We start from the raw sequence: 115,343 nt of genomic DNA, 5'->3' as shown, positions 1-115,343 counted from the left end.
CCAGCGGCAACTCGGCCGCGCACATCGCCACGAAGTCGCCCTCGCCCCGGTCGACGGCGCTCGCCACGATCCGCTCGCACGCCTCGCGGACCTTGTCCTCCAGGGTCAGCGTGGTGCGCGGGGTGAAGCCCTTGTTGACGATGTTGCGCAGCCGTGAGTGCTCCGGCGGGTCCATGTTGAGCATCATCAGCCGCTGGGTGGCGAGCGCGTCCTCCTCGGGCTCGATGAGCAGGGACAGCCGCTCGTGCGAGGAGAAGATCTCCGGGTTTCGGGACACCCGGATCACGTCGGCATGCCGGGTGACGGCCCAGAAGCCGTCCGGCCGCTCCGGGTCGGCGTGGCGGTAGACGGGGGCGGTGCGGCGCATTCGGGCGAACGTCGCGTGCGGGATGCCCGCCGCGTAGCTGTCGGGGCTGTAGACGTCGAACACGGCGGCGTTCGGGGCGGCACTGTCGATCGTTTCGGGCACGGCGGACCTTCCGGCAGTGGTGCTGGCTGGGCGCGGGCGCGGCCAGAATTCCACGGCTCGGGTGGGTCGGGAAGAGCGATCGGGGTGTGACGGCGGGCGATGTCGCGCCCGTCCGCGACCCGACACGCCGGGCGCGGGGTGGGACACGCCGGGACACGCCTGAACACACCGTCACGAAGAGCAACTCAACGAGCGAAGTGGTGACTTTTTGCTACTTTATAGACACTTTCTGTTAGTTTTTGTGACGGTGACAAAAGCAGACAAAGTCCGCCGTCCCACCGGCACTCTTCGCGCTGTCCCGAAATCGGCGCGGCCGTTCCGTCCCCTGCGCTCCCGAGCGCGCCTCCCGAGGAGTCACCCCCATGGCCTTGTCCATCTCCACCGTCGTCCTGCTGGGCGTCATCGTGTTCATCTTCATCCGCAAGGGCGGCATGCGAATCCCGCACGCGATCGTGTGCGCGCTGCTCGGGTTCTATCTCGCCAGTACCTCGATCGCGCCGAGCATCCACAGCAGTGGCAAGAGCGTCGCGAACCTGCTGAGCAGCCTGAACTTCTGATCGCGGCGGTCACCCGAACCGGCTCGGCGGCAGGTGCGCCGGGCCGGTCTTCGCCGTTTCGACACCGGTAGGGGAGAGCAGGCATGGCGAACACGGGCGAGGTCGACACACCCCTGGTGGTCGTGGGCACGGACGGCTCGGAGCACGGCGACCGGGCGGTGGCCCACGCCGCCGCGGAGGCGGCCCGGCGCGGCGCAACGCTGCGCATCGTGCACGCGATCCGGGTGCCGATGGCCACCCCCGGCTTCGAGCCGGTGGAGCCGAACGAGGACACCCGCCGGGCGGCCGAGGCGCTGGTGCGCGATGGCGCCGCGGCGGCGCTGCGGCGCCATCCGGACCTGAACGTGCAGGCCCGGGTCGGCTACGGCCTGCCCGGCGACGCCCTGCTCGCGGCGGCCGAGGGCGCGGTGCTGCTGGTCGCCGGATCGCGCGGGCGCGGCGGGTTCGTCGGCCTGCTCCTGGGCTCGGTCTCGCGATTTCTGGCCGCGCGGACGACATGCCCGCTGCTGATCGTGCGCGGCGAGCACGGGGCGCCGGCGCCGACCGGGGTGAACGTGCTGCTCGGCGTCCAGGGCGACGGCGACGAGCGGGCGGTGCGGGCCGCGTTCGAGGCGGCCCGCGGGTGGGGCGTGCCGGTGCATGCGGTGCACGCGTGGAGTTGGCCCGGCTACGCGGGGCTCGCCGGGCCCAGCGAGGCGGACATGCGCGCGGTCGCCGAGGTGCATGCCGCCGCGCTGGCGGGTGCGCTGAGCGGGGAGCGGACCCGGTTTCCCGACGTCGAGGTGCGCGCGGACTCGGTCATGGCGGACGCGGCCGGGACGCTCGTGGAGGCCTCGGCGGGCAGCGCGCTGGCGGTGGTCGGCGTACGGCACCACCGCGGCCCGCTGCGGCACTGGGTCGGCCACGTCGCGACCGCCGCGATCGAACACGCGCACTGCCCGGTGCTGCTGGTCCCCCTGGACTGAGCCCCGGGCCGCCGTCCGCTCCGGGCCGGCCCGTCGACGCGCTCGCCGGGCCGGCCATGATTTCGATCAGTGCTTCAATCAGTGATTGAAAATGCCGGCGCTTCGTGGTTTGGTGCCTGCCGTGACAGCACAATCGCGGGCCCGGCTGCTCGACGAGGCCGAACGGCTCTTCCTCGCGCAGGGCTACGACCGGGTCTCCGTCCGGGCGGTGAACGCCGCCGCCGGGATGAATCCGGCCGCCGTGCACTACCACTTCGGGTCCAAGCGGGACCTGGTCGTGGCGCTGCTGCAACAGCGCCTGGGGCCGCTGTGGGCCGGGCCACTGGCCGACCTGGATCGGGCCCGCGCGGCCGGGTGGACGCCCACGGTCGGCGAGGTGGTCACGATCATCGTCGAGCCGTTCGACCGACTGGCCCGCGAGCCGAACGGGCCGATGCTGCTCCAGTTGCTCGCCCGTACCGTGCTCTCCGGGCACGAACTGCCGTGGGACGACCCGTGGTTCCGGCACGCACCGTGGCGCGCACTGCTGGCCGCGGCGCGTCCGGACCTGAGTGCCCGGGAGATCTCGGACCGCTGGCGGCTCGCCTTCGACCTGCTGCTCCAGCTCTACGGCCAACCCGTGGCGGACGCGTTCGTACCGCCGCCGGCCCCGGCGGCCGTCGTCGGCTTCGTCACCGCCGGCCTCGACGCCCCGCGCCCCGCCGATGCGTCGCCCGCCGACCCGGCGCCGACCGACCCGCTCTCGCCCGGTCCGTCCCGGACGGCACGCACAGAACGAGGTGACTCGTGATACCCGACGTCTTCGCCCCCGCCACGCTCGGCCCGCTCACGCTGCGCAACCGGATCATCAAGGCCGCCACCTTCGAGGGGGCCACCCCGGACGCGCTGGTCACCGACGACCTGATCGAGTACCACCGGCGTCCGGCCGCGGGCGGCATCGGGATGACCACCGTGGCCTACTGCGCGGTCGCCCCCGAGGGCCGCACCGACCGGCACCAGATCTGGATGCGCCCCGAGGCCGTGCCGGGCCTGCGCCGGCTCACCGATGCGGTGCACGCCGAGGGCGCGGCGGTCTCGGCGCAACTGGGCCACGCCGGCCCGGTGGCCAACGCCAAGTCCAACGGCCGGCCCGCGCTGTCCGCCGGACGCATGTTCAATCCGCTGAGCATGCGCACCACGCACGCCGCGACCGAGGCCGACATCGCCCGGATCACCCGCGCCCACGCCGACGCCGCGCTGCTCGCGATCGAGTCCGGTTTCGACGCCGTGGAGATCCACCTCGGCCACAACTACTTCGCCAGCGCCTTCCTCAGCCCCAAGCTCAACCACCGCAAGGACGGCTACGGCGGTTCGCTCGCCAACCGGGCCAAGGTCGCCCGCGGCGTGTGCCGCGCGGTGCGGGACGCGGTGGGCGACCGGATCGCGGTGACCGCCAAGCTCAACATGGAGGACGGCGTCCCGGGCGGCATCCGGCTGGAGGAGAGCATCCGCACCGCGCGCTGGCTGGAGGAGGACGGCTCGCTGGACGCGCTGGAGCTGACCGCCGGCAGCTCGCTGCTCAACCCGATGTACCTCTTCCGCGGCGACGCCCCGGTGCCCGAGTTCGCCGCGACCTTCCCGCAGCCGCAGCGGCTGGGCGTCAAACTGATCGGCAACCGCATCCTGCGCTCGTACCCGTACGAGGAGGCCTATCTGCTCGCCTCCGCCCGGCAGTTCCGGGCCGAGCTGAAGCTGCCGCTGATCCTGCTCGGCGGGATCACCAACCGGGACACGATGGACCTCGCGATGACCGAGGGCTTCGAATTCGTCGCGATGGGCCGCGCGGTACTGCGCGAGCCGGACCTGATCAACCGGATCGCGGCCGAACGCGAGACCAAGTCCCTGTGCATCCACTGCAACAGGTGTATGCCGACCATCTACAGCCGCACCCGCTGCGTCGTGATCGAGCCCGACGCGTAGGCCGGCCCCGGCACGCCGAGCCACGGCACCGGAGACGACGCGACCCGATCCGGCGGGATCCGGCGGGACGGCGGGATCCGCCGGGCACGGCCCGGGCCGTGCCCGGCGGACGGGCCCCGGCACGCGAAACGCCGGACGGGCCGAGTACGGCCGGTCCGGCGTCGAGGCGGGGCACGACCGGTCGTCTGCCGGTCGTGCCCGCTCAGACCAGGTAGCGGCTGATCGCATCGATCACGCAGGCCGGCTTGGCCGAGTCGGCGATCTCGACGGTGATCCGGATGGTCACCTGGACGCCGCCGGCGATGTCGGCGACCGCCACGATCTCCGCACCGCCGCGCACCCGGGAGCCGACCGGGACCGGCGCCGGGAAGCGCACCTTGTCCACGCCGTAGTTGACCCCCATCGAGATGTTCCGCACCTCGACGATCTGCGGCAGGAACAGGTTGGACAGCGCCATCGTCAGGTAGCCGTGGGCGATCGGCGCGCCGAACGGCCCCTCCTTCGCCTTCTCCACGTCCACGTGGATCCACTGGTGGTCGCCGGTGGCGTCGGCGAACAGGTTGATCCGGTCCTGGGTGATCTCCAGCCACTCGCTGTGGCCGAGGTGCTTGCCCACCGAGTCCTTGATCTGCTGGAGGTCGGTGAAGACGGTGGCCGCCATGTGCACTCCCGGTCGTTTCTGATGGTCTGTCAGATCAGCTCTCCCGGGTATACCAGACCGACCCGCCGCGATGCCGCCCGGGACGGTCAGGAGGTCGGGATCCAGGCCACCTGACGCACGTCGGCGAGCCGGTCCACCGAGATCCCGGCCGTCGAGACGGTCCACAGGTCGTCACCGATCACCAGGGAGCGCTGGATGGTCCCGCCCGGGTGCGTCACCCGACCCACCTCGACGATCCGACTGCCCTCGATCCGCAACACCAGTGCGTACGAGCCGCCGCCCGGGGACTTCTCGCCCGGGGCGATCTGCGGCTGTGCCGAGATGCGGTAGGACTCGTTCACCGGCACCACCACGGTGCCGTCCTTGGCCCAGTACAAGAACGCGTGCGCGTTCTGCTCGGCCTGCGAGTTCGCGCCCGGGAGCGCGTATTGGGCGACCCGGGTCGGGTTCGCCAGGGTGCTCACGTCGAACAACGACACCTGGGTGCCCAGCCGCCGGCCGCCGTCGGTGGCGTCCTGGCCGACGCCGATCAGCCGGCCGTCGGCGATCGGGTGCAGGTAGGCCGAGTAGCCGTTGATCTTGAGCTCGCCGACCGCCTTGGGGTGGCGCGGGTCGCTCAGGTCCAGCGTGTACAGCGGGTCGGTCTGCCGGAACGTCACCACGTAGGCGAGCGGGCCCGCGAAGCGCACGCCCATGATGCGTTCGGTCCGGCCCAGGCCGCCGACCCGGCCGATCGGGGTCAGCGTGTTGCCGCTGCGGGCCAGCACGGTGACCACCGACTCGGTACTGGAGCGGGGCGCGATCGGCGGCGGCACGTCCCGCGGCGTGCCCGGGGTGCCCGGGGTGGCGGCGGTGGGGTCGCTCGGGGCGATGCCGCCGCGCGGCGCGCTGCCCGGGACGGATCCGCCCGGCGCCGCGCTGCCCGGGGCGGCGTCGCTGCGGGTGGTGGTGTTCTGCGGGAGGTCGCTCGGCACGGTCCGGGGGATGCTCGGGTCGCCGGGCGAGAGCGTGGTGGCCACCCGCAGGTTGCCCGCGTGCTCGGACATCGCGTACTCGTTCACCATCGCGCCCGAGACCACGCCGGTGCCGACCAGCTTCGGCGTGCCCTTGCCGGAGATGTCGAGCTGGTTGATCGTGGTCGTCGTGCTCGGCGGTCCGCCGCCGATCACCTTCGCGTCACCGGACACGGCGCGATGGGTGGACGTGGTCGCCAGGTAGAGGTTGGACTCCGACGCGTACACGTTGTCCACGTCGGCGGCCACCGTCACCGGATCGCCCTTGTCCAGGTCGCGGTTCAGGTCGAAGGACAACACGCTCAACGTCGCGGTGCCGGTGTGCCCGGGGTCGCCGGGCTTGGCCTGCGGTCGGCTGACTCGGTCGCAGCCGACCAGATCGCCGGAATCGGTCCGGCCGTTCGCGGCGAGGGTGAACTGCGGCAGCCAGTCCGAGGCGGTCGAGCGCCGGATCAGATCCTTGGCCTGGTCCGACGATTTGGGTGCGGACATGGACAGCCGGGGCCGCGAGCGCACCACAATCCGCGCGGTGCTGCCGATCTGCCGCCCGTCCGTGTAGCTCCCGTCCACCGACAGATCGCCGATGATGCGCGGCGCGGCGGCCAGATCCACCAGCACGAAGCGGGCGCTGGTGTTCGCGGCCACCGGCGACGAGCTGCCCGGGCCGCCGGGGATCGGCGCCATCTTGCCCGAACCCCCCTTGCTCTTCGGCAGGTTCGTCGAGCCGTTCAGGATCAGCAGGGCCCGATCGCCGGACAGCAGCAGCTCGCGCGCCCGCGCGCCCGGCACGTCCAGCGTGCCGGTGACCCGGTGCGTCGCGGCATCCACCACGCTGAGCCGGCCGTCGGCCACGGTGAGCACCCGACGCCCGTCGGTCTTGACCAGATCGGGCTCGTCGACGCCCTGCTCCTGGGTGTTGGTGGTCGAGTGCTCGGGCGCGCCGGGCGCCGCCTGGTCCGCGGCCACGCCTTGTGGGGCCGCCGCCCCGGGCGCGGCGGCCGGAGCCTCGCCGTCCGCCAACTGCCCGGACCTGGAGTTGTCGGCGGACTTCTTCTCGGCCATCGTGCGCAGCGCCGCCGCCCGGAAGTCGTCGACCAGCGCGCCACACGAGTCGAACGCGGTCAGCCGCATCGTCTCGCCGGACACGGCGGCCGTGCGGACCGGATCCGGCTTCGAGCCGCCGGAGGAGGTGCAACCGGTGACGACGAGTCCCGCCGTCAGCACGAGTATCGGCAGGGCAGTGGCCCCGCGCGTGGAACGGTCGTGGATTCGCATGGCCATCCGACGCATCGGGTACCGGAACGGTTCCCGAGCCCGGAGCCGGGCAGGTGTGCGATCAAGCCGGTCCCGGCTACGAAGGGGGAATCTCGATGACGCTGTGGCCCGGACACCCGTTTCCGCTGGGTGCCTCCTACGACGGAACGGGCGTCAACTTCGCCCTGTACAGCGACGTTGCCGAGGCCGTCGACCTGTGCCTGATCGACGACGCCCGCAACGAGGAACGGGTGCCGCTGCGCGAGGTGGACGGCGGCATCTGGCACGGATACCTGCCCGGCCTGCAACCCGGTCGGCGCTACGGCTACCGCGTGCACGGGCCGTGGGAGCCCCGCCGGGGAATTCGCTGCAACCCGGCCAAGCTGCTCCTGGACCCGTACGGCAAGGCCTTCGACGGCGACGTCCGCTGGGGCCAACCGCTGTTCGGCTACCGGTTCGGCGAGCCCGAGCGGATCGACGAGAGCGACTCGGCGCCGCACATGATGACCTCGGTCGTGGTCAACCCGTACTTCGACTGGGGCGACGACCACCGGCCCGGGCACGAGTACCACGACACGGTGATCTACGAGGCGCACGTGCGCGGGTTGACGATGCGTCATCCGGACATCCCGCCGGAGATCCGCGGCACCTACGCGGGGATGGCACACCCGACGATGATCGAATACTTCCGGTCGCTCGGGGTCACCGCGGTCGAGTTGATGCCGGTGCACCAGTTCGTCGACGACGGGCACCTGGTCGGCCGAGGGCTGGCCAACTACTGGGGCTACAACACGATCGGCTTCTTCGCGCCGCACGCCGCCTACTCCTCGACCGGCTCGCTGGGGCAGCAGGTGCAGGAGTTCCGCTACCTGGTGAAATGCCTGCATCAGGCCGGTATCGAGGTGATCCTCGACGTGGTCTACAACCACACCGCGGAGGGCAACCACCTGGGCCCGACTTTGTCCCTGCGCGGGATCGACAACAGCGCCTACTACCGGCTGTCCGAACAGGACCCGCGCTACTACTGGGACACCACCGGCACCGGCAACTCGCTGCGCATGTCGCATCCGCACGTGCTCCAGATGATCATGGACTCGCTGCGCTACTGGGTCACCGAGATGCACGTCGACGGCTTCCGCTTCGACCTCGCGGCGGCGCTGGCCCGGCAGTTCTACGAGGTGGACAAGCTCTCCGCGTTCTTCGACCTGGTCCAGCAGGACCCGGTGGTCAGCCGGGTCAAGCTGATCGCCGAGCCGTGGGACGTCGGTGACGAGGGCTATCAGGTGGGCAACTTCCCGCCGCTGTGGACCGAGTGGAACGGCCGGTACCGGGACACCGTGCGCGACCTGTGGCGCGGTGAGCCGGGCACGCTCCCGGACTTCGCCGCCCGGCTCACCGGATCCGGCGACATGTATCGCCACGACGGCCGGCGGCCGACCGCGTCGGTCAACTTCGTCACCGCCCACGACGGCTTCACACTGCACGACCTGGTCTCCTACGAGCACAAGCACAACGAGGCCAACGGTGAGGACGGCCGGGACGGGGAGAACCACAACCGGTCCTGGAACTGCGGAGTGGAGGGCGAGAGCACCGACATCGAGATCCTGGCGCTGCGGGAGAAGACCAAACGCAACCTGGCCGCGACGCTGCTGCTGTCCCAGGGCGTGCCGATGCTGCTGCACGGGGACGAGATCGGCCGCACCCAGGGCGGCAACAACAACGCGTACTGCCAGGACAACGAGGTCTCCTGGGTCGACTGGGAACGCGGCCGGGAACACTGGGTGTTCCTCGAATGGGTGCAGATGTTGATCCGACTGCGCCGCGAACATCCGGTGTTCCGCCGCCGGCGCTTCCTGCGCGGTGTACCGGCGGACGACGCGAGCCTGGCCGACATCGTGTGGTTCGCCCCCGGCGGGCGGCCGATGACCGAGGCGGACTGGCAGGCCGGATTCAACAAGGCGATCTCGGTCTTCCTCAACGGCGACGCGATCGGCGAACCCGGTCCGCGCGGCGAACCGATCCGGGACGACTCGTTCTTCCTGTTGATCAACGCGCACGAAGGGGACCTGCACTTCACCCTGCCGCCCGCCGAGTACGGCGCGGCGTGGGGGACGGTGCTGGACAGCGCGACGGTACTGCTCGATCGGGACCGGCCCGCGGCCAAGGCGGGCACCTCCGTACACCTGGAGGCGCATTCGTTGCGACTGCTGCGCCGGCTGTTCTGACCGGGCCTCGCCCGGCGCCGGCCCGGAACGAGACCGGGTGTGTCGTTGTTCCGGGTCGGATCGGCGTCATCCCTGCGGCGGTTGCCTAGGGGTCCGGCCAAGGGTTATCCCTGATGGACCACGGTTCGTCGACGGCGCATGCTGTACGAAGCCGTGTGCACAGCGAGAGGAGCCGCGCATGCATCCCAACTCCGGTCCTCATCCACCCCATTGGTACGGCATGCCCGCGCACATGCGGGTCGGCGACGCGGATCGCGAACGCACGATCGAACACCTGAAGCACGCCTACGGCGAAGGCAGGCTGAACGCGGACGAGTTCGAGGAGCGGGTGGCCTCGGCGCTGGCCGGGCGCACCCGGGCGGACCTGGAGGCGCTGCTCGACGACCTGCTGATGCCGATGTCGGGGCCGCCGGCGATGCCGATGCACGGGATGACGCCCGGGCCGCCGATGCCGCCGCCGTGGTGGCTCAACCGGGCCGTCGGGCCGTACGAACGCATCCGTCCGGGCCGGGAGCGGGGATGGAGCGCGGCCGCGCACTGGAGCGGCTTCTGCGCGCCCGTGGTCGGCCCGTACCTGATCCGCAGGACGGTCGGCGCCCGCTCGGAGTTCGTCCGGGACAACGCCAAGGCGGCGCTGAACTTCCAGCTGACCTGCCTGCTCTCGTTCGTGCTTGCGCCGATCCTGGCGCTGCTCGGCGACTTCGGCGGCCTGGTGATCGCCGTCATGTACTCGACCATCGCGGTCTTCGCCATCCTCGGCGGAGCCCGGGCGGCGGGCGGCGAGGTGATGCGCTACCCGATCAGCCTGCGCCTGGTCAGATGAGCCGGCCCCCGGGGTGGGCCGAGCGCCCGACGGGCCCCCTCACGCGCCGGCGGGGTTGGCGCGGCGGGCGGGGCGACTGCTGCGGCTGAGTCGGCTCGGGCGGGTCCAGAGCAGGAGTTCGCCGCCGGGCGGGGACACCACGCCGCCGTGCGTCGGATCGCCCGCGAACCACACGTCGCCGCCGTCGCACTTGTGCAGGTGCCACCAGCGGTGCGACATGGACACCACGGTCAGCGCGTACTGCGTGCCGTCGCCGGCGCGGTCGCCGATCACCAGCGGCGGACCCCACGCACCGTCGCCGTCGGCCGGATCGCGGAAACGGCACGAGCAGGTCACCCACGGATGGCGGGCCAGCGTGCGCCGCATGCGCCGGCCCAGCACCAGCGCGCCGATCCCGATCACCAGGGCCACGAGGCCGATCACGAGCGGAACCGTGCCCCAGCCGCCCCAGGCCTCGCCGGCCGGATCCTCGGCCGTGGACAAAACCGCGAACCAGGCCCCGGTGCAGGCCGAGCCGATCACCGTGGTCGCGACGGCCCGCAGCCGGTACACCCGCAATGCCCGAGCCGTCGCGTGCAAGGAGAGAGCCACGCCCTCCCGCTGCTCGCTACCCATGGCAGCACCCTAAGCAGGCGCGGGCGGCAATGGTGAACCGGTGCGTGTCGGGCGCGCCCGTCGCGTCCGTGCACTGCGACGCCGGCGAACCGAAGTCGATACCCTGCCGGGGTACCGGTTTCGAGATGCTCGGCGGTGTCCGGCAGGGCGTCGGCTTCGATGCGCTCGGTGCATGTCGGGTGGGGTGGCGGCTCGGATTCGCCGCAGGTGGTCTTCGGCAGGGTGTCGGCTTCGACGCGCTCGGGCGGTCTCCGGCGCGGTGTCGGCTTCGATGCGCTCGGGCGGGTTCTCCGGTGTGGTGTCGGCTTCGATTCGGTTGGGCGGGTCTCCGGCGCGGTGTCGCCTTCGGTTCGCCCGCGCGGTGTTCGGTGGGGGAGTGCTCAGTAGGGCAGGCCGTGACCGAACGGGAAGACCGGGTCCTTGCCGTCCCGGGGCACGTCCGAGCGCTGGGCGCGCACGTCGGTCATCGAGCGCGGCAACTCGAACGGCAGCCTGCCCTCGGGCCGCACCCGACCGAACAGCGCGTCCAGCAACGGCGCGTCGGCGCAGCCGTAGTTCGCCACCAGCGCGGCCGACCGCTCGGCGATCTCCGGGATCACCGCCGGGCGCTCCAGGTAGATGTCCACGACGGTGGGCACCGTCGCACACAGGTCCAGGATCGGCGTCAGTTCGGCTTCGGTGAACTCCAGCGAGCCCGCGTGGAAGAACTGCTCGAAGCCGCCCTCGCGCGGCTCGAACGGGGTCTTGATCCGCACGATCGCCACGTCCGCCTCCTCGGGGGTGGCCACGACGGTTCCGTAACCGGCGGCCACGTCGGCGTCGACGCCCCGGACGTACACGCGGGTGCCCTCGGCCAGCGGCAACACCGGTTCGTCGTGTGCCGACGCGTCCTGTGCCGACGTGTTCCGTGCCGACGCGTTCCGTGCCGACCCCTTGCGCACCGACGCGTTCTTGAGCACCGTGATCGACCTGCTCTGCGCGCGCAGCCCGGCCGCGATGCCGGCGTCGGTGCCCACCAGGGCAGCGGTGGCGGCCGGGTCCACGAACGGGTGGTCGAACAGGCCGAGGACGAACTTCTCCCGCAGCAGCCGCCGCACCGACTTGTCCAGCCGCTCCTCGGCGAGCCGGCCCGCCGCCACCAGGTCGACGATTTGCTCGGGGATGTGTTCGCCGCCGAACTGGTCGCAGCCCGCCTCGACTACCCGCAACACCCGATCCGGGACGGACGACTCCTCGACGCCCCATGCCCGCGCGGGCATGGTCTGGCCCATGATGTTCGCGTCCGAGATCAGGCCCCAGTCGGTGCACACGATGCCGTCGAAGCCCAGTCGTTCGCGCAGCAGGCCGGTGATGATGCCCTTGTTGAAGCCGAACGCGACGGCCTCGTGTTCGGTCTCGATCGGCATGCCGTAGTACGGCATCATCTGCGACGTCCCGGCCGCGAGCGCCTTGCGGAACGGCTCCAGGTGGTAGTCGAAGTTGCCGCCCGGATAGACCTGCTCGCGGCCGTACGGGAAGTGCGGGTCCTCGCCGTCGAGCTGCGGGCCGCCGCCGGGGAAGTGCTTGGTCATGCACGCCACCGACTCGGAGTTGAGCGTCTCGCCCTGCGCGCCGCGGATGTAGGCGGCGACCAGCTTGCCGGTCAGCTCGGCGTCCTCGCCGAACGTGCCGTTGATCCGCGACCAGCGCGGTTCGGTGGCGAGGTCGATCTGCGGGTGGAGGGCGAGCCGGATGCCGACCGCGAGGTATTCGCGGCGCATCAGGTCGGCGAACTCGCGGACCAGCTCCTCGTCGCCGATCGCGGCCAGGCCGAGCGTCTCGGGGTACTGCGAGAAGCCCTCGGCGTACGCGGCGGTGCCCGGGTTGTCGGTGAAGTGGTGCCGGGGATCGGTGGAGAGCGTGACCGGGATGCCCAGCCGGGTCCCCAGCGCCAGTTCCTGGATCCGGTTGTGCCACTGCGCGATGTGCTCGGGCCGACCACCGCCGAGCAGGTTGAAGTGGTTCATCCCCTTCTCGGTGATCATCTCCCGCACCGTGAAGTCGAACGGCAGCGAACCCTTGGCGTCCAGGAGCGTGCCCTCGGGGCCCATGACGGCGATCGTCTGGAACATCAGACCGGCCTTCTCCTCGACCGTCATCCGGCCGAGCAGGTCCGCGACCCGTTCCTCGATCGGCAGCGACGCGTCCTCGTAGGGGCAGGTCGCGGCGCGGAACCGGGTGCGTGCGGTGGTGTCGGTCATGGATCCTCCGTAAAAACCTAGTGGTCAGTAGGTTTTCTAACACGTAACGCCCCACCTCCGCCGGCGAAATCGACGGCGACTTCGGACCCGCGTCCGCACACCGCGACCGTTCCGGCAGTCGGCCCGTGATCGTTCCGGCAGGTGACGGGCCCGCGCGGGGAGTGCGAACGCTCCGTACAATGAGCCGAATGCGCGCCGGGGGCCCGGGTGTGTCCGGGGGCGTGCCGCCGTGACGATGCGGCCGGGCCGCCGATTCGAAGCGGATCGCCCGGCACATCGGGATCCGGCGCATCGGGCGTATCGGGCGCATGGGGCGCATGGGGCGCACACACACCACGGGTACGAGGGGCGGACGCAGGTTGGACACCGTGCGGGGCTTGCTTGACTCGCTGCGGGATTTCCTCGACCACGGCGCGTGGACCCACTGGCCGCTTCCGGTCTCGGTGACGATCTTCGTCGTGGTCTGCGCACTGGGCGTGGCCGCGTTCGTCCCCAAGTCGCTGTTCGCGCCGATCGCAGGCGCGCTGTTCGGCGCGATCGGCGGCACGGTGGTCACCCTGGTCGGGGCCACCCTCGGCGCGCTGATCAGCCTGTACCTCGGTCGCCGGCTGGGCCGGGAGCGGATCAGCGGCTGGCTGCACAAGCGCGAGGCGCTGGCCGTGCTCGATCGCCGGCTCTCCCGGAACGGCCTGGTGCCCATCACGATCCTGCGGATGATCCCGGTGATCCCGTCCTCGGTGGTCAGCTACGGCGCGGCGGCGACCGGGATCCGCACCGGCCAGTTCCTGCTCGGCACCGCGCTGGGCATGCTGCCGATGACGCTGGTCCAGTGCGCGGCGGGGGCCTCGGTGCGCAGCGGCCTGTCCACGCCGGTCGTGGTCAGCGTGTTCGTCGGCTGCGTGTCGCTGGCCCTGGTCATGGTCGCGGTGCGGCGGCGCGGCGGGGAGCCCGAGCCCACCGGGTCGCCGGCGCCGGCGACCGGGCGGGGGTCGGTGGCCGGGGAGGGGTCGGCGGCCGAGGAGGGGTCCGGGCCGCCGCCGTCTTCGGTTGCTTCGCGGTCGTCGGTCGGCCCGCAGTCCTCGGGGGCTCCGCGGTCTTCGGCTGCTTCGTCGTCGTCGGGTGCTCCGCGGTCTTCGACTGCTTCGTCGTCTTCGGGTGCTTCGCCGTCTTCGGCCGCTGCTTCGCAGTCGCCGGTCGCTCGGCGGTCCTCGGGCGCTCCGCCTTCGCCGGTCGTGCCGAAGGCACCGGACGCGGCCGAATAGGCCGACCGGCGCTCGGTCGATCCGGCCGCGGATGCCGCCTGGCCGAGCCCGACGGGAGTTCGAGGACCGCCTAACCTGGACGCATGCGGGCCGAAGCGGGGGAGCACGTGGAGCACGGGGAGCGGGTGGAGCAGCCGGCGACCACGACGGCGCGGATTGTCGGCGTGGACGTCGCGCGTGCCCTCGCCGTCCTGGGCATGTTCGCCTCGCATGTCGGCCCGGACCCCTACGACGGCGGCGTGGACACCCTCGTCCAGGGCGTCTCCGGCCGCGCCTCCGCGCTGTTCGCGTTCCTGGCGGGCGTCTCGCTGGTCCTGATGTCCGGCCGGACACCGCTGCGCGGCCGGAACCGACACACCGCGGCCGCGGTCACCCGGGTGCTGATCAGGGCCGTCCTGCTGATCCCGCTCGGCATGTGGCTGGCCGACCTGGACACCGGCGTGCTGGTCATCCTCTCCTTCTACGGCCTCTACTTCCTGCTTGCCTGGCCCGCGCTGTGGCTGGACACGCGCGCGCTCGTGCTGCTCGCGGCGGGCTGGGCCCTCCTCGGGCCGATCGCCTCGTACCTGCTGCGCGCGAGTGGCGACACCGGCGACATCCGCTATGCCGCACCCGGGTTCGACGACTGGCACGGTCCGGGCGACCTGTTCGAGACGCTGTTCCTGACCGGCAGCTACCCGGCGATCACCTGGCTGCCGTTCGTCTTCGCGGGGATGGCGGTCGGCCGGCTGCGCCTCACCGACCTGCGGGTGCAGCGCGCGTTCGTCGGGATCGGCACCGGGCTGGCGGTGCTCGGATACGGCGGATCCTGGCTGGTGGTCGAGTTGTTCACCGGCGATCGGCTCGCGCGGGAGGCGGCGCCGTACGGCGTGTTCGAGCTGATCCACAGCCGGGTCGGCTCGATCCCGGTGTCCGACCCCGCATGGTTGACCGTCGCCGAGGGCCACACCGGCACGCCGTTCGAGATCGTCGGCGCGATCGGCGTCGCCCTGGGCGTGCTCGGTCTGACCCTGCTGGCGTGCCGCGCCTGGATCGGCCGGATCGTGCTCGACCCGCCGATCTGCGTCGGCGCGATGGCGCTCACCGTGTACACCGCCCACCTGATCGCGATCGACCGCTGGTTCCCGCTCGCGGCCGGACAGACCTGGGAACGTCTGCTCGCCTTCGTCGTCGTCACGCTGCTGCTGTGCTGGGCCTGGCGACACACGCTGCGCAAGGGCCCGATGGAGGCGGCCCTGCACGTGCTCTCCGCGCTCCCCGCACGCTGGGTGCGAGGAGCGGCCAGGCCGGACGGGTCGAGCCGGCCGCAGGGGGGTGGGCCGGGTGGACCGGCCGCGACCGGCTCGATGGCCCAGGGGGCGGATCGGTAGTGCAGGGGGGTTGGGGGCCGGGGGTCACCGGGTCGGAGCGGTGCTCCTGAATCGGAGCAGTGCTCTCGGGTCGGAGCGCACTCCTTGGTCGGGGCGGTGCTGCGGGTCGGAGCGGTGCTCTCGGAACGAAGCGGTGCTCCTGGGTTGAGGCGATGCTCTCGGGTCAGAGCGGTGCTCTCGGAATGGTCCGGTGCTCTTAGAACGGAGCGTCGCTCCCGGGTTGGAGCGGTGCTGCCGGGTCGGAGCGGTGCTCCTGGGTCGGGGTGATGCTCTCGGGTCAGAGCGGTGCTCTCGGAATGGTTCGGTGCTTTAAAAACGGAACGGTGCTCTTGGGTCGGGGCGATGCTGCCAGGTCGGAGCGGTACTGCCGGGTCGGAGCAGTGCTCCTGGGTCGGGGCGATGCTCTCGGGTCAGAGCGGTGCTCTCGGAATGGTCTGGTGCTCTTGGAACGGAGCGTTGCTCCTGGGTCGGAGCGTTGCTCCCGGGTTGGAGCGGTGTTGCCGGGTCGGAGCGGTGCTCTCGGAACGGAACGGTGCTCCCGGGGTCAGATCAGCAGTCCCTGGGACCTGGCGCGGGCGAGCCAGCCCGGGTACTCGTTGGTCATCATGTCGTAGAGCTGTCCGTCCGGGATGTTCGCCGGATCCTGGACCGAGAAGAAGTCGGCGTTGTCGACGTAGCGGCCGGTCAGGTCGTCCAACTCCTCCAGGAACGAGAAGCCGCCCGGTCGGCCGAGCCCCATGAACTGCCAGAAGATCGGCTCGAAGCTGGAGTAGGTCATCTGCTCGCGCGTCGCGTCGCGCGACGTGGTCTGGCCGTCGGTGATGAACATGACGTAGACGGGCAGGTCGTTCGCGAGCGGTTGGTGCCGCGGCCCGCTGCTGCCGAAGTAGTGCTCGCGGACCAGCCGCATGGCGCCGGCGTAGTCGGTCGAGCCCTCCAGACCGGGGTTCTTGCGGATCCGCTCGGCCCAGCCGTGGTACTCGCCCAGCCCGAGTTGGCCGACCGCGTGGCCGCGGGAGCCGAACAGGAACACGTCCACGGCCGCGTTGTCGTCGAAGCGCAGGCCGAGCGAGAGCACCCGCTCCGCGAGCGCCTGCACCTTGCCCCGCTTGAACAGCGACTGCATCGAGTAGGAGATGTCCAGGCACAGCGCGACCCGCGCGGTGTGCTCGCCGAGGCCGTGCTTCTCCAGGCTCACGGCGGCCTGCTTGGTCAGGTTGAGCAGTTGCGGGTGGCCCTCCTGGGCGAGCCGCTTCTCCATGTTGACCAGGTTCTGCTTCTTCAGGCTGATCGAGGGGGCCGGCGGGGGTGCGCTCGGTGCGGTGGGGGCGGTTGGCGCGTTCGGTGCGGTTGCCGTGTCGGGGGCATCGTCGGCGGCGACCTCGATGCCGAAGTCGGTGGCCAGGCCGGTGAGCCCGGACGCGTACCCCTGGCCGACCGCGCGGAACTTCCAGGCCCCGCCCCGCAGGTAGAACTCACCGAACAGGAACGCCGTCTCGGTGGAGGCCTCGTCGATGTCGAACTCGGCGATCGGACCGCCCTGCGCGGACACCACATGCAGCGCCAGGCCCGGCACCTGCCCGAACGTGCCACCGTCGGCGGACGCGCCGATCACCACCCGCTCGACATCCGGCGGCATCGCGGCCAGGTTCACCCGGATCGTGTCGGTGACGAGGCCGTCGGCGGCGGGCTGCTTACCGTCGTGCCGGACCGCGCCGGCGGCGTCCGAAGGCTGGTTGTAGAAGACGAAATCCGCCTCCGTCCGCACCTTCCCGGCGGCATTCAGCAGCAGCGCCGAGGCGTCCACGTCGGGAGCCCCCGCCGCGCGCCAGGTCAGGACCGCCCGCAACTCGGCAGTCGGTACCGGAGTGTTCCCACCTTTGCTTATCTTCGCCATGCCGCCCATCTTGCCCCCCAGGCGCAACGAAGGTAGGCGTACACCCGACCGAACCCCCAAGCCCCACCCCGACCCCCGGGTGCCGGTGGCACGCTCGGCGCCAATCGGCTCGTGCCCGGGGTCGCCTTGGGCCCGGTCGGCCTCGGGCCTACGGGCGCACTCCCGACCGCACCTTCGTGTGCGCAGGCGACTGCCCTTGGGCGGTCGGGAGGGTGGTTGGTCCGCGGGAACTGCCACCCGGGTTCGTGGCCGGGCGGAGGGTTGCGTCGGAATCGATATCCGCCCGACCGGCGCGCTCGCACGTGTGCCCGCGGCCGTGTCCCTGGCCACAGCCGAGGCCGTGTGGGCGGCGTGGGCGAGGGGGAGGGCGCAGAGGGCGGCGGTGAGGGCGATCAGCGTGCCGGTGGTGGGCGCGCCGAATGCGCCGAGTGCGGACAGGCCGATGATCGGGTCGCAGAAGGCGCCGAAGGTGTTGGCCGACATGGCCGGCCCGTTCCACCGGTCGCGCTCGTCCAGCGTCGCGGCCACGCCCAGGACGTAGATGGTGACCGCCTGGCAGGAGGCGTTCCAGCCGAGCAGGCCCACCGCGTACAGCACCAGGCCGCCGCGCGGTGCGAAGGTCAACATCAGCGCGGCCGGCCCACCGGCGCCCACCGCCGTCACCAGCGGGACGGTCCGGCCCCGACCCCGTCCGCCCGATGTCGCCACCACGACTCCGACGACGCCCGCCGACAGACACCCGGCGCACAGCGCGCTCACCGTCTCGGCGGACAGCCCCACCCGATCGGTGCCCACCCCCGAGGCGATCGCCCACAGCGCGTTCATCGGCACCGAGCGCACCCCGACGGCCGCGATCAGCAGCAGTCCGGTGCGCCGATGGGGCGCCGGCCCGAGCGCGGCCGCGGCATCGGTCGGAGCCCCCGCCGGCAGATACCGCACCATCGGCAGCGCCCCCAGGTCGACCGCCGCCATCACCCCGACCGTGGCGAGCCGACCGCCGCCGAGCAGCGGCACCAGGGTGTACAAGGCCGTCCCGGACAACGCCACCGCGAGCAGCGCGATGCCGGACGTCCGGGCGGGATCGCGGGTACCCGCCATCGCGGCGGCGGCCACCGTCAGCGCCATCCCGCTGCCCGCGCCGCCGACGATCGCGCCCGCGACGGCGAGCCCGGTACCGCCGGTGATGGCCGCGACGGTGAAGCCGCCGACCATCAGGAGCAGCCCGACCCGGGGCCTGTTGCTCGTGCCCCGCGCCGCCCGCCGCCCGGGTGGCGGCCGCACCCGCGACCGCGACCGCGGAGCCGAGCAGTCCGGCGGTGCCGATCGCGCCGGCGGCGGTGCCGGACAGGCCCAGACCGGTGCGGACGGCATCGAGGAAGGCGGGCAGCAGGTTGGCCATCAGATAGCCCGTCGAAGCCAGGATCGAGATGGCCGCGACGGCGGCGCCGGACCGTCCCGCGCGGGCGCGCGCGGGCAGGGTGAATACGGACACGGGTGGAGCTCTTTTCCCGAACGGGCCGCCGGCGGCAGGCCGAGGTGCCGCCACAGGGCGGGTCGGCGAGCGCGGCGAGGCAGGGGAGCGCGGCCGGCCGAGGGCCCGTCGTGGGGACGAACGGGCGATCCGACGCGGCGCGATACTCGCTGTGCGCGCGGACGTGCGTGGGGATGACGTACGGGCCGCGCGACGGGCGACGGGCGACCGGCGGCAAGGGCACAGTCGCGGGGCCGCATGAGGCGGCCGAGGAAGTGGCGGGGTGTTACACGGGCGTCCTGGCAAGGAAGGCGGGGCGAGGGAGGGTCTGCGAGGCCCCGGTGAGGTCCGTCTCCGGCGACCCGCCCCGGGTGCGACGAGCCCGTACGCGCTGGTACACCCGGCGCGGCGGAATCAGGGCGGCGGCCCGGGCGGCGCGGTGTCCAGGTTGGTGGTTTGGAATCCGTCACAGGCGGGTAACGCGCCCCGGTCGGCCGTCTCGGACAGCTTGCCGGCGCACCGATCACGCTCCGGGTCTTGGGCGCTCAGGGTGGGGTACGAAGCGGTCGGATCCGGCCGTTTTGCAGCAGTACTCGATCTCGCTCCCATCCTGTGTTAGTCTTGAGCCTGTTGCAGTTGTGGTTCGCATCATCTTCTGAGTGCGCCTGTAGAGCTGTTCACTACAGGTGCATTTTGCATTTCGGTAGCTTCCGAAATGAGGGCGAAAAACGCGGCGACGCCCGGATTCACGAAGTGTGGATTCGTTCATCGGCCCACATGTAGGGAGAAAAATATGGCTACCGGAACCGTGAAGTGGTTCAACTCGGAAAAGGGCTTCGGCTTCATCGCGCAGGACGGTGGCGGCGACGACGTCTTCGCCCACTTCTCCGCGATTCAGGGCAACGGCTACCGTGAGCTCGTCGAGGGCGAAGCCGTCGAATTCGACGTCGTGCAGGGCCAGAAGGGCCTCCAGGCGGAGAACATCAACCGCCTCTGATCTTCACTGATCAGCACGACCGAGGGCCGGTACCGCACTTCGTGTGCGGCGCCGGCCCTCGGCGTTTTCGATAGGGGCCCTCGGGTCTTCCGAAGGAATCACGCCCGCGGGCACGGTCCCGTCGCCGACGGCGGCCTCGGTCCCGCCGCGTAGGGGCATGCTGCTTCCGGATCAGGCGGGTTGGCCGGCCTCCGGCGCCTTCTCGGCCGCGCCGAGTGCCGCCAGTTCCTCCTCGACCCGACGTGCGTGTGCCTCCTCGTCCTCCCGCGCCTTGCGCGGACTCCAGCGGCCGGCCATCACGAACACGCACGGGACGAACAGCGCCTGACACGCCAGGGTCAGCCACCACCAGCGCATCCACTCGTCGCTCGCGCGGTCCTTCGCCTTCTGCACTTCCTCGCCGTGGTCGATCAGGATTCCCAGCGACTTCTGCTTCTGCTCGACCAGATTCAGCTTGGTGATGTCACCGCCGGCCAGCTGCAACGCCTTGATCTGCAACTCGATCGGGATCGACTCGCGGTCGGGGAACTTGGACATCTGGATGAACAGCGCCGGATCCTTCTGCACCAGCTCCAGCGCCGGACCAGCATCCGCCTGCGCCGCGACCACCTCCTCGCCGTGGTTCACCAGCGGCGTCGCCGACGTGACGATCACCGGCGTGAACACCGCCGACACCGACACCACGATCCGGATGATCCAGCCCCACACCGCCAGCCCCGTCGCGGTGGCCGCCGGGTTGTGCTTCTCGACGGTCTCGGTGTACCCGGCCATCCACGGCGCATAGGTCAGTCCGCTGCACACGCCGATGCCGACCAGGAGCCACGCGAACGTGTAGTAGTCCGTGTCCGGCTTGTCCGTGGTCAGCGCGAACAGGAACGTGAACACGACCGTGCCCACGCCGCCCACGATCATGAACGGCTTGCGCACCCGGGTCAGGTCGGACGCGATGCCGACCACGACGAGCGCGATCGCATTGGCACCCCAGTACCAGTTGGCGAGCGCGTTGGTCCGTTGTTCGGAGTACCCGTAGACGGTCGAGTAGTAGACGACCAGGTTGCCGACGACCGTGTAGTAGAACATCAGGTGCAGGCTGATCCCGAGCGCGGGCGCGAGGATGTCCAGCCGCATCATCTGCCGCCAGTGGTTCTTCTGCGCGGCCTCCACGTCCAGGCCGCGAGCCCTCGCCTCGATCAGCGCCTTGTCCCGCAGCGAGACCATGAGCTGATCGCGCAGCGCCGGGGACAACTCGCGCAGCCCGAACAACGCGATCACGAAGACGACCAGGCCGACGATGCCCGCGTACCGGAACTCGTCCTGCCAACTGCTGGTGTCCAACGTGTTGCTGCTGACCGTGGTGACCACCAGGCTGCCGATGATCGGCCCCAGCGTCCAGAAGCCCATCGCGCCCGCGCGACCCACCTGCGGCGAGAAGTCGCGGATCAGCGCCGGCGTGGCGACCAGGGCCATGCCCTCGACGATGTTCACCAGGGCCATGAAGAACATGAACCAGCCCTTGCTCTGCGCGTTCGGCAACGCGAACAGCACGAGCAGACCGGTGAGCAGCAGGCCGTACACGACCAGGTTGGCCCGACCCCACCGGTCGGCGAGGCCGGCCAGCAGCGAGGCGAACGCGCCGACGGCGTTGCCGACGACGGAGATCATCGTCGCGTACATGAAGGTCATGCCGTACTCGTGCATCAGCAGCGTGGAGACCGCGTACTGGATGTACAGCTCGTAGTAGAGGATCACCGAGCCGATGACCACGATGGACAGGTAGAAGATCCGCGGCCCGTTGGCCGGGTAGCGGTCCAACTGGCGGTGCCACAGGCCACGGAACAGTGCGGGCAGCGGGCCGCGAGGTGCCGACGGCGGGGCTTCGGGACCGCTCGCGTCCGGCGGGCCCGATGGGGACGTGGTGGAAGACATGCGGCCTCCTCGACGAGCGTGGGTCTATCGAGGTACAGGAATGCGGGGAACGCGGCCGTGCGAATACGTCGGACCGGGGGGAAGGGACGACCCCCCGGGCCAACGCGTGGAGTGACCTTAGTACCGGCCGGTAGCGCGCTACCAGAGCGAACGCAAAGAAATGGAACGGGTTGCGATTTTGGCCGGGGGCAAGGGCTTTACCTGGGCGGATGTGGGGGGGTGGACGCGGGGGATGGCGTGGGCTGTTCCGGAGGGGGCGGCCTTTGCGCGGGTCGGGGTGGGTCGGGTCGGGCGCCGAGGCGCGCGCGGACACCGAGGCTGGGCGCCGGGGCCGGGGGGCGAGTCGAGCCTGCCGGGGTGGCGGGTCGAGTCGGGCGCGAAGGCGCACGCGGACACCGACGCTCGGCGCCGGGCTCGGGGGTGCGGCGAGTCGAGCCTGCTGGGGCTGGGGGCGGCGGGGGCGGCGGGGGCGCCGTCGGGTGTGGGGTGTATCTGCTTCGCGGGTGGGGCGGGGTGGTGTGGCGGAGTCGGGGGTGCGGCGTTGCTGCTTGTTGGGCGCCTTCGGCGCCGGCTCGCGAGGCACCACTTTTTCTTTCCCCCGCTTCGCTCCTCCAAGAAAAAGCGGCCCCTCGCTCGGGACGGTGTGTCCCTCCGCTTCGCTCCGGGTCACACCGTCCACGCTTTGCGGCTCCGCCGCTCTCCGCGCTTCGCGCGTCGATCACCGGGGCGGCGCGGGTCGGGGGCGCTGACGCGCCGGGGGGTGGCGCCGGGCGCGGGCGCGGTGGGTCGAACGCGCGGCCTGGCAGAGGCTGTTCCGGAGGGGGTGGTTTTGCGTGGGTCGCGGTGGCGGGCGGGTCGGGGGCGGGAGTGGGTGGGCCTCGGCGGGGGCGGCGGACGACGCGGTGGGCTTGATGGGGTTGGCGGGCGTGGTGGGTCGAACGTGCGGGTTGGTGAGGGCCGTTCCGAAGGGCCGGTTTTGCGCGGGGCGGGATAGCACGCGGATCGGGGCGGGTGTGGGTGGGACCTGGGGCGCGGTGGGTTCGGTGGGCCGGGTGTACGGGTGTGGCGTGGCGGGGCGTCGGGATGGGGCTGCCGGATGTTGGGGGCGAGAGGGTGGGCCGAGCACCCCTATTGGTCGCGCCCGCCACCGTCGCGATCGGGCTCGCCGAGGTCGTCAAGGGCGCCGAGATCGCCGGCGTCAGCAGCGTCACCGGCGTCATCGCCGAGACGACTGGGCCTGCCCAGGTCACCCGGCCTGCCCGGGCCGCCCGGGTCCCCCGGATCATCCGGGCCGCCCACATCGTCCCGCGCATCCCCCTCCGTTGCCGGTTCACCTACCGAAGGAAGCGGACGATGCCCCCACGATCCGACCTGGAATGGCCCGCCCGGTGCCTCCCAGCCGTCTCCGCCGTCCCCGTGCACGATCACGGCACACCCACCGCAGCAACTGCCCCCACGCGGCCCGCCATCGCCCGCCTCCTCCCCGGCCATCCCGATCCGTCGCGCGTCCGCGTACCACCGGCCGATCGACCGGGCGAAGTCCGGATCACGGTCGGCCCGCAACGACAGCGCGCCGGCGAGCGCGTAGGCCCGGGTGTACGCCCGCAGTCCGCCCGGTGCCTCGTGTCCGAGCAGGGTCAACTCCAGCTCGCCCGTGAGCAACGGCGCCGGGCGATGCGGTACGGACGACCCGGCCGCGCGTGACGAACTCGACGTCGGCGGGATCGCGTCCGACTCACCCTCGGGTCGCTCCGGCTCGCGCGGCAACGGCGTTCGCACCAGTTCCACGAGGCGTTTCCAGGCCAGGCGACCGGCGTCGCCGCCGGCTCCGGCGGCAAGCCCGCTCAGCAGGTCCACCGAGATCGATTCCACGCGATACCCCTTGCATCGGGCGATAACGGTGGGTCCACGGTAGAACGCGGCGGCCCGCACACGGGCCGGAACCGCATGCGCAAGTGTTTCCCAATTGTGCTCCGGATTTCGGCAACGACATCCGGTAACGGCACCCAGGAAGGGCACCCGTGAAGGGCACCCGGCAACGGCACCCGACGGTCACACCCGCAGGCCCACCCTCGGGTCGTGCGTGGGCCTCTTCGGTTGGGCGCGCGGAAGGCACCCTCGGCTCCGGGGGCCGGCGGCGTGGGCCGCCGGCGCATGTCGAGGGCGCGTGTCGAAGGCGCGTGTTGACCTTGCGTACGGACGGTCCGGTTCGGTGCTGCGTGCACGCCGGGCGGCGGCGCGGCTCAGGTCTTCGCGTGTCGGCGGCGGACGGGGGCGCCGCGGACCTGGGTCGGCCGGCGGGCGGGATCCGGGTCGGGGTGGGCCTGGCCGAGCGGGTCGGACTGGGCCTCGGGTCGGTGTTCGGGCCGTGGGCGGGGGTCCGCCGCGGCCGGGTCGAGGATGAACCGCATCCGGGTCAGGTGCGCCCGGGCGGTTTCCAGGCCCCGATTCGCCGGGCCCGGAACACGTTCGCGCATCGCCACGACGGCGGGCGCGAGCCGTACCGACTCCTGGGCGTCCGGGATCCGCAGCCACACCTTGAGCGCGTTGTCCGCGGCGGCGATCGTACTCGGATGTTGCGGGCCGACCGCCTCCGCACCGCGCTCGGCGACCTGGCAGTAGATCAACACCGCGTCCGCGACCCGACCCAGTCCGGCGCTCACGAACGCGAGCATGGCCTGGGCATCCAGCGTGCCGGGGTGCGCCGGGCCGACCAACCTCTCCATGTGCATGCTGAGTTCGGCGGCCTTCTGCCACGCCTCCATGCCGCGCCCGGTGTCCGACGCGTGCCGGATGGCCGCCAACTCGTTCCAGTACGTGGGCAGTACGTCCGCCGGCCGGATCAACGCGCCCGCCGCCGACGCGCCCTGGGACAGCGCCCGCCGGGCGGGTGTCGGCGCAACGGCCCGGCCGCGCACCGGCATCGACATCGGCCGGTCCGGCCCGATCCCTCGGTTCGGCGCGAGCGCCGGGGGCAGTTGGGTGGGACTCGTGCTCGGCGGACGACGCGCGGTAGTCGGGGTCAGCGCACTCGCGTCGGTCGCCTGGATTCGCACGGTTATCCGAGGCGGCAACGGCGGGGACGGCGGCTCGGGATGCGGGCGCGGCGCGGAACCGGCCGCACGGCGGTTCGCATTGGCGCCCATCGTCGTGCGGGTCGCGGGCCGAGTCGAGGCGCTCGCGGGGCTGTTCGCAGGGATGTCGGCGGAGCGGTTCGCGGAGCTGTGTGCGGATCCGGCCGCGGGGGCGGTCGCCGAGTCGTGTGCGGGGCCGCTCGTGCGGCGGTCGGTCGGGCCGGGGAACTCCGGTTCACGGTCGAGCAGCGCGGACTTGGTGGGCGGGCGCGGCTTGCCACGAGCGGCCGGACCGCCGGCTCCGCGACCGGTCGCCGACGGCGCGCCGTCCTTGCGGGCGGATGGGCTGAGCGGGCGGCTGCCCGGCTTGGCGGCGCCGGCTCGGAGGGCGTCGCGCAGGCTGGTACCGGGCACCTCGGGCTCGTCGTCCGGCCCGGAGGTGAGTACGGAACGGACCAGGCCCAGCGCCCGCCGCCCGACACCGGATTCGTCGCGCGGCCGGGCGGCCGGGACCGGGTGGGCGTCGGGTTCGGCCCGCGGATCGGCGGCCGGCGGCCGTTGCCGGGCAGGCTCGGGGCCGGCTCCGCCGCCGATCCCGCCGCCGACCACGCCGGAGCCGCGCAGGCCGGAACGCTGGGCCGGGGTCATGCCGTTGGGCGGCACGGCGGACAGCGCCGAGATCCCGGTCCCGGTGGCGCCGTTGCCGCGCGGCGTGACCGCCTTGAGCCGGCGAACGGCCGTACGCAGAGTCGGCGGACGCGCCTCGGGCGAGCAGTTGGCCAGCGCGAGTGAGCCGGCGGATGGCGCGAACTCGACGGTGTCCGGGGCCAGTCGGGCCCGCTCGGCGAGCAGCGGATGGATCTCCTCGGCCGGTACCGGATCCGGCAGTTCGGGAAAGCCCTGAGCGAGCGCGGCCACCAGCGCCCGAGTGAACGGATGTGGCGGACCCTTGACGTCGGGCGGATTCAACACGCCCCACAGCGGAAGGCCCTGGCACAACTCGTGCGCCCGTTCACGGGCCGCCTCCCAGGTTTCCCGACCCGCCGTCAGATCGCAGATCACCAGGGTGTTCTCGGCCGGCCGAGGACCGAGCAGTTCGACCACCCAGGACCACGGAAGCCCGTCGTAACGCACCGAGCCGGACGTCGAATCACGCAGGCCCAGGTGCAGTTCGCGACGCCGACGGTCGAACAGGAGGCGCCCGGTCAAATAGACGATCACCGGCCCGTCCACCGCGCCCGCGGCCTGAAGATAGGCCCGAACCGCGTGCGGCTGCACCGCATCCGGCAACTGCACCACGTCGGCGGCCGCGTCCGGAAAGAGCTGATGAGGCGTCAGAGCCGACATCGCGACCAGGTTGCTTCCACTCTCCGCCCGTCGCCCCCGCCCGGATCTACCACCCTCGACAAGCAGCAACTGCCCGCGCTCCGACGGGATTCGGATGACCCGCCCACCACCACGTTCGGTCATGTGTGCCTCCCCGGCCGTGCCCATCTGGGTGGACCACCACGCATCTGAAGGTTAGGGGTATCGACCGGCCATGGTCGACATATCGGACCGGTTGGCCGGTGGGCCCGATCGGCACACGAGCTCACAACGGGGCGCACGGGGGGCGCGGGTGTGTGGGGGAGCGGGCGGGGGCGGGGGCGGGGTGGGGCGGGGGGCGGCCAAGGTCGTGGCCGATGGCGGGGGTGGGGCGGGGCCGGTGAGAGGTGGGAGGTGGGCGTGATTCGGCTTGGGCGCGGGAGGGGGTCGGCGTGGACGGTGGGTGGGACGAGGTCGGCGCGGGGCGCCTCGGGCGGGCTGGCAGAGGGTGAGGTCGGAGGCGTTGGCTCGCGAGCCGGGAGCCCCGGGGCTGGGAGCCGGAGCCGGAGCTGGGGCGGAGCCAAAGTCGGGGGCGGGGGCGGGGCGGGGGCGGGACAGGACGGTGACGTTGTGGGCTCCGGGCTGGTTGTCGGGTTTCGAGGCGAGTGCGGCGTGGGCTAGCCGGGGGAGGATCGACCCTCGAACGGTGTGAGAGCGGTGCTCTCGTTTGTGTCTGGTGTCCGCGGTTTGGAGCGGGGTTGCGGGAGCTGCGTTGCGCCTTCGAGATGGTGGCTTGAGAGTGGTGCTCTCGTCAGTGTCTGGTGTCCGCGGTTCGGAGCGGCGTTCCGCGAGCGGCGTGTGCCTTCGAGACGGTGACTCGGGAGCGGTGCTCTCGTCTGTGTCTGGTGTCCGCGGTTCGGATCAGTGATGCGCGAGCGGCGTGCGTCTTCGAGACCCGCTGGCTTGAGAGCGCTGCTCTCGGTCGCGTCTGGTGCGTGGCCTAGAGCGGCAATGCGCGAGCGGTGCGTCCCCTTCGACGCAGGGGCTGGGAGCGGTGCTCGGGTTGTGCCTGGTGTTGGGTATCCGCCGTGGGCGTCGGTGGTGCGTGACCTGAGCGGCGCGAGCGCGCGTTCCCTGGCGATACAAGAGCGGTGCTCTCGTTTGTGTCCGGTGCTCGCGGTTTGGAGCGGTGATGTGCAGGCGGGTCTCCCCCTGTTGCTTCCAGGGTGGCCAGTTGAGAGCGGTGCTCTTGGTTGTGCCTGGTGTTCGCGCCTCGGAGCGGTGATCTGATCCAAGACATGAGCGGTGCGGGCATATTGCGGGTGTGGATCCCAGAGCGGTGCTCTCGTTTTGGTGCGGTGAGGTGATACGACGAGAGAGGCGTGACTGCTCCGAGAGCGGTGCTCTCGAATGCGTCCCCCGCTCACGCCTCGGAGCTTGGGGAGGTGAGGGTGGTGATGTGGGAGCGGTGCTCTCGTTTTGGAGCTGGTGGTGTGAGCGGTGTTCTCGTTCGGGTTGAGTGATGCGAGATCAGTGCTCTCGTTTGGGTGCAGTGCTCTGGGGTCTGGCACACTGGCCGGATGACCGGAGCCACGCGCACGGTGCGCGATCGTGCCAGAGCCGAACTCGCCAACGAGATCAAGGCGGCCGCGCGTCGTCACCTCGCCGCCGAGGGTGCCCAGCAGTTGTCGTTGCGCGCCGTCGCCCGCGAGCTCGGCATGGCCTCCTCTGCGCTGTATCGGTATTTCCCGAGCCGCGACGACCTCCTGACCGCGCTGATCGTCGACGCGTACAACGCGGTGGGCGAACGGGCCGAGCGCGCCGTCGAGGCCGCGGCCCCCGCCGAGCACCCCCGCGCGGCCTGGCGCGGGCTGTGCGACGCCGTTCGCGACTGGGCGCGGGCGCATCCGCACGAGTACGCGCTCATCTACGGCTCCCCGGTCCCCGGCTATCAGGCGCCGGAACATACCCTGGCCCCCTTCGCACGCGTCCCGTTCGCGCTCCTGCGCATCCTGCGTGACTCGGGCCAGGACTTCGCCCGCCCCTCCGGCGCATCCGCCCTCCCCGGCCCACTCGCCGCGCAACTCCAAGCGGTGGTGGAGGCGAGCGGGTTGGACGTGCCGCCGCAGGTCCTGGCCCGCGCCCTGTTCGCCTGGACCGGCGTGTTCGGCATCGTCAGCTTCGAACTGTTCGGCCAACTCGCAGGCAGCGTCGACCCCGCCGACCCGTTCTTCGCGTACGCCGTCGAGCGGCACGCCGACCTGCTCGGACTGGCCTGATCCCGATGGGCCGACTCTCCCGCGCACAGGTCCTGGACGCCGCGCTCGCCCTTGCCGATCGGGACGGTATCGGCAAGTTGTCGATGCGTCGGATCGGGGCCGAGCTCGGTGTCGAGGCGATGACCCTGTACCACTACGTTCCGAACAAGGACGCCGTCCTGGACGGCTTGGTCGAGCGGATCGTCGCGAGTGTGTCGCCGGAGCCGGCCGGGCCGCGAACGGTGTGGCTCGCCGAATTCGCCCAGGCGTTCCGTGCCGAACTGCTGCGTCACCCGGCGGTCGTTCCGCTCGTGGCCACACGTCCGGTCGCCACACCGAACGCCCTGGCCGCCGTCGAACGCGCCGCCGCGGCATTGGTGGACGAGGGCTTCGCGCCGCTGCGGGCGTGCCAACTGCTCAACGCAATAACCACGTTCGTGATCGGGCACACGTTGGCGGAGCTGGATCCGGCCGACTCGCCACCGCGGACCACCCCCGGGGACGTTGCCGAACTTCCTTGCATCGCGGCGGCGTTGGCCGAAGGGCTCGGTACCCGGGCCGACCATGACGAACGGTTCGCGTTGGCGATCACGGCGCTGCTGGCAGGTATCGCGTAGGTGACCCAGGGACGGCCGACGTACACGAATCGGCCGCCCCGGATCGGGTCCGATTGCCGCGGGGGCCATCGCCCTGTCCCCGCCCCGCCCCGCCGTGCCGAGTATGGCGCCGCCGAACTGCGCCGAACTACGTCTGCGCCAGTACCACGGCCGTGCCGTACGCGCAGATCTCCGTTCCGTTGCCCGCGTCGGTGACGTCGTACCGCATCGCCAGGATCGCGTTGGCTCCCCGGCCGCGGGCCTGTTCCACGAGTCGTTCGGCGGCCTCCGTACGGCTTTGCACCAAGGTCTTGGTGAGGCCGCGCAGTTCGCCGCCGACCATCGACTTGAGGCCCGCGCCGAGTTGGCTGCCGATGTTGCGGGAGCGCACGGTCAGACCGAAGACCTCGCCGATCACCCGCTGCACCCGGTAGCCCGGTACGTCGTTGGTGGTGACCACGAGTACGTCGGGGTTGTCGGGCGCGCCGCCGTACGCATCGAGATCGCTCATCTCGGCCTCCGGAATCTGGAAAACGCGGATATCGGGAATCGGGTGTCGCGGAACGGGAATCCGTTGTGTCCCGCGCAGCCTCGCCCCGTACAGGTGGCCGCGGGGGAGCCGTTCCACACGTATGTCACCGGTTCGGCGGATGGGTAGGATCCACGGCCCACGGCTCGCCCGGTGGGTATCGATCCGCCGTTCGGGTCCCGATTCGGAGGTATGTAAGTGAGTTCGCACATTCTGCATGTCACCGTCGACTGCGCCGATCCATTCGCGCTGGCTTCGTTCTGGAGCCGAGTCCTGGACAGCCCGCTCGGTCCGGACGACCGCGCGGGCGATCCCGAGGCGGTGGTGCTCCTGCCCGAGGGTCCGACCCTGCTCTTCCTCCAGGTTCCGGAGGAGAAGGCCGGCAAGAACCGACTGCACCTGGATCTGCGTCCGGCCGGTCCGCGGGACGAGGAGGTGGAACGGGTCCTGGGCCTGGGCGCCCGGATGGTCGTCGATCGGCGCAACCCGGACGGGACGGGGTGGGCCGTTCTGGCCGATCCGGAGGGCAACGAGTTCTGCGTCGTGCGCAGCGCGGCGGAGCGCGGGGAGGTCGGGTGGATGGCGGTCGGTGGAGGGCCTGGTGGGTGGAGCGACGCCTTGACCATTCTTACGCTGTAAGGCAAGCTGTTCTCGCATCGTGCTTACACCGTAAGTGCGATGCGCTTACGGCGTAAGGCAATGGCTGAAGGGAACGGGAATCATGCTGATCGGGGCGATGGTACGGCGGCTCAACGACGGCGTGGACTACGCGACGTTTCGCGACGCGTGGCTCCCGGACGAGCAATTCGCGGGCGATCCGCGGCGGGTACTCAGCGCGATCGATCTGGCCGACCCGCAACAGCTCATGACGGTCGCCTTGATCGACGCGAGCCCCGAGCAGATCCCCGAGTGGGTCGACCGGATCGGGGCGAGTGAGCAGCGGCGCGCCGAGCGGATCAAGGGTCTGGTGGGCCCGTGGCAGCTCAACAGCACGTACCGGATCGTCGCCGACGACGATTTCGCCCTGCCGATCAGGCGCTGAGGCCGAGGACCCGGCCCGGCCCGGGGTCGGCCCCGACCCTGCCGGGGCCGCGATCCGGGGCCGGTTCCATCCGGATGCCGAGCGGTCAGGGCGCCGGCCCTGGCCCCGACCTTGGTGCCGGTCTCGGCATGGCCCCGCTCCCGCTCCCGGCCTGGCCTCGGCCGGCCACAGACTTGGCCACCGCTTCGCTGCGCCGGCCGCCTCGGCCGCCGCCACGGCTGCCTCTACCCAGGCGGATACCTCGCACCCGGCCGAAAACTGTTGTCCCGTACTGATGTTCCACTGCTAGCGTCGCGGCGTGGCGAAATTGAACCAGATCATCGCGGTGGAGAAGGGCGTCAAGACCAAGTCCTTCCAGGAGTTGACGGACGCTCATCAGCGGGTCCAGAAGGGCGCGTTGTTGTCCGGCATCTCGCGTACCTACCAGCCCAAGGACGAAGAGGGCGAGCAACTCCCGCCCGAGTCGACCCGGGTTCAGGTCAAGGGCGAGGAGGTGCTGCGCTCCGTCACCGGTACGCTCACCCGGCTCTTCGACGTGACCGCGACGAAGGACTGGGCCAACTGCGAGGCGCGCGCCGACGTGGTCGTCGACGGGACGCCGCTGCTGCGCGATGTGCCGGTGTCGTACCTGCTCTTCCTGGAGAAGCAGTTGGTCGACGTGCACACCTTCGTGCGCAAGCTGCCGGTCCTGGACGCCGCCGAGACCTGGACGCTCGACCCCTCCACGGACTCCTGGCGGACCGAGCCGGTGCGTACCGTGCGGACCAAGAAGGTGCCGCGCAACCACGTCAAGGCCGAGGCGACCGAACACCACCCGGCCCAGGTGGAGATGTACTTCGAGGACATCGCCGCGGGCTACTGGACCACGGTCAAGTTCTCCGGCGCGCTGCCCGCTCGTCGGGTGAACGAACTCGTCGACCGGGTCGAGAAGTTGCAGCGCGCGGTGAAGTTCGCCCGCGAGGAGGCCAACGGCGCGGAAGTGACGGACCGTCTCGTCGGTGACGCGGTGTTCGGCTACCTGCTCGGCAACGGCCACGGCGGGTAGCATTCGAGAATCCCCCGGCCGGAGGGTCGGGGGTGCGCGAGGAGCGCAAGCTGAAACTGAAGCTTGTCGTGACGAACGCGGGTAACGGTGGAGGTTCGAACCCTCCTCCCGGCACCACGAGCCGGGATGGCCCAATACGGCAGAGGCAGCCCGCGATGAATCTCAGACTCTTGCTCCAGACTCAGCATCGCCGCCCATCGCCGGATCGACCGGACGGGGCTCCAGTCGTCGGTTGCTGGTTCGACTCCAGCCCGGGCCGCTCGTGGCCTGGTAGTTCAAAGGTAGAACGCGACGACTTTCAAGACGACCCTGGTCCTTAAACGTGCCGGCGTGCCCGATGGGGTGGCACAGCGGGCCTCCGCGGGCAGGCTAGACCCGCGGAGGCCCACCAATTCCGGGCACCGGGCGGAATCAATCCACAGTGGCCAACTCGCGCCAACGGGCCAGGACTTCCGGGTCTCCGTCGAGTCGGCAGCCGGTGGTGTCGGCCCGGTTCCAGACCAGTAGGTAGAGCTTCTCGGCGGGGCCCGAGACGGTGAGGTCGGCGGAGCCGGCGCCCGACTCCACCCGCCGTGCGTCGGTGCCGATCCGCATCGTCCAGGCGGCGGCGTTGTCGTCGGGGGCGATCGCGATGTTCAGTGGCGGGTCGGCAACGAGGTTGCGCCCGGGCCGGGACAGGAAGCCGGTCAGTAGCTCGTCGATGCCGTCCGCGGCGAAGTCCGCGGGCACGGTGGACGGCAGACCGGCCGCGAGTTCGGCGTCGACGCGGTGTATGGCGGTCTCGTGCGCTTGGCGCCGGGCCCAGAAGTCGAGCGCGGACGGCGCCTCGAAGAAGGTCCACGCCCGGGTGTCCGGAGTGGCCGTGGTGAGGGTCTTCAGCAGATCCGTGTGCGTGCTCCGGTACCAGTCGAGCAGTTCGTCGTCGCCCGGCGCCTGGAAGAGCGCCGCCGTATCGTCTCGGCTCGGGCGCGTGGTGTTGCCCGATCGCATGACGAAGGCGGCCCAGCGATGCACGCCGCCCAAGTGTGCGAGCAGGTCCCGGATTCGCCAATCGGGGCAACTCGGTACGGGCGCGTCCAGGCCGGTGCGCTCGGCCGTACGGGCGAGCAACTCGCCGTCGGCGCGCAGGATGTCGAGGTGAGTGGCAATGTCCATCCGGTCACGCTCTCATGCGGGCTCGGAGGGGTACAGGTGGTCTGCGGGTCGGAGCAAAGGGATACGACGTTCGCCCGACGGGTCCTATGCTGGGGTGCGATGGGTAACTTCGGTGTATATGTCGTCGCCCGGTCGGCGTGGCCCCTGTTGGAACTGCCGGCCGTACAGCAGGCCGGAGGCGAACCGCGCTGGTCGGCTCGCGACGGAGACTGGCAGGTTCTGCTGCTTTCGTCGGGGCTGGATCCGGGTCCGTCGTTGATGGCAGACACGGAGGCGCCGGTGTTGACCGCCGACGTGGTGTCCGGCCACTTCGCGATGATCGACGCGCAGAGTCCGCGTGGTGGCGACGTCTGGCATTGTGCGCTGGCGCCGCGCGCGGCCAGGTCGTACGCGCTCGACGCGGAACTCGGCCCGCCACCGGAACGGGTGGTCCCGCACGCCGTCGGCTGGGCCCGCGAGGCGGGGCTCACGCCGGACGAGGCCGCCCTGGACACCACGCTGCGCGCGGAGGGCACGCCGGACGAGCTGCTGCGGGCCTTTTTGGACGCGTTGGGCTTTCGCTTCGTGGTGGAGGGAGGGTAGCCGGGGCGGGGCGGGGCGGGGCGGGGCGAGGCGAGGCGATGAGCGGGCGGTTTGGAGGCGGGGGCTGGGGGCAGTCGGGCTGCGGCTGCGGTCCGGCGGGGGTGGTGTCGGGGGTGGCGTGTGTAATGGAGGGATGGCTATTCGACCCGCCCGTGCCGACATCGGTCCCGTTTTGCCCGAGCCGCCGATTCCCGACGCGGAGCTGGTGATCCGGAACGAGGACTGGTACGGGAGGTCGCTGACGGAGGCCACGAAGTACACGCGCTACTCGTTCCTGGACACGGACTGGACCGAGGTGGTCAACGAGGGCGCGGTCTTCGACGAATGCACCTTCGCCGGGGTCGCGTTCAACGCGTCGCGGCACACCGGGGCGGCGTTCACGAACTGCACGTTCAAGCGCTGCACATTCTTCGACACCCGGTTCACCGACTGCAAGTTGGTCGGCAGCCTGTTCCGGCAGTGCACCCACACCCTGTTCGAGGTCTCGGGCGGCGACTGGTCGTTCGTCGGGCTGGCCGGTGCCGACCTGCGCCTAGCCGGCTTCGACGGCGTCCGGATGCGAGAGGCGGATCTGACCGCCGCGCGTCTGGAGAAGGCGACCGTGACCGGTTGCGACCTGTCGGGCGCGATCTTGCACGGCGCGAAGCTGACCGGCGCCGACCTGCGCGGCAGCGATCTCTCCTCGCTCGACCCGCTGACGGTCGAGTTCAAGGGCGCGACGATCACCCTGGAACAGGCCGCCACGCTCGCGACGACGATGGGGTGGCACGTCCGCTGACGGCGCGCGCGGGCGGCCTGCGCCCTTCATGGCCGACCGCGCTTGTCCTTTGGGGCGACTCCGAGTTGGCGCACCTTGCGCCGAATCGGATCAGGGTGTCTCGCGCGATCTCGAGGCCAGGCCGCCCACGGTCGCGGGCGATGTGAAATGGAAAGGCACGCCGGACTGGGTGTGGCGGGGCGAACCGACGCGGGGTGGCCGGGCGTGGGGGGCCGGGCGCCGCGGCAGTGGGTGGGTGGTACGTCGGTCCGGGCGGGGTTGGCGGGCGAAGGATGCCCTCGCCAGCGTCCAGGCCACTGCGACCTCGGCCGCCGAGACGCCGAGCTCGCGGCGACCGGCCCGAATGCGTTGGCGAGGGTGACGTTGGCGGTCAGGCCCGTGGCTCGCCGGGTTTATCGCCTGGTGCTCTAGGGGCCCGGGTTCTCCGGGTCTCAGAGGCCGACCTTGGTGAACGGGTACAGCCGTTCGGCGAAACCGGCGACTGCCTTTCCGGGGCCGTGCTCGGAATGGCCGTGGTCTTATACGGCGGCATGTCGATCCAGTCGATTCCTTCCATCAACGCTGGCCGCCCCGGCCTTCGCCGAGCCGATCATCGAACTCTGCGAGTCCGGCCCTGACTTCCGTCGCCTGTGGGCTACCTGCGAGCCTCGCAACAAGACTTACGGCGGCTAGCACCTCCGCCACCAGGCCATCGGCGAGGTCGCTCTGTCCAACGGGAGCCTCCGCATTTCCGACGAGGCCGACCAACGTCACCTACATTGCCGAAGCCGCTTCCTCCTCCGATGTTGCTTTCCGCCTCCTGCTCGCCCGCCGAACACAACGCGCCGGCACGTAATGCCCCCAGGCCACACGTAGGTGCCACGCTCGCCTGTCAGCTGCGGCAACCGCCCCCCGACATACGAACATTGCGCCAGTTGGCCGTGCCGACGCCGATTCCTCTGCGTTTTGCCGACCCTCAGCGGGTCATCGAGCCTGTTGCTGCATTATTGGGGCGGGCTAATTGACAACTTGGAGTTCACCCACGCGAGCAGTGGTACTGGTTTCGCCCGCCATGTTCGGGAGAATGTGGGTTTCGCCGTCAGCGCCTACGTAGCTGGCTTCCCAGTGGACAGTGGCAGTGACAGTGAAGCGGCCGGAGCTTTGACTCCCGGAAGTGCTTTTATAGACGTAGCCGCAATCAGGGGACGAGGTGCGAGAGGAAGAGGGATCATATTTAGTGCCGGGATTATAGCAATTGACAGTTGAGCCGTCTCCCATTGACCATGAGACATAGGTCGAATGGGCCGTCGCGGTAACGGTTACACCGCGCTCGGTCACTGTCTTGGAAATTCCCTCTCGAGACCATCGATGTGGATCGGTCGAATCAATCCACAACCACACCGGCAGGCCGACGAGTCCGATTTTTCCGGCTTCCGGAGTCATATGCACGAGGGGCTTTCGAAGCTCGAGTTGAGCCATGGCCAGAGTTGCCACTTCAGCATCGGTAGGGGCTTTTGGCTGCGGAGGATTACCTCCCGTGTTGCCGTTGGTGGTCGTTGCCCCTACGGCAGTGTGTTCCCCATTTCCCTGGGTGAATCCGGGTTCGCCGCTGCCCCCTCCCGTTGAACCACCACCACCACTGTTACTACTGCTCCCCGTTCCCCCTCCTCCCGTTCCGCCGGGGCCCGGTACTTCGATGCAAATGATGAGGTCGCCACAGTTTGTTACCCCTGCAGATGCCCGCGGAAGAAATAGCAGGGCGCTGGCAGCGCCGGCAGTGCATGCCAAGGCGACGCTTCGTAGAACCTTCGCTCTGTTCATGAATCCTCCCTGACGAGCATCTTCGAGGCGATAGCAAATTGTTAAAGGTCAAGCCGGAGTGCCGTCGGTCGAAAGTGAGCGCACGGAATCGGCAACGATGTCAATGGGAGAATTCGATGTAGCCGGGATCTTGAAAACCGTCATTCCGACGTTGACGACGTTCAAGGTCTTCCATTTAGTTGTTCGGCCGTTCAGATTTTGGAAGCTTTGGCTATTTGTGACCGTGATTGGTGTAGGTCCGGCCGTGAGATTGGAAGAGGACCGTGTTGTACACATGACCAACTTCCCGCCGTCCGAAGTCTTCCATGCGGGCACCCTATCGCCATCTCGGATTTCGGTCTTGAAGGTTGCTGAACCACCCTTCGCCAGTGCCTCCGTGTCGTGCTTGTTGTTGCGATCTTCCTGGATTACTGCCTTGGCCTTCGGCCCCCAGTTCGTTGTGGTTGAACCACCATCAAGGTAGCTTGCAAAATCTCGGCAAATCTCTTCCCCGTAGTAGATGTTGGATGGTTCTCCGGAACCATTGCCCTCCGCTGTGGCGATTTGGGAGGCGGCTGGAAAATCCTTGCCGACATCTGTGAATGCAAGGAAAGACATCTTCCAGGGCCCGACGCCCTGCTCTTGGCGAAGTATTCCAAGAGAGCCTCTGGATTGCTTTCCAATCGCCTGGCGACCCATCGAGAGAAGCCATCTGGTGTCTCCAGGGGGTGCACCTTGTGGCGGGGCTACGTGAACGTTGCTGTTCGTGGCCAAGTCTTCGTCGTTACCGATGTTGTCGCCATATTTAACAATCCGCTCAAGGCGGGCGGTGGATATCTCAAGCAGCGTGCCCGTTTCGACTTCCGAAAGTGCACGGATATCGCGTGCTGATCGCGCCTTCTTGCTTGCATCGAAGTAACTCTGCGCAGTGCTGGTGCCTTCGACTTCGCTTATCGGCGGTGCCGTGGGGATTGCACTCTTGGAAGTCGGAAGAGGCTGGAGCGGCGCGGCTGCCGTTTTTGGTGATGCTTGACTAATTTTTGGGTCTTTGGGTTTTTTGTCGGAGGAGCAGGATGTGGTGCCGGTCAGGAGGGTGAGGGTGGTTAGGGCTGCCAGGAGGGTTGCCGGGAGTTGGGTCTTGTGTGGTCCGGGCAAAACTGCCACCCCCGCAGTTGCGATCTTCGGAGTTCGGTGCTCAACGGTGATCCGAAGCATCATTGCACTTGATCGGGTGAGCCGTAAGCGTCTTCGGGAGATCACTGCACGTAGTGGGATTCGGCCGCTCGTCGGGGGCAAAACGGTTGCTATCGCGTGATCGTGGGTGGTGGTGGGGGAGGTGCGGGTTCGGCCGGTGGGGGTGGGACTTGTGGGGCCGGAGAGTGGGGTGGGCCGGTGGTTGGGTGGCCGGAATGGGGTGGGGTCAGTGGGTGCCGACCAGGGTGGTCAGGCCGTGGCCCTGTTGCCATTGGCCCAGGCGTGGTTGGTCGAGTAGGACGATGCCGTGGTACTGGGCGAACTCGCGGGCTTCTGTGGTGAATCCGTGGAGGGTGACGAATACCGGGATGTCGGCCTGGTGGTCGTGGTGGGCCGTGCCGATGAAGTCGTGGAGGTCCAAGGGGTGGGCCTCGTGGTCGGTGGGGCCGCAGCGGATGAGGACCAGGCTGCCGTTGGGGAGGTAGGCCTTGATGTTGGCGTCCGGGGCGACCTGGACGGCGAGGAGGCCGTCGCGGCGGCAGAGGTCGGCGATCTGGAGTTCGAAGTCGCGGTTGTCCGGGTGATCGGTGCGGTCTTCGAGGGTCGAGCCGGCGAGGTGTCCGAGTGCGCCCAGGAGGGCCAGGGACGCTGCGGTGGCCAGCCAGGCGTCGGTGCCGGTGATGTCGAGGAATTCGAAGAGGTCGCGCAGGGCGATGGCCGGGACGACGACCAGCAGGACCATGGCCCGGCCGCGGAGTTTGGCGTGGACGGGGGTTCGGAGCATGCGGGATCCCTCCGGTGGCTACCGACGGCGGGGCGGGCGGCAGCTTAGGCGGGGGGATGGCCGATCAACCACCCGACTGGATGGTGGAGCGGGGTGATCGGCTGCTCGGGTGCGTTCTGTCGGACGGGGATCTCCCTGCTCCTTGGGGGTGTTGGGGCCGGGTGGGGAGGTTGTCGGGTCGTTGGTTGGCACGGGGCCGTGTGGGTGATGGTGCGGGTTCGGCCGGGGCGGGGCGGGGTGGGGTGGGCTGGGGTGGTGGGAGGCGACGGCTGAGGGAGATCGGCCGCTGCTGGACTAGTAGGTGCGTGGGGTAGTGCGTGGGTAGGGCGGCGCGCGTAGAGCGCGGTAAGGCGGAGGGGGCTTGGCCGAGCACGATGAAGACTTCTGGTTCACAGGAGGACGACCTCTGGTCCGTGGGGCGGGACCGTCGGTTCGTCGATCCGGGCGCTTTTGGGCCTGTGGGTCGGGAGGGTGGGGGCACGGTGGCCGGGGGCGTTGCTCGGAGTGCGCTTTGTGGGTGATGCATGGTTGGTGCGTCCGTGCGTCCGTGCGTCCGTGCGTCCGTGCGTCCGTGCGTCCGTGCGTCCGTGCGTCCGTGCGTCCGTGCTTCGGCGCATGGCCGCAAGGGCGCAGGGGCGTCTGATGGGGAGTTGCTGTGTAGCCGGCGGGGTTCGCGGTGGTGGGCTGGTGAGTCTTGGGCGGTGTGAGTCGTAGGTCGGCCGTTCCGACACCACACGCAGCCGCTTGGTTCGTTGAGGGCCGCGATGCATGGGCCGCGTTGCCGCGGCCCCGGGTGTGCGACCCGCGCCATCACGGCCACGGGTGCGCGGGCCGCGCCATCACTCGGCGACACGCGATGTCGCGGCTTTGGGTGTGCGGGTTACGGCACACCGCCTCGGGTGCGCGACCTGCGGCTCCACGCCCTCCCGTGCACGATCCGCGAGGTCACGACCTCGGGCGCGCGGGCCGCGCTATCACGGTCTCGGGTTGAGGTGCCCTTGATCTTCCGGACAGTGGGATACCGTATCCCGCTCGAAGTTCTCCGGGATCACGACAAACTCGGCCTCGCGGCGTGAAAGACAGAGAAGCCAGGCGTCCGGAAAACGAAGGGCCCTCAGTTGCGCGGGTCGCGCCATCACGATCTCGGGTACGCGGGCTGCTGCGCCACGACCTTGGGTCGGCGACCCGCGATGTCGCGGCTTTGGGTGTGCGGGCTACGGCGCCACCGCCTCGGGCGCGCGACCTGCGGTTCCACGCCCTCGGGTGCACGATCCGCGGTTCCACGCCCTCGGGTGCACGATCCGCGAGATCACGCCCTCGGGTCGCGGGCTGCGGCGCCACCGCCTCGGGTGCGGGACACGTGGCGCCGCGGTCCTCGACTCGGGACTCGCAGCACCACGCTCCCGATGGGCGAACCACGTGTTCTCCCGGCCGCCCTTCTCGGTTGCCGCCCCCGCGACCCGGTCTCCCGGGGGCGGGTTGGGTGGTGGTGTCGGAGGGGTGGGCCGTGGTGTGGCGGTGCGGGTCGGGGTGGTGGGTGGGAGGTGGAGGCGGGGGTGTGGCGGGTTGAGGGGGGGGTGGAGGGCGGGGGTGGTGGGCTTTTGCGGGTTGGTGGTGTTGGTTTGCTGAGGCGGTTAGTGCGCCGGCTTCGGCTCCGCTATCTTCTGCCGAATGAGCAGGATCCGTAAGACAGCGATCATGGTTGTGGCATGTTGTGGCCTCGCGTTCGCGGGAGTGGCCTCCGCCTATGCGATTCCCGGTCAGCACCCGCAGGTCCGCAAGGTCTGTCGGGTACTCGACCCGGAGGCCAAGCACGCCAAGCGCGCGAACCATGAGGGCCGTACCGGTGCACCGTCGGTGCGCCGCCAGCGGCACGAAGGCGTGATGGGGGAAGTGGCCGACCACTACTGCGTGCCGGGTGGCGGGAAGCACCGGGTCAACCCAAGTGCACGACCTGCAGCACGGTAACGGTTGTCGTCCCCTCGTTGAGCAGTACCACCACGATCAAGGGCCCCGCTGCTGCGGTGCGGACGATGCGGTCGTCCTCGCCGTAGCGGACGGTGGCCGTGTACGGGTCACAGACCAGCTTGTACAGCAGAAGTCCCCAGTGGTTCAGCGTGGTCTCGGGGAAGCGGTCGATGACCTCTTGATGCTCGATGCCGATCCTCGGGCGCCACGTCACGCGGCGCTGCTTTGCGCTCGGCCGCGTGCGATCCACTTGCGGACGATTTCCTCGTCCACCTCGTCGAGGTCGGGGTCCTTGCCGGTGGCTCGTACCTGCGCCGCGAGGGCGCGCGCGTGCGGCAGACCGGCGATCAGCTCCTCCGCGGCCTGGGTGTAATGGGCCAGCAGGCCGGGCAGATCGCCGATCGGCGTCAGGTGTACCAGTCGCAGGAATTCGTGGCGGGCTTCGGGGTGCGGGAGCGCATGCGCGATGCGATCCACGGTCCACGGGTCCGTGCTGTTCACGCCGGGCCTCTCTTCCCTCCGGGCGAAACGATCCGGGATCAGATCCGGGATCAGACTAGGGGCCGGGCGGGCGGTTGCGGCGTGAACGGCAGGTGACGAACGGTGCGATCCGCGTGCGACAGTCCGTCAATTTCGGTCTGTTGGTGGGCATTTGCCTGTCCCGGTGGCCAGGCACCTGACCGTCCGGGAGTCCTCGGTCGATGCCTGCGGCGGGTTCTCGGGTTCGGTCGACGCCGGTGTCTCCTCGGGCAGGCCGGGCGCATCGGCAGGCGTACCGTCCGGGTCCTGCGCGGGCTCGGGCTTGGCCTCGGGCTTGGCGGAGGACGTTGCGTCGACGCTGGGGCCGGCCGGGTCCGGCGTCGGTCGGCTCGTCACCACGGTCGTCGCCGGCGGGACGGGCGCCGCGGGTCCCACGCGCTCCGGATTCGAGGGGCCCAGGAGCAGGCCCGCGCCGGCGATCGCCAGCACGGCCGCGCCGGTGCCGAGCATCGTCATGCGGCGGCGCCGACGGGCCCGGCGACCGCCTTCGACGGCCGCGTCGACCACGCTCGGGAAGTCGGGCTCGGGTTGATCCAGGATCAGTTGGAACAGGTCGTGATCGTTCATGGCCGGCCTCACCGTTCGGACAGCTCCCACATGTGCTCGCCGACGAGTTCGCGCAGCCGGTTCAGGCCGCGCGCACTCTGGCTCTTGACCGTTCCCGTGCTGATCCGCAGGGCTTCCGCCGTCTGTTCGACGCTCCAGTCCTCCCAGAATCGCAGGACGAGCACGGCCCGGTAGCGCGGCGGCAGTCGGAGCAGCGCCGCTCGCAGGGTCAGTCGCAGGTCCGGCGACGAGGTCTCGTCGGTCGGCCGCTGCGGGAGTTCGTCGACGGGCTCCTCCCGCCAACGGCCCTTGCGGTGCTGGTCGATGTACGTGCGCGTCATCACCACTCGGGCGTAGGCGTCCACGTTGCCGTCCCGGCGCAGCCGGCCCCAGGCCGTGTACATCTTCATCAGTGTGGTCTGGGTGAGGTCCTGGGCCTCGTACCAGTCGCCGCACAGCAGATAGGCCGAACGGCGCAGCTGGGCCTGCCGGGCCTCGGCGTACTCGCGGAACTCCCGTTCACGGGCGGCCTCCCTCACTCGGTCGGCAGTGGGGTTGCCAGGGGGCGGTCGCGGGGGTCGCGCACCGTGATCTCCTCCTCACCGGGCCCGCGGCACGGATGCAGGGACGTCCGGCCGGTGCCGTCGCCTGTTCGTCTGCATTTCGAGGGGCCTGTCACCCGGGAGATACGCGGGTCGGCGACTCCGGGTTGCATCGAGCCGCGGAGATGTTCCGCACGTGGCCGAGGTGGCCGCGGAATGCAACGCGGGCCGGTGGGCGGGCGTATGTCTCTTCAGTGAAATCCGGGTCCGCTCGCGACCGACATTCGCCGAGCGGGTGAGAGCGAAGGGGTACATACGTGATGAACCGTCAAGACCGCGCTCCCGGGCGGACCATGCGCCGGGCAGGGCCGGTCGGGGCTGCACTTGCGACCGTCGGCATCGCGCTGGGTGCCTGGGTGGGTATCGCGCCCGCCTCCGATGCGGACGAGCCGAAGCAGGCGCCCGCTTCGGTGACTTCGGTCGAGACGGGCCAACGTGGGGACCCGATGCCGGCCGCCGTTTCGGACCGGACGCCCGCCGCGGACGATCTCGCGCCGGTCCCGCCGCGGAAGGTCCGACCGCCCGGACCCGGCAGGGCGGGAGTGATTACGCCGGGCAAGCCGTACGTGGACAGGGACATCGGCCCGGACGCGCCGAACGGCGACCGGCGGAACCGGCAACCGGGTCCGGTAGGTCTGGTAGGTCCGGCGGGTCCGAAGGCGGACGACGGAGGCGTGTCGGGCGCCCCGCGCGCGACGACCGGCGACGTGCGGCAGGAACCGGGCGGCTTCGCCACGCGGAACCGCGGTCCGGCGGGGCCGGCGAAGTACCGACCCTCGCTCGGCACATGGGTCGACGAGCCAGGGTCGGGGGAGGGCCAAGTCCCGCTCGGAGCCGACACCAGGCCCGAGTCTGATCCCGGGCGCGGCCGCGAGTCCGGATCCTGAGTCCGAGTCCGAGTCCGAGTCTGAGCCAGGCCCGAGCGCAGGCCCGAATCGGAGGCCGACGCCGAACCCGAGTCCGGATCCTGAGCTCGAGTCTCCGGACCCCGAGCCCGGTCCCGCCCGGACTTGAGTCCAAGCTCGAATCGGAGCCAATACCGAACCCGAGCCCGGCCCCCGAACCCGAGCCCGGCCCCCGAACCCGACCCCGAGCCATGTCCCGACCCCGAGCCCAAGCCCGAAGCGGAGTCCGGCTCCGATCCCGAATCCGAGCCCTTCCCGAGTCCAAGCCCAAGCCCGGATTTGAGTCCGGCCCTGAGCAGGAGCCCGAGTCCAAGTCCAACCTCGAGCCCAAGCCCGGATCCGAGTCCGGCCCCGGCCCCGGCCACGCGGCCCCGGCCACGACCCCCACCCCGAGCCCGCCCCGCCCCGAAGCCCGCCCGGGGGCCACACACCACCCGCCCCGCGACCCGAACACGCCGGGCGCGCGCCCCCAATCCCGGTACCGCCTCGCCTCCCACCGACCCTCCGCCTCCGAAGGTGCGTCCAATACGCTCGGCACGCCGTACAACCCCCAAGGAGTCGTATCGTGGTCCCGATCGCCCCGGGCGCAGTTCCGCTGCTCGGCCACACTCCGGCGTTGCTGCGCGGTCGCTGGGACTTCGTGTCGTCGCTGCGTGCCCACGGGCCGATCGTGCGGATCCGGGTCGGGCCGAAGGAGTTGTACGTCCTCAACGACCCCGCCCTCGTGCGCTGCGTCCTGGTCGAACACGCGGACACGATCGAGCGGGACGGCTTCTTCAAGCAGGCCCGGTTGCACATCGGGGACGGCCTCGCCGCATCCGACGGGCCCCTGCACCGCAGCCAACGGCGGACCCTGCAGCCTGCGTTCCAGCGGTCCCGGATCGGCGGGTACGTCGAGCTGATCCGCCGCCAGGCCGAGGAGGCGAGTGCGCAATGGTTGCCGGGGTCCACGCTCGCGCTCGATCGGGAGATGAGCGAACTCGGGCTCGGCACGCTCGGCCGGTTGATCTTCGGGGAGAATCCGGCGGCCGACGCGGCGGTGGCCGAGGTACGGCGTTCGCTGCCGGTGTTCATCCAGGAGGTGTTCACCCGCACCGTGTTGCCGGAGTGGGCCCGGCAGTTGCCGACACCCGGAAATCGGCGCTTCGACGAGACGGGTCGCCGGTTGCGGGCGGCGATCGCCTCGGCCGTGGACGCCGGCGCGGGTACGGGTCTGCTCGGCGAGTTCGCGCGCATGGACATGTCGCCCGAACTGGTGCGCGACGAGGTGGTGTCGATGCTGATCGCCGGCAACGACAACACGAATGCCACCCTTTCGTGGGTATTTCACGAGCTCGGGCGGCATGAGGACGTACGTAAACGCCTGCATGCCGAACTCGACGAAGTGTTGGCCGGCGGACCGGTGACCGCCGAGAACATCGGTGCTCTCGTATATACAAGGTGTGTTGTCGACGAGACGCTTCGGTTGTACGCGCCCTGGCTGGTGGTTCGCCGGGCCAATCGCGACGTGGACGTGATGGGCCATCACATCCCGAGCGGCAGCGACGTGTTGTACAGCCACCATGCGCTGCATCGGGATCCCGCACTGTTTCCGGAGCCCGAGCGCTTCGATCCGGACCGATGGGCCGAGCCGGGCTATCGCGGGCATGTGCGGGGCGTGTACATGCCGTTCGGCGCGGGCGTGCATCGCTGCATCGGCGAACACCTGTTCCTGGCCCAGATCGTGACCACCGTCGCGACCGTGTCGGCCCGATGGCAGCTCCGACCCGCGCCCGGCAGGCCGTCCCGCCCGAGGACGAGCGCGCTGCCCCGCCCCGGACACCTCCCGGTCACGGCCGTCCGCCGAAGGACCTGAGGCCGCCGGCGACGAGGCAACCCGCCCTGGGCTCAACCCCGGACGGGACCGCCCGCTCAGGGAGCGCCTGCTCCCGGGACCGCTTGCCTCGGGGCCGCCGGCCCGGGATGGCCCGGCCCGGGACCGCCCGAGGCGAGACCCTCCACCCGCCGACCCACCCCACCCCGACCCCTGCCCAGACCACCGCCCAGCCCACCGCCCCACCCCCGAACTCCCCACCCCCGCAAGCACCTAAGCGATTTGACGACACTTCCACCCCTTCGCCGGATTCGCCGGCGAGACCCCGTGCTCGTCCACGCAGCGTGTCGAGTACGGTTCGCAGCGTCGGGTCGGCAGTGCGTTATCACGTCCGGGCGATCACGGTGCGCGCAGAACTCGGCCGGCCAACAATTGCCCGAAAGTGCTTGCGGAGCGCCTCGTTTCGGGACCATCGTGGGGCCCGTTCGGTGTCCGGAACGAGATGCTTGCCCGTGATCTTTGGTGGGGTCGGGTTCGTCATATGGCGTCCGCGATCGTGCTGGTTGACGCGGTCGGAAGTTGTTTCGGAAAGCTTCGAATGATCGACTTCGGCGGCTGTTTTCGGGCCGTTCACCATTCACCTGACAGTGTGTGTGGTGGAAGATACGAGCGGTAGCTCCGAAGTGGATCACGGTCCGCACGGAACCTGGGTGGACCCGGCAGAGCAAGGGGGCGGAGCCGGTGGTGAAGGCAGCTACGGAACGGCCATCGGGTAACGGCGTCGTGTCGCAGGGCGCCGCCGCCGGTGGCGCGATGCCGGTCACGCCTACGCGCAGCCTCGGCGCCAGACGCCGGCGGCCGGCGCTCATCGCGCTCTCGGTCGCGCTGATCGCGGCCGGCGGACTCGGGTCGGCGGCGTTCTATCAAATGGGCGACAAGCGTGTGCCCGTGCTCGCGGTCGCGCGCACGGTGCCCTACGGCCAGACCATCGCCGCCGACGACCTGCGGGTCGTGGAGATCAACGACGCGCCCGGACTACGCCCGATCGGATCCGGCTCCAAGGCCGTCATCGTGGGCAAACGCGCCGCCGTCGAGCTGCGCGCGGGCACCCTGTTGACCTCGGATCAGGTCACCGAGCGGATTGCGATCCAGCCGGGCGAGACGCTCGTCCCGATCGCCGTGGACGGGACCAAGATGCCGGTGCAGCGGGTCACTCCCGGCACCCGGATCCTGGTCGTGACCGCGGTACCCGTGGCCGGCGGCAATACCAACCCCACGGCGGCGCAACCGATCACCACCGCGGCCACGGTGATCCGCTCCGGCGCCACGGACTCCGCTTCGAGATCCGACAAGTCCGTCCTGGACGTGGCGGTCCCCGCCAAGGACGGTCCGGTGCTGGCTCTCCAAGTGGCCGAGGGCAGGTTCTCCATCGTGGTGCTGAACACGGGCAACGCGGACGCGGCACCGCCCAGGACCGGAGGGGCCCCATGACCGTCGTCGCGGTCACCGGTGGCACCGGCGCGCCCGGCGCCACCTCGACCGCGCTTGCGCTCCTGCTCACCTGGCCGCTGCCGGCCGGCCGTCGGGTGATCCTGATCGAGGCCGACCCGGACGGGGGTTCGATCCTGGCCGGCGCGCTACAGGGTCGGGTATCGGCCGAATACGGCCTGCACCAACTGGGTGTGGCGCACCGTCAGGGAAACCTGGTGGACGCATTCTTTCGGCAACTGGTCGACCTGTCCGACGGTCGGCGCGAACGGCTGCTGCTGCCCGGCCTGGTGGACCCCACCCAGGCCTCCGGACTGGCCTACACGTGGGATCCGATCTCGCAACTCGCGGCCGGTCTGGGCAATCAACAGATCCCGCACGACGTGATCATCGACCTCGGCCGGCGCGGCACCACGGGCGCGTCGGCGATCGCCGCCCGCCGGGCCGATCTGGTACTGCCGGTCGTACGCGGGACGTTGCCCTCGCTGGCCCAGGCGCAGCCCCGACTGGTCTCGTTGCGCAAGGACCTCGACACGCACGGAACGGGTTCGGACTCGATCGCGCTCGTGGTGATCGAGGAGGGTCGGTACGCGCGACAGGAGATCGGCAAGCACCTGGAGGCGCCCGTGTTGGGCCTGCTGCCGTTCGATCCGGAACGTGCCCGGGTGTTGTCCGCCGGCGAAGGGGACACCGGAAAACGTTTCCTGCGCTCGAAGTTCATGCGGGCCGCGCGCACCACCGCGGAAGCCGCCCTGACCTTGGCCAACCAGCGCCGGATGCGGCTGGCGCCCCGCCCGGCGCCCGGCGGCGAGTTGCCGTCCGGACCCGACGCGCCCATGGCGGGCGACGGTTGGGCCCAGGCCGCTGCCTACATCCGTCGGCCGGCGGAGTCGGAGTCGCGACCCGAGGCCGAACCGGCGCACCGGCCGGCCGGCGAGGAGGCGGGTCATGTTCGATAACGCGCGACCCCTGCATCCGGATCCGCACAACAAACCGGAACCGGAGCCACCCGTCGAGACCGGCCACCGCCCGCACATGCACGTCGTGCCGGGCCTCCCGGAGGCGGAGGACGTGCTGTACGCGCCGCCGGCGCCGCCGCTGCGTACCTGGCCGGAGGGGTTCCAGCGAGGCACCCCGGCCGGGCCCGACGCGGCTCCCGGGCAGACCTGGTCGGCGGGCGCGGGCTCGCTCACCCCGGCGGTGGGCCACACCCCGCCGCCGACACCCGCCAACGGCACACCCGTTCCGCCGGCCGCGTCGGCCCACCCGAACGGGCTGCTCAACGGCGCGTCCCGGCACGCCGGCGGTCGGGACGGCATGTTCACCGTGCCGCCGACCGCGAGCGTGAGCGCGAGCGGTGTCGGTACGGTCAGCCGCCGACCTCCGTCCGCCGGACAGGCGCCCGCCACGACCACCGCCAAGCCGCCCCGAAACCCCTCCGGCGAGCCGGTGGTGGACCCGGCCCTGGTGCGGATACTGAAGGACCGCGCGGCCGAACAGCTGCACGAATTCGACAAGTTGTCACCCGGCCTGAGCAACGAGGACCGTGAGCAGCGCGGCCGGGCGATCGTCGCCCAGGTCGTCGCCGAATGGGCCGACATCACCGCGCGCGAGCGCGGCATCTCCACCACTCCCGCCGAGGACCGGGCGATGGCCCGCGCGGTGTGGGACTGGCTGTTCCGGGCCGGGCCGTTGGAGCCGTACCTGACCGACCCCGCAGTGGAGAACATCCTGGTCAACGGCTACGACACGGTCTGGGTGGACTACGCCGACCGGCCGCGCGTCCAGGTACCGCCGCTGACCTCTTCCGACGAGGAGCTCCGAGAGTTGCTCCGCGACCTGGCCCGACGGCACGGCAGCGGCGAACGCACCCTGTCCACCGCGCAGCCCACCCTGGCCCTGCGGTTGCCGGACGGTTCGCGACTGCAGGCGATCACCGAGGTCACCCCGCACACCTACGTGACGATCCGTCGACACCGGGTGCGCGACGTGCGGCTCGCCGAACTGATCGGCCTGGGCACGCTGGACCGCACCCTGGCCGCCTTTTTGGGCTCGCTGGTCCGGGCCAAGAAGAACCTGATCATCTGCGGCACCCAGGGTGTGGGCAAGACGTCGCTGCTGCGGGCGCTGTCCCACGAGATCCCCCGGGACGAGCGGATCGGCACCTTCGAGACCGAACTCGAGCTCTTCCTTCACGAGTTGGGGCACCTGCGCCAGGTGGTCGCGATCGAGGCCCGCGAGGGCAACGGCGAGCGCGGCATCGACGGCAAGTCGGCGGGCGAGTTGACCATCGGCGAACTGATCCCCTCCGCGCTGCGCATGTCGTTGTCCCGGATGATCGTCGGCGAGGTGCGCTCCAGCGAGATCGTGCCGATGTTGCGGGTGATGACGAACGGCGAGGGCGGCTCGATGTGCACGCTGCACGTGCGCGAGCCGGACATGATCTTCGACCGCATAGCCGAACTCTGCCTGGAGTACGGCGCGCACATGAGCCCCGAACTGGCCTACCGGCTCGCCTCCAACGCGGTCGACTACGTCGTCTTCGTACGGATGATCGACGAGACGGCGATCGGCGGGAAGCGGCATCGTTTCGTGTCGCACGTGCTGGAGGTGACCGGGATGGGCGAGCACCGCCGCCCGGCCGTGAACACGATCTTCGCGCCGACCGGCGACGATCCGCGAGGCATGGCCCGGATGTACCCCTCGGACATGCCGGACCTGATCCGGGCCGGCTTCAGTCCGCATCTGCTCGACGAGCCGCACGGCTGGCGGCCGTTGCAGCTGAAACTGCATCAGGGCGGGTGACGGACATGGGTGACGCGCTGTTGGTCGCGGTGTGTGGCTGCCTGCTGATGGGCGGCCTGATCGGCTTGGTCGTCGGACTCGTCGGCACCTACGACGACCCCACGCCCAAACCGCCCGGACGGCTGGAGTTGGCCGTGCGGCGAATGCGGTCGGGTCCGGTGAGCGCCCGGCAACGCACCGCCCGGCGGGTGCGACTGGGCATCGGGATCGTGGTGGCCGCCCTGGTTTGGCTGTTCACCGGGTTCCTGATGGCCGGCCTCTTGGTGATCGTGGCCTTCACGGGACTGCCGTGGCTGCTCGCGCCGACCAAGAGCGACCGCACCATCATCAACCGGCTGGACGCGCTCGCCGAATGGACTCGGCGGATCGCCGACCTGATCGAGCTGGGTGCCGGCCTGGAGAACGCGATCCTCACCTCACGCGCGACCTGTCCGGAGCCGATCGTCGAGGAAGTCGGCGACCTGGTCAGCAGGTTGCAATCGCGGTGGCGTCCGGACGAGGCGCTGCGGGCGTTCGCCGCCGACCTGGGCGACGCCACGGCGGACAAGATCGCGGCGGCGCTGATCCTGCGCTCCGCGGACCGCGGCCCGGGTCTGGCGATGGCGCTCAAGGACCTGGCCGGCACGGTGCGCGAAGAGGTGCGCCAGCGCCGCGCGATCGAGGCGGACCGGGCCGGCGCCCGGATCGCCGTGCGCTGGATCACCTACATCACGCTCGGAGTGACCGCCCTGGTCGTGGTGATCAACCGCAGCTACGCGGAGCCGTACGGGAGCGTGGCGGGGCAACTTGTCCTGCTGCTCCTGGCGATGGCCTATATCGGCACGCTGATGTGGATGCGCTCGCTGGCCACCGACCGCGCCAAGCCCCGGTTCCTGGTCGCCGATACGCGCAGCGTGGTCAAGGCTGCGAAAGCGGTGGATGCGCAACAGGCGGAAGGCGTGCACAGCGCACCCGTGTTGCGGGGTGAGTGGTCGTGATCCCACCCGTGATGATCGTCAGCGGTTGTGTTCTGGGCGCGGGCGTCGCGCTGCTCGTGCGCGAGTTGTGGCCGGCGCCGCCGGACCTGGGCAACGCGCTGCACCGGCTCTCCGGCACGCCCAAGCGGCGTACCGAGCAGACCGGCAGCAAGTACGACGACCAACTCGTCACGCTGGCCCGACGCATCCCCGGCTTCCGGGTGCCGCACCGTGAACTCGACCTGGTCGGCGAGACGGTCCCGCAGTTCGTCCGCACGAAGGCGCTGATGGCCCTGCTCGGCCTGCTGCTTCCGGCGCTGCTCTCCGCGGTGCTGGTGGCCACCGGCATCGGGGTGGCTTTCTACGTACCGCTGTTCCTGTCCCTGGCGGTGGCGGCGGGGATGTGGTTCATTCCGGACTTCGCGCTGCGCGACCAGGCAAAGGCCGCCCGGACCGAATTCCAGCACGCGGCGGCCGCCTATCTGGACCTGGTCGCGCTCGGCCGCGCCGGTGACGCCGGTCCGGCCGAGGCGCTGGAGCGGGCCGCGGCCGTGGGGGACGGCTGGGCGTTCGCGCGGATCCAGGACGCGTTGGCGCGGGCCAGGGTGAGTGGCGCGGATCCGTGGGACGGCCTGCGCGACCTGGCCAAGGACCTGGACCTTCCGGAACTCGCCGACGTGGCGGACATCATCGAGATGGCGGGCACCGAAGGCGCCGCGGTGTACGGCACGTTGCGGGCCCGGTCGCAGTCGCTGCGCATCGAACTGCTCGCGAACGAACACGAACAGGCGAACGCGGACTCGGAGCGGCTCACCGTTCCGGGGACGATGCTCGTGGTGATCATGGGAATCCTGCTCGGATTTCCGGCAATATCCCGAATTTTCTCGGTATGAACGACCTTCGGACTCCGAGCCGTTCTCCGGAAGGAGTACAGGCAATGCAAACCGGTTCCTCGTCCCCCGCGGTGCTCGATCGCGTGGAAACCGCCGTACACAGACTGGCCCCGGCCCCGATCGCCTTCGTGTTGATGGTCACGGGCGGCGTGGTGGACCGCTATCGGCGGTTGCGCAAGGAGCGCGACCACGGCGCGGTCAGCATCGAGACGGCGATCATCGTCGCGGTGCTCATCGTTGCCGCCGTCAGCATTGCGGCGGTCATCTACGCCATGTACCAGAAGTACCAGAAGGGCCTGAAGGACTCCGACAAGGACTACAAGGAGCCGAAGCCGAACGCCTAGAGATCCGACACCCGAAGACCCGACGCCCAAGGATCCGGACCCCGTTCTCGTGAACAAGGTGCCCCGCGGCTTTCCCGCCGACGCGATCCGAGGCCGCCTGCGCAAGACAGGCGGCCCGGATCGCGGCGGTATGTCCATCACCATGGCGATCATCTTCCCGGTGTTCATCCTGGTGCTGCTCGCGGTGATCCAGGGCTGCCTGTGGTGGTACGCGCGCGAAGTCGCGATGCAGGCGGCCAAGGAGGGTGTCGAGGAGGGGCGGCGGAAGGGCGGCGACATCGGGCGCGCGGAACAGCGCAGCCGGGATGTGGCGAAAGAGCTCAGCGGGGGAATGCTCAAAGACCTGAAGGTGATTCCGGAGCGAGTCGACGGCACGCGGCTCAAGGTGACCGTCGAGGGCACATCGTTGTCGATCGTGCCCGGCATCGGGAGTCTGACGATCACGCAACACGCGGACGGCGTTGTCGAGCGGTGGACGACAGCGGGCCGATGAAGACCAGGGGGGCGAGGGTGCACAGGGGGAGCCTGCGGGCGGACGAGGGGTCGTTCGCCCTGGAGGCAGCGGTACTTGCGCCCGTGTTGATCGGGTTCCTGTGTCTGGTCATCGCATTCGGGCGCACCACGCTGGCCGGCAACGGGGTCGATGCGGCGGCGAAGGCCGGGGCGCGAGAGGCCTCGATCGCGCGCGACGAGTCGACCGCCCGTGCGCGGGCGACGGCGGCTGTGGAACGGTCCTTGGCCCAGGACGGCATCGATTGCTCGGCCGAAACCTTCGTCGATACCTCCGGGTTCAGCGTCAAGGTCGGTACGGCGGCGACCGTCACCGTGACGGTCGACTGCAAGGTCTCGCTGTCCGACGTCGCGTTCCCGGGCATCCCGGGATCGAAAACCATGCATGGCACCTTCACCTCCGTGATCGACACCTACCGGGAGAGGTCGCCGAAGTGACGGCCGTGTGGCGAATCCGCGCGCGTGACAGGGGCGTCACCGCCGACCCCGGGGATCGGGGCTCGCTGGCCATCATGCTCGCGATCATGATGGCGGTGATCATTCTGCTCGTCGGGCTGGTGATCGACGGCGGCGGCAAGTTGCGCGCGGATTCCAAAGCCGATGCGTTCGCACAGGAAGCGGCACGTGCCGCCGGGCAGGCGATCGACCCCACCAAGGCCATTCCGGGGACGGCGATCGTGGTGCCCCAGGAGGCCGCCGTCGACGCGGCAAAGAAGTATCTGAACGCGCACGCCGTGGTGAAGTCGAGTGACGCCAGAGTCACTTCCGGCGGACGCTACATCGATGTCGACGTAACCATCGAATACAACACCAAGGTGGCCGCCTTCTTCGGCGTCTCCACCGTCACCGTCAAAGGCCATGCCCGTGCCGGGCTCGTCCATGGGATCCAAACCCCGGAGGACGCACCGTGACCGTTACCCAAGGCCCTCGTCCCGGCGCCGGTTCCGGTCCCGGGGCGCACGCTCGCAGCCGTGACGACCGCGGCAGGCGCCGTGGTCTCGGCCGCTTCCTGTTCGACCTCGTGCGTGGCCTGCTCAGCCTCGCCGTTCTGCTCGCGCTGCTGGTCGGCCTGCCCGCGCTGCTCGTCGTGGCCACCACGACACTGTTGCCGCGCCGACTACCCGGACCGGACGAGGTCACCAAGATCCTGACCGCGCCCGACGACGGGAGCGGGTTCATCGCGGCCCTCGCGATCATCGCGTGGATCGCGTGGTTGTGCTTCGCGATCTCCGTCGTGGTGGAAATCCCGGCTCAGGTCCGGGGGTTGTCCGCACCGCGGATCCGCGGCCTGGGCTGGAGCCAGAAGGCGGCCGGGGCACTGATCGGCGGCATCATGCTGCTGCTGCCCACCGGCACCGCGCTTGCCGCGGGACAGGCGCAGGCCGCTCCGCATCTGCCGGACAGCGTCGCAAGTGCGCCCGGCACGGCGGTGGAACAGGAAATCCCGGTCCGGGTACAGGAACCCGGGCCGAGCGCCGGGCCCACGCATACCGTTCAGCGCGGTGATTCGTTGTGGACGATCGCCGAGGAACGACTCGGCGACGGCAAGCGGTGGACGGAGATCGCCAAGCTCAACGATGGCAAGGTGATGGCGAACGGCCAGCGGTTCGACTCGGCGGACTACGTCGAGGTGGGCTGGGTGCTCGCGTTGCCCGCGAATGCGGCGCCGCCCGCCGAGGTCAAGGCCGCGCACGCGCCCGAGACCGGGCCCGGGGACCAGCGCGACGACAAGAAGGCTTTGCCGCAGACGGTCACGGTCAAGCCCGGCGACACCCTTTCGGACATCGCCGAGGAACTGCTCGGCGACGGCGACCGCTATCCGGAGATCTTCGCCGCCAACAAGGACAAGCCGCAACCGAGCGGCTCGGTGCTGACCGACCCGAATGCGATCGAACCAGGGTGGACATTGTCCATCCCGGGCGCCGGCGGCAACGAGGCCCAACAGCCGCCCCAGCAACAACAACCTCAGCAGCAGCCGCCTCCGCAACAGCAACAGGCGCCGCAGCCACCGCCGCAGCAGCAGCAACCACAACTGCCCCCCGCCGCCCAGCAGAAGCCGTTCGTCGAGACTCCGCCGCAGATCGCCAAGCAGGACCCGATCACCGCGCCGAGCGCCCCCGCCAAGCCGAGCGAGGCGCCGAAGCAGAAGTCCGAGAACAGCAATCCGACCGGTAGCCGGGCCGAGGTCCCGAGCGCGAGCGGCGACGAACGTTCGGTGCCGATCGGTGCCATCGCGCTGGGGGCGGTCGGTGCGGCGGCGGTGCTGGGCGCACTGCTGGTGCGCCGCCGGCTCCAGCAGTCGGTACGCCGGGACGGCCGCCGGATCGCGATGCCCGCGCCGGAGGCCGCAGACCTCGAACAACAGCTGCGGGCGACCGAAACCCCCGATGCGCTGGACCTGTTCGACCGCACCCTCAGAACGCTGTGTGCCCGGATGTCGGACACCGGGCGAACCCTGCCGCTGATCGACTCGGTGCAGCTGACCGATCGTCAACTCGAATTGCATCTGGCCGCGCCGTCCCCGCCGCTGTATCCCTTCGAGGCGGTGCACGGCGACCACATGCACTGGACCTGCCCGGCGGACGCCGAGTTGTTGCACACCAGTGCGGCGGCCAACGTGCCCGCGCCCTATCCCGCGCTCGCCGTCCTGGGCGAAACCGACGACGGCCGGCAGCTGTTGATCGATCTCGAATCGCTCGGCGTGGTCGGGCTCACCGATGGCTCCGGCGCGGACAACCTCGCGGTGTTGCGTGCGCTGGCGGTCGAGCTGCTGTCCAACGTGTGGAGCGACGATCTGTGCGTGACGGTGGTCGGCTTCGGCCGCGAACTGCGCGACGTCGAACGTGAGGGCCGACAACAACTGCGCTACGCCTATTCGTTGGACGAGGCGCTCGGCCGACTGGCCACCTGGTCGGACGAGGTGGTCGGACTGCTCGACGACGCCAAGCTCACCTCGCCGCGCCAGGCTCGCACCAAGGGCATCCTGCCGGACACCTGGCCGCCGGAGATCGTGTTGTCCCTGGAGCCGCTGACCGAGGCACACGTGCCACACATCCAGCGGTTGACCAACACCTACCCGCGTGCGGCCGCCGCGATCATCGCGCCGATCCACGCCGAACCGTGGCTCAGCGGACTGGGCGTGACCCGACTGCCCACGGTGCCGGGTCTGGTGACGCCGAGCCGGATCAACACCGACGTACACGTGCAGCGCCTCGAAGACCCCCAGTACCAGGCGCTGGTGAGCATGTTCACCGTCTCCAAGGATCTGGACGGGGTGCCCGCCGACGAGGTGCTGATCCCGGGTCAGCGAGCCGACCACGAGCCGGAACCCGTCCAGGTGGGTGCCGGAGCGGCCGGCGGCAGCATCTCCTCGGCCGCGTGGTCCGCGGTCGGCCAGATGGAGCGGCCCGCCCGGATGGGCGGCGGTACCGCGACCGACCTGGACGCGGGCGCCGAGGCCTCTCCCGGCTACTACCAGCCCGATCCCACCGATCCCGAGCCGGACGAGCGGGCCTTCGCGGCGCCGGCGCCGAATACGGCAGGCCGGGTCGGCTCGGGCTCCTGGGGTGCCGCGGTGTATCCGGTCACGGGACGTCCGTTGGCGCCGCCGGAGCGGATCGAGCGGCGCGTGGGATCGCCGGAGGACACCGGTTCGTTGCCGCTGCCCTGGCTGCCCGACGATCCGCACGAGTACGACACGGAACAGGCCGGGCAGGCCGAGCAGGCTAGGCAGACGGAACGCGGCAGCGAGCCGGAGTTGTTCCAGCCGTCGCCGGTCGGTCCGGACGGGGCGGGTGCGGTGGGGCCGCAGACGTCTCCCGAGTCGACCGGAGCGGCCGAGCCGGCGGTCGACGAGCGGCCCGCCGCCGAGGTCGGTACGGAGCCCGCGTATCCGGAACAGTCATATGCCGAACCGCCGTATGCGGAACTGCCGTACCCCCATCCGCCATATGGCGGTGAAGCGTCGGCGCCGTCATCCTTCGAGGAGCCGACCGCCGACGGGTCGGTCCGTGCCGGGTCGGTGTATGCCGAGCCGCACGCCCAGGATGCGCTCGTCGCCGCGCCGGATTTCGGGGAACCGGTGCCACAGGACGAGGCGTTCGGGGCGGCGGGACCCGGGGCAGCGGCGTCCGATGCGGCGGACCCGGCGGATTCGACCCTCGGCGAACCGGTCTTCGGAGCGCCCGTCGTTCCCGAACAGGCGGCCGAGCGCGACCTGGTGGTCGACGAGCGGTCGCTGTCGGACGCCGGGCACGAAGAAATAGGACTCGAAGGGGTGGACGATCCCGAGGACCACCCCTACGCATCCGCCGAGGAAGCCGGACGTCCGGCGGATCCGGCGGCGGCCGCAGAGGCCCCGGACGAGGGAACAGCAGTGCCGATCGACGCCCGGACCAGCACCGGAGAACAAGCCCCGCCGTGGGATGTCGAGGACGCCCGGGAGGGCGGCTACGCGGCCTATCCGGCACACGCCGCCAACGGACATGGGGGTGTCCGCGCCGACGTACTGACCGGCCCGGGGGTCCAGGTACTGGGTCCGGACGACGAAGTCGACCTGATGCAGGGCGGGGAGCGCGAGCGCACCGCTGCGGCGCCGACCGTTCCGGGCGACGCGCTGCCGAAGCCGGCGGAGAGCGCCGCGGGCGGCGTCGAGATGCCGTCCGCCGAGTACTGGGGTGCGCCGGGGCAGGTGCAGGAGGGCCTGACCGCCGAGGACTCCGGCATGTTCCTGGTCGTCGCGCCGGACCCCGAGGCGGCCGTGTCGGAGGCCCCGGAGGTGGGATCGACGTGGGACGTCGCGCCGCCGGTCGCCGCACTGCCCGCCGAGGTCCCGGCCGCGCCCGGACAACTCTCGGAGGGCTTCGCACCGACCTATCCGGAGATTCGCATACTGGGTCAGGTCGATCTGATCGGCGTCGGTGAGGAGGTCGAGCACGGCCGTCGGGCCCGGCTGACCGAACTCGCCGCGTGGATCGCGCTGCACCCGGGGCGCCCGCTGGCCGAACTCGACGCCGCGGTCTGGCCGCTGGGCGTCACCGCCACCGCACGCAACTCGGCGATCAGCCAGCTGCGCCGCTGGGTGGGCACCGGTCAGGACGGAACGAGCCACCTGCCGGCCGCGGTCGGCGGCGGAGGCTACGCGTTCGGGCCGGGCTTCGCCTGCGACTGGTTCCGCTTCCGCCAATTGGTGGCGCCCGGCCTGTACGGGAGCCACGAGGTGGCGATGGACTACGCGAGGGCGTTGGACATAGTGCGCGACGCGCCGTTCGACGGGGTGGGCCCGCGCCGCTACGTCTGGGCCGAGCCGTTCCGGCAGCAGATGATCGCCGAGATCGTCGACGTCGCCGCCCGACTGGCCGATTACCACTTGGACAACCACGATCCGCAGGCCGCCAAGCGGGCCTGCTCGGTCGGTCTTGTGGTGTGCCCGGAGTCGCAGATGTTGTATCGCACCATGTTCCGGGCCACGCACATAACGGGCGATCGTGCGGAGTTGGACTACTACGTCGATCGGCTGGACGGCCTGCTCGCCGGTCTCGGCGCGGAACCCGAGCCGCTCACCGTCGAGTTGCTGCGCGACCTGCTGGACGACTGAACGGGCGGTGGGCGGCTCGGCGCGGGGTCGCCGGTCCGCCCACCGGTTCGGCCCCCGTTGCGCGGCCTCGTCCGGGCCGGCCCGATCACGTGCCGCGAACCAGGAGGACGAGCACCGCGGCGCCGAGCAGGAAGGGCCCGAACGGGACCACGCTGCCGCGGCCCGCGCGCCTGCTCACGGCGAGCCCGATCGCGTACAGGCCCACGCACACGTACGCCAACACCAGCGCCTGTCCGAGCGCCGCCCAGGACAACCAGCCGACCACCAGGCCGACCAGGCCCGCCGCCTTGGCGTCGCCCAGTCCGATGCCGACGCCACACAGCGCGAGGACCAGATGCAGGGTGTACGCCGCGGCCATCGCGAACAGCGCGCGCAGGTAGGCGTCCCGGTCGAACGGGATCAGCAACAGCGCGGCGAGCACCGGATATCCCGGCAGGGTCAGCGGATCCGGCAGCCGCATCAACCGCGCGTCGCACACCACGAGCGCCGACGCGAGCAACGCGAAGGCGAGGAAGGCGGGCAGGACCGCCTGGGCGCCGACCCGCCAGACCAGCGCGCCGCCGGTGAGCACGAACGCGCCCGCGATCACCGGCAGGTCGTGCCGCAGCACGCCGGCGGTGTCCGCGTCGAGATGGATCGGAGATATCCGCACGGCATCGGATCCTGTCAGACGGATGGCCGGATCCGGGCTCGGTGGTGAGCGCTTCGGGTCCGGCGGTGAGCGATCCGGGCTCGGATCGGGGGCGTTTGCCACGGAATCCGTACCGAGGCACCGGGTCGGACGGCACACTGGAGCCGTGCCCAAAGCCATGGCGTTCGACCCGTTCCAGCCGCTCCCCGCCTCCTCCGCACCGGATTTCGAGGACGACGCCGCGACGGTGCGCGACGGCGTATACGTGTTCGACGACGAACGGATCGTGCTCGCGGTCAACGTCGCCCTGGCGACCCGCCGACCGCTACTGGTGTTCGGGCCGCCCGGATCCGGCAAGTCCACACTCGCACCGAACGTCGCGCGGTATCTGGGACGGGTCTGCCACATCGAGGTGATCACCGCGCGGACCGAACCCGAGGACCTGCTCTGGCGCTTCGACGCGCTCCGCCGGCTCAACGACGCGCAGATTCGCAAGGTCGCCCCGACGATCGGCGCCTACTGCGCGCAGGGCGTGCTGTGGAAGGCGTTCGACCCGTATCGGACCGTGCCCGGGCCCGCGGACAAGCAGCCCGCCGCGGTCGCATACGGTCGGCACACCGGGCCCGCGCCGCAGTCGGTGGTGCTGATCGACGAGATCGACAAGGCCGACCCGGATCTGCCGAACAGCCTGCTGGTGCCGCTCGACACGTTGCGGTTCACCGGCCCGGACGGCGAAGAGGTCCGGGCCCGCCCGGGCGCGGAACCGCTCGTCGTGATCACCAGCAACAACGAGCGCGAGCTGCCCGCGCCGTTCGTTCGTCGCTGCATCCTGCTGTCCCTCGAAGCCCCGGACCGGACGCACCTGTTGAAGGTCGCGCGCAGCCATCTCGGGGCCCACTACGACGAATCCATGGCCGAGCAGGTGGCGGACCACCTGCTGAGGATCGCGGACGAGTCCGCGTCGACCGCCGGGCCGAGCACGGCCGAATTCCTCGACACCCTGCGGGCATGCCACGAACTGGGCGTTACCGCCGGCAGCCGCACCTGGGACCTGGTCGTGGAGGTCGCGCTGAGCAAGGGCCGAGGGAGCGCGAGGCCGCAGGAGTGAGGGCCGGACGGGGGCAGGTGCACCTCGGCGACCTGATCCGGGCGATCGTCGCGCTGGAGGTCACCGACGTGACGACGGCGGCGAAGATCGCCCGGATGCTCGATCTGGCCGATACGGGGGACCCGGAGGCGCAGGCAGGTATTGCGGCGGAACCGGCGGCGCAGGCGGGCGAGGACGACCCGGATCCCGCCAGGTGGGACGAACCGCCCCCGGCGGGACCGGGATCCGCGGCGGCACCACCCCATGAGGCGGACGGCGGCTGCTCGGTGCTCACCCTGCGCGGGCCGACGCGAGGCCCGGAGGGCGCGGACGGCACGGACGGCGTGGCCGAGCCGGATCCGGTGGGTGTACGGCGGTTGCTCGACCCCGGCGCGAACGACGGTGCGCCGGAGCCGCCGTGGTCGGTGCGTTGGGCACCGGGCGTGATGTTCGCGGTGGCCTCGACGGACGTATTCGGTCGCGTCCTGGACGAACGCGCGCTGGTTCGTGCCATGGCCGCCTGCTCGCCGGTGCGCGGATTGCCGTTCCGAATCCGGCCGAGCACTCGACTGGGCATGCAACTCGTCCTGGACGGCGGCGAGTCCATGCTGCCCTTCCGGGCCGACCAGCAGTGGTTACGCGAACTCGCGGACGCCGTGGTCGGGCGCGGCCGGGTCGAGGTGCTGCGGTTTCAGGGCACCCCGGGCCGGGGCGTACGCGTAGTGGGGCGGCGACGCGTGCGGGTGGCCTACCGACCGCCGGCGGCGGGTACGCCCGTGGTGCTGGTGTCGGATCTGGGCCTGCGCCGATTGCCGTTCAGCGGATCCTCCGCGGCCGGGATCGACGAATGGCGGGACTGGCTCGACGCGGTACGCCGGACCGGATGTCCGGTGGTGTGCCTGACGCCGTACGAGGCGTGGGCACATCCGTGGACTCTCCGGCGGCGGGTGGCGCTGATACCGCTGGATCGCCGGACCTCGATTCGCGCGGCACGGCGGGAGAGTCGACGGGTGCGGAAGGGGGTGCGGCCGTGACGGATCAGGGCCGGATGATCCTCGGGGCTGCGGATGCCGGTGTGCCCGCCGGGTATGTCGAGTCCGTTCACCCGACGGCGCACGCCTACCTCCACCGGTTGGCGGAGGCCGATCCGCCCCTGCACGCGCTCGCTCGATCCCTGTGTCTGGCCCCGCACGCCACACCGGCGTTCGTCCGGCGGGCCCGGCTGGAGTTCGTCCCGGCCAGCGCCGCGGGCCTGGAGGCGGACCTCTGGTTCTCGCCGCTGGTCGAGTCGGCCGACGCGCGGGCCGTGGTGCTCGATCCGGTGCTCGCGGCCGGATTGCGGCACTCCCTTGCCCAGGACCCGGCGCAATGGCGCGCGGTGCACGCGCTGACCGAGGAAATGCAGCGCGACGCTCCGGAGTTGGTGCGCCGTTACACCCGGTTGGCGGTGGCCGATGCCGGCGGGCCGGACGCGGACGCGGAACTGGCCGGATTCGCCGCGGCGATCGCGGCCGACGCACCCGATGACGCTTCGGCCGAGGATCTGTCCCGCTGGCTGGTGCACTTCCTGCCCAGGCTGCCCCGAGTGCTCGCGGCCGGTGCCCTCGCCCGCACGCTGCTGATCTCGGCGGCGACCCGACTGGCCGTCGAGCCGCCGGAGTGGGTGCTCGACCGACACGGGCCGGCCGGCGTGGCCGCGGCTCGCGCGGCGGTACGCGGCCACGCGGAACTGGGCGTGCGGTTCGACGACGACGGCCTGATCCTCAGCCGCCCGCCGGAGCCTGGTTCGCGCGTGCTCGAAGTTCCGGGCGCGGATCGGGTGCGGATCGAGCTGGCCGGCCCCGGTGCGGGGCTGACGCAGGGATACCCGGTGGAGGTGGGGGCGACCGAGACGGTTCGGGTCCCGGTCGCGGTGTTCGCCGATCTGGCCGAGTCCTCCACCGAGGGGGTCCCGCGGACGGGTGGCCGGCTCACGGACGCCGACGTGGCGATCGGAACCTCGGAGGTCCTGCTCATGGACGTCGAGGTGGTGTTCGGGGCGTCGGAGGTGCTGGCCGACGGGAAGCTCAGGGCGGTGCTGCGCCGGACGGGGAACGGGTCGGAACTGGCCCTGCGACACGGCACGATGCGCCGCACGCTGCGCCTGCGCGGAACTCCTCGCCTGCTGCGCGCCGACGACCGCACCGGGACGGTCCTGCTGGCCACCGAGGACGAGTTGGTGGTCGTCCGCACCGACGCCGGCGAGGCCGCATACTTCGGCGGCCTGGGAGAGCTCCGGGACACGATCGTCGCCGCGCCCCACCCCTCGTTGCCCACCCCGTGGGTGATCGTGGCGAACGAACACGGCGTGTGTGTCCTGCGACCGGATGCGCCGGCCGATCCGCCGAGGTATCTCTCCCGTTCGGCCGAACCGGGCCTGCGGATCTGGGTCGGCGTCGAGTCGTCGGAACTGGTGATCGTATCCGGCAGCGCGGAACCGCAGTTCATCGACCTGGCGAGCGGCGCTCGTATGCAAACCGAGGCGCAGGCCGAGGTGTTGCCGGCGACGGCGATCACCAGTGGGCACGGGGGCTGGCCCCTGCTGTACGCGCAAACCGGGCCGCGACTGGTGCTGATGCCGACGCGGGACTCCACCCAGGTGGTCCGGGGCGGCGGGTTGACCTCGGACATCGTGTCCGTGGCGATCAGCCGCAGCGGATCCAGGGGTGCGAGTGTGGACCGGCAGGGCCGGCTGGTGCGTTGGGACGGCCCCATGATGTCTCGCCCGATGTATGTGGTGCCGCTGCCGTTCCGGGCGATCGACGTCTCGGGCGCGGGCCTTCGGCCATTCACCGTGGTCGGCCGAGGTGGTCCGGTCGAACTGCGCGATCGAGCCGGACGGAGCATGCTGCTGGCCCCCGCCCGTCGACCCGAACCGGATACGAGATGGCTGCGGGACACCCTCGTCGCCACGATGCCCGGCGGGCCCGCCACCGACGCCGCTCTGGAATCACTGCGGCGGGCCGGGATCGACTGCGCGCGGGTGGCCTTCCCGATGGTGCAGACGCAGCCCGTGCGCCTGGACTCGGACCCGGCGTCGGGGCTCCTGCGTGCGGCCCGCGCGGCCGGGATCAAGGTGCTGGCCGAACTGCCCGTCGGGCCCGCGAGGGACGAGATACGGCCCGAGTGGGCGCCGCGTTTGCTGCGCCGCTGCGCCGAGTTGTTCGCAGCCGGTGCGGACGGAGTGTGTGTGTCGCTGTCACCCGAGAGCCGGGGCGGGCAGACCTCGACGGGCCGGGGCGAGGGGCCGGTGGATTTTCTGCGATCGCTCCGGCGGTTGGTCGACGGGCATCCGGGCCGGGTGCTCGTGCTCGACCGCGGTGCGAGCGGCGACTCGATGTCGGCCGACCGCGACGACTGTTGTCACCTCGTGCTTGCCCAGGAGAGTCGATCGTGGCGAGAGGCAGCGGCTCTCGCGACGGGCGAGGAGCACGTGGCACCGAACTGGGCCGTGTCACTCGCGGCCCGTCCCGACGAGGATCCGGCCCGCGTACGAGCACTGGCCTCGGTCGCACTCGCGCTACCCGGCCTGCGTGCCGTCGCCGAGCTGCCGAGCGGGCCCGCGCGCGAGGCCGTCGCCGCTCTGCTGCGCACGCGGGGTCGAGAGCGGGCGCTGACCCGAGGCAACGTGTCCTGGTTGGGCTCGCCCGGTCCGGACGTGGTCGCGCTGTTGCGGCGATACGAGGGCGAGTTCGTGGTGTGCGTGGCCAACCTGGGGCCGCGCCGAAGCTCCGTCGCACTGACCACGCCCAGCGTGCCGCTCGGCACCCTGGTGGATCTCCTGGATCCCGGGACGCCGCATCCGGTGCCGCCGATCGGGGGGAAATCGCCGACGATGCTCACCCTCGCCCCCGACGAATACCGCTGGTTCCGCCTGCTGACGAACGACGAGCTCTATGCGGGCCGCTCGTGACCATCCACGACTTCCCTGAGCCGCGTGGTGCCGTGCCGCCGCGGCCGCGGATCTTCATCAGCCACAGCACGCGGGCCAAGCCCGGACTGGTCTGCTGCCGCTGCCTGGACGCACGCGACGCGCTGGTGGAGCAGTTGGCGGCCGAGGGCTTCGAGCCGGTGTACGACAAGGACTTCCTGCGCAGCGGTGACGGGTGGCAGCAGGAGATCGCGGTCGAACTGCACGGCAGCCAGGCCACCGTGCTGCTGTTGTCCCGGCACGCGCTGAATTCGGCGAACGTCGGCTACGAGGCGAGCATCGCCGACGGCAGGCGGCGCGCGGACGCGCGATACCGCCTCATCGCACTGAAGTTGCCGGACGTACGGCGGGCCGATCTGGACGCGAGCGCGCTCAGGGCGATCCACCTCGGCGAAGTGGACATGTGCGACTGGGCGGAGGACGAGATCGCCGACAACCGGCTGCCCGACAAGCTGCGTACGGATCTGGCCCAGATCCGGCTGTGGCACCTGGACCGCTCGTCGCCCACCCGCAACGCCGTGACGCATGCGCTGGCCGAGGCGTACGAGGACCGACTGCGGGCCGCCGCGGATCTGCTCGGGGTACGCGAGCGGCTCGACCGCAGGGTGTTGCGGGAACGGCTCAGCGAGGCGCTGCTGACCGAGCGGGCCCCGGCGCCTCGGCGGGAACCGGACCCGCTGGTAAGGGCGTTGGGCGAGGTGCTGCCGGTACTGCGGACGGAGCCGGCGAGTACGGTGGCCGACCTCAGTGTCGTGTACGCGCGGGTGCCCGCGGTCGCCGCCGTGCAGTTGGGTGAGTTGCGCAGGCGCGCGGAGGGGCGGGTGGCGGTGCTTGCCGCGACCAGGGGCGGGACCTTGCGTGCCTACCTGCTCCGGGCGAGCGGACACCCGCGTCCGTGGCCGCACTTGGAGGTCACGGTGCCGGCCGGCGCCGGGATGGTGGCGGGCCTGATCGCCGCGATCCGGGACCGGGTGGCCGGCTACCTCGACTACGACGGCTATCACGACCCCGAGTTGGAGGGCGAGGCCGGGTTCCGGGACGTGATCGAGGCGCATGCCCGGGAGACCGGGCCGATCGTGGTGGTGATCAGGCACCAGCCGGACGCGGCGTTGCTGCGCGAACTGCGGGCGGCATTCCCGCACCTGCTGCTGCTGTTCGTCACCGATCGGGCCGGCGCCTGCGGTTCGATCGAGGTGACCGAACTGATGCCGTTGACGCCTTCCGGTGAAGGCGAGTTGAAGCGTACGCACGGCCGGGCGATGCAACTGGCCGGGCATCCGGAACGACCGAACATGCCCTGGAGGCCGGCGTGACCGTCACGGATCCGGTGTTGGCCCAGACCTGGCGTGCGCAGCGCCGGTGGTCGCTCGCGGCCTCCGCAGCCAAGGCTTCGGTGCAGCGGTGGCGGCTGGTTCGGCTCGTCCTCGGGGTGAGCGGCGCGATACTGGCCACGGCGGGCACCCAGGCGGACGGCGATCCGGGCAAGGTGTTGTCCCTGGTCGGTGCGCTGTGTGTCGGGTTGGTTCCGCTGGTGACGTCACTGCGGCTGCAACCGGCCCGGGTCGAGGCGTGGACGCGGTTGCGTTCGGTCAGCGAGGGCCTCAAGAGCGAGGTCTACCTCTACTTGACGTCGAGTGATCGGTATTCGGGCAGCGAGGCCGAGCGCCGGGCGGCCCTGTCCGCGCGGCGCGCCTCCTTCGAGGACGATGCCAGTGAACTGCTGGCCGAGTTGCCGGAGTTGGACCCGGCGGCCGACCCGACGCCGCCGGCCGTGTCGGATGTGGACGGCTACGTGCGGGAGCGGGTCGATGTCCAGGCGGACGGCTACTTCCGCGACCGGGTGGTGCTGATGCGGCGGGGCCTGACCCGGATCCAGTTCGCCGAGTTCGTCTTGGCGCTCACCGGCATGACCCTCGCGGTGGTGGCGGGCACGGCGGACGACGCCGGGCTCGGCGCCTGGGTGCCGGTGGTCACCACGGTCTCGGCGTCGGTGATGCTCTACGGATACGGCGTGCGGTACCAGGAGAATCTGATCTCGTTCGCCCGCACGGCCGAGCAGTTGCGCCGGTTGCGCGACGACCGGATGGCGCGGATGCCGTTGGACCCGGCCGAGGAGGCCCGGTTCGTGGAGCGCTGCGAGAACGTCATCTCGATCGAGACCCAGGGGTGGATGGCCCGAGCCGCGCACGCGGATCCGGGACCACCGCAGTGAGTCGGGCGCGGCGACGACGGCGGCACGGCAGCCGGCCCACGACCCACCCGAGGCGGAAACGGCCGTGCCGGCAGGGTCGGTGACGACGGGTCAGGCCGAGCGGGTGCGCAGGTGTGCGGTCGCGGGGTGCTGCGCGTCCTCGGCGTAGCCGTGTGCGGGTTCGTCCGGGATCACGTCCGGCGCGGTGTAGGGGCCGGAGCGCAGGCCCCAGTCGTAGTAGCCGCGGATCCAGTTGCGCATCCCCTCGACGCTCATCTCCACGGCCGTGCGTTCGGTGGGGCCCAGGCCGAGTTCGCCGCAGATCTGTGGCATGTAGGCCTGGAGGGTCATGAACGTGTCGAGTTGCTCGTACGTCATCCTGGTCGCCTCGCGCAGCGCGGTGTCGTACGAGCAGCCGAGGCGGTCGCGCAGGACCACGACCAGGTTGTGCGAGGCGACCCGGCGGCCCCGACGCCCCGGCGACTGGATGTCGTTGATGTACGCGATGGTGTCGGTGGCGGCCTCGCGCAGTCGGCGCATCAGCGGGTGTGCCTGGATCTGGGCGGGCACCTCGAACCTGCGGCTGCGTTCGATCGCATCGAGGGAGTGCGGGATGCCGGCGGTGTTGCGGCGCATCACGCGGTAGCTGTCCAGATCGGGGACGACGCGCGAGGTGCTCATCCGCAATTCCGAGGCGTGCGAGGCGAGGAACCGGGCCCAGTTGGCCGCGAAGCGGTTCTGCCAGGTGACCGAGGTGCCGTCGGACATCGAGGCCCAGACCTCGGACCAGGCCAGGGTGATCGGGGAGACCAGATCGGGCGGGGTGCCGGGCTCGCGGAACGGGATGGTGATCAGTTCGCGGGCGATCTCGGCGACCCGGTCCGGGCGTTCGGGGGTGCGGGGGCGGGCGCCGGCGGTGCTGCCGGGAGTGGTGTCGGTGCCGGCGTCGGCTCGGGTGCGGGCGTCGGCGTCCGGGTCGGCGTCGCAGTCGTCGTCGAAGAGGAAGGCCAGCGAGAACCAGTTCATCAACATGTACTGGTCGTCGGCCGAGGCGTGCGGGTAGGTGCGGCCGACCGCCTCCGGCAGGTCCCAGGAGGTGTATTCGCGCAGACCAGCGTCGGTGCGGATCAGGCCGCGGTCGCGGATCCAGTCGAGATGGCGGCCCCGGGCGTCGTCCAGGTACGGACTGATCGGAGCCTCGAACGGTATCGAGAACAGCACATCCTGCGGCACCTGGTCTCCCACCCGTTGCGTGATCATTGTTATGCCGCATCGGCGTCGCCGGCGCAAGATCCTTTGCATGTGCGGAGAGTGACGTCGACGGGCGCTTCGACACGTACGGTGATGCGTGTTTTACGGGGACGTGCGGTGAATCGTGGTGCGGTCCGGTTGCACGGGAACGGGCGTTGCATCGTGCGCGGACACGTGCGGTGGTGCGTGTGCGGTGATGTGTGTGCGGTGCTGCCTATGCGGTGGTGCGTGTGCGTGTGTGGGCCGTGCGTTGCGGGCACGGGGCTTGCGGACGGGCCCGGGTCAGGCCGCGAGGTGAGCGGTGCTCTTGGTGGAGAGCAGTGCTTTCAGGTCGTGCACGGCGGCGCGCCCGGCCCGATTGGCACCGATCGTGCTCGCCGAAGGACCGTACCCCACAAGGTGGATGCGCGGGTCACGCACGGTGTGTGTACCCTCCATCCGGATTCCGCCGCCCGGCTCGCGCAGGTCCAGCGGCGCCAAGTGCCGCAGTGCCGCGCGGAATCCGGTCGCCCACAGGATGGCGTCGGCGCGTACCGAGGGGCCGTCGGCCCACCACGCGACACCGAGAGCGGTGATCCGATCGAAGATCGGCAGTCGCGTCAGCACCCCGTGCTCTCGCGCGGCGCGCACCGCGGCCGTAGGCGGCAGACCGGTCACCGCCACCACGCTCTCCGGCGGCAGCCCCGCCCGGACCCGCTCCTCCACCCGGGCGACCACGGACCGCCCGACCTCGGCACTGAACTCGCCGTCCCGGAACACCGGCGGCCGGCGGGTGACCCAGGTCGTGGTGCCGACCTCGGCGATCTCGGCGAGCGCGTGAATGGCGGACGTACCACCGCCCACCACGACCACGTGCTGCCCCGCGAACTCGGCCGGGCCGCGATAGTCCGCCGTGTGCAACTGCCGGCCGCGGAACTCGGCGGCCCCCGGGTAGTAGGGCACGAACGGGTGACGCCACGTGCCGGTGGCGTTGATCAGCGCGCGGGCGATCCAGGTGCCACGGTCGGTCTCGACGACCAGCAGGTCGGCGGGGTCGCCCTCGGGCGTGCTCGGATCGTGCGCCCGGCCGGTGGGGGAGTCGGCGCTGTTCGGACGGGGCGTGGGAGCCGACGGCGTTGAAGCGGTCGATGCCGAAGACGTCGGTGCCGAAGCGCCCTGCATCGAAGCGCCGCCCGCCATCGAAGCGCCCGGCGTCGAAGCGCCCGCCATCGAAGCGCCCGCCATCGAAGCCCCCGGCATCGATGAGCCCCGCGTCGATGCCTCCCGTATCGAACCGCCCCGCATCGAGCGCACGGCCCGCACCGCGACCGGACGCACGACGTCCAGGTCGAAGGCGCGCTCGTAGGTCGCGAAGTACTCCGGCAGCGCCTCGAATGCGGGCCGTGCCGGGTCGATGTGCGGAACCGGCAGGCCCGGCAGCTCGTGGATCCCGTGCACGGCATCCATCAGCAGCGTGGGCCACCGGTGCCGCCAGGCCCCGCCCGGCCCCTCGTCGGCGTCCAACACGACGAAGGACAGGCCGGAGCGGCGCAGGTGATAGGCCGCGGACAGGCCGGCCTGGCCGGCACCGATCACCACGACGTCCAGGACGCCCTCGTACATCGGCGAGTCGACGGCCGGCCCCGAGGCGGCCCGCGTTGCACGCCCCGCGCCGTCCCGGGTGCGCGGCGGGCCCGCGCCCGCCGCTCCGCCCGCGCCCGCGTCCGCCGCGCCCACGGCAACCGGGGCCGCGCCCGCTCCCGCCGCTCCGACCGCCGCGCCCGTACCCGCAGTTCCGGTCGATGTGGCCCGCGTAGCCGATGTAGTCCGCGTACTCACCATCTCGCTCACACGAGCAAGAACAGGTGGCCCCCGGAGATGCTTCCCGTTCAGCCCGTGGCGTCGACCACGATGGTGATCCCGATCAACTGACCGGCGACGGTCACCAGCCCGAGCCATTGCCATACGCCGCGCAGCCCCGCCGCCCCGGACACCGCCGTGGACACGGCGACCAGAAGGAGCGCGAGCAGGCTCGTCCCGAACGCCACCAGCGATCCGTCGGCCGGGCCGACCGCCGGTTCGCGACAACCCCGTCGCTCCAGACAGTCGCCGGTGGCATTCCAGTAGCCGGCGAGCACGAGCGTGAAGTCCACCAGGATCAACACGACCGTGCCGAGGAACAGCCCCCATCCCCACAACAGGGCCCGGACCGGGGACGCGGGTGCCTCGTCCCGCCCGCTCACCCGGGCGAGCCCCGTCCGGCGACCGCACTTCTGCCGTCGATGCCACGTCGGACCCACTCGTGCTCGACGCCCACCCGCGGCCGCGCCCTCAGGAATCCGACCCGAGCAGCCGGCCGAGCTGCTCCTGACAGCGGTCGAGCCGGGCCTGAAGCAGGGTGACCTCGGCGACCAGCTGCGGTACGAGTTCGTACTCGCCGCGCACGTACGGGTTGGCGTCCGCGGCGACCGGCACCCCGGCCAGGCGCGCGTACGACCCGAACGACAAGCCCACGCGCCCGGCCGCACAGCCGGTACAGCTGCCGACCAGGCCGCGCCGGTCCACGACCCCCGTACCCGCGTCGACCAGCAACTCGGCCGGGTTGCCGCACCCGCAGGCGCCGACCCGCACCGAGGTGACCCGTTGTCTGCTGTACCGGAAGCCGCGTTCGAAGCGGATATAGCTGCCGAGCACGTCCACCCGCAGCAGCGCCGCGTGCCGATACTCGGTGACGCACATCAGCCCGCGCGCGTCCGCCTCGGCGGTCAGACAGTAGAACCCGCAGTCGCAGCGGGCCGCGGGCGGCCGATGTCGCCGCCCGTACGCACAGCGCGCCTCGGCCTCGACGTCGTACGCCTGACCACGCCCGATCGACACCCCGGCGAAGCCCGCCCGATCACCGTCCACCGACAACAACAGCGACGCGACCTTGAACCCCACGGGCGCGACGCCCGGCCGCTCCTCGGGCAGCCGCCGCCGGCGGATCATCGCCCGGCGACCTCCGACGGCACCTCCACCGCAGTCGCCCCCGAGGCCCGGGCGTCGCCCCCTCGACCCTGCTTCGCCTCGGGCGCCGGCACGTCCCGCTCCCGCTCCTCCTCGATCCGCGTCGCCTGCTCCACGACCACACCCGTCGCCACCGGCCTGCCGAGCTGCATGGGATGCCCCTCCCGAATCGACTTCTCCCAGGATGTTCACCCGCCACAGCCGCACCCACACCCCCCGCCTGATCCCGACAAGACGCCCACGAGATCCCGCCAAACCAACCAACAGGTAACCGTGTCGCAAAGCTCTCCGGAACCTTGCTATCCTTGCGATGCACGCAGGGCTTCGCCCCTGCGCCCACTCGTCCGGGTGGCGGAATTGGCAGACGCGCTAGCTTGAGGTGCTAGTGCCCGAAAGGGCTTGGGGGTTCAAGTCCCCCCTCGGACACATCAGGGCCGTTCTTGAAATGGCCTGAGATGAATTGACGAGATCCTGCGCGAGCCTTTGGTTCGTGTGGGATTTCGGCGTTTCAGGGGCTGTTCGCGCTGGTGTGCGGGCTGGGGGCGTGTGTTGGCGGGGCCGATCGCGTCGTCGCGCGGTTCCGGAGCATGCCGGAGCGCCCCGAGGCGGACAACCGCAGGGCGCGGGCTGGTGGGCGTGCGGTTCGGTGGGCCTCGGTCAGTTTCCGATGTCTGGCGGTGGCCGGTCCGGCGAATCCGAGGCACGCGTTCCTGGGGCCAGGAGATGCGGCTCGTCGGTCCAACGAACGTTGGGAGATCGAGACGGCCTACGCGGAACTCAAGTCCACGATCCTGGGCGGGCGGGTCCTGCGCGCCCGCACCCCGGCCGGGGTCGAGCAGGAGGTCTGGGCCTGCTGGTCGCCTACCAGGTGCTGCGGACCGCGATGACGGATGCCACCGACAGCGTTCCGGGAACTGAACGGCGTTGGATCTGGTGCCGCGTCCGGCGGCACGCCGTCAGCTCCGGCGTTTGGCCTTCTCCTCGTTTGCCTTGACCAATCGGGCCTGCGGATCGAGCCCGAAGTACTTCGCGGCATCGGGGTCGGGCGCGGTCCGCTCCAGGATCGCCTGTATCTGGGTGGTGTTCTTGCCCTTGAATTCCCTGTGTGAGGGGGGCTCGCCGTCGGCGTTTCTTGCCTCGTCGGTCGTAACGTTCTTGCCGTTCAGCGCCACGACGCCACTCGGCGCGGTCATGGTCCACGTACCGTTCGCCAGGCGTGCAACCGGCAGGACGTACGTCTTGCCGACGTCGATTCGCGGCGCGCCCCGGTACACCATTTCGATCTTCCGGCCGTCGTGGAGCAGCCAACCCGCCACGGACTGCGGGAACGTATCGGGCAGCGACTCGCTTCCCTGCCTGGACCAGAGCGTTTGGGACACGTTCAACGAGACTTCCCGGGACAACAACCCCTCGCCGCGCGATTCGGTGAGCGGCGACGGTTCTTGCCGTTCCGATTCCACTTTCACCACGACCAAGTGATCTGCGTAGGAGACCCAATCCACCGCCGTCGCGGTGGGGAACATCTCCATGGCATCGGCGACACGTGGCCGACTCGACGCAGACGGAGAATCCCCTTCGTCACTCAAGAAGAAGAATGTGCCGCCGGCTGCCACCAGTAATGCCGCGCCTATGAGTATGGGCTTTTTGATGGTTGCCATTTCCCCTCCCCGTCAGTAGGTGGCGTTGATGAGTTCGAAATTGCTCGGGTTCAGATATATTTGGCTTGTCGAGATCTTTTGCATGCATCCCAGTCGCCAGTCCTCGGGGTCGATCCAGGGACTGGCGTTGTCGCCGTGGGTCAGGCCGACGACATGTCCGGTCTCGTGACAGGAAAGGGCCTGGCCGGGATTCGTGAACGCGAAAGTGATATAGAACTGGTCGCACTTGTATTGGCTGATCGGATCGTCGCAGAAAGTGACCCCGATGTTGCCATTGCCCGGATTCCCGTAGGTGTAGATGATGTCGGTCTCTGCGGGACCCGTGGTCACCGGCGGACTGCCGTCCCCCCAGAGCATGTTCAGATCCGTGCCATCGAAATCGATGGAAGAAAGCCAAAGGCCCGCCCCGTCGGTTATCCCGCCGCCCACGGAAGAGAGCGTCACCTCGGTGTTGTCCTGTTGGCAGCTTCCACCGTAGGAGCACGTGTTCCAGTTCCCGATGGGGAACATGTTGTCGGTGATGATGGTGGCGGACGCGGAACCCGACAGGGCCACTGATGTGGCCATGGCCGTAACCGCGGTCAATGCACACCTGAGACTTCGTCGCACAATGGTCAAGTTCTCTCGTGATCGCGTCCTGCCACAGTGGCAGATTCGATGCGCAAGAAACAGAGGGCGCCATGTTTCGGCCCGAGATCCGCACGCATTGGTTTCCGGACACGCCGATTGTGTCGAGCAGTTCGGCCGCCACCGCTTCGATGGGCGGTGCCGGTCGGTGACGAAGCGGGGCATGAAGCGCTGGCTGACCGGGTCGCGCAGTTCCCGGTGGCGCGGTGGCGCGGCTGGTCCATGTTGCGGAAGTTGCCCTACGAGGACGTGGTCAGGTCCTCGTGGTACGGGATGAACTCGCTGAGGTCGTTGGAGAAGGGTTCGCGTCGGTTGCGACAGTCATCGCGTCGGCGAGCGGGCGAGGGCTCGCCACCGCCCGCTTCCTCGTCCGGGCCCGACCGGCTCGGTACCACGTTTGTGCCGGAACAACGTGAAGCAACGTGGAGCGTTGCTGCATCTCTTCGGAGATGTGCGGTCCACCCATCGAGCTTCACTCCTCGCGTTGCGGAAGGAGACGGAGGTTCCGATTCATCCCATCGGATCCCTCTCGAAGTTCGGTGGAAGATCGCTTTACGCGCTCAGCCGTCGGGATGCGCGGACCGCAGCCGGTCGACCTCGGCGGCCGCGCTGTCGCGAGCCACCTCGACGAAACGCAGCAGGGTACGGAGCTGGTCGTCGTCGAAGGGCGTCAGGTCGTCGCGGGTGCGCGCGGTCAGGCCCGCGTAGTAGGCCGTGATCCGGTCGAGTCCTTCCATGGTCGGTTCGATGACGACCCGTCGCCGGTCGTCGGGGTCCGGAACCCGCTTGACGCAGCCGGCCGCGGTGAGCCGGTCGATCATCCGCGAGGCCGCGCCGGGAGTGAGGCCCACCCGTCTGGCCAGGACGCTGGAGGTGGCCGGCCCGTCCTGGTGCAACGCGTGCAGACAGTGGAAGTCGGTCGCCACGACCCCCATGCGGTCGGCGATCAAGCCGTTGATCTGGATCAGTTGGGTGATCCATTCCGGCAGCGCGGTAATGACCCGAGATGCGAGGTCCTCTCCGGATGCGTCGGTTTCGGCGTTTTCCTGCTGGTTCTTCGTCATGTTGACACGACCCGATCGTCTCACTAGATTGCGCCGCACAATAAGTGCGCCACACAACAAGTGTGCTGCGCAATATAAGTGCGTTCGATTCGAGGAGCAAGTGTTGTCCATCGAGCCCACCGCACCGATGGCGACCCGAGGCCGCACCCTGGCCCTACTCGTCATCCTGCTCGCGACGTTCATCGACCTCATCGGTGTCACCGTCCTCAACGTCATCCTCCCGTCCATTCAAACCGATCTGGACGCGAGCCCGGCCCAGCTGCAATGGATGCAGGCGGGTTACACCCTGGTGTTGGCGGTGGGCATCGTCAGCGGCGCCCGGCTGGGCGACATGCTCGGCCACAAGCGCGTCTTCATCGCCGGCATGGCGGGCTTCGCGGCCTCATCGGCCCTGTGCGCCCTGTCGGTGGGACCGGAAATGCTCGTCGGCGGGCGAGTGGTGCAGGGCTTGTTCGCCGCGCTGGTGATTCCCCAGGTCCTGTCCCAGATCCAGATCATGTACGCCTCGAACGAACGCGGCGGCCCGATGGCGGCCTACTCGTCGCTCTCCGGTCTCGCCGCGACGCTGGGGCCCGTCCTGGGCCCGCTGCTGCTCAAGTCGGACCTGGCCGGGTCCGGCTGGCGGATGGCCTTCTGGGTGAACGTCCCGCTCGGCCTGTTCGTCGTGGTGGCCTCGTGGAAACTGCTCCCGGAAAGTCGGGCGACCCACGCCGCCCGGATCGACGTGCCGGGCGTGATCCTCGCGTCGGTGGGCCTGGTCCTGGTGTTGTATCCGCTGATCGACTCGGCGGGCAAGACCCCGTGGCCGGCGTGGACGTACGGGTCAATCCTGGCGGGTGTGGCGGTGCTCGTCGGATTCGTCTTCTACGAACGACGGGTCGGCAGTCGCGGTGGGTCCCCCCTGGTGGAGATGTCCCTGTTCCGGTTCCGCTCGGTACAGGGCGGCCTGCTCCTGCAACTGCTGTTCTTCGTCCCCGCGATGGGCTTCTTCCTGGTCTTCATGCTGTTCCTCCAGAACGGCATCGGCATGAGCCCGATGCGCGCGGGTCTGACGATGCTGCCCTGGTCGGTGGCGGTTCCGGTGTTCGCCACCCTCTCGGCGGTGGTGCTCCTGCCCAGGATCGGCCGGATGACCGCGCAGATCGGACTGGTCGTGATGGTGATCGGCTTCGCCATGGTCGCGCTCGCCGCCGGCGGCGCCACCCCCGACACCGACTGGACGGACATGTTCTGGGGCGTGCTGGTGGGCGGCGCGGGCATGGGCATGCTCGTGGCCCCGCTGATGCAACTGACCCTGACCGATGTGCCGATCGAGTTCGCCGGATCGGGATCGGCCCTGTACAACACCGTCACCCAGTTGGCCGCCTCGATCGGCGTGGCCGTGATCGGTACCGTCTTCTTCACCGACCTCAAGGGCGTCGGGCAGACCTCCGCCGAGCTCGCCGACGGGTACGGCAGTGCGATGGCGACCTCGTTGTGGCTGGGAGTGGGCCTGCTCGCGGTTGCGTTCGCCAGTAGCTTCCTGTTGCCGCGTGGGCCGGTTGCGGCCCCGGCACCCGACGTCGAGGTGGTCAATGCCTGAGTTGCCCGGTCGACTGCAAGCCGTCTTCGTCCCCGCCGAGAGCGCGATGGCCTGGTGGGGTGTCGCCGACCTCGACCCGGCCGTGCGCGAACATGGGTTGCCCGAAGGCCGCCCGAGTACCTGTCGCCTCGCCCTTCCCGACGGGGGTCGCGTGGTGCCGGCCACCGTCGCCGTTCGGCTCGCGGAACTCGACTCCGCGCTGCCCGCCCTGACCACCCTCGACACGGACCGCACGACGATCGGCGCGTCCATGCGGGCCTGGCGGGTCGCCGCCATCCTGCCGCACGACGCCGACGACGCCTTCGCGGAACTGGGCGCGCGCATGCCCACGGCCGCGCACGCGCTCCTCGGCTTCCAGGAGACCACCATCTTCTCGGCCTCCGCCCTGCTCGGCCGATTCCGACAGACGGTGGCCACCCACGCGGCCTTGCGCTCCACGAGCATCCGGGGCGAGTTACGTCCCTACCAGATCCACGGCGTGGCCTGGCTCCGCGGCGTGCCCGGTCTCGGTGGCGGGGGGATCCTGGCCGACGAGATGGGACTGGGCAAGACCCTGCAGGCGATCTGCCTGCTCGCCACCCGCCCGCCCACCGGCCCGCACCTGGTGGTCTGCCCCACCTCCCTGATCGGCAACTGGCAACGCGAACTGGCCCGCTTCGCGCCGGACACACCCGTGATCGGCTATCACGGATCGCGCCGTACCCTTCCGGAGTCCGTCCCGCCCGGAACCGTGGTCGTCACGAGCTATCCCATGCTCCGCACGGACGGCATTCTGACGGAGACCACATGGGACGTGGCGATCTTCGACGAGGCGCAGCAGATCAAGAATCCCGACGCTCTCGTCAGCAAGGCCGCCCATCGCCTGTCCGCCGAGGTCCGGATCGCCATGACCGGCACCCCGGTGGAGAACCACCTCGAGGAACTCTGGTCGATCCTCAACATCACCAGCCCCGGCCTGCTGGGCAGCCGCGCCCGATTTCGACAACGTTTCGCGGCCCCCATCGAACAACGCCGCTCGGCGACCGCGGCGGCGGCCCTGAACGCGTTGGTCGCACCGCGGCTGCTCCGCCGCACCAAATCCGAGGTGGCGACCGAACTGCCGGCCAAGCAGTACTCGACGATCGTCTGCACCGTGACCGAGGAGCAGTCCCGCCTCTACCGGGAAGCCGTCGACCGGGCCTTCACCGACGGGTTCGGCAGCGGCATCGGGCGGCGGGGCCGGATCCTGGCGCTGCTCACCTCGCTCAAGCAGATCTGTAATCACCCCGCCCAGTTCCTGCGTGAGGACTCCGCGACACCCGGCCGTTCCGGCAAGTTCGACCGGGCCACGGAGATGCTGGCCGAAATCGTCGAAGAGCGCGATCGTGCCCTGGTCTTCACCCAGTACCGGGCGATGGGTGAACTGCTCTCCGGTTCCCTGTCCGCCACCCTGGGCACCGGGCGCATCCCGTTCCTGCACGGTGGCCTCTCCCTCGAACAGCGAGACTGGCTCGTCCGGGCCTTCCAGGAGGACGACGACGCGCCACCCGTCCTGCTCCTGAGCCTGCGCGCCGCCGGATTCGGGCTCAACCTCACGCGCGCCACCCACGTCATGCACTACGACCGCTGGTGGAACCCCGCGGTGGAGGAGCAGGCCACCGACCGGGCCCATCGCATCGGCCAGGACCGTACCCTCAACGTCCACACCCTCGTCACCGGAGGCACGATCGAAGACCACATCGCACAGATGCACGACGCCAAACGCGGATTGGCCGACATCGTCTCCGGCAACACCGAAGCCGCGCTGGCCGACCTGTCCGACGAGCAACTGCACGCCGTACTCGACCTCGACCTCGACCTCGGAGCCCTCACCTGATGCCCGCCGAATTCGGAGCCACCCCCTGGGGCCGAGTCTGGATGCGTACGGTGGAAACCACCGTGGTGGCCGTACCCAACCCCCTCCTTCCGAAGGCGCGCAGCCTCGCGCGCAACCACGCCGTCACGCTGACCGTCGAGGGTGGTCGGATCGACGCCACCGTGGTCACGTCCGGCCGACTCCACCGGGTCCGGATCGATGTGCCGCGCTGGTCCGCTCGGGAACAGGCGGACGCCGAGCGGCTGATCGCCAAAGCCCTTGCCGACCACCGCGGACTGGCGCCCGGAGATCTGCCCGACACACTGGAGGCGGATCTCAGACACCACGACGTCGGCATCGCGCCGGCCCTCGCCGATCTGGATGCCGGCTGCGAATGCCGAACCCGGCAACGCCCGTGCGTCCACGTGCTGACCACGCTCTACGCGCTGTCCCAACAGCTGGACGAACGCCCGGTATTGGCCGTCGAGTTGCGTTCTTCGGGCGCGAAACCCGCCACACCGCCCGATCCCGACCGGATCGAGATCACCGCCATCGACGTGGCGGGCTTCTACGGAGACTGACCGCTGCGCGCGGCGCACTCGGCTCGCCGGCTACACCCGGGCCTCGAACAGCGCCACCGAGCCCCGTACGGTCAACCGGTAATCGGTGAACCTGGCGGCGAGTCCGGCCTCCAGGTCGGCCGGCGCATCGCCCCGGTTGTCGAACGTGCCCTTCTCGTTGAGTTCGTCCAACAGCTTCCGCGCACGCTTGCCGTGCGCGACACCCGTCGCCAACACGGTGCTGCCGAAGATCCGGCCGCCGGGCACCACATGGGCGCGTGCGTGGTCGAACACAACGGGTCCTCGAAATCGACCGCCAGATCCCGCTGCTCCGGCGTCTGCTCGGCGGCCTCGACCAGGCCGGCGAAGAACTCGCCCGACTCGCGTTCGACCCGCTCCGCATCGAATCCGCCCTCGCCGAGCGCCGCCTGATCCACCGTCACCTCGGTGGACGAAGCGGACAGCGGGCGAAACGTCCACACCCCGCGCGACCCGGCCGCCGGCGGCTCGGCCGGCTCCCACTCGTACTCGATCCGCAGCGCTTCCCGGTCGAACCGCCAACTCGCCTGCCAGGTCCGCACCGTGTGCTCGTCGAGCACCCACCCGTGCCGGAACGACTCCGCCCCGTCCCGGACACCCAACGACTGCGCATGCACCGAAGGACGATGGAATTGCGACCACTCGCGCAACTCCGCGAGCCGATCGAACACCTCGTTCGCCGGCGCGGCGACCACCGCGGTATGCCGGATGACACCCTCACCCACAATCGGCATCTCTGATATCCCTCCACAAATCGGCGACAGCACGGCATTCCCAGCACCGAGCCTCACGGCCCCCGCTCGAATCCGCGTGGAACATCACTGGAAAACCGCCGCGCCCCCGCCGACCGTCAGCCGGGCGCTATCGCCTTGATGACGTCGTCCGTGACGTCGTTGCGGCCGGCGGGGTCGCCCGGCAGGTAGATGCGCCACTCGCCGTCGGGAGCGGACGGGTCGGCCGGGGCCGGGATCAGGCGTACGTCCAGGTGGTCCCCGACGGTGTCCTGCCAGCGCTGGATGGCCCAGCGGGCCTGCACTTCGTTCATGGCTGCCTCCACGGCTGCGTCGACCGACACCGGGATCGAGTCTGCCGGCGACGATGCGCGACCGCCCGGGCCGCCGGCGGGGCTCGGGATGCCGTGCCGCAGGTGCGGCCCGGAAACCGGACCCGGCGGGCGGTGGCTCGCGTCGGAAGTACGGCAACCGATGGCCGAGTTGGCACCGTCGGGATGTTTCGAGACGCGGCACGGGATGATTTCGACGGCCGCGAAGGCGTTCGATTTCGCGTCCACCGGGGTCGATTGGGGTGTCGGTGGGGGAAATCGGGGTTGGGGGAGGGGGAACGTAGGGGTTCTTCGGCTTCGGGTGAGGGTTCGGATGCTCCGGGTGGGTATCGAAGGAGCAGACGGTGCGCGTCGTGCGCACCACGGCGACTGCGCCGGAGACCGGGACGACCAGGAGGACGTGGCCATGACGCGGATCAGGATCGTCAAACGCCCCGTTTCCCCGCGGCCGCAGCCGCCGGCGGATTTGCGAACACCGTCCGGGCGTCCGCTGCCCTATTGACGGCGATGGGGACTCGGCGTGGACCGCCGGACCGCGGTGGCGGGGGCGCGGTCGTTGATCGGACGGGCATCGGACGTTGATCGACGCGCGTGACACTGGCGCGTCCACGCGGCCGCGGCCGCACCCTGCGTGCCGGCCGGATGCCTGTGCCGGCGCCGTCCGGAAAGGGAACCGCCCCATGTCCGCCGTGCCCGTCCGTCGCCCACGGACCGTCCCAGGGCATTCGTCGTGATGCGCCGCATCGACGCCCGTCGCCCGATCCGGGCACCACGCGCGGTGTGGCCCCATGCCCGCCCGCCCGCCCGCGGCGCGCTCCGCGCTGCCCGTACGCCCCGCCCCGAGCTTGGCCGGGCCCGATCGCTTCGCCCGGCGCCGTCCAACTCCGTCCGGCGCCGTCCGGCGCCGCCCGGCGCCTCCTCGGCCCGCCCGGGCCGGTGTATGCCTTGACCTGCTCTATGCCAGGCGCCCGAGCGGAGCACCCGATTCCTCTCTACTCTTGACCTGATGACGAATCGCCCCCCAAATGGCCCATGATGGTGGTCAACCGTGGAGTTTGATGGGGTGTGTGCCGGTCGTCCACGGCGCGCGTGGCATGCTGTGCCGTCAATGTTCTGCCGGAGGGGGAACGGCGGCCGTCCCGGGGGGATATCGGATGAAAATGGCCTTGGCGTTCCTCGTTGAGGAGCAATACCGCCTCGATGGCATGCCGCTCGATGTGGTCCGGCAGCTCGACGCTTGGGGGCATCACGTCGACATCGTGCGTCCGGGCAGCTCGTTGATCGAACTGTCCGACCTGATCCGGGCCGGCTCGCACGATGCCTGGGTGCTCAAGACGGTCTCCGGCGGGCCGGGGCTGAGCATGTTGGAGGCCGCGGCGGCGCTCGGGCTCACCACGATCAACGACGCGCGGGCGATTCGATCCGTCCGGGACAAGGCGGTGGCCGCGGTGATCGCGCGCGCCCACGGGCTGCCGATGCCGGTCACCTACTTCGCCGCGGTGCCGGAGTTGCTCGCCGCGATTCCCGCGGCCTCCTACCCGCTTGTGGTCAAGCCGGCCGGCGGCAGCTCCGGACGGGCCGTGCACCTGGTGTCCACGCCCGAGGAACTGGCCCGACTGGGCGCGGAACTCACGGGCGAAGGACCGCTGTTGGCCCAGGTTTATGTCCCGAATATGGGCAATGACCTGAAAGTTTACGCTGTTTCGGGCGAAGTGTACGCGACGGTTCGGCGCTCACCACTGCATCCCGAGCATTCGGTCCGGGAGAGCCGGGTGCCGCTGCCGAGCGGAACGGCCGCGCTGATGCACCGGATCGGCGAGGCATTCGGGCTCGATCTGTTCGGCGTCGACATCATCGAGGGACCGGACGGACCGATGGTCGTGGACATCAACGACTTCCCGAGTTTCCGCTGCGTGCCCGACGGGGTGGCCCGGGTGGCCCGCGCGGTGCTCGACCTCGCCGCCGGCGGCACGGGAGTCGGTACGGCGCCGGCCGCCAACGTGGCCATGATCCCCAATGGGCCGACCCGTACGCCGCTGCGCCCCATGGCTGTGGCCACACCCGCCCATGCCGGTGCGAGTGCGATCGTCGACGCCGCGCCGCCCGCGTACGTCGGCTGACGGGGCGCGTGCGCACGTGCGGATCTGCTTTGTCACCGATCGTCCCGATCACCCGCTCCTGGCGGAGGCGCGTACCCTGCTGACGCCCCGTCATGAGGTGAGCGCGCTCGACCCCGACACCGTCACCGACCGACACCCGATCAGCGCCGACGTATACCTGCTCAAGGCGCGTACGGCCAAGGCGCTCGCGTTCGCCGAGCGAGCCGAGCGACACGGCGCAAGGGTGCTGAACTCCGCGGCGGCCACCCGTGCTTGTCAGGACCGGGTACGCATGGCCGAACTCGCCTGGGCGGCCCGGCTGCCGTTCCCGGCCACCACGGCTTTCGCCTCGCCCGCCCGGCTGCTCGCGACCGATCCGGTGTTCCCGCTGATGGTCAAGAGCCGACACAGCCGCCGCCACGACCTGGTCGCCCGGGTCGACGACCTCGACGCACTGCGCACGATGGCCCGGGACTGGCCTGACGAACCGATCGTGGCCCAAGAGTTCGTCGACAACGGCGGCTGGGACCACAAGTTGTGGGTGGTCGATGGTCACGTCTTCGCGGGCCTGCGCCGCACCGCACTCGACGGCCCCGCGGAAACCAAGCCGATCGCGCCGGAGGATCTCCCCATCGGATGGTCGTCCCTCGCCCGCCGGGTCGGCATCGCCTTCGGCCTGGACGTCTACGGGGTGGACATCCTGGAGGTGGACGGCGTCCCGTCCATCATCGACGTCAACGCCTTCCCCGGCATGCGCGGGATGCGCGGAGCGCCCGAGGCGCTCGCGGCCTTGGCCGCACGGGACGGAAATTCGGACAGGACGGAAAAGAGGATCGAAGCGCGCTATTCCGCCTTGCGGGTCTCGGGCGCAAAGTGAGTCAATAGGGCGAAATCAATTGGCTGACGAACCCTCAGACATATATGTCGTCGCTGAGGTGGCAAAACGTCGCGCGGACCCCGCCTGCGCTGTTAACGTTCCTGCTGCGGAACCCGGACACCGTTCCCCGTTCCGCGTAAGGTCAAGCGTTTTCGAGAGGCTCTGGTTTATGGCTCATCTATTTTACGTGCCCGCGACCTTTATGATGGGCGCGGGTGTTCTCTGGGCGACCGTGGGCCCCTGGTTCTTCCCTGGTCTCGTGTAGGTCGGCATCCGGGGTCGTCGGGGTCGGCGAGCGCGTTGCGCGCTTCCTCGGCCTCGGCGGCGCCCAGTCGTTCGTAGAGGGCCAGTGCCGACGACCAGAACGGGTGGGCGGCGCGTGCGCCGTCGAGGGTCTCGGTGGTCCGGGCCAGGCCGGCGAGCGCGTGGGCTTCCTCCAGCTCGGTGCCCATCTCGTGGGCCAGTTCGGCGCTCGTGCGGTACGCGGCCCGGGCGCCCGCCGGATCGCCCAGGTCGAGGTGGGCCCGGGCGAAGCCGGCGGCGGCGCGTTGCCGGTGCAGCACGTCGCCGATGCGCTCGGCGATCGCCCGGCCCTGGCCGAAGTGGGTGAGCGCCTCGCGGGGAGCGCCCATCGCCAGACGGGCCAGGCCGCTGTTGATCTGTGTGTCGGCCTCGCAGCGCAGATCGCTGATCTCTCGGTAGATGTCCAGCGCCTGGGCGTAGCGCTCCAGTGCGCCGACGGGATCCCCGCGCGCCAGCAAAACCTGGCCGAGATTATTCGTGAGTATCGCGAATTCGGCGCGGCTGTTGCTGCGGCGGGCCACCTCGAGGGATTCCAGGTAGTACCGCTCCGCGTTGTCGAAGTCGTTCTGCAGGAAATACAATTCGCCGATGTTATTGAGGATTTTCGCCAGTTCGCGGCGCTCGCCCAGGGATTCGTAGACATCCCGTGCGGTGAACAACCGGCTGGTGGCCTGTTCGTATTTCCGCAGGTGCCCGAGGGCGACCGCGAGATGCAACAGAATACCGGCCCGACCGTGTGGATTGTCGATCTCGCGGTGCACCGCGAGCGCGCGATCCAGGTGATTCAACGCGGCCGTGAAACGGCCCGCGCGCACGTGCGTGGCGCCGAGTTCGGCGAGTGCCTCGGCCTGGCCGCGCAGATCCTTCGCGTCCTCGGCCAGTGCCAGGGCCTCGGCTCCGTCCGCGAAGGCCGCTTCGTGTGCGCCCAGGCGCCACTGGATCGATGCGCGCTCGATCAGCAGATGCGTCTCCGCCCTGGGCTCGCGGGTGCCGGCTCGGCGCCACGCCGCCAGCGAGGCGGTGTACAGGTCACGGGCGATCTCCCACGATCCCCATTGCAGCAGCGACCGGGTCAACACCTCCGGCAGGAACCGGATGTGCTCGGGCGACTCGGTGCCGGCCAGTCGCGTGGCCGCCACCAGGTTCGAGCGTTCGCGGCCGAGCCACTCCTCGGCCTCCTCGGCCGTGGTGAATGGGGCCTGCGCCCGATGCGCGGGAACCGGTACCAGCCCCGAGCGTCGCCCATGCGGATAGGCGAGCCGGTCGGCCTGATCGGCCAGATCCAGATACAGGTCGAGTACCCGCCCTACCGCGTCGGCGCGTTCGCGATCCGGCTCCTCGCGGTGCGCCGTGTGGAGCGCGAAGTCGTGCACCAGGTCGTGGAAGCGGTAGCGGTCGTGGGCGGGTTCGTCCACGAGATGCGCCTCCACCAACTCGTCGATGCCGCGCCGGGTTTCGTCCGCCCCGAGGCCGCACACCGCCACCGCCGCGGGCCAGGACGGGTCGGGGCCGGGATGCAGGGCGAGTCGGCGGAAGACCGACCGGGCGGCCGCTCCCAACTCCGCGTAGGACAGGTCGAACGCCATCGAGATACCCGGCGGCGCGTCGATCACGTCCAGCCGCCGGGGCGCCTCGGCCAGGCGCGCGGCCAGATCGCGCACTCGCCAGGCACGATGACGGAACCGATTTGCAGTGAGTTGCACCGCCAGCGGGTGATTTCCGCACCGGTTCACGATCTCGTCGACCAGCGCGCGGTCCGCGTCGTCCAGCCTGCGCGACTCCTCCGCGATCCGGGTGAACAGCGCCGCGGCGTCCGCGGTGTCGGGCACGTCCAGGGACAACGAGCCGGCGCCCTCGAGGTCGGTGAGTCGGCGCCGGCTGGTCACCAGGACCCGGCACCTGGGGCTGCCCGGAAGCAGCAGGCGCACCTGCGCGGCGTCCCGGACGTCGTCGAGCACGATCAACGCCCGCCGGTCGGCCATCTCCCGCCGCCACTGCGCCGCCCGCAGTTCCCGGGTGAGCGCCAGGTGTTGCGCCGGCATGCCCATCGAGATCAGCAGCGACCCGAGTGCCTCGGTCGGTTCGATCGGCGACTCGTGCGGGTCGTGTGCATGCAGGTTCAGATACAACCGGCCGTCGGGATAGCTCGCCCGCATCCGGTGCGCGGCGTGGATCGCCAGACAGGTCTTGCCCACCCCGGCCAGGCCGGAAATGACGGTGATCGGCAGCGCGGTTCCGATGTCGTCCTCGCGGAGCAGCCGGGCCAGTTCGGCGGTGCGGCCGATGAAGTGGCGGGTGTCGCGCAACAGTGTGTCGGGCGCCGTCGCGGGCGCCGGCCCCGCCGGCAGCGCCCGGATCCGTGGTTCCCGTCGAGCCTGTGCGGGCACCGACAACGCCGGGTCGCGGTGCAACAATCGGGTGTGCAGTCGCTGCAGGTCCGGGCCCGGATCCGCGCCCAACTCGGTGCTCAGTCGGGCCCGGGTGCGCCGGTAGGTCTCCAGCGCCTCGCTGTAGCGCCCGCACCGATACAGCGCGAGCATCAAATCGGCCACCACCGGCTCGGCGACGGGGTGCCGCGCGGCCAGGTCCCGTAACTCGCCCACGACTTCGGCATGGCGGCCCAGGCCGAGTTCGAGGTGGATGCGCCGCTCGCGGATCTGTCTGCGCTGTTCCTTGAGCTTGCCTCGCATGGACTCCAGCCACAGGCCCGGCAGTCCCGCGAACGGCTGGCCGCGCCACAGTTGTTCGGCCGCGCGCAACAGTTCGGCCGCCGCTGCCGGATCCTCGGTGGCGCCGGCCTGTTCGGACAATCGGCGAAAGCGGCGGAAGTCCACCGCATCGGCATCGACCAGCAGCCGATAGGTGCGCGAATCCGAGGACAACCGCACGCCGTCACCGGCGGCGCGCAGTCGGTTGCGTAATCGGGAAACGTAGCTGCGCAGGGTCTCGACCGAGGTGATCGGCGGCTCGTCGTCCCACACCCGACTGATCATCGAGTCCGTGGAGACCGCGGCGCCTTCCGCGCTCAACAGAACGGCCAGCACGCACCGTTCCTTGACCGATCCCAAGGAGTGCTGTGTGCCGTCCACCCAGAATTCCATCGGGCCCAGCACACGGATCGACAGCACCGCGTCATCCCCCCACCCCAGTTCTCCTGGCCGACGCGCCCCCGGTGCCGAGGTGTCGTCCAACCACTGTGGCACGTTCTGCCACAGCGCCACCAGAAGCGACACCCGCGATTCGACCGGAAATCGCCTATGCGTGACGGCTCATTCCGCTTGGCCGTGTGTGCACCGGGCCATTGCAGAGTCATTGCAGTCGACCTGCAAGGAATTCATCCGGTGAGTCGGGGATGTCCATGTTGTCGACGGTGATTCACCGTATCGACGGTATCGGCTCGATCCACGGTATCGACCGAACCGACCGACCTGACACAACCAGAGGAACCAGCCGAACCAGCCGCCCGGCCACGGGGGAACGGGGCCCGTCCGGTGGTGACGACGCTCATGGAGGCATGGATGACGATCATGGCAGGCGACAGGAGACCCGTACCCGTCCGACCGGACGCGGCGCGGTGGACGACCCGATCGGCGGTGCGGGGAGTGCTCGTCGTGGTGCACAACGTCACGTCGGGCCAACGCTTGATCGAGGCCGTTCGGCTCCTGGAAGGGGATCTGCGGGTAGAGGTGTTCTTCACCATGGCGCCCACCGTGTTCTCCGCGGGCGTCGAGGAGTTTTTGGACCGGCTCGGAGCCACCACGTTGCCGTGGCAGCGCGCGGTGGACATGCGGTTCGACCTCGCGTTGGCCGCCGGGCACGGTGGATTGCACGAACTGAACGCGCCGGTGGTGGTGATGGCGCACGGTGCGGGGCACAACAAGCTGGTCGCCGCCCCGCGCCGCGGGCGGGCGGTCGCCGCCCGCGGGACCTACGGGCTGTCCGCGCAATGGCTGATCCGGGACGGCCGGTTGGTGCCGACCACCATCCTGCTCGCGCACACCGAGGAGCTGACCCGGCTCGGCACGACCTGCCCGGAGGCGGTGGCCGCGGCCGTGGTCGCCGGCGATCCCAACTACGACTGCCTGGTGGCGAGTCGCCCGGATCGGGCGCGCTATCGCGACGCGCTGCGGATCGGCGCCCGACAGCGACACATCGTGGTCACCTCGACCTGGGGCGGCAACTCGCTGCTCGGCCGCACCCCCGAACTGCTGCATCGCATGACCACGGAACTGCCGCGCGACGCCTACCGGGTGACGGCGCTGATGCATCCGAACGTGTGGAGCGGGCACGGCGCCTGGCAGGTGCGCTCCTGGCTCGCCGACTCGTTGCGCGAGGGCCTGACGCTGATCCCGCCGGAGGACGACTGGCGGGGTGTGCTGGTCTCGGCGGACTGCGTGGTCGGCGACCACGGCTCGCTGAGTCTGTACGGAACGGCCACCGGGGCGCCGGTGGCACTGGCGACCTACCCGGAGGCGGACATCGATCCGGCCTCGCCTCTGGGCGAGCTGGCCGAGTTCGCGCCGCGGATCCGGCATCGCCGATCGATGCTCGCGCAACTGTCCCGGATCCCGGAGGAGTTACGCCGCGCGGACTACGCCCGGGTGGCCGCCCGGATCACCTCCCAGCCGGGTGCCTTCGCGAGGAACACGCGCGGCCTGATGTACCGCCACCTCAAGCTGAAGGCGCCTGCGAGCCGACCCTATGCCCGGGTCGCCGATCTGCCCGGACCGCTCCGATGACGGGGCCCGCCGGATGCCCGGGGGCGGGATCGGTCGATCGTGACGTGCTCTCGGTCACCGTGCTGATCCGTTCCAGCGACGGCCGGGTCACCCTGGACGAACACACCCGGGCCGAACTTCCGGGCGACGAAGGGGCGTTGGCCGACGTCGTGGTGGTCGCCGAGGACGGCCCGCCGTCCTGGACCCGATTGCTCGACCGGGACCGCGAGTTGGCTGCGGCGCATCCAGGCGCCCTGGTCACGGTGATCGCCTGCGGGCCGGATCTGGCCCTGGTGCGGCTCGGCTCCTCGGCACCGGGCGCGGCCCGGCGCACGAACACCGCCGCGGTGTGGCCGGTCTGCGCATCGATCCTGCACGCATTGACCATATGGGAGGTGGTCCCGCGCTGAATCGCGGATCACCCCGGCGGCCCGAGATCGCGCAGCCGCGCGCGAACGACCTCGGCCGCCGGGGTCCGCACCGTGCCGTACGACTCCAGGGCCTCGGCGTACAACTCCCGTGCCCGATCCAGGCGCTCGCGCCGCTCGGCCGATTCGGCCAGCGCGGACAACACATGGGCCGCCTCCACCCGGGCCCGGTGCCGGCGAAGCACCTCCAGGGCGGCGGTCAGGCGCACGTCCGCCTCGTCGTACCGGGCCGAAGCCGACAGCGCGCGGCCGATCAGCGCCTGCGCCCGAGCGGCGTTGTACTCGTCGCCCACCCGGACCAGTTCGGCCCGGGCCGCCTCGGCATACTCGACGGCCCGGTCCGGCGCTCCCGAGCGCAGCGCGACGTCGGCCCGATTGAACCGGGCCAGTGCGGCCGGGCGATCGTCGCCCAGCGCCCGACACCGCTCCTCGGCCTCGCGGAACGCCTCCGCCGCCTCGTCCAGTCGCCCCAGGCGAAGCAGCGCCAGGCCGGTGTAGTTGCGGGTGCGAGCGGCCCCGACCGCGTCCCCGGAATCCACACACACCCGGCTCGCCGCGGTGAACATCCGCAGCGCCGCTTCGTGGCCGCCGGCGCTCAGTTCGCACAGTCCCCCCGAGGTCGACATCCGCGACTCGGCCGCCGGATCGGCACACTCGCGCGCCGCGCGCAGGCCGATCTCGTGCGCCGTACGGGCCTCGTCGAAGTACTTGCCGCGCAGGAACAGCGGCCACAGCGCATCGGTCAACTGCCATGCGACGTCCGGGAGTTGTGCGCCCACGGCGCTTCGAATCGCGGCCAGCAGGGTGACCCGATGCCGCTCCAGCCAGAGCAATGCGGCGCTTTGGTCGGCGAATTCCACCCGCGGCACCTCGGCGTGGGCATAGCTGCGCGTCAGCGAGGCGTGCTGGGGTTCGAGCAGCACCTCCGCGCCGGTGGCCGTGGCGAGGTAGTGGTCGAGTATCGCGCGCAGCGCGTCGGCGCGCTCGGGGGCCGGGCGCTCGCACATCTTGGCGACCGCGTGCAGTCGGATCAGATCGTGGAACCGGTAGCGTCCGTCGGCGGCCTCGGTGAGCAGGTTGCGATCGACGAGGGTCTCCAACACGAGTTCCGCGGCATCGGGGTCGCCGTGCTCGCCGGCACCGAGCACGGCGGTGGCGACGACCGGCCCGAAGTCCGGTCCCGGATGCACCCCGAGCCCCCGGTAGAGCAGGGCCGCGGCCTCGGGCAGATCCCGATAGGACACGTCCAGCGCGGCCCGGACGGTGTGGTCCCCGTCCAACGCGAGCGCGTCCAACCGACCACGCTCGTCGGTCAGCGCCCGCACCATCGTGGTGATCGGCCGGTTGGGCCGCGCCGCCAGCCGCGCCGCGGCCACCTGGACGGCGAGCGGGAGTCGCGCGCACAGGTCGACCAGCTCACCGGCCTGGACCGGCTCCTCGCCGACCCGGTGGTCGTTCATCGTCGCCGCGAGGAGATCCACCGCGGCCTGCCGATCGAGCGGTTCGAGGTGGACCGGAACGCCGCCGTTCACCAGCAGCCCGGACAGCCTGCTGCGGCTGGTCACCACCGTCACATTGGAGCCGGCCGGCAACAGCGGTCTGACCTGGGCCGCGGTGGCCGCGTCGTCCAGCAGTACGCCCATCCGGCGTTGCGCGGTCAACGACCGGTACAGGCCCAACTGTTCGGCCGGATCCCGCGGCACCTCGCCCGCCGGCACACCGAGTCCGCGCAAGAAGCCGCCGACGATCTCGCTCCACTGCGCCGGCGGACCGCCGCCGTGCCCGCGCAGGTCGGCGTACAGGCGGCCGTCGGGGAACTCCTCGCCCAGGTCGCGCAGTCCGGCCAGGGCGAGCGTGGTCTTGCCCACTCCGGGCATGCCGCTGAGCAACACGATCGGGCCGCCGTCGGCGCGGAGCAGGCGGCGCAACTCGCCCAGTTCGCGAAGCCGGGCGATCATCGGCGGCCCGGGCGGCAGTTGCCAGGGCACGACCGCGACGTCCGGACGCTGTACCGAGAAGTGAATGCCGCCGTGCACGGTCCGGGCCTGCACACTCGGGCCGTACACGGTGCCGCCGAGTTCGTTGTGACCGGTATCCGAGGGACGAACCGGCCCGCCGGCGCGCCCGTCGTCGATCTCCGACACGTGCGCCCCCGTCCGTCGCGGTCGGAACCGCCCTCACGCGTGGCCGAACCCGACCCGGTGGGCGCAAGGGCATTTTGGATGTTTGTCGCGTAGGGGGCCCGCGAAACCTCCCGAGGGTGTGCAGCAGCGCCGGCCCGGCCGAACCGACGCCTACCCGGCCTTGCGGGGTTCCCCCGGAACGACCATCGGCGCACCGGTGACCGGACACGGGATGACCACACACGCGAGCCCGAAGACGTCGTGCACCAGGTCGGCCGTGACGATCTCGGCGGGGGCGCCCTGCGCGACGATCGAGCCGTCGCGCATCGCGATCAGGTGGTCCGCGTAGCGGCACGCCTGGTTGAGGTCGTGCAGCACGGCGACCACGGTGCGTTCGCGGGTGACGTTCAGCTCGCGGACCAGGTCCAGCACCTCGACCTGGTGTGCGATGTCCAGGAACGTGGTCGGCTCGTCCAGGAGCAGGATGCCGGTGCCCTGCGCGAGCGCCATGGCGATCCACACCCGTTGCCGCTGGCCGCCGGAGAGCTCGTCCACGTAGCGGTCGGCGAGTTCGACCACGTCGGTGCGCCGCATCGCGTCGGCGACCACCTCCTCGTCCTCGTCGGACCACTGCTGCCACCAGCGCTGGTACGGCTGCCGGCCACGCGCCACCAAGTCGGCGACGGTGATGCCCTCGGGCGGTACCGGGCTTTGCGGCAACACGCCGATCCGCCGGGCGATCTCGCGCGTGGGCAGGTCGCGCAGCGCCGCGCCGTCGAGCAGCACGCTGCCGGAGACCGGCTTGAGCAACCGGCCCAGCGAGCGCAACAGGGTGGACTTGCCGCACGCGTTCGGGCCGACCACGACGGTGACCCGGCCGGCGGGCACCTCCAGGTCCAGATCGCGCACCACGATCCGGTCCTCGTAGCCGAGCGTCAGGTCGCGAGCGGCGAGCCGATGGGTGGTCACGAGGCGCCTCCGGCACGGGAACGGGTCAACATCCACAGCAGGTACGGGCCGCCGACGGCCGCGGTGAGCACGCCCACCGGCAGCTCGGCGTTCGAGATCAACATGCGTGCGCCGATGTCCGCCGAGACCACGATCAGCGCGCCCAGCAGGGCCGAACACACCAGCGGCACCTGCGGGGTCCGGGCCAGCCGGCGGGCCACCTGCGGCGCCACCAGGGCGACGAAGTCCACCGGCCCGGCCGCCCCCGTCGCCACCGATGCGAGCAGCACGCCGACCACGACCAGGCCCAGCCGGATCCGGCCGAGCCGCAGCCCCAGGGCGATCGCGGTGTCGTCGTCGAAGCCGGCCGAGCGGGCCGCCCGCGCCGCCCACACGATCGCCGGGACGAGCGCGAGCAGCACCCAGAACAGCGGCTCGCCCTGGGACCAGCCGCGCCCGTTCAGGCTGCCCGACATCCACACCTTGGCCTGCTGGGCGAGGGTGATGTCGGCCTTGGTCAGGAGCAGGTTGGTGACCGCGGTCAGGGCCACCGAGATGCCGACGCCGATCAGGACGAACCGCTGCGCGTTCAGGCCGCGGCGCCAGGCCAGCACGTAGACCAGGAAGGCCGCGATGCTGCCGCCGGCGACCGCGGTGAGCGGCGTCGCGGTGGGTCCGCCGAGGCCGAAGACCAGGCCGAACACCACGGCCGCCGCGGCGCCGTGCGAGACGCCGATCACGTCCGGGCTGGCCAGCGGGTTGCGGGCGACGGTCTGGATCAGCGCGCCGGCGATGCCGAAGGCCAACCCGACCAGCAGCCCGACCGTCGTACGCGGCAGTCGCAACGTCTCGACCACGATGCTCTCGTCGGCACCGGACAGCACGTCGAGCACCTCGCCGGGCGGGATGAACCGCACCCCCACGCACAGGCTGAGCAGGAAGACCGCCGCGAGCAGGACGGCCAGCACGCCCGCGACCACCGCGGAGCGGCGATGCACGAGGAACGAGAAGCGCGGGCGGCGGACCAGGAGATGGCCGTACGGGCGGTCGTTCATCCGGACACCACCGGCTTGCGGCGCACCAGCACCACCAGGATCGGCACGCCGATCAGCGCGGTCATCGCGCCCACCTCGACCTCGGCGGGTGGGAAGACGATCCGGCCCAGGACGTCGGCGACCAGCAACAGGATCGGCGCGAGCAGCGCCGACATGGCCAGCACCCAGCGGTGATCGGTGCCCACCAGGGCGCGCGCGGCATGCGGGACGGCCAGGCCGACGAAGGAGATCGGGCCGGTCGCGGCCACCGCGACGCCGGTCAGTACGGTCGCCCCCAGGCCGCCGATCACCCGGATCCGGTTCACCTTGTGACCCAGCCCCTTGGCCACGTCGTCGCCCAGCGCGAGCGCGTCCAGGCCGCGTGCGGTGGAGGCCACCAGGAGCAGGCCGACGCCGACGAACGGCAACATCTGCCAGGCCACTTCGTCGGTGCGTCCGGACAACGAGCCGACCAGCCAGAACCGGTACTGGTCCAGCGTGCCCTGATCGGTGGTGAGCACCAGGGTGATCACCGCGCCGAGCGTGGCCGCCAGGGCCTGCCCGGACAGGGCGAGCTTGACCGGGGTGGCGCCGCCGCGCCCGCGCGCCGCGACCGCGTACACCAGCACCCCCGTGCACAGCGCGCCGGCGAAGCCGAACCACACGTATCCGGTCAGGCTGCTCACACCGAAGACCGAGATCGCGGTCACCACGCCGGTGGCGGCGCCGTTGCTGATGCCCAGGATGCCGGGCTCGGCGATCGGATTGCGGGTCAGCCCCTGCATGCAGGCCCCGGCGATGCCCAGCGACGCGCCGACCAGGAGCGCGACGGCGGTACGCGGCAGGCGCATGGAGTTGACCACGATCGCGTCGTTGGAGTCGCCGCCGTGCACGAGGGCGTCCAGGACGACGCTCGGTGCGATGGCTCGGCTGCCCACGGCGAGGCTGAGCAGACACACGGCGGCGAGCACGAACAGGGCCGAGACCAGGTAGAGGACTCGGCGCTCGATCGGGCGACCCCGCGTCGGGAGGACATTCACTGGAGAAGGCTAGGCTGGCCTAATATGTCCGGCTCAGCCGGGGGCCCGACATCACCCAGGGTCGCCGGACGACTGCGCCGGCCGCGCCCGGGGACCCGCCGCCGACGCGTCCCCGTCGACGGTGGACGCCGCCTCGACCCGGGCGGCTCGTGTCGTGCTCTTCGGCGGGTGTTCGGTGCCTTCGGCGGCGGTCCGCGGGTGCATATCAATCGGTGGGCAACTCCGCTCAGGATGTGCGTATTTGACGGTAGCTCTACCCTTTCGAGTGAATCCGGTAGAGATTCGGGCCAAAGCCATCCATTCTGCCGGATGATCGTTCTCATGAGCGCATGGGGTCGGGCGCGCCGGTGGGGGTGCGTGGTCGGGGCGGGGGCCTTGTTGGCTGCTCCGGCCGGTGTGGCGTGGGCGGGGTCGAGTGCCGGCGGCGGCCGCACGCCGGGCACGAGTGTGGACGTCTGCGTCTCGATCGGCAGTTCGCCCGGGGCGAGCGTGCGGGTCGACGTGATTCCGGCCACCGGGCCGCCGACCGGCGGGATCGGGCTGAAGGTCGATTTCCGGCTGGTGCGGGACGGCTCGTGTCGGCCCACGTCCAAGCCGTCGCCGTCGCCGACCAAACCCAAGCCCACGCCGTCTACGCGACCGCCGACCACGGCACCGCCGAAGCCCACGCCGGTGCGTACGCCGCCGCCCGCGGTTCGGTCCACGCCGGTCGCGGTCGTGGTGCCCGAGTCGACCCCGCCGGTGCGGCCGACCCCGCCGGCCCCGAAACCGCCGAGTACACCGCCGCCGACGAGTCCGCCGGTCGTGACTCCGCCGCCGCTGCAACCGATCGCGGTCCGGCGTCCGGTGGTCCGCCCGCCCGCGGCGGCACCGCCGGTGCGCGGGACGTCGATCGTCACCACGACGCTGCTGATCACCGCGCCCGCGGTCCTGGCGGGCGCCGCGCTCAAGCCGCGTGGACGAGCCGGCGCCCGCGGTTCCGGCGGCGGTTCGCGCTGAGGCCCGGCATAGCGAACTCCTGCGGTTCCCGCAGCGGTTCCGCCCGCCCGATTCGTCGGTGGCGGGCGGCTGCTCGGTTCTCGTCCGGGCGCTGTGGACTGCACTCCTTCCGTCCTTGCGCTCGGCTCCATCGGAATCCTCGATCCGGAGGTCACCCATGACCCATTGGGTTGTACTGGCGCTCGCGATGGCCGCGGTGTGCGCGGTCGTCCTGGCGGTCGTCGTGCTCAAGTCGCGCCGGTTGCCGGACGACGACGATCCGTCGGCAACCCCGGACGTACTCGAATACATGACGATGATGATCGGCGTGGTCTACGCGATCGTGCTCGGCCTGGCGATCGCCGGTGTGTGGGAGGGGAGGGGCGCGGCCGAGGACGAGGTGCGGCACGAGGCGCAGGCGCTGCACGAGGTCAGCGAGCGGGTCCGGGTCTATCCGCCGCCGGTGCGCGACCAGATCCGGGCGGACATCGACGCCTACGTGAAGTACGTGGTCCAGAAGGAGTGGTCCTACATGGCCGACCACGGCGAACTCTCCGATCGCGGCTCGAAGTTGTTCGAAACGGTGCGGCACAGGGCGACCGACTTCGTGCCGCAGGGCGACCAGGAAACGCAGATGTACCAGCCGATCCTGGACCAGATCGCGATCGCGGACGACGCCCGTCAGGCGCGTGGCGGGCAAGCCGGTTCATCGATGCCGGGACTGGTGTGGTTCGGCCTGATCGTCGGCGCCGTGGTCACCGTCGGCATGATCTTCACGCTGCAGATCCGCAGATCCGCACCGGAGTTGATCGTGGCCGGGCTGTTCAGCGCGCTGATCGCGTTCCTGCTGTTCCTGATCTGGGACCTGGATGCGCCGTTCGGCCAAGGCATGACGGCGGCTTCGGACGCGTTCGTGTCGCTGTTCCCCGGAGCCGGATAGCGGGCCGGCGGCGGACGCGTGGAGGTGGCCGGGCGCCGGCGAGAACGCGGCGCCCGGCCGGCGCTCGGGAGACGGAGGGTCTGATAACGGGCCTGGGAATGTGGCCGCCGAGTCGGGCCCGGTGCCGCAACCGGCGCCGCGGTCGCCCCGTGCGCCGCCGGCTCAGGTGTCGGAGGCGTCGTGCACGAGGAGGGCGATCTGCACGCGGTTGTTCAGGTCGAGCTTGGTCAGCAGGCGGGAAACGTATGCCTTGACGGTGGCGATGCTGATCGAGAGTTCCTTGCCGATCTCGGCATTGGTGTGGCCCTTGCCGACGAGTGCGGCCACGGCGCGTTCGCCCTCGCTGAGGCGGTCGAGTGCCGCCCGGGCGCGGGCCCGGCGCGGGTCGATGCCGGCCGCGGCCACGTAGGTCATCATGCGGCGCATCACGTCGGGGGAGAGCATCGGTTCGCCGCCGGCGACGCGGCGGATCGCCTCGATGATGTCCGGCGGCGGGGTGTGCTTGAGCAGGAAGCCGCTCGCGCCCGCGCGCATCGCCTTGAGGATGTGGTCGTCGGTGTCGAAGGTGGTCATCACGATCACCTCCGGCGCCTCCGGCCTGGCCCGCACCGCGGCGGTGGCGGCCAGCCCGTCCACCCGGGGCATCCGAATGTCCATCAGGACCACGTCGGGGCGATGTGCGTCGACCGCGCCGAGCACGTCGGCGCCGTCGGCCACTTCCGCCACCACGCGCACGTCGGGCAGCCCGGAGAGCATCATCGAGAGTCCGGCCCGCACGAGCGCGTCGTCGTCGACGACGAGGACCCGTACACAGCCGTCGGCGGTAGTCATTTGGCCAACGGTAGCCAGACCCGGAGTCGGAAGTCACCGTCACCGGTGCGCCCGTGCTCCAGTCGGCCGCCGATCAGCGCCACCCGCTCGCGCAGCCCGATCAGGCCGGCGCCGGCACCGGGAATGCCGCTGCTCGTGTGACCGAGCGGCAACCGGTTGACCACTTCGATGGCGAGGCCGTCCTCGGGGGCCGGTGCGACCAGCACGTGCACGTGTGCGCCGGGAGCATGCTTGCGGGCGTTGGTCAGGCCCTCCTGGACGATCCGGTAGGCATGCCGGCCGGTGCGCCCGGACACCGAGGGGAGGTCGGCCAGGTCGAGTTGCACGGTCGTACCGGCCTGTCGGGACTCCTCGATCAGCGCGGGCAGGTCGCTGAGCACCGGTTGCGGGCGCTCGGGCTCCTCGCCCTCGGTTTCGTCGGGGTGGGCGCGCAGTACGCCGATCACCTCGCGCAGGTCTTCCAGCGCCTCGAACGCGCACTGGCGGATGACCTCGGCGGCGCGTGCCTCCTCGGGTGTCGCACCGGCCCGGTATTCGAGTGCCCCCGCGTGAATCGCGAGCAGTGAGATCCGGTGCGCGAGCACATCGTGCATCTCCCGGGCGAGCCGCTCACGTTCGAGATGGCGGGCCTCCTCCACGCGCAGCCGCTGGCCCTCCTCGGCCTGCCGGGCGCGCTCGCGCCAGGACGCGGTGAGCTGCCGCTGGGACCGGATGAGCATGCCGGTGACCACGGCGATGGTGATCAGCAGGAGCATCGCCAGGACGCCTGTCCAGTACGAGCGTACGGAGTCCGCGCCGACCCAGAAGGTGCCTGAGATCAGCGCGACCTGGAACGCGGCGACGGATACGCTGATCCGCCATGGTCGATGGATCGCCAGGTTGAGCAGGACGACCGGGCCCGAGCCGGTGACGGCCGCCGAGAAGAATCCGACGACCACCCAGACCACGGCGAGCCGGGTCGGCCGGCTGCGGCGATACAGCAGCAGGGCCGCGAACATGATGCCGCCGAGGACCGCCTCGACCCAGACGTTCGGCGCCTGGTCGTCCTCCTCGAGCGCGGTCGCGAGGATCATCGAGCCGAACACGAGCGCGCCGAGGGCGTAGCCGAGGTCGGCGGCCCATTCGCGGCGGGTCCGCGCCGGGCGGTTTGCCGGGCGCGTGGGGGCGACCGGCTCGGCTGCCGGGTCGTCGGGGCGGGTGCGGATCTTGAACACGTTCGCAGCCTAGGCAGTGCCACCCCGGCTTCGGCAGTGACCGGGAGTCGACGCCGTCATCGACTTTGGTCTGCGTTCGCGAGCCGGGCGGCGCGTGCTCTCGTACGCGGGATGGGGCCGATCCGAGTCACCGGCGGGCCGCACGGGCCCACCACCGGACCGGGCCGACATACCGCCCATGCGACGGCCCCGCCCGCCGCGTCGTACCGCGCGCCGCTCAGCCGATCTCGGAGAGGCAGTACGTGCTTCCGTAGGTCGGGACCCCGTTGCGCGTCCAGTAGCTGGAGTACGTGTAGTCCGCGCCGCTGACGTTCTCGCACGGCCTGCCGGCCGTCGTGTAGGGGAACACGCGCAGGACCTTGAAGTTGGCCTTGGGGTCGGAGCACCCGACCGATTGCAGTTGCTCCTGGCTCCCGCTCGTGTTGATCCTGCCGCTGAGGCATTCGCCCTTGTCGTACGCGGTCTTGGTGCTCTCCGGGGTCGCCGAGGACTGGGCGGTCCTGGTGGCCCGGCTCGTGGCCGACGGGTACTCGCCCGACCGGGTCGTGGTCGACCCGGGCGTCGTCGGCGCGTAGCGCGGGACGAACAGCGCGGACGCGGAAGCGGAAGCCGTACTCGTGGCCGAGGTGGAGACGTGCGCGGTGTTCTTCCCGTCCCCGTCGCAGGCCCCGACCAAGAGGAGTACGGCCGACACGGCCACGATCACCCCGAACGGTGTGCGCCCGCCGATCGACCCGATCCGATGGTTCATCACGATGCCCTTTCCGTGCCGTGTCATCCACTCGGCGACACCGCTGAACCATGGCCGCCCCCGATTCGCCTCGGCAACCGAATCGCGCGCAATCAAGGGGACTCCCTCACCCACCACACCCGACAACCACCACCCGGGCGAGGCGCCGGAGCATGCGCGGGTCAGTCCGCCCCGACGGTCCTGATGTCGCGCTGATGCGGCTCCTTGCACACGTCCGCCACCGTCGCGAAGTCGTTGTCGACGTGCAGCACGACGAGGTCATGGTGGACGGCCGTTGCACAGACCAGGAGATCCAACGGTCCCGCCGCGCGATGCCGGCCCTGCTGGGTGAGTTTGTACTGCGCGGTCTCCACCCAGCGCCAAGCATTCTTCGGGACTTGTACCGGGCTGCACAGATCGTCGATCAGGTCGGCCAACTCGTCACGATGGGCCGGGCCGATTGCGGAATACAAGAACTCGACGCGGGTCGGTTCGCAGATGTGCAGCGCTCCCGCTGCGGCGTGGCCCTCCCAGGCGCGACCGGCTCCGGGAGTGCGGAACAGGTGCCAAAGTGCGGAAGTGTCAAGGAGGTATCGGATCACTCGAAGGCCGCCCGCCGGGCCTTCTTCGCCGCAGCGTGCGCCTCCGCCGCCTGATCGAACTCACCACGCATGCCCCGCTCGACCAGATTCTCCAGCGCTTCGAGGCGCTTGACCCGGGCCACATAGTCGCGAAGCGCGGCGTTGACCGTTTCCTTTTTGGTCGTCGTGCCCATGAGGCGCATTGCCTCGGCCAGAGCTTCGTCATCGAGATCTATTTGGGTGACCGACATCCGTTCCTCCGATGTTGGTTATGTGGGCAATCAGTGTACTTGACCCACATCGACCAAGTCGGCGTGGAGTTCCGTGTTGCAGGCGTTGCAGGTCCAGCGGGGGATCAGTGGGTTGTCGCAGGTGACGTGGGTGATGCGGACGCCGGCGAGGCCGTCGGCGGTGAAGCGTTGTTCGGACCAGGCGATCAGGAAGGCGAAGGTGGGGAAGAAGTCGTGGCCCTTGGGGGTCAGGCGGTAGCCGGTGCGCCGGGCGCCTTCCTGGAGCGGGACGCGGGTCAGGATGCCCTCGTCGGTGAGCAGGCCCAGGCGGGTGGTCAGGGTGTGCGGGGCGGTGTCGTGCAGCAGGCGTTGGAAGTCGCCGAAGCGGTGCACGCCCAGAAACGCGGCGGCCAGGATCGCGGTGGAGGTGCGATCGGCCAGGACGGCCGCCGCGGCGATCGGGGAATGCTCGCTGGTCGCGGCGGCCGAGCGGTGGTAGCGCCGCCTCGGGTTGGTGGCCGCGGCCGGTATCGCGGGGTCGCGCACCGCGGCGGTGTCCCGCGCGCTCACCCCGATCGCCCCGCACGCGCCGCAGCCGAAGATCGGATCGAAGGCGTGTCCGCAGGTCAGGTGGCGTGGGCGGGCCCGGACCCGAAGCGGCGAGGTGGGCGCCCAGCGGCGGTCCCAGGCGTTGATCGCCACGAACGCCGGCCACAGGTCCTCGCCCGCGTCGGTCAGCCGGTACTCCTGGCGCGGCCCGGCGACGGTCAGCACACCGTCGGCCAGCAGATCACGCAGCCGTCGGGTGAGCACCGGGTCGGAGATGGCCAGCGCCGACTTGAGGTCGCCGAACCGAACCGGGCCGGCCAGTGCGGCCCGCACGATCAGCAGATTCCACAGGTCGCCCATCACCAGCAGGCCGTGACCCAGCGAGGTGGGGGTGGGGGGCGGGGCGGGGGCAGTCTCCATGGGCGAAGTATTCCTTCGGTCGCATGCACGGGCGCGACGAGGCTCCGGAACCGGCCGCGACCGGCGGTCCCGGGAGCCTCGAATGCTTCGAGAGCACTCGATCCGACTACTTCCACTCTAGAAGTATTCGATTCCTCGGGTTAGCCTCCCGGCATACGCGCGTCCCCGTCCGGCGAGTTCGAACCGATCGCGGAGTGGCCATGAACGACGAACCCGGCATGGTGATCAAGCCCGTCGAAGACGGTGAGGAGAATCCCTATCTGCTCGGCGTGTATGCGCCCGTCGTGGACGAGATCTCCGCCGACGATCTGGAAGTGATCGGCTCGATTCCGACCGACCTCAACGGTGTGTACCTGCGCAACGGCCCGAACCGCCGGTTCCCGGCGACCGGCCGATACCACTGGTTCGACGGCGACGGCATGATTCACGGGCTGCACTTCGAGAACGGTCGGGCGCGGTACGTGAACCGCTGGGTGCGCACCGAGGCGTTCGAGGCGGAGAGCCGGGCCGGCCGCGGGTTGTGGACCGGCGTGATGGAGGACCCCGCGGGCAACCCGTTCGGCAACGGACACGGCCTGGGACTGAAGGACTCCGCGAACACCGACGTCACCTTCTTCAACGGCCGGCTGCTGGCGAGTTGGTACCTGTGCGGCAGCCCGCGCGCCTTGGACCCGCTGTCGCTGGCCACGCTCGGCCCGGAAACCTTCCTGGGCACGCTCACCGGCGATTTCATGGCCCACCCCAAGGTCGACGAGGCGACCGGTGAACTGTTCTGGTTCGACTACGGTCCCGAACCGCCGTACCTGCGCTATGGCGTGGTCGGCGCGGACGGCAGGGTCGCACACACCGCGACCATCGACCTGCCCGGCCCGCGTCTGCCGCACGACATGGCGATCACCGAGAACCACGCGATCCTGATGGACCTGCCGCTGATCCAGGACCAGGAGGCGCGCCGACAGGGCCGGTACAAGCTGCACTTCGATCGCACCCTGCCGTCCCGGTTCGCCATCGTGCCCCGGTACGGGGACGGTTCGCGGGTGCGCTGGTTCGAGGCGGCGCCCGGGTACATCTACCACGTCGTCAACTCCTGGGAGGAGCCCGGCGAGATCGTGCTCGACGTGTGCCGGGTCAAGGACCCACAGCATCAGCCGCGGATCGACCACCCGCTCGCCCGGATGCTCGCCTATCTCCGGCTGGATGCCCAACTGTGGCGCTACCGCTTCGACTTGAGCACCGGACGGACCGCCGAGGGCCCGCGCGACGACGACAACACCGAGTTCCCCACCATCGACTCGCGCATGGTGGGCCGGCGCAACCGCTACGCCTACAACGTGCACATCGCGCGCGGGGACACCCTGCTCTTCGACGGCATCGTGCGCTACGACCTGCATACCGGCGAACGCCTGGACCACCGCTTCGGCGCCGGGCGGTGGGGCTCCGAGGCGCCGTTCGCCGCGCGCGACGGCAGTACCGGCGAGGACGACGGATACCTGGTGTCGTTCGTGACCGACGAGCGCGAGGGTCGATCCGAGGTCGTCGTGCTGGACGCGGCCGACCTGACGGCGGGGCCGGTGTGCCGGATCCTGCTCCCGGTGCGGGTGCCGGTCGGCTTCCACGCCACCTGGGTGCGGGCCGACCAGCTCGGAGGCCGGGGATGAGACTGCACACCGCCGAGCAGGCCGCGCGCTACGCGCCGTGGTGGGGCGGTCCGACCTGGGACCGGACCTTCCGCGACCGGGTGGCCGAACACCCGGACCGCACCGCGATCGTCGACCCGCCCAACCGCAGCACCCTGATGGACGGCGCGCCCAAACGCCTGACCTGGGCCGAACTCGACGCCTACGTCGATGCGTTGGCCGCCGTCCTGCTCGATCGCGGCGTGGTGCGCGACACCGTGGTCGGCGTGCAACTGCCCAACTCGGTCGAACTCGCCGCCGCCTACCTGGCGATCACCCGGCTCGGCGCGATCGCTACGCCGTTCCCGGTGCAGTACCGCGAGTTCGAGTTGGAGGAGCTGGCCCGACTCGCCGACGTCCGGGTGTTCGTCACCGCCACCCGGGCGGGCTCGTGGCGTGCGGCGGAGGCGATCGTGGGACTGCCGCTGTCCGGGCTGCGGGCGGTGCTGGCCTTCGGTGACGACGTGCCCGAGGGCGTCACCGCGCTCGACGTCGCGTGCGCCACGGCCTCCACCCGGCTGCTCGACCGGTATCCGCACCGCCTGGACACCGACTCGGGCGACTGCGTGACGATCTGCTGGACCTCGGGAACCGAGGCCGTGCCCAAAGGGGTTCCGCGCTGCCCCGACGACTGGGCGCCGATGGCTCTGGGCAGCATCGACGCCGCCGAGCTGACCGACCGGGACGTGCTGCTCAATCCCTTCCCGATGGTCAACATGGCGGGCATCGCCGGGATGTTCCTGCCCTGGTTGATGACCGGCGCGGTGCTCGTGCAGCATCACCCCTTCGATCCGGGCGTGTTCCTGGGCCAACTCGTCGCCGAGCAGGTCACGTACACGGTGGTGCCGCCCGCGCTGCTGACGACGATGTTGCGCCGCGACGACCTGCCGGCCGGGGCGCTCGCGTCGCTGCGCGTGGTCGGTTCGGGATCGGCGCCGCTGACCGAGGAGATGACCGCCGGCTGGGCCGAACGGTTCGGCATCGAGGTGATCAACTACTTCGGCTCCAACGAGGGCGCAAGCCTGGCGGCGGACCCGGGCACGGTGCCCGATCACCGCGACCGTGCGCACTACTTCCCGCGCTTCGGCTCACCCGGACACACCTGGTCCAACCGCGCCTCGCACGGCATGCGCAGCCGGTTGGTGGATCTCGCCACCGAGGTGGAGATCACCGAGGTCGGGGTGCCGGGCGAGTTGCGCCTGAAGGGGCCCGGGGTGTTCTCCGGGTACGTCACGCGTGATCCCCAGGCCCGCCTGACCGCCTTCGACGAGGACGGCTGGTTCCGTACCGGGGACATGTTCGCGTATGCGGCCGACGCGTCGGGGGATCCGCGCTGGTTGCGCTACGTCGATCGGGCCAAGGACATCGTGGTGCGCGGCGGGATGAACATTTCCGCGGCCGAGGTGGAGGGCCACCTGGTGGCCCATCCGGCGATCACCGAGGCCGCGATCATCGCGCTCCCGGACGCCGTGCTGGGCGAACGGGCGTGCGCGGTCGTGGTGGTCGCACCCGGCCAACGTACGCCGACCCTGGCCGAACTGACCGCGTTCCTGAGGGGACGTCACATCGCGGTGTACAAACTGCCGGAGCGGCTCGAAGCGGTCGAGGCGCTGCCCCGCAACCCGGTCGGCAAGGTCCGCAAGGCGCAATTGCGCACCCGCTTCGCGGAATCCGCGGCAGGCACGGCCTCGGCGGCGGCTGCCGACGCGACGACCGGCTCGGCGGCGGGGCCGGGTGCGTCCACCGGGTCCGCCGTCGAGGACCGCCCGGAAGGAGGCGACTCATGAGCCCCACGCCCCTCTACATCCTCGGCGGCGCGCAGACCGATTTCGCCCGAAACTGGACCAAGGAGGGCCTGGGCCTGGTCGACATGCTGCGCGAGGTCGCACTCGCCGCGGCGGCGGACGCGCGGGTGGATCCCGGTGCGATCGAGGTCGTGCACGTGGGCAATCTGGCGGGTGAACTGTTCGCGGGGCAGGCGCACCTGGGCGGCCTGATGGTCACCGCCGTACCCGAGTTGGCCGGCCGGCCGAGCATGCGGCACGAGGCGGCGTGCGCGTCGGGAAGTTGTGCGGTGCTCGCGGCCGGCGCCGATCTCCAGGCCGGACGGTACGATCTCGCGCTCGTGGTGGGTGTCGAGCTGATGCGCAATGTGCCCGCGAACGTGGGCGCGAGCCATCTGGGTACCGCCGCGTGGGCCGGACACGAGGCGCCGGGTGCGGAGTTTCCGTGGCCGACGTTGTTCGCCGAGATCGCCGACGCCTACGCCGCCCGGTACGGCCTGGACCCGGCCCATCCGGGCGCCTTCGCGGCAGGCGCGTTCGCGAACGCCGCACGCAATCCGCTCGCCCAGGCCCGGGACTGGGTCTTCGCGCCGGCGGCCTTCACCGCCGACGACGCGGCCAATCCGCCGGTCGCGGGCCGGCTGCGGCGCACCGACTGTGGTCGGATCACCGACGGCGCCGCCGCCGTGGTCCTGGCCTCGCCCGCATGGATGGCCGAACACGGCCCGGATCCGGCCGGGGCGGCGTGTGTGCGCGGCTTCGGGCACCGCACCGACACGTTGTCCCTGGCCGCCAAGCTGGCCCGGGCCGACGAGGCGGCGATGTTCCCGCAGTTGGCCGGGGCGGTCGCGGACGCCTACCGGCGGGCCGGGCTGCGCGGCGCCGACGAGGTGGACGTGGCCGAACTGCACGACTGCTTCAGCATCACCGGCCTGGTGGCCCTGGAGCACCTGGGCGTGTGCGGCCCGGGGGAGGCCGGACGCCTGGTCGCCGACGGGGTGTTCGGGCCGGGCGGCCGGTTGCCGGTCAACCCGGGCGGTGGACTGCTGGCCCTGGGTCATCCGGTCGGCGCCACCGGGGTGCGGATGGTGCTCGACGCGGCGCGGCAGGTGACCGGTGGGGCCGGGCCGATCCAGGTCGAGGGCGCGCGCACCGCGCTGACCGTCAATGTCGGCGGCTCCTTCACGACGGTCGTCACCATGATCGTGGGCCGGGGCGCGGACGCGTGACCGGGGACGTGTACATCCTCGACGCGGTGCGGACGCCGCGCGGGAAGGCCTCGCCGCGTGGCGGGCTGGCCGGAGTGTCGGCGCCTGCCCTGGTCGAGCACGTGCTGACCGCGTTGGTGGCGCGGACCGGGGTCGATCCGGCGGAGGTGGACGACGTACTGCTGGGCTGCGCGGGGCAGGTGGACGAGCAGGGCGCCAATCCGGCGCGCACCGCCGTGTTGACGCTGGGCTGGCCGGACGTGGTGCCCGGGCAGATGATCAACCGGTTCTGCGCGTCCGGGATCGACGCGGTTTCCTCGGCCGCGGCCCTGGTCCGGTCCGGGCAGGCCGATCTGGTGATCGCGGGCGGGGTCGAATCCTCCTCCCGCGTGCCGATGTTCGCGGACCGCGGCCCGTTGTGGACGGACGCGGCCGTGATCGAGCGGGTCGGCGGCGTGCACATGGGGATCGCGGCCGACGTGGTGGCGACCGAGGAGGGCTACGACCGCGCCGAGTTGGACGCCTACGGGGCGCACACCCAGGAACGCGCGGCGCGCGCCTGGGCGCTGGGCCGGTTCGCCGACGCGGTGGCGCCGCTTCCGGGCGGGTTGGCCCACGACGAGCATGTGCGGCCCGGTACGAGTGCGGATGAACTCGGGAAGCTGGAACCGGCGTTCGCCGAGCTTGGGGCCGCCGGTCAGGACGCGCTCGCGCTTCGGCACCTGCCGCATCTGGGCCGGATCCGGCATCTGCACACTCGGGGCACCTCGCCATCGGTGGCGGACGGGGCGTGCGTGTTGTTGCTCGGCACCCTCGCGCGGGCGGAACGGCTGGGCTTGTGGCCGATGGCGCGGGTGGTGTCCTCGGCCGCGGCGGGCAGCGATCCGGTCCGGATGTTGACGGCGGGTCAGCGGGCGATCGGCAAGGCGCTGGTCCGGGCCGGGCTGGGACCGGCGGATTTGGACGTGGTGGAGTTCGCCGAGGCGTTCGCCGCGCTGTGTCTGAAGATTCGTCGCGAACTCGGTTTCGGGGACGACCGGTTCAACGTGAACGGCGGCACGATTGCGATGGGGCACGCGTTCGGCGCCACCGGCGCGATCCTGGTCGGCGCGTGTGCGCGTGAACTCGTGCGCTCGGGTGGGCGATTCGGAGTGGCGGCGGTCAGCGGGGCGGCGGGGTCGGGGTCGGCCGTGGTGCTGGAGCGGGTGACGTGAGCGGGGAGGGGATACCCACCGGGGCGGGCCTGTCGGTCTCGCTCGGCCTGTGGCAGGACCGTCCGGCGGCGGAGGCGCTCGCGACGGCGCGGCTGGCCGACGAACTCGGCTACGACGAACTGTGGCTCGGTGAGATGGCCACCTACGACGTGTTCGCGCTGGCCACCGCGGTCACCGGGGTCACCGAGCGGATCCCGTTGACCGTGGGGCCGTTGGCGGTGACCGTACGCGATCCGGCGACCATCGCGATGGGCGTGGCCTCGGTCCGGGCGCTGACCGGGCGGCGGGTGACGGTGGCGCTGGGAACGTCCTCGACGGTGGTGGTCGAGGAGTGGCACGGGCGCTCGCGGGCCCGGTCGGGTGTCGCGTTGGCGGAATCGGCCCGGCAGACGCGGGAGTTGTTGGACGGTGCGAGGTCGGATGGGCAGGGGTCGGTGCTGCGTTCGCGCGGGTACCGGCTGCGGTTGCCGGCGCCGGGCGGATCGGGGTTGACGGTCGCCGCGTTCGGGCCTGCGGCGATCCGGACGGCGGCGCGGTATGCGGATCGGCTGGTGCTGAACCTGGTGTCGGTGGAGACGGCGGGGGAGCTGATCGGTTCGCTGGAGCGCGCCGCAAAGGAGGCCGGGCGGTCGCGCCCCCGGGTCGCCGCGTGGGTGTGTGCGGCGGTGGAGGTGAAGCCGGGGGCCGTCGTGGCGGAGGGGACGGAGCAGTTGCGGCGCGGGTTGGTGGGGTATCTGGCGGCGCCCGGGTATGCGGAGATGTTCGCCCGCGCGGGCTTTGCGGAGCTGGTCGCGTATGCGCGCACGCGGCCGCATCCGCGGGAGTTGTGGGCCGCGATTCCGCCTTCGGCGGTTGCGGCGGTGGGGGTCGTGGGGTCGGTGGCGCAGGCGCGGGAGCGGATCGCGGCGTATCGGGGGGTGGGGGTGGACGAGGTGGTGCTTGTGCCTGCGGCTACGGCGGGGGATCCGGCTGGGGCGGCGACGTTGTCGGCGCTTTCCGGTGGGTGACGCCTTGTCCTCATGGCCGGACGCGCTTGGGTGGTCCGGGCCGTTTGTCCTCAGGCGCCGGACGGGCTGGGGGTGCCTGGTTCGTTTGTCCTCAGGCGCCGGACGGGCTGGGGTGCCTGGTTCGTTTGTCCTCAGGCGCCGGACGGGCTGGGGTGGCCTGGGCCGTTTGTCCTCAAACGCCGGACGGGCTGGAGGGGTTGCTCGGACGGGCTGGGGTGCTCGGACGGGCCGGAGGGTGGGGCGGGACGGCCTGGGTGGGTTGGGTTTGCAGGCGTGCGGATTGTGGGCCGGGGCTTGGGGTGTCCTCAAACGCCGGACGGGCTGAGGGGGGTTGCCCGGGCGGGCTGGTGGCACTCGGGTGGGCAGGCCAGGGTGCGTGGGTGAGCCGGGGCGTTCAGGCGGGCCCAGGGTGTGTGGGCGGGCCCGGGCGTTCGGGCGGGCCAGGGTGCGTGGGCGGGCCGGGGCGTTCGGGCGGTGTGTGGGCGGGCCCGGGCGTTCGGGCGGTTGGGTGGGGCGGGGGTTTGGTGGGGAGGGATTGGTGGGGACGGGGGTGTTCGGACGGGCTGGGGGAGGGGTTGATCGGGTGGGCTGTTGGGGGTTTCGCCGGCGGGGCGAGCGCGGCTGGGGGCGCTATGTGTGTGTTGCGTCCAGGTCGGTTGCGTAGAGTTCGATGGCTTTGCGGTAGGGGGTTACCTGGGGGTCGGTGCTGGTGGTGGCGATGACGCGGAGGAGGGATTCGACCGCGGTCTTGGCGTCGCCGGCGTTGTACAGGGCCATGGCCAGGAACGTGGTCAGGCCCGCGTCGTCGGGGAATTCGGTGAGGCCGCGGCGCAGGATCGCCACCGCCTTGTCGTGTGCGCCGAACGCACGGTACGTGCTGCCCAGGCCCAGGAACGCGCCCAGTCGGTCCTGGGCCGCCAGGCCGTCCCCGATCAGGGCCCATTCGTAGAACGGCACGGCCTCGCGCTCCAGGCCGAGCACGTCGTGCGCCCACGCCGCCTGGTAGGCGATCTGCGCGTCGCCGGGGTGTTGTTCGACCAGCGGCACCAGCCGCGCCCGTGCCTCCTCGGCCCGACCCGCCTCGCGCAGCGCGATCGCCTCGGCCAGGGCGGCGTCTCGTTCGTTCCCGATCATCCGGGCAGTCTTCCCTATCGGGTCGCCTGCACACGGTCGGGTTCGGCCGCCACCCGCACCGGTTGCGCCGTTCGGTGCGCGCTCGGGATCGACCAGGCGAGCAGCGCCGCGACCAGGCAGCCGATGCCCAGCATGCCGAAGCAGATCAGGTAGCCGGTCAGTTCCGGCGCCTGGGCCACACCCGCGGCGCGCGCGGTGCCCCCGTCGACCAGGGATGCGCTCAGGATCGCGCCGAGCACGGCCGTACCGGTCGCCCCGCCCACCGTGCGCAGCACCGCGTTCATACCGTTGGCCACGCCGGTCATGTCCGCGGGCACGTGGTCGTTGATCAGTGCGGGCATCGCGGAGAACGCGAGCCCGAGACCGAAGCCGAACAACACGCCGACCATCGAGAACGCCCACCAGTACCCGTGCAGCGGCATCAGCAGCGCGAACGCCGCGCCGCTGAGCAGCGGTCCGAGCACCAGGGCGGGCTTGGGCCCGTAGCGGTTGGTCATCCGGGCCGCGACCGGTGCCGCCGCCAGGTTGCCGATCGTGCCCGGCAGCATGATCAGCCCGGCGATCAGCACCGATTTGCCGAAGCCGTAGCCGAGCGCCGACGGGGCCTGGATGAACGGCGCGAACAGCAGTGAGGAGCCGTACATCGCCATGCCGGTGAACACCCCGGACAGGTTGGCCAGCAGCACCGGCCGGCGGGCCATCACCCGCAGGTCGACCAGGGGTTCGGGGTGGTGCAGCGCCCAGCCGATCCAGGCGGCGAACATCACCACGGAGGTGATCAGCCCGCCGATCACCAGCGGCGCGCCCCACCCGGAGCGGCTGCCCATGCTCACCGCGGCAAGCAGCGCCGCCAGCCAGCCGGACAGGGTCAGCGCGCCGACCAGGTCCACGTGGCCCGAGCGCCGTTCGGCGGTGTCCGGCACCACGCGCCACACCATCAGCATGGACAGCAGCGCGACCAGTGCGGAAAGCCAGAACAGCAGGTGGTAGTCCCAGCGGTCGGCGATCAGCCCGGTCATCACCGAGCCGAAGGTGGCGCCGACGCTGATCGTGGCGCCGATGGTGGCGATGCTGCCCGCCGAGCGCTCCTTGGGGAATTCGTCCCGGACCACGCTGAGTGCGAGCGGGACCACGCCGCCGCCCATGCCCTGGAGTACCCGGCCGGCGATCAGCATCACGTAGGAGGTGGTGCACGCGGCCAGTACCGAGCCGAGTGCGACCGCCGCCAGCGCGTACAGCAGGAATCGTTTGCGTCCGCGCAGGTCGCCGAGCCGGCCGAGCAGCGGGGTGGCCACCGCCGAGGCGAGCAGGTTGCCGGTGAGCACCCAGGCGATGGCCGAGCTGGACACGCCGAGACGGTTCTGCAGTTGCGGCAGGATCGGCGAGACCACGGTCTGCATGACCGCCATCGTGGTCGCGGCGAAGGACAGGGCGACCAGGATCATCGTCGGGCCGTGGCGCCTGGTCGGCGTGCGCGCGGCCCCCTTCGTGCCGGTGCTCATGCCGTCAGCGGCCGGTCCTCGACCCAGTCACAGTGCAGGGTGCGGGTCTCGATACGCCAGCCCTCGTCCGTGCGCACGAACGTGTCGAGGTAGCGGATCGACATCACCCGGTCGCGGCGCACTCCGCACGATTCGTAGATGTGGTGCGCCGTGCAGTACGTCTCGGCGTTCGCCCGGTCGCCGCCCGGCTCGAAGGCGACGAGCTGATTGGCGATCAGATGTGTGGTGGCCAGGTAGCGGTCCAGGCTCGTCAGCGCCTTGGCGATCTCGGCCCGGCCGGTTCGTACCGCCGGCGGCTCGGTGGAGCCGGGGTCGCGGTGGATCACCAGGCGGCCCTCGGGGGTGAACATCGAGGCGACGAGGTCGGGCTTGCGGCGGTCCGCGCCGTGGGCGTAGATCTGCACCACGTCCCGGAGTTCGCTGCGGTCGCGCAGTTCGCCCGAATTGTACAGAGCGGGCGAATCCGCCTCGTCGTCGTGCATGTCCACCCTTTCACCAGCCGTCGATCGCATGCTGACAGCAGTTGGATGACACACGCAAGTTTCTCTGACGTCGCGTCAGTTACATTCCCCGCACGACGCACACCACCACGTCGCCGCAGGCCGGCCGGTCGCGCCCGACGCCTCGGACCGCCCGGTCGCCGCCGGCCCGTCGGTTCTCGCGCGCGGCGCGCCCGCCCCGTTGCCTTCGGCCCGTCGGTTCTTGCGCACGACGCGCGCGGCTCGGTGCGGCCGGCCCGGCCCTCCCGCGCGACCCGGGCCGCCCAGCCTCGCTGCCTCGCTGCCGCCGACCGTCCGCTACAGCTCGCGTGCGACGAACACCACGTCCGGTTCGCCGCGCGGGACCGGCACCTGATGCACGCTCACCCGGGCGAAGTGTTGCCGCAGCCGCTCGGCGAAGGCCGGGCTCGCGGTCGCGCTCCACACGGTCAGCACGCCGCCCGGCAACAATCGGGACCGCAGCGCGGCAAGTCCCGCGTCGTCGTAGAGCGAGGCGTTGCCGTCGGTCACCGTCCAGTCCGGCCCGTTGTCGATGTCCAGGCACAGCGCGTGGAAGCGCTCCGGCGCCTTCTCGGCGGCGGCCTTGGCACTGGCCCCGGCACCCGGCTCGGCATCAGCCTCGGCGGCGGGCCCGGCATCCGGCTGGGCACCGGCCTCGGCACCCGGTCCGCCACCCGCCTCCCCGCCCGGCGCGCCCGCCGCCCCCGCGACCGGCCCGCCGGCACGCGAATGCACCCAGGCCACCAGGTCTGATGTGACCACCCTCACTCGCGGGTCGGCCAGGGCGTGTCCGGAGAACGGCGCGAGCGGGCCGGTGCCCCAGCGCACGACGGCGGGTTCGCGTTCGATCACCGTCACCTGCGCGACCCGGGCGTCGGTCAGCGCCTCGCGCAGGGTGAAGCCGACGCCCAGGCCGCCGACCAGGATCCGCAGATCCGTGCCGTCACCGAGCGCGTCGAGCGCGGTGCGCACCAAAAGCCGCTCCGAGGCGCCCGCGCGCGTGTCCATCAGAAAGCAGCCGTTGCTGATGATCTCGTAGTGCTCGCCCGCACGTCGCAGGACGAGTTCGCCGTCCGCCGCCGGGACGCGTTCGATCTCTTGTGCGTCGGTGGTCGGATCGATCGTGTGCATCGGTTCACTGACTCCTTGTCGCTTTATGGAGAACGCTTGTCACTGTGTCGTCTTTTTGCTCTGCACGTGCTTCGCGGATCTCGCGAGACGGATCGCCGACACCTCATAACAGTGCCATCACGAAGCCGATGAATTCCGATCCTGAGGGCCCAAACGGTGACACGTGTGCAGTCGCGCGCCTCGCCCCGCAAGGGACTGTTCTCGGCCTGCCGGCCAGCGGTTTTCGCCGGTTCGGTGACTCTTGCACCCTGTGGAACACCCCGTTAAGGTCCCGGCCATTGCTTCATGGCCCATTGACTGATGGCATGTCAGATCCAGTCGCAGGGACGCCTCGCAGGCGGAGCCCGAGGCAGGGCAAGAACAAGACGAGAACGACGCGAGCACAGCGCAGGAGAAGTACGTGAGAGCGCACCGGGCATCTCGGCCCGGCCCGCGGAAACGAAGTGTCGGGAGGGCTGATGGCATCAACTTCCGCCGGGCGGCGTGGGACGCGCCGCCGAGCGGCGGCCGGCTTGCTGGTCGTGCCGCTCCTGTTGGCGGTCGGCTGTGGCCGCTCGGGTGACGACGCGGTGGCCAAGGGTCCGCAGGGCGGGAATCCGGTGGGAACCGCTCCGACCAAGGGCAAGGCGGCCACCGGCGCGGCCGGTGACTTCGGCACGCTCAAGGACGTCTGCGGCAAGGGTGACGGCAAGCCGCTCACCAAGAAGGCCGATCGAGGCGTCACGGAGAAGGAAATCTTCGTCAGCGTGACCGGCGACCCCGGCGCTCCCGCCCAACCGGGTCTGGGCAAAGAGTTCTTCGAGATGGCCGAAGGCTTCACCAAGTGGTGCAACGAACTCGGTGGGATCAACGGCCGCACGATCAAGCTGACCAAGCGCGATGCCGCGCTCAGCAACGTCGGCACGGTCATGACGGCGGCCTGCCAGAGCGACTTCATGGTGGTCGGCGGCGGCAACCCGTTCGACAACGACGGGGTCAAGGCCCGTACCGGCTGCAAGCTCGGCGCCTTCCCGGCCTACGTGGTCGGCGAGGAATCGGCCAAGGCCGACCTCCAGGACCTCGCGGTCGGCCTGCCGGTCTCCACCACGGTCGTGGGCGCGTACAAGGCGGTCTTCGCCGCGCACCCCGAGGTCAAGGCCAAGGTCGGTCTGCTGGGCCAGAACATGGCCTCGCTGCGGCCCTCGATGGTCCGCTACAAGGCCGGTGTCGAGGCGGCCGGCGGCACGGTCGTCTACAAGGAAGACGTCCCGGTCATGCCGCCGCCCGGGCGCACGACGCTGGAGAAGATGAAGAGCGCCGGCGTCGAGATGCTGATCACCACGTGGCTCGCGGTGGACTCGGCGTCGATGTTCCGCGAGATGGACGCGATGAACTGGCACCCCAAGGTCATCGTCAGCGACGCGTCGGCGTACAACCGCTACACGCTCGCCGCCGCCAAGAACTCGAAGATCCCCGACACCTACATCTACCCGACGTTCGTGCCGCAGTCGCTCGGCGACAAGAACCCCGCCGTGCAGAAGGCGCTGGAGATCCTGCACCTCGCCGAACCCGGCAAGGACCTGGAGTTCTTCCACATGTCCGGGATCAACTCCTGGCTGCTGTGGGCGAGCGCGGTCAAGGAATGCGGTACGGACATCACCACGGAGTGCGTGCTGGCCAAGGGCAAGCGCGCCAACTGGGACGCGGGCGGCCTGTTCGCCCCCGGACCGATCGTGGAGACCAAGGACGTGCGCGCCTCGGACTGCTTCACCATGGTCAAGGCGACCGCCAAGGGCTTCGAGTACGACGCGGCGCTGACCAAGCCGAACAAGGCCGAGTTCTTCAACTGCGACCCGGGCAACGTGGTCGCCGTCGCCCCCGGTGCGCCCGTCGCACCGACATCGGCACCGCCGTCCGCGCCGCCCGCCGACACACCGCCACCGGCCGGCGCGCCCGAGTCGAACACCCCGCCGCCGGCCGACGGAGGCGAGCCGCCGCCGGCGCTGCCGCCGGAGGAGAGCTCCTGAGCCGCTCGCCCGCCCGAGCGACACCGCACCACCGTGTGACATCGAAGCAGTGAACCGCAGCGCCCAGCTGCACCGCATCACCGCCGACCTCGGCCGCCGACTCCGCTCGGTCCGACCAGGCGACACCCGTCGTCCTCCCGCCCCGCACCGGGCGGGAGGGCGGCCCAGCGGCCCTGACGACCTGTCAGGAGCCGTGCCGCACCAGTCTCCGAGACCGATCGCCCCGCGACACGGCCCGGCCCGAACGGAGGGCGCGTGCACGAGTTCATCATCCTCACCATCAGCGGCCTGGTCACCGGCGGCATCTATGCCATCACCGCCGGCGGCCTGACCCTGACCTACACCACCACGGGCATCTTCAACTTCGCCCACGGCGTCACCGGCGCGCTCGCCGCGTTCACCTACTGGCAACTGCACTTCGACTGGGGCTGGCCGGTCTGGCTGTCCATCGTGCTGGTGCTCGGCATCCTCGCCCCGGCGTTCGGGGTGTTCCTGCACTTCGCCATCATGCGCCGCCTGGAGGGCACGTCGGAGACGACGCGCCTGATGGTCACCGTCGCGGTGCTGCTGAGCCTGCTCGCCACGGTGATGTGGGTCTGGGATCCGCAGACCCCGCGCAACGTGGTCAACTTCTTCCCCGGCGAGTCCGTGGACATGGCCGGCACGCGCGTGTCCTACCACGACCTGATCACCCTGGCCGTGGCGCTGATCGTGGCGATCGGCCTGTGGGTGCTGCTGCGCTCCACCCGCGCGGGCGTGGCCATGCGCGCCACCGTCGACGACCGTAACCTCGCGGTGCTCAACGGCTCGCGTCCCGAGGTGCCCGGCATGTTGGCCTGGGCGACCGGCACCATGCTGGCCGCCGTCGCGGGCATCCTGATCGCGCCCAAACTCTCCTTCGCCGCGCTGCCGCTGACCCTGCTGATCGTCAACGCCTACGCCGCGGCGGTGATCGGCCGGCTCAAGAGCCTGCCGTGGACCTTCGTCGGCGCGCTGATCATCGGGCTGGTCACCGAGTACGGCAAGGGCTACCTCACCGAGACCAGGTTCCCCACCGCGGGCCCCTACCTGTCCGGCCTCACCGACTCGATGCCGGTGCTGGTGCTGTTCGTGGCGATCATGCTGCTGCCCACGTCCCGGCTGCGCGGCCACGCCTCCTCCCGCACCCGGGAGATCGCCCACCGCCCGACCTGGACCGGCTCGCTCGTCTTCGCCGCCCTGGTGATCGCGGGCGCGGTGGTCGCGGCCAACACCCTGGGCGCCGCCGACCTGTTCGCCAGCACCAAGATGTGGGGCTTCGCGATCATCGCCCTGTCGGTGATCCCGCTGGTGGGCTACGCCGGGAAGATGTCGCTGGCCCAGTTGGGCTTCGCGGGCATCGGCGCGATCTGCGTGTCGCACCTGGGCTCCGGCGGCAACCCGCTGGGCCTGCTGTGGGCCGCGCTGATCTGCGCGGGCATCGGCGTGCTGGTCGCGCTGCCGGCGCTGCGCCTGTCCGGGATCTACCTGGCCCTGGCCACCGCCGCGTTCGCGGTCATGCTGGACCGCTGGATCTTCCAACTGCCCGCGTTCACCTGGGGCGACACCAAAATCGACCTGTTCAACAGCGGCACGCTCAACTTCGAGCGGTTCGACTGGCCGGGCGTGGACATCTCCTCCGACCGGGCCTACTTCATCTTCGGCGCGGTCTTCTTCGCGCTGTCCTCGCTCGTGGTGGTGTGGATCCGACGCGGCGAGTTCGGCCGCAGGCTGCTGGCGATGAAGGACAGCCCGGCGGCGTGCGCGACGATCGGGATGAACCACAAGCTGACCACGCTTACCGTCTTCGGCCTGTCCGCCGCGATGGCGGGCGTCGGCGGCGGCATCCTGGGCGGCGCGCTGGGCACCCTGTCGCCGGTCAACTTCGACTTCACCGCCGGGCTTTCGGTGCTGATGCTGATGGTGATCGCCGGCCTGACCTCGCCGGGCGCCGCACTGTTCGCGGGCATCTTCCTGGGCACGCCGCTGATCACCAACCTCTTCCCCGACTACGCCCAGCTCACCACGATCCTGATCGGCCTCAACGGCATCGCGCTGGGCAAGAACCCGAACGGGTTCATCGCCGCCAAGATCCGCCCGGAATGGGAGCCCGCGCTGCGCCGGCCGTTCATCCTGGCCGGCAGCGCGGCAGCGCAACTGGTGCTGGTCGTCCTGCGGTTCACCGACGTGATCGGGAACTGGGTCTTCGTCATCGGCATCCTGCTCGCGGTGATCGGCATCCCGGCCGCGGTCAAGGTCGAGCTGATGCTCAAGGCGCCGCGGACCGAACAGGAGCTGCCGCCGGGCCTGTCCGAGCAGCCCGAGGGACTGGGCCTGAACGGCAACCGGTTCAAGCCCGCCGACATCGAGGCCCTGGACAAGCTGATCGCGATGCCTTCGCTGCCGGCGGTCGCGATGGCCGAAACACCGTCACCCACCCTGCCTGGAGCGCGTCATGGGGCTTGAGGTCGAGGGCGTCACGGTCCGCTTCGGCGGCCACACCGCCCTGAACAACGTCAACATCTGGGCCCACGAGGGCAAGGTCACCGGTCTGATCGGGCCCAACGGCGCGGGCAAGACCACGATCTTCAACGTGATCACCGGCCTCCAGCCGCCGTCCTCGGGTCGGGTCAGGATGGACGGGCGCGACGTCAGCAAACTCGCGCCCTACCGCCGGGCCCGCCTGGGCATGGCCCGCACCTTCCAACGCCTGGAGTTGTTCGGCTCGTTGACGGTCCGGGAGAACATCCAGATCGCCGCCGCCCAGTACCGGCGGCTGCACCGCGGCACCAAGGAAACCCCGCAGGACACCTCGGCGCGCCTGCTGCACCGGCTCAACCTGACCGAGATCGCGCACGTGCGTGCCGACCAACTGCCCACCGGGCAGGGCCGCGTGGTCGAACTGGCGCGCTCGCTGGCGTCCCGGCCCAAGATCCTGCTCCTGGACGAGCCCGCATCCGGCCAGGACGACGAGGAAACGCGCGGCTTCGGCCAGTTGTTGCGCGAGATCGCCGCCGACGGGGTCGCGGTGCTGCTGGTCGAGCACGACATGGACCTGGTGATGAACACCTGCGACGAACTGCACGTGCTTGACTTCGGCAAAAAAATCGCCAACGGTACGTGCGACGAGATCCGCACCAACGCCGCCGTACAGGCGGCATACCTCGGCACCGCCGACGCCGCGGAGGCCGACGAAGTCCTGCAGGAGACCGTATGACGCTGAACGCGGCCGACGCGCGGCCGACCGGCCCGGCCGGCGCCCCGCCGCTGCTCGAACTGCGCGGCATCAGCGCCGGGTACGAGCAGGTCGAGGTGCTGCACAAGGTGAACCTCGCGGTACCCACCGGCAAGGTCATGGCGGTCCTGGGCCCCAACGGCGCCGGCAAGACCACGATGCTCAAGGTGATCACCGGGCTGCATCAGCCCACCGGCGGGGACATTTTCCTCGCCGGGCGGTGCGTCACCGGGGCCGCACCCGTGGACCTGGCCCGGATCGGCCTGTGCAGCATCCCGGAAGGCCGAGGGGTCTTCCCCAATCTCACCGTGTCCGAAAACCTGTGGATGGCGACCTACCGAGGAGTCTCCCGCAAGGAGATCGAGGAGAAGGTCTTCCCGATCTTCCCCCGCCTCAAGGAACGCCGGACCCAGGCCGCGGGCACGATGTCGGGCGGCGAACAGCAGATGCTGGCCGTCGCCCGGGCGATCGCCACCAACCCGGCCCTCATCCTGCTCGACGAGTTGTCGATGGGCCTCGCGCCTCTCGTCGTCGACCAGCTGTACGACGTGGTCGGCAAGATCGCCGAGACCGGTGTCACCGTGCTCCTGGTCGAGCAGTTCGCGCGCACGGCCCTGGCCGTCGCCGACCTCGCCGCGGTCATGAGCGGTGGCCGGATCCTTCAGGTCGGCACTCCGGACGAGATCGCCGGCGACCTGCACAGCGCGTACCTGGGCGGCTGATCGCACATGGCCGTCCTCGGGTACGTACCAACCTCACGGCGACCCACGAGGTGACCACTTAATGAGTATGAACAGCGTGAACGCCGACGGGCAGCCCGCACCCGCGAGGCCCGCCGGCGAGCCGCCGACGGTTCCGCAGGGGGTGCCGACGGCCGGGCCACCACCGGCGTTCGCCCCGCGCCATGCGGCGATCCCGGCGGCCACTCAGGATCGGACCCGCCAGTTCACCGCCGACGTCGGCGCCCTGAAACTGCGTGCGCCCAAGAGCATGCTCGACACCCAGCTGATGTGGCTGGGTGTGGGGCTGATGCTGGTCGGGATCGGCATGGGCATCGGCGCCTACTTCATGTCGCACGGCACGACGCTGATCCTGACCCAGAACGACGCGATCACCCTGGGCCTGTCGGCGATCCCGGTCTCGCTGCTCGGGTTCGCCCTCTTCATCCGCTACTCGCTGTCCACGTTCATGCGGTTCTGGCTGGCCCGGCTGATCGCCGCGCAGCAGGTACCGCAGGCCGCCCCGGCGGTCGCGGGGCCGAGCGCGGACGCCACGGCGGTGCTGCCCACCACCCCGGCGGGGCACTGAGACACATTCCGGGGCGAGGGCTCCTCAACGGGCCGCGCGCGGTGTCATCCTGAACGGGACGGACGCCGCGCGCAGCACCCGTGGAGGGCAGCGAGGACATGAGCGACAACCCGCAACCGGCGGACCCCGGTCCGACCGACACCCCCGCCGGCCGGGACCCGAAGCGCCTTCGTCTCGTCACGGCGGTGTGGGCCGTGCTCATGGCGATCGCGATGGTGATGATCATTTTGATGCTGCGCAGCTA

General features: G+C 70.7%; 96 protein-coding genes and 1 tRNA gene (2 of these 97 only partly in view). 53 read left to right on the top strand and 44 right to left on the bottom strand.

The features are described from left to right. Nucleotides 1–469 carry the 5' portion of a cytochrome P450 gene (locus tag ACZOOI_RS05295; RefSeq protein WP_465279655.1) on the bottom strand. 773 nt of this gene lie to the left of the window's left edge, so only the first 469 of its 1,242 coding nucleotides appear in the window; the start codon lies at nt 467–469; the stop codon falls past the left edge of the window. Between the two features lie 362 nt (nt 470–831). Here ACZOOI_RS05295 and ACZOOI_RS05290 point away from each other — a divergent pair, with 362 nt between their 5' ends. From ACZOOI_RS05290 to ACZOOI_RS05275, 4 genes are all read left to right on the top strand, one after another. Next, nucleotides 832–1,026: a DUF2304 domain-containing protein gene (locus ACZOOI_RS05290; RefSeq protein ID WP_391584891.1), complete on the top strand. Its 195-nt coding sequence runs from the start codon at nt 832–834 to the stop codon at nt 1,024–1,026. Nucleotides 1,027–1,109: 83 nt separating this feature from the next. Next, nucleotides 1,110–1,991, top strand: a complete 882-nt coding sequence (locus tag ACZOOI_RS05285; RefSeq protein WP_465279654.1) for a universal stress protein — start codon at nt 1,110–1,112, stop codon at nt 1,989–1,991. A 121-nt stretch (nt 1,992–2,112) separates the two neighbouring features. Next, on the top strand, nt 2,113–2,781 hold the full coding sequence (locus tag ACZOOI_RS05280; protein ID WP_465279653.1) for a TetR/AcrR family transcriptional regulator: 669 nt from the start codon (nt 2,113–2,115) through the stop codon (nt 2,779–2,781). Continuing rightward, complete coding sequence (locus tag ACZOOI_RS05275; protein ID WP_465279652.1) at nt 2,778–3,950, top strand: NADH:flavin oxidoreductase; 1,173 nt, start codon at nt 2,778–2,780, stop codon at nt 3,948–3,950. Before ACZOOI_RS05280 ends, ACZOOI_RS05275 begins: the two co-directional genes overlap by 4 nt. A gap of 202 nt (nt 3,951–4,152) precedes the next feature. Here ACZOOI_RS05275 and ACZOOI_RS05270 read toward each other — a convergent pair whose 3' ends face one another. Both ACZOOI_RS05270 and ACZOOI_RS05265 read right to left on the bottom strand, forming a co-directional pair. Beyond that, a complete protein-coding gene (locus ACZOOI_RS05270) occupies nt 4,153–4,611 on the bottom strand; it encodes a MaoC family dehydratase (RefSeq protein WP_465279651.1) in 459 nt (152 codons plus the stop codon). 86 nt (nt 4,612–4,697) lie between these two features. Further along, nucleotides 4,698–6,905 (bottom strand): beta-propeller domain-containing protein, encoded by a 2,208-nt coding sequence (locus ACZOOI_RS05265; protein ID WP_465279650.1) that lies wholly within the window; start codon nt 6,903–6,905, stop codon nt 4,698–4,700. Nucleotides 6,906–6,994: 89 nt separating this feature from the next. Between ACZOOI_RS05265 and glgX the strand changes: the two genes are divergently transcribed. Then, nucleotides 6,995–9,103, top strand: coding sequence for a glycogen debranching protein GlgX (gene glgX, locus ACZOOI_RS05260; RefSeq protein ID WP_465279649.1), 2,109 nt, complete (start codon nt 6,995–6,997; stop codon nt 9,101–9,103). A gap of 178 nt (nt 9,104–9,281) precedes the next feature. After that, nucleotides 9,282–9,926, top strand: coding sequence for a DUF1707 domain-containing protein (locus tag ACZOOI_RS05255; protein ID WP_465279648.1), 645 nt, complete (start codon nt 9,282–9,284; stop codon nt 9,924–9,926). A 39-nt stretch (nt 9,927–9,965) separates the two neighbouring features. Here ACZOOI_RS05255 and ACZOOI_RS05250 read toward each other — a convergent pair whose 3' ends face one another. Both ACZOOI_RS05250 and ACZOOI_RS05245 read right to left on the bottom strand, forming a co-directional pair. Next, the gene (locus ACZOOI_RS05250) at nt 9,966–10,541 is read right to left on the bottom strand and encodes a hypothetical protein (RefSeq protein ID WP_465279647.1); all 576 of its coding nucleotides are present in this window, start codon (nt 10,539–10,541) and stop codon (nt 9,966–9,968) included. A gap of 380 nt (nt 10,542–10,921) precedes the next feature. Continuing rightward, entirely contained in the window at nt 10,922–12,781 is a 1,860-nt protein-coding gene (locus ACZOOI_RS05245) for a glycoside hydrolase family 3 protein (RefSeq protein ID WP_465279646.1), read from the bottom strand. Nucleotides 12,782–13,158: 377 nt separating this feature from the next. Between ACZOOI_RS05245 and ACZOOI_RS05240 the strand changes: the two genes are divergently transcribed. Both ACZOOI_RS05240 and ACZOOI_RS05235 read left to right on the top strand, forming a co-directional pair. Next, entirely contained in the window at nt 13,159–14,043 is an 885-nt protein-coding gene (locus ACZOOI_RS05240; protein ID WP_465279645.1) for a TVP38/TMEM64 family protein, read from the top strand. A gap of 83 nt (nt 14,044–14,126) precedes the next feature. Then, entirely contained in the window at nt 14,127–15,413 is a 1,287-nt protein-coding gene (locus tag ACZOOI_RS05235; RefSeq protein ID WP_465279644.1) for a DUF418 domain-containing protein, read from the top strand. A gap of 544 nt (nt 15,414–15,957) precedes the next feature. Here ACZOOI_RS05235 and ACZOOI_RS05230 read toward each other — a convergent pair. Next, on the bottom strand, nt 15,958–18,522 hold the full coding sequence (locus ACZOOI_RS05230; RefSeq protein ID WP_465279643.1) for a VWA domain-containing protein: 2,565 nt from the start codon (nt 18,520–18,522) through the stop codon (nt 15,958–15,960). Nucleotides 18,523–19,574: 1,052 nt separating this feature from the next. On the opposite strand from ACZOOI_RS05230, the gene ACZOOI_RS05225 reads away from it, so the two are divergent. After that, the gene (locus tag ACZOOI_RS05225) at nt 19,575–19,778 is read left to right on the top strand and encodes a cold-shock protein (protein ID WP_020555278.1); all 204 of its coding nucleotides are present in this window, start codon (nt 19,575–19,577) and stop codon (nt 19,776–19,778) included. 171 nt (nt 19,779–19,949) lie between these two features. Here ACZOOI_RS05225 and ACZOOI_RS05220 read toward each other — a convergent pair whose 3' ends face one another. The 3 genes from ACZOOI_RS05220 to ACZOOI_RS05210 form a co-directional block, all read right to left on the bottom strand. Further along, nucleotides 19,950–21,704, bottom strand: coding sequence for an MFS transporter (locus tag ACZOOI_RS05220; protein ID WP_465279642.1), 1,755 nt, complete (start codon nt 21,702–21,704; stop codon nt 19,950–19,952). A 1,128-nt stretch (nt 21,705–22,832) separates the two neighbouring features. Beyond that, nucleotides 22,833–23,576 carry a hypothetical protein gene (locus tag ACZOOI_RS05215; RefSeq protein ID WP_465279641.1) on the bottom strand — a complete coding sequence of 248 codons (744 nt, stop codon included), beginning with the start codon at nt 23,574–23,576 and terminating at the stop codon, nt 22,833–22,835. A gap of 371 nt (nt 23,577–23,947) precedes the next feature. Then, nucleotides 23,948–26,125 carry a hypothetical protein gene (locus ACZOOI_RS05210; RefSeq protein WP_465279640.1) on the bottom strand — a complete coding sequence of 726 codons (2,178 nt, stop codon included), beginning with the start codon at nt 26,123–26,125 and terminating at the stop codon, nt 23,948–23,950. 1,538 nt (nt 26,126–27,663) lie between these two features. On the opposite strand from ACZOOI_RS05210, the gene ACZOOI_RS05205 reads away from it, so the two are divergent. Next, nucleotides 27,664–28,362, top strand: a complete 699-nt coding sequence (locus ACZOOI_RS05205) for a TetR/AcrR family transcriptional regulator (protein ID WP_465279639.1) — start codon at nt 27,664–27,666, stop codon at nt 28,360–28,362. A gap of 5 nt (nt 28,363–28,367) precedes the next feature. After that, nucleotides 28,368–28,958 (top strand): TetR/AcrR family transcriptional regulator C-terminal domain-containing protein, encoded by a 591-nt coding sequence (locus tag ACZOOI_RS05200; protein ID WP_465279638.1) that lies wholly within the window; start codon nt 28,368–28,370, stop codon nt 28,956–28,958. Between the two features lie 127 nt (nt 28,959–29,085). On the opposite strand, the gene ACZOOI_RS05195 is transcribed toward ACZOOI_RS05200, so the two are convergent. Beyond that, nucleotides 29,086–29,448: a YbjQ family protein gene (locus ACZOOI_RS05195; RefSeq protein ID WP_465279637.1), complete on the bottom strand. Its 363-nt coding sequence runs from the start codon at nt 29,446–29,448 to the stop codon at nt 29,086–29,088. A 216-nt stretch (nt 29,449–29,664) separates the two neighbouring features. On the opposite strand from ACZOOI_RS05195, the gene ACZOOI_RS05190 reads away from it, so the two are divergent. From ACZOOI_RS05190 to ACZOOI_RS05180, 3 genes are all read left to right on the top strand, one after another. After that, on the top strand, nt 29,665–30,105 hold the full coding sequence (locus ACZOOI_RS05190; RefSeq protein ID WP_465279636.1) for a VOC family protein: 441 nt from the start codon (nt 29,665–29,667) through the stop codon (nt 30,103–30,105). 82 nt (nt 30,106–30,187) lie between these two features. Continuing rightward, nucleotides 30,188–30,508 (top strand): hypothetical protein, encoded by a 321-nt coding sequence (locus ACZOOI_RS05185; RefSeq protein ID WP_465279635.1) that lies wholly within the window; start codon nt 30,188–30,190, stop codon nt 30,506–30,508. 298 nt (nt 30,509–30,806) lie between these two features. Beyond that, nucleotides 30,807–31,553 carry a DUF7873 family protein gene (locus tag ACZOOI_RS05180; RefSeq protein ID WP_465279634.1) on the top strand — a complete coding sequence of 249 codons (747 nt, stop codon included), beginning with the start codon at nt 30,807–30,809 and terminating at the stop codon, nt 31,551–31,553. A 411-nt stretch (nt 31,554–31,964) separates the two neighbouring features. On the opposite strand, the gene ACZOOI_RS05175 is transcribed toward ACZOOI_RS05180, so the two are convergent. After that, nucleotides 31,965–32,708 (bottom strand): maleylpyruvate isomerase family mycothiol-dependent enzyme, encoded by a 744-nt coding sequence (locus ACZOOI_RS05175; RefSeq protein WP_465279633.1) that lies wholly within the window; start codon nt 32,706–32,708, stop codon nt 31,965–31,967. Nucleotides 32,709–32,807: 99 nt separating this feature from the next. On the opposite strand from ACZOOI_RS05175, the gene ACZOOI_RS05170 reads away from it, so the two are divergent. Beyond that, nucleotides 32,808–33,290 carry a hypothetical protein gene (locus ACZOOI_RS05170; protein WP_465279632.1) on the top strand — a complete coding sequence of 161 codons (483 nt, stop codon included), beginning with the start codon at nt 32,808–32,810 and terminating at the stop codon, nt 33,288–33,290. A 133-nt stretch (nt 33,291–33,423) separates the two neighbouring features. Continuing rightward, a complete protein-coding gene (locus ACZOOI_RS05165) occupies nt 33,424–34,068 on the top strand; it encodes a pentapeptide repeat-containing protein (protein WP_465279631.1) in 645 nt (214 codons plus the stop codon). Nucleotides 34,069–35,064: 996 nt separating this feature from the next. On the opposite strand, the gene ACZOOI_RS05160 is transcribed toward ACZOOI_RS05165, so the two are convergent. The 7 genes from ACZOOI_RS05160 to ACZOOI_RS05130 all read right to left on the bottom strand — a co-directional run bounded on the left by ACZOOI_RS05160 (nt 35,065) and on the right by ACZOOI_RS05130 (nt 41,418). Continuing rightward, nucleotides 35,065–35,541, bottom strand: coding sequence for a hypothetical protein (locus ACZOOI_RS05160; protein ID WP_465279630.1), 477 nt, complete (start codon nt 35,539–35,541; stop codon nt 35,065–35,067). 375 nt (nt 35,542–35,916) lie between these two features. Beyond that, on the bottom strand, nt 35,917–37,062 hold the full coding sequence (locus ACZOOI_RS05155; RefSeq protein WP_465279629.1) for a DUF8094 domain-containing protein: 1,146 nt from the start codon (nt 37,060–37,062) through the stop codon (nt 35,917–35,919). A 205-nt stretch (nt 37,063–37,267) separates the two neighbouring features. Next, nucleotides 37,268–37,825, bottom strand: a complete 558-nt coding sequence (locus tag ACZOOI_RS05150; RefSeq protein ID WP_465279628.1) for a restriction endonuclease — start codon at nt 37,823–37,825, stop codon at nt 37,268–37,270. A gap of 1,936 nt (nt 37,826–39,761) precedes the next feature. Next, nucleotides 39,762–40,007 (bottom strand): hypothetical protein, encoded by a 246-nt coding sequence (locus ACZOOI_RS05145; RefSeq protein ID WP_020555267.1) that lies wholly within the window; start codon nt 40,005–40,007, stop codon nt 39,762–39,764. Beyond that, nucleotides 40,004–40,294, bottom strand: a complete 291-nt coding sequence (locus tag ACZOOI_RS05140; RefSeq protein ID WP_465279627.1) for a hypothetical protein — start codon at nt 40,292–40,294, stop codon at nt 40,004–40,006. Before ACZOOI_RS05140 ends, ACZOOI_RS05145 begins: the two co-directional genes overlap by 4 nt. Nucleotides 40,295–40,420: 126 nt before the next feature. Beyond that, nucleotides 40,421–40,900: a hypothetical protein gene (locus ACZOOI_RS05135; RefSeq protein ID WP_465279626.1), complete on the bottom strand. Its 480-nt coding sequence runs from the start codon at nt 40,898–40,900 to the stop codon at nt 40,421–40,423. 8 nt (nt 40,901–40,908) lie between these two features. Then, on the bottom strand, nt 40,909–41,418 hold the full coding sequence (locus tag ACZOOI_RS05130) for a SigE family RNA polymerase sigma factor (protein WP_465279625.1): 510 nt from the start codon (nt 41,416–41,418) through the stop codon (nt 40,909–40,911). Nucleotides 41,419–42,951: 1,533 nt separating this feature from the next. Between ACZOOI_RS05130 and ACZOOI_RS05125 the strand changes: the two genes are divergently transcribed. The 11 genes from ACZOOI_RS05125 to ACZOOI_RS05075 all read left to right on the top strand — a co-directional run bounded on the left by ACZOOI_RS05125 (nt 42,952) and on the right by ACZOOI_RS05075 (nt 56,791). Further along, on the top strand, nt 42,952–44,241 hold the full coding sequence (locus ACZOOI_RS05125; RefSeq protein WP_465279624.1) for a cytochrome P450: 1,290 nt from the start codon (nt 42,952–42,954) through the stop codon (nt 44,239–44,241). Between the two features lie 702 nt (nt 44,242–44,943). Continuing rightward, nucleotides 44,944–45,690: an SAF domain-containing protein gene (locus tag ACZOOI_RS05120; RefSeq protein WP_465279623.1), complete on the top strand. Its 747-nt coding sequence runs from the start codon at nt 44,944–44,946 to the stop codon at nt 45,688–45,690. After that, nucleotides 45,687–46,646, top strand: coding sequence for a hypothetical protein (locus ACZOOI_RS05115; protein WP_465279622.1), 960 nt, complete (start codon nt 45,687–45,689; stop codon nt 46,644–46,646). Before ACZOOI_RS05120 ends, ACZOOI_RS05115 begins: the two co-directional genes overlap by 4 nt. After that, entirely contained in the window at nt 46,636–48,492 is a 1,857-nt protein-coding gene (locus tag ACZOOI_RS05110; protein WP_465279621.1) for a CpaF family protein, read from the top strand. The genes ACZOOI_RS05115 and ACZOOI_RS05110 overlap by 11 nt, the downstream gene beginning before the upstream one ends. Nucleotides 48,493–48,497: 5 nt before the next feature. Then, nucleotides 48,498–49,469, top strand: coding sequence for a type II secretion system F family protein (locus ACZOOI_RS05105; protein WP_465279620.1), 972 nt, complete (start codon nt 48,498–48,500; stop codon nt 49,467–49,469). Further along, on the top strand, nt 49,466–50,341 hold the full coding sequence (locus ACZOOI_RS05100) for a type II secretion system F family protein (protein WP_465279619.1): 876 nt from the start codon (nt 49,466–49,468) through the stop codon (nt 50,339–50,341). The genes ACZOOI_RS05105 and ACZOOI_RS05100 overlap by 4 nt, the downstream gene beginning before the upstream one ends. Nucleotides 50,342–50,385: 44 nt before the next feature. Next, the gene (locus ACZOOI_RS05095) at nt 50,386–50,685 is read left to right on the top strand and encodes a FeoB-associated Cys-rich membrane protein (protein ID WP_391584929.1); all 300 of its coding nucleotides are present in this window, start codon (nt 50,386–50,388) and stop codon (nt 50,683–50,685) included. 49 nt (nt 50,686–50,734) lie between these two features. Beyond that, on the top strand, nt 50,735–51,178 hold the full coding sequence (locus tag ACZOOI_RS05090; RefSeq protein WP_465279618.1) for a TadE/TadG family type IV pilus assembly protein: 444 nt from the start codon (nt 50,735–50,737) through the stop codon (nt 51,176–51,178). After that, a complete protein-coding gene (locus ACZOOI_RS05085; RefSeq protein ID WP_465279617.1) occupies nt 51,157–51,633 on the top strand; it encodes a TadE/TadG family type IV pilus assembly protein in 477 nt (158 codons plus the stop codon). Before ACZOOI_RS05090 ends, ACZOOI_RS05085 begins: the two co-directional genes overlap by 22 nt. Further along, a complete protein-coding gene (locus ACZOOI_RS05080) occupies nt 51,630–52,106 on the top strand; it encodes a pilus assembly protein TadG-related protein (RefSeq protein WP_465279616.1) in 477 nt (158 codons plus the stop codon). Before ACZOOI_RS05085 ends, ACZOOI_RS05080 begins: the two co-directional genes overlap by 4 nt. Then, on the top strand, nt 52,103–56,791 hold the full coding sequence (locus ACZOOI_RS05075; protein ID WP_465279615.1) for a LysM peptidoglycan-binding domain-containing protein: 4,689 nt from the start codon (nt 52,103–52,105) through the stop codon (nt 56,789–56,791). The genes ACZOOI_RS05080 and ACZOOI_RS05075 overlap by 4 nt, the downstream gene beginning before the upstream one ends. A gap of 85 nt (nt 56,792–56,876) precedes the next feature. Here ACZOOI_RS05075 and ACZOOI_RS05070 read toward each other — a convergent pair whose 3' ends face one another. Beyond that, a complete protein-coding gene (locus ACZOOI_RS05070; protein ID WP_465279614.1) occupies nt 56,877–57,443 on the bottom strand; it encodes a prepilin peptidase in 567 nt (188 codons plus the stop codon). 145 nt (nt 57,444–57,588) lie between these two features. Between ACZOOI_RS05070 and ACZOOI_RS05065 the strand changes: the two genes are divergently transcribed. Genes ACZOOI_RS05065 through ACZOOI_RS05045 form a run of 5 tightly spaced genes read left to right on the top strand, consistent with a single transcriptional unit; the run spans nt 57,589 to nt 64,691 of the window. Then, the gene (locus ACZOOI_RS05065) at nt 57,589–58,530 is read left to right on the top strand and encodes an AAA family ATPase (protein WP_465279613.1); all 942 of its coding nucleotides are present in this window, start codon (nt 57,589–57,591) and stop codon (nt 58,528–58,530) included. Further along, entirely contained in the window at nt 58,527–59,543 is a 1,017-nt protein-coding gene (locus ACZOOI_RS05060) for a hypothetical protein (protein WP_465279612.1), read from the top strand. The genes ACZOOI_RS05065 and ACZOOI_RS05060 overlap by 4 nt, the downstream gene beginning before the upstream one ends. Continuing rightward, on the top strand, nt 59,540–62,461 hold the full coding sequence (locus ACZOOI_RS05055) for an alpha-glucosidase C-terminal domain-containing protein (RefSeq protein WP_465279611.1): 2,922 nt from the start codon (nt 59,540–59,542) through the stop codon (nt 62,459–62,461). Before ACZOOI_RS05060 ends, ACZOOI_RS05055 begins: the two co-directional genes overlap by 4 nt. After that, nucleotides 62,458–63,792 (top strand): toll/interleukin-1 receptor domain-containing protein, encoded by a 1,335-nt coding sequence (locus tag ACZOOI_RS05050; protein WP_465279610.1) that lies wholly within the window; start codon nt 62,458–62,460, stop codon nt 63,790–63,792. The genes ACZOOI_RS05055 and ACZOOI_RS05050 overlap by 4 nt, the downstream gene beginning before the upstream one ends. Further along, nucleotides 63,789–64,691 (top strand): DUF4231 domain-containing protein, encoded by a 903-nt coding sequence (locus tag ACZOOI_RS05045; protein ID WP_465279609.1) that lies wholly within the window; start codon nt 63,789–63,791, stop codon nt 64,689–64,691. The genes ACZOOI_RS05050 and ACZOOI_RS05045 overlap by 4 nt, the downstream gene beginning before the upstream one ends. A 90-nt stretch (nt 64,692–64,781) precedes the next feature. Here the strand turns inward: ACZOOI_RS05045 and ACZOOI_RS05040 are convergent, their stop codons facing one another. The 5 genes from ACZOOI_RS05040 to ACZOOI_RS05020 form a co-directional block, all read right to left on the bottom strand. Continuing rightward, a complete protein-coding gene (locus ACZOOI_RS05040; protein ID WP_465279608.1) occupies nt 64,782–65,903 on the bottom strand; it encodes a terpene synthase family protein in 1,122 nt (373 codons plus the stop codon). Nucleotides 65,904–66,203: 300 nt separating this feature from the next. Further along, nucleotides 66,204–67,523, bottom strand: coding sequence for an FAD-dependent oxidoreductase (locus ACZOOI_RS05035; protein WP_465281116.1), 1,320 nt, complete (start codon nt 67,521–67,523; stop codon nt 66,204–66,206). A 266-nt stretch (nt 67,524–67,789) separates the two neighbouring features. Continuing rightward, entirely contained in the window at nt 67,790–68,143 is a 354-nt protein-coding gene (locus tag ACZOOI_RS05030; protein ID WP_465279607.1) for a hypothetical protein, read from the bottom strand. Nucleotides 68,144–68,231: 88 nt separating this feature from the next. Further along, nucleotides 68,232–68,888: a hypothetical protein gene (locus ACZOOI_RS05025; RefSeq protein ID WP_465279606.1), complete on the bottom strand. Its 657-nt coding sequence runs from the start codon at nt 68,886–68,888 to the stop codon at nt 68,232–68,234. Continuing rightward, nucleotides 68,885–69,058: a hypothetical protein gene (locus tag ACZOOI_RS05020; RefSeq protein ID WP_465279605.1), complete on the bottom strand. Its 174-nt coding sequence runs from the start codon at nt 69,056–69,058 to the stop codon at nt 68,885–68,887. The genes ACZOOI_RS05025 and ACZOOI_RS05020 overlap by 4 nt, the downstream gene beginning before the upstream one ends. Before the next feature lie 190 nt (nt 69,059–69,248). Between ACZOOI_RS05020 and ACZOOI_RS05015 the strand changes: the two genes are divergently transcribed. Beyond that, nucleotides 69,249–69,332: transfer RNA gene (locus ACZOOI_RS05015), tRNA-Leu, on the top strand. Nucleotides 69,333–69,862: 530 nt separating this feature from the next. Here the strand turns inward: ACZOOI_RS05015 and ACZOOI_RS05010 are convergent. The 3 genes from ACZOOI_RS05010 to ACZOOI_RS05000 all read right to left on the bottom strand — a co-directional run bounded on the left by ACZOOI_RS05010 (nt 69,863) and on the right by ACZOOI_RS05000 (nt 72,255). Further along, nucleotides 69,863–70,564, bottom strand: a complete 702-nt coding sequence (locus ACZOOI_RS05010; RefSeq protein WP_465279604.1) for a hypothetical protein — start codon at nt 70,562–70,564, stop codon at nt 69,863–69,865. A 12-nt stretch (nt 70,565–70,576) separates the two neighbouring features. Beyond that, on the bottom strand, nt 70,577–71,131 hold the full coding sequence (locus tag ACZOOI_RS05005) for a hypothetical protein (protein ID WP_465279603.1): 555 nt from the start codon (nt 71,129–71,131) through the stop codon (nt 70,577–70,579). Between the two features lie 620 nt (nt 71,132–71,751). Next, complete coding sequence (locus ACZOOI_RS05000; protein WP_465279602.1) at nt 71,752–72,255, bottom strand: MarR family winged helix-turn-helix transcriptional regulator; 504 nt, start codon at nt 72,253–72,255, stop codon at nt 71,752–71,754. 103 nt (nt 72,256–72,358) lie between these two features. On the opposite strand from ACZOOI_RS05000, the gene ACZOOI_RS04995 reads away from it, so the two are divergent. Genes ACZOOI_RS04995 through ACZOOI_RS04985 form a run of 3 tightly spaced genes read left to right on the top strand, consistent with a single transcriptional unit; the run spans nt 72,359 to nt 76,252 of the window. Then, complete coding sequence (locus ACZOOI_RS04995) at nt 72,359–73,837, top strand: MFS transporter (protein ID WP_465279601.1); 1,479 nt, start codon at nt 72,359–72,361, stop codon at nt 73,835–73,837. Next, nucleotides 73,830–75,692, top strand: coding sequence for a DEAD/DEAH box helicase (locus ACZOOI_RS04990; protein ID WP_465279600.1), 1,863 nt, complete (start codon nt 73,830–73,832; stop codon nt 75,690–75,692). The genes ACZOOI_RS04995 and ACZOOI_RS04990 overlap by 8 nt, the downstream gene beginning before the upstream one ends. 41 nt (nt 75,693–75,733) lie before the next feature. Continuing rightward, on the top strand, nt 75,734–76,252 hold the full coding sequence (locus ACZOOI_RS04985; protein ID WP_465279599.1) for a hypothetical protein: 519 nt from the start codon (nt 75,734–75,736) through the stop codon (nt 76,250–76,252). A 30-nt stretch (nt 76,253–76,282) separates the two neighbouring features. Here ACZOOI_RS04985 and ACZOOI_RS04980 read toward each other — a convergent pair whose 3' ends face one another. Both ACZOOI_RS04980 and ACZOOI_RS04975 read right to left on the bottom strand, forming a co-directional pair. Continuing rightward, a complete protein-coding gene (locus tag ACZOOI_RS04980; protein ID WP_465279598.1) occupies nt 76,283–76,525 on the bottom strand; it encodes a hypothetical protein in 243 nt (80 codons plus the stop codon). Between the two features lie 595 nt (nt 76,526–77,120). Next, nucleotides 77,121–77,315 carry a hypothetical protein gene (locus ACZOOI_RS04975; RefSeq protein ID WP_465279597.1) on the bottom strand — a complete coding sequence of 65 codons (195 nt, stop codon included), beginning with the start codon at nt 77,313–77,315 and terminating at the stop codon, nt 77,121–77,123. A gap of 1,178 nt (nt 77,316–78,493) precedes the next feature. On the opposite strand from ACZOOI_RS04975, the gene ACZOOI_RS04970 reads away from it, so the two are divergent. Both ACZOOI_RS04970 and ACZOOI_RS04965 read left to right on the top strand, forming a co-directional pair. Then, the gene (locus tag ACZOOI_RS04970) at nt 78,494–79,453 is read left to right on the top strand and encodes an ATP-grasp domain-containing protein (RefSeq protein WP_465281115.1); all 960 of its coding nucleotides are present in this window, start codon (nt 78,494–78,496) and stop codon (nt 79,451–79,453) included. Nucleotides 79,454–79,550: 97 nt separating this feature from the next. Continuing rightward, nucleotides 79,551–80,309 (top strand): ATP-grasp domain-containing protein, encoded by a 759-nt coding sequence (locus ACZOOI_RS04965; protein WP_465279596.1) that lies wholly within the window; start codon nt 79,551–79,553, stop codon nt 80,307–80,309. 200 nt (nt 80,310–80,509) lie between these two features. Here the strand turns inward: ACZOOI_RS04965 and ACZOOI_RS04960 are convergent, their stop codons facing one another. Further along, on the bottom strand, nt 80,510–83,740 hold the full coding sequence (locus ACZOOI_RS04960) for an AfsR/SARP family transcriptional regulator (protein ID WP_465279595.1): 3,231 nt from the start codon (nt 83,738–83,740) through the stop codon (nt 80,510–80,512). Nucleotides 83,741–84,130: 390 nt separating this feature from the next. Here ACZOOI_RS04960 and ACZOOI_RS04955 point away from each other — a divergent pair, with 390 nt between their 5' ends. Both ACZOOI_RS04955 and ACZOOI_RS04950 read left to right on the top strand, forming a co-directional pair. Beyond that, entirely contained in the window at nt 84,131–85,351 is a 1,221-nt protein-coding gene (locus ACZOOI_RS04955; RefSeq protein WP_465279594.1) for a hypothetical protein, read from the top strand. 44 nt (nt 85,352–85,395) lie between these two features. Beyond that, entirely contained in the window at nt 85,396–85,740 is a 345-nt protein-coding gene (locus tag ACZOOI_RS04950; RefSeq protein WP_465279593.1) for a hypothetical protein, read from the top strand. A gap of 8 nt (nt 85,741–85,748) precedes the next feature. Here the strand turns inward: ACZOOI_RS04950 and ACZOOI_RS04945 are convergent, their stop codons facing one another. The 4 genes from ACZOOI_RS04945 to ACZOOI_RS04930 all read right to left on the bottom strand — a co-directional run bounded on the left by ACZOOI_RS04945 (nt 85,749) and on the right by ACZOOI_RS04930 (nt 90,903). Then, nucleotides 85,749–87,902 carry an ATP-binding protein gene (locus ACZOOI_RS04945; protein WP_465279592.1) on the bottom strand — a complete coding sequence of 718 codons (2,154 nt, stop codon included), beginning with the start codon at nt 87,900–87,902 and terminating at the stop codon, nt 85,749–85,751. Between the two features lie 150 nt (nt 87,903–88,052). Further along, nucleotides 88,053–88,850 carry an ABC transporter ATP-binding protein gene (locus ACZOOI_RS04940; RefSeq protein WP_391584973.1) on the bottom strand — a complete coding sequence of 266 codons (798 nt, stop codon included), beginning with the start codon at nt 88,848–88,850 and terminating at the stop codon, nt 88,053–88,055. After that, nucleotides 88,847–89,884 carry a FecCD family ABC transporter permease gene (locus tag ACZOOI_RS04935; protein WP_465279591.1) on the bottom strand — a complete coding sequence of 346 codons (1,038 nt, stop codon included), beginning with the start codon at nt 89,882–89,884 and terminating at the stop codon, nt 88,847–88,849. Before ACZOOI_RS04935 ends, ACZOOI_RS04940 begins: the two co-directional genes overlap by 4 nt. Then, nucleotides 89,881–90,903, bottom strand: coding sequence for a FecCD family ABC transporter permease (locus ACZOOI_RS04930; protein ID WP_391584975.1), 1,023 nt, complete (start codon nt 90,901–90,903; stop codon nt 89,881–89,883). The genes ACZOOI_RS04935 and ACZOOI_RS04930 overlap by 4 nt, the downstream gene beginning before the upstream one ends. Nucleotides 90,904–91,224: 321 nt before the next feature. Here ACZOOI_RS04930 and ACZOOI_RS04925 point away from each other — a divergent pair, with 321 nt between their 5' ends. Beyond that, the gene (locus ACZOOI_RS04925) at nt 91,225–91,902 is read left to right on the top strand and encodes a hypothetical protein (protein ID WP_465279590.1); all 678 of its coding nucleotides are present in this window, start codon (nt 91,225–91,227) and stop codon (nt 91,900–91,902) included. A gap of 157 nt (nt 91,903–92,059) precedes the next feature. Next, on the top strand, nt 92,060–92,821 hold the full coding sequence (locus ACZOOI_RS04920) for a bestrophin-like domain (RefSeq protein ID WP_465279589.1): 762 nt from the start codon (nt 92,060–92,062) through the stop codon (nt 92,819–92,821). A 162-nt stretch (nt 92,822–92,983) separates the two neighbouring features. Here the strand turns inward: ACZOOI_RS04920 and ACZOOI_RS04915 are convergent, their stop codons facing one another. The 6 genes from ACZOOI_RS04915 to ACZOOI_RS04890 all read right to left on the bottom strand — a co-directional run bounded on the left by ACZOOI_RS04915 (nt 92,984) and on the right by ACZOOI_RS04890 (nt 97,376). Then, nucleotides 92,984–93,652: a response regulator transcription factor gene (locus ACZOOI_RS04915; RefSeq protein ID WP_465279588.1), complete on the bottom strand. Its 669-nt coding sequence runs from the start codon at nt 93,650–93,652 to the stop codon at nt 92,984–92,986. Continuing rightward, on the bottom strand, nt 93,649–94,866 hold the full coding sequence (locus tag ACZOOI_RS04910) for a sensor histidine kinase (protein WP_465279587.1): 1,218 nt from the start codon (nt 94,864–94,866) through the stop codon (nt 93,649–93,651). Before ACZOOI_RS04910 ends, ACZOOI_RS04915 begins: the two co-directional genes overlap by 4 nt. A gap of 217 nt (nt 94,867–95,083) precedes the next feature. Further along, nucleotides 95,084–95,644: an LppU/SCO3897 family protein gene (locus ACZOOI_RS04905; protein ID WP_465279586.1), complete on the bottom strand. Its 561-nt coding sequence runs from the start codon at nt 95,642–95,644 to the stop codon at nt 95,084–95,086. A gap of 134 nt (nt 95,645–95,778) precedes the next feature. Then, the gene (locus tag ACZOOI_RS04900; RefSeq protein WP_465279585.1) at nt 95,779–96,198 is read right to left on the bottom strand and encodes a PIN domain-containing protein; all 420 of its coding nucleotides are present in this window, start codon (nt 96,196–96,198) and stop codon (nt 95,779–95,781) included. Continuing rightward, a complete protein-coding gene (locus ACZOOI_RS04895) occupies nt 96,195–96,428 on the bottom strand; it encodes a type II toxin-antitoxin system VapB family antitoxin (RefSeq protein WP_465279584.1) in 234 nt (77 codons plus the stop codon). Before ACZOOI_RS04895 ends, ACZOOI_RS04900 begins: the two co-directional genes overlap by 4 nt. A 30-nt stretch (nt 96,429–96,458) precedes the next feature. Further along, on the bottom strand, nt 96,459–97,376 hold the full coding sequence (locus tag ACZOOI_RS04890; RefSeq protein ID WP_465279583.1) for a winged helix-turn-helix transcriptional regulator: 918 nt from the start codon (nt 97,374–97,376) through the stop codon (nt 96,459–96,461). Between the two features lie 200 nt (nt 97,377–97,576). On the opposite strand from ACZOOI_RS04890, the gene ACZOOI_RS04885 reads away from it, so the two are divergent. From ACZOOI_RS04885 to ACZOOI_RS04865, 5 genes are read left to right on the top strand one after another with little or no spacing between them, the layout of a single operon-like run. Beyond that, nucleotides 97,577–99,034: a carotenoid oxygenase family protein gene (locus ACZOOI_RS04885; RefSeq protein ID WP_465279582.1), complete on the top strand. Its 1,458-nt coding sequence runs from the start codon at nt 97,577–97,579 to the stop codon at nt 99,032–99,034. Further along, nucleotides 99,031–100,839 carry a class I adenylate-forming enzyme family protein gene (locus tag ACZOOI_RS04880; RefSeq protein WP_465279581.1) on the top strand — a complete coding sequence of 603 codons (1,809 nt, stop codon included), beginning with the start codon at nt 99,031–99,033 and terminating at the stop codon, nt 100,837–100,839. The genes ACZOOI_RS04885 and ACZOOI_RS04880 overlap by 4 nt, the downstream gene beginning before the upstream one ends. After that, nucleotides 100,836–102,065, top strand: a complete 1,230-nt coding sequence (locus ACZOOI_RS04875; RefSeq protein WP_465279580.1) for an acetyl-CoA acetyltransferase — start codon at nt 100,836–100,838, stop codon at nt 102,063–102,065. The genes ACZOOI_RS04880 and ACZOOI_RS04875 overlap by 4 nt, the downstream gene beginning before the upstream one ends. Then, nucleotides 102,062–103,258 carry an acetyl-CoA C-acyltransferase gene (locus tag ACZOOI_RS04870; RefSeq protein ID WP_465279579.1) on the top strand — a complete coding sequence of 399 codons (1,197 nt, stop codon included), beginning with the start codon at nt 102,062–102,064 and terminating at the stop codon, nt 103,256–103,258. The genes ACZOOI_RS04875 and ACZOOI_RS04870 overlap by 4 nt, the downstream gene beginning before the upstream one ends. Next, nucleotides 103,255–104,265, top strand: coding sequence for an LLM class F420-dependent oxidoreductase (locus tag ACZOOI_RS04865; protein ID WP_465279578.1), 1,011 nt, complete (start codon nt 103,255–103,257; stop codon nt 104,263–104,265). Before ACZOOI_RS04870 ends, ACZOOI_RS04865 begins: the two co-directional genes overlap by 4 nt. 630 nt (nt 104,266–104,895) lie before the next feature. Here the strand turns inward: ACZOOI_RS04865 and ACZOOI_RS04860 are convergent. From ACZOOI_RS04860 to ACZOOI_RS04845, 4 genes are all read right to left on the bottom strand, one after another. Continuing rightward, complete coding sequence (locus ACZOOI_RS04860; protein WP_465279577.1) at nt 104,896–105,399, bottom strand: tetratricopeptide repeat protein; 504 nt, start codon at nt 105,397–105,399, stop codon at nt 104,896–104,898. Between the two features lie 14 nt (nt 105,400–105,413). Next, complete coding sequence (locus ACZOOI_RS04855; RefSeq protein WP_465279576.1) at nt 105,414–106,901, bottom strand: MFS transporter; 1,488 nt, start codon at nt 106,899–106,901, stop codon at nt 105,414–105,416. Then, a complete protein-coding gene (locus ACZOOI_RS04850; RefSeq protein ID WP_465279575.1) occupies nt 106,898–107,383 on the bottom strand; it encodes a nuclear transport factor 2 family protein in 486 nt (161 codons plus the stop codon). The genes ACZOOI_RS04855 and ACZOOI_RS04850 overlap by 4 nt, the downstream gene beginning before the upstream one ends. A 315-nt stretch (nt 107,384–107,698) precedes the next feature. Continuing rightward, a complete protein-coding gene (locus ACZOOI_RS04845) occupies nt 107,699–108,532 on the bottom strand; it encodes a polyamine aminopropyltransferase (protein WP_465279574.1) in 834 nt (277 codons plus the stop codon). 458 nt (nt 108,533–108,990) lie between these two features. Between ACZOOI_RS04845 and ACZOOI_RS04840 the strand changes: the two genes are divergently transcribed. The 6 genes from ACZOOI_RS04840 to ACZOOI_RS04815 all read left to right on the top strand — a co-directional run. Then, entirely contained in the window at nt 108,991–110,538 is a 1,548-nt protein-coding gene (locus ACZOOI_RS04840; RefSeq protein WP_465279573.1) for an ABC transporter substrate-binding protein, read from the top strand. 255 nt (nt 110,539–110,793) lie between these two features. Then, the gene (locus ACZOOI_RS04835; protein ID WP_465279572.1) at nt 110,794–113,022 is read left to right on the top strand and encodes a branched-chain amino acid ABC transporter permease; all 2,229 of its coding nucleotides are present in this window, start codon (nt 110,794–110,796) and stop codon (nt 113,020–113,022) included. After that, nucleotides 113,012–113,773: an ABC transporter ATP-binding protein gene (locus tag ACZOOI_RS04830; RefSeq protein ID WP_355529075.1), complete on the top strand. Its 762-nt coding sequence runs from the start codon at nt 113,012–113,014 to the stop codon at nt 113,771–113,773. The genes ACZOOI_RS04835 and ACZOOI_RS04830 overlap by 11 nt, the downstream gene beginning before the upstream one ends. Continuing rightward, a complete protein-coding gene (locus ACZOOI_RS04825) occupies nt 113,770–114,513 on the top strand; it encodes an ABC transporter ATP-binding protein (RefSeq protein ID WP_465279571.1) in 744 nt (247 codons plus the stop codon). Before ACZOOI_RS04830 ends, ACZOOI_RS04825 begins: the two co-directional genes overlap by 4 nt. A gap of 61 nt (nt 114,514–114,574) precedes the next feature. After that, nucleotides 114,575–115,099, top strand: a complete 525-nt coding sequence (locus ACZOOI_RS04820; protein ID WP_391584997.1) for a hypothetical protein — start codon at nt 114,575–114,577, stop codon at nt 115,097–115,099. 98 nt (nt 115,100–115,197) lie between these two features. Further along, nucleotides 115,198–115,343, top strand: partial view of a hypothetical protein gene (locus tag ACZOOI_RS04815; protein ID WP_465279570.1) — the 5' portion only. Its footprint extends 1 nt past the window's final position; 146 of the gene's 147 nt are visible here — the first part of the coding sequence; it begins with the start codon at nt 115,198–115,200; the stop codon is cut by the window's right edge — 2 of its three bases fall inside, at nt 115,342–115,343.

It is taken from the genome of Embleya sp. L77 (assembly GCF_055557415.1).
This window is presented reverse-complemented; position numbering and strand designations above follow the sequence as displayed.

Coding starts and splice junctions, on each gene's coding strand:
- ACZOOI_RS05165 (WP_465279631.1), top strand. CDS start 33,424: ATGGCTATTCGACCCGCCCGTGCCGACATCGGTCCCGTTTTGCCCGAG.
- ACZOOI_RS05220 (WP_465279642.1), bottom strand. CDS start 21,704: ATGTCTTCCACCACGTCCCCATCGGGCCCGCCGGACGCGAGCGGTCCC.
- ACZOOI_RS05285 (WP_465279654.1), top strand. CDS start 1,110: ATGGCGAACACGGGCGAGGTCGACACACCCCTGGTGGTCGTGGGCACG.
- ACZOOI_RS04855 (WP_465279576.1), bottom strand. CDS start 106,901: ATGAGCACCGGCACGAAGGGGGCCGCGCGCACGCCGACCAGGCGCCAC.
- ACZOOI_RS05170 (WP_465279632.1), top strand. CDS start 32,808: ATGGGTAACTTCGGTGTATATGTCGTCGCCCGGTCGGCGTGGCCCCTG.
- ACZOOI_RS04825 (WP_465279571.1), top strand. CDS start 113,770: ATGACGCTGAACGCGGCCGACGCGCGGCCGACCGGCCCGGCCGGCGCC.
- ACZOOI_RS05205 (WP_465279639.1), top strand. CDS start 27,664: ATGACCGGAGCCACGCGCACGGTGCGCGATCGTGCCAGAGCCGAACTC.
- ACZOOI_RS05230 (WP_465279643.1), bottom strand. CDS start 18,522: ATGGTCGGCGGCTTCACCGTCGCGGCCATCACCGGCGGTACCGGGCTC.
- ACZOOI_RS05225 (WP_020555278.1), top strand. CDS start 19,575: ATGGCTACCGGAACCGTGAAGTGGTTCAACTCGGAAAAGGGCTTCGGC.
- ACZOOI_RS05150 (WP_465279628.1), bottom strand. CDS start 37,825: ATGCTCCGAACCCCCGTCCACGCCAAACTCCGCGGCCGGGCCATGGTC.
- ACZOOI_RS04885 (WP_465279582.1), top strand. CDS start 97,577: ATGAACGACGAACCCGGCATGGTGATCAAGCCCGTCGAAGACGGTGAG.
- ACZOOI_RS05095 (WP_391584929.1), top strand. CDS start 50,386: ATGCAAACCGGTTCCTCGTCCCCCGCGGTGCTCGATCGCGTGGAAACC.
- ACZOOI_RS05255 (WP_465279648.1), top strand. CDS start 9,282: ATGCATCCCAACTCCGGTCCTCATCCACCCCATTGGTACGGCATGCCC.
- ACZOOI_RS05245 (WP_465279646.1), bottom strand. CDS start 12,781: ATGACCGACACCACCGCACGCACCCGGTTCCGCGCCGCGACCTGCCCC.
- ACZOOI_RS04975 (WP_465279597.1), bottom strand. CDS start 77,315: ATGAACGAAGTGCAGGCCCGCTGGGCCATCCAGCGCTGGCAGGACACC.
- ACZOOI_RS04875 (WP_465279580.1), top strand. CDS start 100,836: ATGAGCCCCACGCCCCTCTACATCCTCGGCGGCGCGCAGACCGATTTC.
- glgX (WP_465279649.1), top strand. CDS start 6,995: ATGACGCTGTGGCCCGGACACCCGTTTCCGCTGGGTGCCTCCTACGAC.
- ACZOOI_RS05210 (WP_465279640.1), bottom strand. CDS start 26,125: ATGTCGGCTCTGACGCCTCATCAGCTCTTTCCGGACGCGGCCGCCGAC.
- ACZOOI_RS04850 (WP_465279575.1), bottom strand. CDS start 107,383: ATGCACGACGACGAGGCGGATTCGCCCGCTCTGTACAATTCGGGCGAA.
- ACZOOI_RS04880 (WP_465279581.1), top strand. CDS start 99,031: ATGAGACTGCACACCGCCGAGCAGGCCGCGCGCTACGCGCCGTGGTGG.
- ACZOOI_RS05265 (WP_465279650.1), bottom strand. CDS start 6,905: ATGGCCATGCGAATCCACGACCGTTCCACGCGCGGGGCCACTGCCCTG.
- ACZOOI_RS04985 (WP_465279599.1), top strand. CDS start 75,734: ATGCGTACGGTGGAAACCACCGTGGTGGCCGTACCCAACCCCCTCCTT.
- ACZOOI_RS05270 (WP_465279651.1), bottom strand. CDS start 4,611: ATGGCGGCCACCGTCTTCACCGACCTCCAGCAGATCAAGGACTCGGTG.
- ACZOOI_RS05020 (WP_465279605.1), bottom strand. CDS start 69,058: ATGCAGCTCGGCAGGCCGGTGGCGACGGGTGTGGTCGTGGAGCAGGCG.
- ACZOOI_RS05155 (WP_465279629.1), bottom strand. CDS start 37,062: ATGCTTCGGATCACCGTTGAGCACCGAACTCCGAAGATCGCAACTGCG.
- ACZOOI_RS04840 (WP_465279573.1), top strand. CDS start 108,991: ATGGCATCAACTTCCGCCGGGCGGCGTGGGACGCGCCGCCGAGCGGCG.
- ACZOOI_RS05005 (WP_465279603.1), bottom strand. CDS start 71,131: ATGGCCACATCAGTGGCCCTGTCGGGTTCCGCGTCCGCCACCATCATC.
- ACZOOI_RS04935 (WP_465279591.1), bottom strand. CDS start 89,884: ATGAACGACCGCCCGTACGGCCATCTCCTGGTCCGCCGCCCGCGCTTC.
- ACZOOI_RS04890 (WP_465279583.1), bottom strand. CDS start 97,376: ATGGAGACTGCCCCCGCCCCGCCCCCCACCCCCACCTCGCTGGGTCAC.
- ACZOOI_RS05115 (WP_465279622.1), top strand. CDS start 45,687: ATGACCGTCGTCGCGGTCACCGGTGGCACCGGCGCGCCCGGCGCCACC.
- ACZOOI_RS04905 (WP_465279586.1), bottom strand. CDS start 95,644: ATGACACGGCACGGAAAGGGCATCGTGATGAACCATCGGATCGGGTCG.
- ACZOOI_RS05290 (WP_391584891.1), top strand. CDS start 832: ATGGCCTTGTCCATCTCCACCGTCGTCCTGCTGGGCGTCATCGTGTTC.
- ACZOOI_RS05025 (WP_465279606.1), bottom strand. CDS start 68,888: ATGATCCGCCGGCGGCGGCTGCCCGAGGAGCGGCCGGGCGTCGCGCCC.
- ACZOOI_RS04990 (WP_465279600.1), top strand. CDS start 73,830: ATGCCTGAGTTGCCCGGTCGACTGCAAGCCGTCTTCGTCCCCGCCGAG.
- ACZOOI_RS05135 (WP_465279626.1), bottom strand. CDS start 40,900: ATGAACGATCACGACCTGTTCCAACTGATCCTGGATCAACCCGAGCCC.
- ACZOOI_RS04860 (WP_465279577.1), bottom strand. CDS start 105,399: ATGATCGGGAACGAACGAGACGCCGCCCTGGCCGAGGCGATCGCGCTG.
- ACZOOI_RS05110 (WP_465279621.1), top strand. CDS start 46,636: ATGTTCGATAACGCGCGACCCCTGCATCCGGATCCGCACAACAAACCG.
- ACZOOI_RS05200 (WP_465279638.1), top strand. CDS start 28,368: ATGGGCCGACTCTCCCGCGCACAGGTCCTGGACGCCGCGCTCGCCCTT.
- ACZOOI_RS04895 (WP_465279584.1), bottom strand. CDS start 96,428: ATGTCGGTCACCCAAATAGATCTCGATGACGAAGCTCTGGCCGAGGCA.
- ACZOOI_RS04830 (WP_355529075.1), top strand. CDS start 113,012: ATGGGGCTTGAGGTCGAGGGCGTCACGGTCCGCTTCGGCGGCCACACC.
- ACZOOI_RS05185 (WP_465279635.1), top strand. CDS start 30,188: ATGCTGATCGGGGCGATGGTACGGCGGCTCAACGACGGCGTGGACTAC.
- ACZOOI_RS04925 (WP_465279590.1), top strand. CDS start 91,225: ATGAGCGCATGGGGTCGGGCGCGCCGGTGGGGGTGCGTGGTCGGGGCG.
- ACZOOI_RS04920 (WP_465279589.1), top strand. CDS start 92,060: ATGACCCATTGGGTTGTACTGGCGCTCGCGATGGCCGCGGTGTGCGCG.
- ACZOOI_RS05105 (WP_465279620.1), top strand. CDS start 48,498: ATGGGTGACGCGCTGTTGGTCGCGGTGTGTGGCTGCCTGCTGATGGGC.
- ACZOOI_RS05235 (WP_465279644.1), top strand. CDS start 14,127: ATGCGGGCCGAAGCGGGGGAGCACGTGGAGCACGGGGAGCGGGTGGAG.
- ACZOOI_RS05010 (WP_465279604.1), bottom strand. CDS start 70,564: ATGGCAACCATCAAAAAGCCCATACTCATAGGCGCGGCATTACTGGTG.
- ACZOOI_RS05250 (WP_465279647.1), bottom strand. CDS start 10,541: ATGGGTAGCGAGCAGCGGGAGGGCGTGGCTCTCTCCTTGCACGCGACG.
- ACZOOI_RS04820 (WP_391584997.1), top strand. CDS start 114,575: ATGAGTATGAACAGCGTGAACGCCGACGGGCAGCCCGCACCCGCGAGG.
- ACZOOI_RS04915 (WP_465279588.1), bottom strand. CDS start 93,652: ATGACTACCGCCGACGGCTGTGTACGGGTCCTCGTCGTCGACGACGAC.
- ACZOOI_RS05035 (WP_465281116.1), bottom strand. CDS start 67,523: ATGTACGAGGGCGTCCTGGACGTCGTGGTGATCGGTGCCGGCCAGGCC.
- ACZOOI_RS04955 (WP_465279594.1), top strand. CDS start 84,131: ATGACGATCATGGCAGGCGACAGGAGACCCGTACCCGTCCGACCGGAC.
- ACZOOI_RS05195 (WP_465279637.1), bottom strand. CDS start 29,448: ATGAGCGATCTCGATGCGTACGGCGGCGCGCCCGACAACCCCGACGTA.
- ACZOOI_RS05175 (WP_465279633.1), bottom strand. CDS start 32,708: ATGGACATTGCCACTCACCTCGACATCCTGCGCGCCGACGGCGAGTTG.
- ACZOOI_RS05000 (WP_465279602.1), bottom strand. CDS start 72,255: ATGACGAAGAACCAGCAGGAAAACGCCGAAACCGACGCATCCGGAGAG.
- ACZOOI_RS04970 (WP_465281115.1), top strand. CDS start 78,494: ATGGCCTTGGCGTTCCTCGTTGAGGAGCAATACCGCCTCGATGGCATG.
- ACZOOI_RS04845 (WP_465279574.1), bottom strand. CDS start 108,532: ATGCACACGATCGATCCGACCACCGACGCACAAGAGATCGAACGCGTC.